Origin of the sequence: Rhodococcus sp. TAF43 (assembly GCF_052113525.1) — a bacterium.
Classification (GTDB): domain Bacteria; phylum Actinomycetota; class Actinomycetes; order Mycobacteriales; family Mycobacteriaceae; genus Prescottella.
Genome location: NZ_JBFRDL010000015.1, coordinates 1 through 83,302 on the forward strand (window position 1 = coordinate 1; position 83,302 = coordinate 83,302).

General features: G+C 68.2%; 74 protein-coding genes and 4 pseudogenes. 41 read left to right on the forward strand and 37 right to left on the reverse strand.

Annotated elements, in window-relative coordinates:
- Positions 1-905: 905 nt before the first annotated feature.
- The gene (locus AB4Z09_RS12385; protein ID WP_442239815.1) at positions 906-1,157 is read left to right on the forward strand and encodes a hypothetical protein; all 252 of its coding nucleotides are present in this window, start codon (positions 906-908) and stop codon (positions 1,155-1,157) included.
- The gene (locus AB4Z09_RS12390; RefSeq protein WP_442239816.1) at positions 1,154-1,996 is read left to right on the forward strand and encodes an alpha/beta fold hydrolase; all 843 of its coding nucleotides are present in this window, start codon (positions 1,154-1,156) and stop codon (positions 1,994-1,996) included. The genes AB4Z09_RS12385 and AB4Z09_RS12390 overlap by 4 nt, the downstream gene beginning before the upstream one ends.
- 408 nt (positions 1,997-2,404) lie before the next feature.
- On the opposite strand, the gene AB4Z09_RS12395 is transcribed toward AB4Z09_RS12390, so the two are convergent.
- The gene (locus tag AB4Z09_RS12395) at positions 2,405-3,019 is read right to left on the reverse strand and encodes a DUF6226 family protein (protein ID WP_442239817.1); all 615 of its coding nucleotides are present in this window, start codon (positions 3,017-3,019) and stop codon (positions 2,405-2,407) included.
- A 457-nt stretch (positions 3,020-3,476) separates the two neighbouring features.
- On the reverse strand, positions 3,477-4,337 hold the full coding sequence (locus AB4Z09_RS12400; RefSeq protein WP_174913186.1) for a haloalkane dehalogenase: 861 nt from the start codon (positions 4,335-4,337) through the stop codon (positions 3,477-3,479).
- Between the two features lie 173 nt (positions 4,338-4,510).
- On the opposite strand from AB4Z09_RS12400, the gene AB4Z09_RS12405 reads away from it, so the two are divergent.
- Together AB4Z09_RS12405 and AB4Z09_RS12410 are read left to right on the forward strand one after the other, a co-directional pair.
- Positions 4,511-5,137: a TetR/AcrR family transcriptional regulator gene (locus AB4Z09_RS12405; protein ID WP_114721744.1), complete on the forward strand. Its 627-nt coding sequence runs from the start codon at positions 4,511-4,513 to the stop codon at positions 5,135-5,137.
- Positions 5,138-6,849: 1,712 nt separating this feature from the next.
- Entirely contained in the window at positions 6,850-7,644 is a 795-nt protein-coding gene (locus AB4Z09_RS12410; protein WP_181818753.1) for an alpha/beta hydrolase, read from the forward strand.
- A gap of 163 nt (positions 7,645-7,807) precedes the next feature.
- Here AB4Z09_RS12410 and AB4Z09_RS12415 read toward each other — a convergent pair whose 3' ends face one another.
- The 6 genes and pseudogenes from AB4Z09_RS12415 to AB4Z09_RS12440 form a co-directional block, all read right to left on the reverse strand.
- Entirely contained in the window at positions 7,808-8,194 is a 387-nt protein-coding gene (locus AB4Z09_RS12415; protein WP_442239818.1) for a hypothetical protein, read from the reverse strand.
- 202 nt (positions 8,195-8,396) lie between these two features.
- Complete coding sequence (locus tag AB4Z09_RS12420) at positions 8,397-8,915, reverse strand: hypothetical protein (RefSeq protein WP_442239819.1); 519 nt, start codon at positions 8,913-8,915, stop codon at positions 8,397-8,399.
- A 168-nt stretch (positions 8,916-9,083) separates the two neighbouring features.
- Positions 9,084-9,458 (reverse strand): DUF4259 domain-containing protein, encoded by a 375-nt coding sequence (locus tag AB4Z09_RS12425; RefSeq protein WP_114723375.1) that lies wholly within the window; start codon positions 9,456-9,458, stop codon positions 9,084-9,086.
- 89 nt (positions 9,459-9,547) lie between these two features.
- Positions 9,548-9,934, reverse strand: a complete 387-nt coding sequence (locus AB4Z09_RS12430) for an HsmA family protein (RefSeq protein ID WP_114723361.1) — start codon at positions 9,932-9,934, stop codon at positions 9,548-9,550.
- Positions 9,935-10,160: 226 nt separating this feature from the next.
- Positions 10,161-10,328, reverse strand: a pseudogene (locus tag AB4Z09_RS12435) (alcohol dehydrogenase catalytic domain-containing protein); the annotation flags it as partial.
- 333 nt (positions 10,329-10,661) lie between these two features.
- Entirely contained in the window at positions 10,662-11,519 is an 858-nt protein-coding gene (locus tag AB4Z09_RS12440) for a hypothetical protein (RefSeq protein ID WP_114723360.1), read from the reverse strand.
- A gap of 242 nt (positions 11,520-11,761) precedes the next feature.
- On the opposite strand from AB4Z09_RS12440, the gene AB4Z09_RS12445 reads away from it, so the two are divergent.
- Positions 11,762-12,229 (forward strand): hypothetical protein, encoded by a 468-nt coding sequence (locus AB4Z09_RS12445; protein ID WP_442239820.1) that lies wholly within the window; start codon positions 11,762-11,764, stop codon positions 12,227-12,229.
- Positions 12,177-12,794, forward strand: coding sequence for a hypothetical protein (locus tag AB4Z09_RS12450; RefSeq protein ID WP_442239821.1), 618 nt, complete (start codon positions 12,177-12,179; stop codon positions 12,792-12,794). The genes AB4Z09_RS12445 and AB4Z09_RS12450 overlap by 53 nt, the downstream gene beginning before the upstream one ends.
- Before the next feature lie 102 nt (positions 12,795-12,896).
- On the opposite strand, the gene AB4Z09_RS12455 is transcribed toward AB4Z09_RS12450, so the two are convergent.
- Positions 12,897-13,280 (reverse strand): winged helix-turn-helix transcriptional regulator, encoded by a 384-nt coding sequence (locus AB4Z09_RS12455; RefSeq protein WP_442239822.1) that lies wholly within the window; start codon positions 13,278-13,280, stop codon positions 12,897-12,899.
- Positions 13,281-13,363: 83 nt separating this feature from the next.
- Here AB4Z09_RS12455 and AB4Z09_RS12460 point away from each other — a divergent pair, with 83 nt between their 5' ends.
- The 3 genes from AB4Z09_RS12460 (at position 13,364) to AB4Z09_RS12470 (ending at position 14,887) form a co-directional block, all read left to right on the forward strand.
- On the forward strand, positions 13,364-13,774 hold the full coding sequence (locus AB4Z09_RS12460; protein ID WP_442239823.1) for a RidA family protein: 411 nt from the start codon (positions 13,364-13,366) through the stop codon (positions 13,772-13,774).
- A gap of 373 nt (positions 13,775-14,147) precedes the next feature.
- Positions 14,148-14,663 carry an MBL fold metallo-hydrolase gene (locus AB4Z09_RS12465; protein ID WP_442239847.1) on the forward strand — a complete coding sequence of 172 codons (516 nt, stop codon included), beginning with the start codon at positions 14,148-14,150 and terminating at the stop codon, positions 14,661-14,663.
- The gene (locus tag AB4Z09_RS12470; protein WP_442239824.1) at positions 14,603-14,887 is read left to right on the forward strand and encodes an MBL fold metallo-hydrolase; all 285 of its coding nucleotides are present in this window, start codon (positions 14,603-14,605) and stop codon (positions 14,885-14,887) included. Before AB4Z09_RS12465 ends, AB4Z09_RS12470 begins: the two co-directional genes overlap by 61 nt.
- Before the next feature lie 110 nt (positions 14,888-14,997).
- Here AB4Z09_RS12470 and AB4Z09_RS12475 read toward each other — a convergent pair whose 3' ends face one another.
- Complete coding sequence (locus AB4Z09_RS12475; RefSeq protein WP_174913230.1) at positions 14,998-15,402, reverse strand: DUF4259 domain-containing protein; 405 nt, start codon at positions 15,400-15,402, stop codon at positions 14,998-15,000.
- Positions 15,403-15,691: 289 nt separating this feature from the next.
- On the opposite strand from AB4Z09_RS12475, the gene helR reads away from it, so the two are divergent.
- The 5 genes from helR to AB4Z09_RS12500 all read left to right on the forward strand — a co-directional run bounded on the left by helR (position 15,692) and on the right by AB4Z09_RS12500 (position 23,180).
- Positions 15,692-17,923 carry an RNA polymerase recycling motor ATPase HelR gene (helR, locus tag AB4Z09_RS12480; RefSeq protein WP_442239825.1) on the forward strand — a complete coding sequence of 744 codons (2,232 nt, stop codon included), beginning with the start codon at positions 15,692-15,694 and terminating at the stop codon, positions 17,921-17,923.
- A 301-nt stretch (positions 17,924-18,224) separates the two neighbouring features.
- Positions 18,225-20,621 (forward strand): glycoside hydrolase family 5 protein, encoded by a 2,397-nt coding sequence (locus tag AB4Z09_RS12485; RefSeq protein ID WP_442239826.1) that lies wholly within the window; start codon positions 18,225-18,227, stop codon positions 20,619-20,621.
- Between the two features lie 307 nt (positions 20,622-20,928).
- A complete protein-coding gene (locus AB4Z09_RS12490; RefSeq protein WP_114723351.1) occupies positions 20,929-21,234 on the forward strand; it encodes a hypothetical protein in 306 nt (101 codons plus the stop codon).
- A 57-nt stretch (positions 21,235-21,291) separates the two neighbouring features.
- Complete coding sequence (locus tag AB4Z09_RS12495) at positions 21,292-21,468, forward strand: hypothetical protein (protein WP_174913240.1); 177 nt, start codon at positions 21,292-21,294, stop codon at positions 21,466-21,468.
- Between the two features lie 305 nt (positions 21,469-21,773).
- On the forward strand, positions 21,774-23,180 hold the full coding sequence (locus AB4Z09_RS12500) for a WS/DGAT/MGAT family O-acyltransferase (RefSeq protein WP_442239827.1): 1,407 nt from the start codon (positions 21,774-21,776) through the stop codon (positions 23,178-23,180).
- A gap of 19 nt (positions 23,181-23,199) precedes the next feature.
- Here the strand turns inward: AB4Z09_RS12500 and AB4Z09_RS12505 are convergent, their stop codons facing one another.
- Both AB4Z09_RS12505 and AB4Z09_RS12510 read right to left on the reverse strand, forming a co-directional pair.
- Positions 23,200-23,439, reverse strand: coding sequence for a hypothetical protein (locus tag AB4Z09_RS12505; RefSeq protein ID WP_254622649.1), 240 nt, complete (start codon positions 23,437-23,439; stop codon positions 23,200-23,202).
- A 20-nt stretch (positions 23,440-23,459) separates the two neighbouring features.
- Entirely contained in the window at positions 23,460-24,239 is a 780-nt protein-coding gene (locus tag AB4Z09_RS12510) for an HNH endonuclease family protein (protein ID WP_254622650.1), read from the reverse strand.
- A gap of 239 nt (positions 24,240-24,478) precedes the next feature.
- On the opposite strand from AB4Z09_RS12510, the gene AB4Z09_RS12515 reads away from it, so the two are divergent.
- Entirely contained in the window at positions 24,479-25,423 is a 945-nt protein-coding gene (locus tag AB4Z09_RS12515) for an aldo/keto reductase (protein ID WP_442239828.1), read from the forward strand.
- Between the two features lie 74 nt (positions 25,424-25,497).
- Here the strand turns inward: AB4Z09_RS12515 and AB4Z09_RS12520 are convergent, their stop codons facing one another.
- Positions 25,498-26,514: a beta-ketoacyl-ACP synthase III gene (locus AB4Z09_RS12520; RefSeq protein ID WP_442239829.1), complete on the reverse strand. Its 1,017-nt coding sequence runs from the start codon at positions 26,512-26,514 to the stop codon at positions 25,498-25,500.
- Positions 26,515-26,927: 413 nt separating this feature from the next.
- On the opposite strand from AB4Z09_RS12520, the gene AB4Z09_RS12525 reads away from it, so the two are divergent.
- From AB4Z09_RS12525 to AB4Z09_RS12550, 6 genes and pseudogenes are all read left to right on the forward strand, one after another.
- The gene (locus AB4Z09_RS12525) at positions 26,928-28,058 is read left to right on the forward strand and encodes a DUF4185 domain-containing protein (protein ID WP_442239830.1); all 1,131 of its coding nucleotides are present in this window, start codon (positions 26,928-26,930) and stop codon (positions 28,056-28,058) included.
- 74 nt (positions 28,059-28,132) lie between these two features.
- Positions 28,133-28,567, forward strand: coding sequence for a nuclear transport factor 2 family protein (locus AB4Z09_RS12530; protein ID WP_442239831.1), 435 nt, complete (start codon positions 28,133-28,135; stop codon positions 28,565-28,567).
- A gap of 132 nt (positions 28,568-28,699) precedes the next feature.
- Entirely contained in the window at positions 28,700-29,305 is a 606-nt protein-coding gene (locus AB4Z09_RS12535; protein WP_114723345.1) for a class I SAM-dependent methyltransferase, read from the forward strand.
- Between the two features lie 107 nt (positions 29,306-29,412).
- On the forward strand, positions 29,413-31,248 hold the full coding sequence (locus AB4Z09_RS12540) for an acyl-CoA dehydrogenase (RefSeq protein WP_174913251.1): 1,836 nt from the start codon (positions 29,413-29,415) through the stop codon (positions 31,246-31,248).
- A gap of 159 nt (positions 31,249-31,407) precedes the next feature.
- Positions 31,408-32,124: a hypothetical protein gene (locus AB4Z09_RS12545; RefSeq protein ID WP_442239848.1), complete on the forward strand. Its 717-nt coding sequence runs from the start codon at positions 31,408-31,410 to the stop codon at positions 32,122-32,124.
- Positions 32,125-32,126: 2 nt separating this feature from the next.
- Positions 32,127-33,949, forward strand: a pseudogene (locus AB4Z09_RS12550) (YhgE/Pip family protein).
- Positions 33,950-34,025: 76 nt separating this feature from the next.
- On the opposite strand, the gene AB4Z09_RS12555 reads toward AB4Z09_RS12550, so the two are convergent.
- Both AB4Z09_RS12555 and AB4Z09_RS12560 read right to left on the reverse strand, forming a co-directional pair.
- Positions 34,026-36,119, reverse strand: a complete 2,094-nt coding sequence (locus AB4Z09_RS12555) for a VanW family protein (RefSeq protein WP_442239832.1) — start codon at positions 36,117-36,119, stop codon at positions 34,026-34,028.
- A 287-nt stretch (positions 36,120-36,406) separates the two neighbouring features.
- Positions 36,407-37,744 carry an acetyl-CoA C-acetyltransferase gene (locus AB4Z09_RS12560; RefSeq protein WP_174913256.1) on the reverse strand — a complete coding sequence of 446 codons (1,338 nt, stop codon included), beginning with the start codon at positions 37,742-37,744 and terminating at the stop codon, positions 36,407-36,409.
- 173 nt (positions 37,745-37,917) lie between these two features.
- On the opposite strand from AB4Z09_RS12560, the gene AB4Z09_RS12565 reads away from it, so the two are divergent.
- Positions 37,918-39,264, forward strand: a complete 1,347-nt coding sequence (locus AB4Z09_RS12565; protein ID WP_174913258.1) for a 3-oxoacyl-ACP reductase — start codon at positions 37,918-37,920, stop codon at positions 39,262-39,264.
- Positions 39,264-40,136, forward strand: coding sequence for a MaoC/PaaZ C-terminal domain-containing protein (locus AB4Z09_RS12570; protein WP_114723339.1), 873 nt, complete (start codon positions 39,264-39,266; stop codon positions 40,134-40,136). The genes AB4Z09_RS12565 and AB4Z09_RS12570 overlap by 1 nt, the downstream gene beginning before the upstream one ends.
- Before the next feature lie 75 nt (positions 40,137-40,211).
- Here the strand turns inward: AB4Z09_RS12570 and AB4Z09_RS12575 are convergent, their stop codons facing one another.
- On the reverse strand, positions 40,212-40,538 hold the full coding sequence (locus AB4Z09_RS12575; protein ID WP_114723338.1) for a MerR family transcriptional regulator: 327 nt from the start codon (positions 40,536-40,538) through the stop codon (positions 40,212-40,214).
- A gap of 459 nt (positions 40,539-40,997) precedes the next feature.
- Here AB4Z09_RS12575 and AB4Z09_RS12580 point away from each other — a divergent pair, with 459 nt between their 5' ends.
- The 3 genes from AB4Z09_RS12580 (at position 40,998) to AB4Z09_RS12590 (ending at position 41,764) form a co-directional block, all read left to right on the forward strand.
- Positions 40,998-41,141 (forward strand): hypothetical protein, encoded by a 144-nt coding sequence (locus AB4Z09_RS12580; RefSeq protein WP_174913260.1) that lies wholly within the window; start codon positions 40,998-41,000, stop codon positions 41,139-41,141.
- 105 nt (positions 41,142-41,246) lie between these two features.
- Positions 41,247-41,546 (forward strand): WhiB family transcriptional regulator, encoded by a 300-nt coding sequence (locus AB4Z09_RS12585; RefSeq protein WP_114723337.1) that lies wholly within the window; start codon positions 41,247-41,249, stop codon positions 41,544-41,546.
- A 62-nt stretch (positions 41,547-41,608) separates the two neighbouring features.
- Entirely contained in the window at positions 41,609-41,764 is a 156-nt protein-coding gene (locus AB4Z09_RS12590; RefSeq protein WP_174913263.1) for a DUF6131 family protein, read from the forward strand.
- Between the two features lie 57 nt (positions 41,765-41,821).
- On the opposite strand, the gene AB4Z09_RS12595 is transcribed toward AB4Z09_RS12590, so the two are convergent.
- Together AB4Z09_RS12595 and AB4Z09_RS12600 are read right to left on the reverse strand one after the other, a co-directional pair.
- Positions 41,822-42,415 carry a TetR/AcrR family transcriptional regulator gene (locus AB4Z09_RS12595; RefSeq protein WP_114723336.1) on the reverse strand — a complete coding sequence of 198 codons (594 nt, stop codon included), beginning with the start codon at positions 42,413-42,415 and terminating at the stop codon, positions 41,822-41,824.
- Positions 42,416-42,509: 94 nt separating this feature from the next.
- Positions 42,510-43,700 (reverse strand): glycoside hydrolase family 3 N-terminal domain-containing protein, encoded by a 1,191-nt coding sequence (locus tag AB4Z09_RS12600; RefSeq protein ID WP_442239833.1) that lies wholly within the window; start codon positions 43,698-43,700, stop codon positions 42,510-42,512.
- A gap of 131 nt (positions 43,701-43,831) precedes the next feature.
- Between AB4Z09_RS12600 and AB4Z09_RS12605 the strand changes: the two genes are divergently transcribed.
- From AB4Z09_RS12605 to AB4Z09_RS12620, 4 genes are all read left to right on the forward strand, one after another.
- Positions 43,832-44,299 carry a universal stress protein gene (locus tag AB4Z09_RS12605; protein WP_114723335.1) on the forward strand — a complete coding sequence of 156 codons (468 nt, stop codon included), beginning with the start codon at positions 43,832-43,834 and terminating at the stop codon, positions 44,297-44,299.
- Positions 44,300-44,354: 55 nt separating this feature from the next.
- Positions 44,355-45,452 carry an isochorismate synthase gene (locus tag AB4Z09_RS12610; RefSeq protein WP_174913269.1) on the forward strand — a complete coding sequence of 366 codons (1,098 nt, stop codon included), beginning with the start codon at positions 44,355-44,357 and terminating at the stop codon, positions 45,450-45,452.
- A 142-nt stretch (positions 45,453-45,594) separates the two neighbouring features.
- Positions 45,595-45,768 carry a DUF2613 domain-containing protein gene (locus AB4Z09_RS12615; RefSeq protein WP_114723333.1) on the forward strand — a complete coding sequence of 58 codons (174 nt, stop codon included), beginning with the start codon at positions 45,595-45,597 and terminating at the stop codon, positions 45,766-45,768.
- Positions 45,749-50,134 carry an alpha-(1->3)-arabinofuranosyltransferase domain-containing protein gene (locus tag AB4Z09_RS12620; protein WP_442239834.1) on the forward strand — a complete coding sequence of 1,462 codons (4,386 nt, stop codon included), beginning with the start codon at positions 45,749-45,751 and terminating at the stop codon, positions 50,132-50,134. Before AB4Z09_RS12615 ends, AB4Z09_RS12620 begins: the two co-directional genes overlap by 20 nt.
- Positions 50,135-50,205: 71 nt before the next feature.
- Here AB4Z09_RS12620 and AB4Z09_RS12625 read toward each other — a convergent pair.
- Positions 50,206-51,204 (reverse strand): annotated as a pseudogene (locus AB4Z09_RS12625) (acyltransferase family protein); the annotation flags it as partial.
- Positions 51,205-51,420: 216 nt separating this feature from the next.
- Here AB4Z09_RS12625 and AB4Z09_RS12630 point away from each other — a divergent pair.
- Complete coding sequence (locus AB4Z09_RS12630) at positions 51,421-52,569, forward strand: DUF3068 domain-containing protein (protein ID WP_114723331.1); 1,149 nt, start codon at positions 51,421-51,423, stop codon at positions 52,567-52,569.
- Between the two features lie 86 nt (positions 52,570-52,655).
- Here AB4Z09_RS12630 and AB4Z09_RS12635 read toward each other — a convergent pair whose 3' ends face one another.
- Both AB4Z09_RS12635 and AB4Z09_RS12640 read right to left on the reverse strand, forming a co-directional pair.
- Positions 52,656-53,669 (reverse strand): alcohol dehydrogenase catalytic domain-containing protein, encoded by a 1,014-nt coding sequence (locus AB4Z09_RS12635; protein ID WP_442239835.1) that lies wholly within the window; start codon positions 53,667-53,669, stop codon positions 52,656-52,658.
- Between the two features lie 83 nt (positions 53,670-53,752).
- The gene (locus AB4Z09_RS12640; protein ID WP_174913277.1) at positions 53,753-54,955 is read right to left on the reverse strand and encodes a polysaccharide biosynthesis protein; all 1,203 of its coding nucleotides are present in this window, start codon (positions 54,953-54,955) and stop codon (positions 53,753-53,755) included.
- A 32-nt stretch (positions 54,956-54,987) separates the two neighbouring features.
- Here AB4Z09_RS12640 and AB4Z09_RS12645 point away from each other — a divergent pair, with 32 nt between their 5' ends.
- Positions 54,988-56,757, forward strand: a complete 1,770-nt coding sequence (locus AB4Z09_RS12645) for a hypothetical protein (protein WP_442239836.1) — start codon at positions 54,988-54,990, stop codon at positions 56,755-56,757.
- Here AB4Z09_RS12645 and AB4Z09_RS12650 read toward each other — a convergent pair.
- Positions 56,659-57,912, reverse strand: coding sequence for a glycosyltransferase family 4 protein (locus tag AB4Z09_RS12650; protein ID WP_442239837.1), 1,254 nt, complete (start codon positions 57,910-57,912; stop codon positions 56,659-56,661). The genes AB4Z09_RS12645 and AB4Z09_RS12650 overlap by 99 nt on opposite strands.
- Before the next feature lie 180 nt (positions 57,913-58,092).
- On the opposite strand from AB4Z09_RS12650, the gene AB4Z09_RS12655 reads away from it, so the two are divergent.
- The 3 genes from AB4Z09_RS12655 (at position 58,093) to AB4Z09_RS12665 (ending at position 61,360) form a co-directional block, all read left to right on the forward strand.
- Positions 58,093-58,848 (forward strand): class I SAM-dependent methyltransferase, encoded by a 756-nt coding sequence (locus AB4Z09_RS12655; protein ID WP_114723327.1) that lies wholly within the window; start codon positions 58,093-58,095, stop codon positions 58,846-58,848.
- An 89-nt stretch (positions 58,849-58,937) separates the two neighbouring features.
- Positions 58,938-59,825 carry an ROK family protein gene (locus AB4Z09_RS12660; RefSeq protein WP_114723326.1) on the forward strand — a complete coding sequence of 296 codons (888 nt, stop codon included), beginning with the start codon at positions 58,938-58,940 and terminating at the stop codon, positions 59,823-59,825.
- Between the two features lie 86 nt (positions 59,826-59,911).
- A complete protein-coding gene (locus AB4Z09_RS12665; RefSeq protein ID WP_114723325.1) occupies positions 59,912-61,360 on the forward strand; it encodes an aldehyde dehydrogenase in 1,449 nt (482 codons plus the stop codon).
- Between the two features lie 73 nt (positions 61,361-61,433).
- On the opposite strand, the gene AB4Z09_RS12670 is transcribed toward AB4Z09_RS12665, so the two are convergent.
- The 7 genes and pseudogenes from AB4Z09_RS12670 to AB4Z09_RS12700 all read right to left on the reverse strand — a co-directional run.
- The gene (locus AB4Z09_RS12670; RefSeq protein ID WP_442239838.1) at positions 61,434-62,882 is read right to left on the reverse strand and encodes an aldehyde dehydrogenase family protein; all 1,449 of its coding nucleotides are present in this window, start codon (positions 62,880-62,882) and stop codon (positions 61,434-61,436) included.
- A 111-nt stretch (positions 62,883-62,993) separates the two neighbouring features.
- Complete coding sequence (locus AB4Z09_RS12675; protein WP_442239839.1) at positions 62,994-63,515, reverse strand: flavin reductase family protein; 522 nt, start codon at positions 63,513-63,515, stop codon at positions 62,994-62,996.
- Between the two features lie 13 nt (positions 63,516-63,528).
- The gene (locus AB4Z09_RS12680) at positions 63,529-63,825 is read right to left on the reverse strand and encodes an EthD family reductase (RefSeq protein ID WP_309473104.1); all 297 of its coding nucleotides are present in this window, start codon (positions 63,823-63,825) and stop codon (positions 63,529-63,531) included.
- Between the two features lie 26 nt (positions 63,826-63,851).
- Entirely contained in the window at positions 63,852-65,090 is a 1,239-nt protein-coding gene (locus AB4Z09_RS12685; protein WP_114723321.1) for a styrene monooxygenase/indole monooxygenase family protein, read from the reverse strand.
- Between the two features lie 161 nt (positions 65,091-65,251).
- On the reverse strand, positions 65,252-66,166 hold the full coding sequence (locus AB4Z09_RS12690) for a helix-turn-helix domain-containing protein (RefSeq protein WP_442239840.1): 915 nt from the start codon (positions 66,164-66,166) through the stop codon (positions 65,252-65,254).
- Between the two features lie 65 nt (positions 66,167-66,231).
- Positions 66,232-66,699 (reverse strand): hypothetical protein, encoded by a 468-nt coding sequence (locus AB4Z09_RS12695; protein ID WP_442239850.1) that lies wholly within the window; start codon positions 66,697-66,699, stop codon positions 66,232-66,234.
- 81 nt (positions 66,700-66,780) lie between these two features.
- Positions 66,781-67,476 (reverse strand): annotated as a pseudogene (locus AB4Z09_RS12700) (styrene monooxygenase/indole monooxygenase family protein); the annotation flags it as partial.
- Between the two features lie 100 nt (positions 67,477-67,576).
- Here AB4Z09_RS12700 and AB4Z09_RS12705 point away from each other — a divergent pair.
- From AB4Z09_RS12705 to AB4Z09_RS12715, 3 genes are all read left to right on the forward strand, one after another.
- The gene (locus AB4Z09_RS12705; protein WP_442239841.1) at positions 67,577-68,269 is read left to right on the forward strand and encodes an IclR family transcriptional regulator; all 693 of its coding nucleotides are present in this window, start codon (positions 67,577-67,579) and stop codon (positions 68,267-68,269) included.
- Between the two features lie 33 nt (positions 68,270-68,302).
- Entirely contained in the window at positions 68,303-69,262 is a 960-nt protein-coding gene (locus AB4Z09_RS12710) for a cation diffusion facilitator family transporter (RefSeq protein WP_442239842.1), read from the forward strand.
- 84 nt (positions 69,263-69,346) lie between these two features.
- The gene (locus tag AB4Z09_RS12715) at positions 69,347-71,374 is read left to right on the forward strand and encodes an APC family permease (RefSeq protein ID WP_442239843.1); all 2,028 of its coding nucleotides are present in this window, start codon (positions 69,347-69,349) and stop codon (positions 71,372-71,374) included.
- 33 nt (positions 71,375-71,407) lie between these two features.
- On the opposite strand, the gene AB4Z09_RS12720 is transcribed toward AB4Z09_RS12715, so the two are convergent.
- From AB4Z09_RS12720 to AB4Z09_RS12755, 8 genes are all read right to left on the reverse strand, one after another.
- Positions 71,408-72,025, reverse strand: a complete 618-nt coding sequence (locus AB4Z09_RS12720; protein ID WP_254622651.1) for a hypothetical protein — start codon at positions 72,023-72,025, stop codon at positions 71,408-71,410.
- Positions 72,026-72,161: 136 nt separating this feature from the next.
- Positions 72,162-73,016: an SDR family oxidoreductase gene (locus AB4Z09_RS12725; RefSeq protein ID WP_114723315.1), complete on the reverse strand. Its 855-nt coding sequence runs from the start codon at positions 73,014-73,016 to the stop codon at positions 72,162-72,164.
- Positions 73,017-73,187: 171 nt separating this feature from the next.
- On the reverse strand, positions 73,188-73,766 hold the full coding sequence (gene epsC, locus AB4Z09_RS12730; protein ID WP_114723314.1) for a serine O-acetyltransferase EpsC: 579 nt from the start codon (positions 73,764-73,766) through the stop codon (positions 73,188-73,190).
- A 5-nt stretch (positions 73,767-73,771) separates the two neighbouring features.
- Entirely contained in the window at positions 73,772-74,704 is a 933-nt protein-coding gene (cysK, locus tag AB4Z09_RS12735; RefSeq protein ID WP_114723313.1) for a cysteine synthase A, read from the reverse strand.
- Between the two features lie 231 nt (positions 74,705-74,935).
- On the reverse strand, positions 74,936-76,765 hold the full coding sequence (locus tag AB4Z09_RS12740) for a phosphoenolpyruvate carboxykinase (GTP) (RefSeq protein ID WP_114723312.1): 1,830 nt from the start codon (positions 76,763-76,765) through the stop codon (positions 74,936-74,938).
- A 296-nt stretch (positions 76,766-77,061) separates the two neighbouring features.
- Positions 77,062-77,367, reverse strand: coding sequence for a DUF6802 family protein (locus AB4Z09_RS12745; protein WP_114723311.1), 306 nt, complete (start codon positions 77,365-77,367; stop codon positions 77,062-77,064).
- A gap of 92 nt (positions 77,368-77,459) precedes the next feature.
- Positions 77,460-78,860 (reverse strand): hypothetical protein, encoded by a 1,401-nt coding sequence (locus AB4Z09_RS12750; protein ID WP_442239844.1) that lies wholly within the window; start codon positions 78,858-78,860, stop codon positions 77,460-77,462.
- On the reverse strand, positions 78,857-79,588 hold the full coding sequence (locus AB4Z09_RS12755) for a hypothetical protein (RefSeq protein WP_442239845.1): 732 nt from the start codon (positions 79,586-79,588) through the stop codon (positions 78,857-78,859). The genes AB4Z09_RS12750 and AB4Z09_RS12755 overlap by 4 nt, the downstream gene beginning before the upstream one ends.
- Before the next feature lie 162 nt (positions 79,589-79,750).
- On the opposite strand from AB4Z09_RS12755, the gene trmB reads away from it, so the two are divergent.
- From trmB to AB4Z09_RS12770, 3 genes are all read left to right on the forward strand, one after another.
- Positions 79,751-80,542, forward strand: coding sequence for a tRNA (guanosine(46)-N7)-methyltransferase TrmB (trmB, locus tag AB4Z09_RS12760; RefSeq protein WP_442239849.1), 792 nt, complete (start codon positions 79,751-79,753; stop codon positions 80,540-80,542).
- Positions 80,542-81,219 (forward strand): NYN domain-containing protein, encoded by a 678-nt coding sequence (locus AB4Z09_RS12765; protein ID WP_114723308.1) that lies wholly within the window; start codon positions 80,542-80,544, stop codon positions 81,217-81,219. Before trmB ends, AB4Z09_RS12765 begins: the two co-directional genes overlap by 1 nt.
- Positions 81,220-81,230: 11 nt before the next feature.
- Positions 81,231-83,302 (forward strand): MMPL family transporter (locus AB4Z09_RS12770; protein ID WP_442239846.1); only part of this gene is annotated, 2,072 nt, incomplete at its 3' end.

Consider the following 83,302-nt stretch of genomic DNA (forward strand, 5'->3'; position numbering starts at 1 on the left):
ACAGTGCACCGGCCAACACCGTGTGCACGTCGGTGACGGTGATGCTGTGCTGCAGATCGATCCGATGGACCAGGTAGCCGAGTTCATCGAGTCGCCGAGAAGCGCAGTCGAGCCCGAATCGGGTGTCGTACCTGTACACGGATCCGTTCTGCAACAGACTCCAGTCAAAGCGCTGCCGTTGCGTGTCGAAGAGCTCTCGATCAAGCGGGTCGAAGACAGGACCGCGAGGCATGCACGAATCGTAGATCAGCAGTCGCCCCGACCAAGGCGCGTCTTCAAGACACGGAACAGGAGAATCTGCTCTAGACGACCGGAGCACTCGGGATTAGCCAGGAGGACGGAACGTAGGCGGGCCCCGCCACCCTCGCTGTTCACAACTTCAGGATGCGTTCAGCGCCCAACTGCGCGGTGGAACCGCCCCTAGGGGCAACCCGCACGCCACTAACCTGGAACTCATCCAGATTGGTGTGATCGGGAGCCCTCCTCAAGTGTGATTACCGACTGGTCAACCTATCCAATCCACATGCAGGCCAGAATGAACCGGCATTGGTGAACACCCCTCCACTTCTTCCACCTCTCTCCAGCCAGCTGGCGATCTTCTTCTCTCTCACGCTCGCTCGCTCCATCATCCATCCACTACTCACACCGGCGGCCACCGTGGGGCCATCTCTCCAAGCGGCGGCGCAACGTGGACGCATGGACGTGACCAACGTTCACCGGGCCACCCCGAACACCAAAGAAGCCATGTGCTTTCACCCGTGCATATGCGCCTCTTAGATGGTCGCGGGCGATCGTCCGGTGTACATCCGACGTGCCGCCTCACGCGTCGTGCTATCGAGTTGCATCCGCCATACCATTTCATGCGTCAGCGATGAGTTTGGGCGGCGGATCGGGTCTGCCTTGGCATGACTCGAATTGTTGCCGACATCTCGGTCTCTCTGGACGGCTTCGTCACCGGGCCCGGTCCCAGCCCGGACTACGGTCTGGGCACCGGCGGCGAGGCCCTGCACACGTGGGCGCTTTCCGACTACCCCGACGACCGCCGGATCCTGCGCGAGGGGACCACCCGCTCGGGCGCCGTCGTCCTCGGCCGCGACCTCCAGCTCGACATCGACCGCGACGCACCCGATCTACAACGTCTTCAGGTGATCCGATGACCACTATCAACGCCAAAGGGATCGCCTTGGGCATCGAGTCGTTCGGTGACGACGGCGCGCCACTCGTTCTGCTCGCGGGCGGAACGACGATGCTCTCCTGGCCAGACGCGCTGTGCGAGCGCCTCGCCGCCGGCGGACGCCGTGTGGTGCGCTACGACCTGCGCGATAGCGGCGAGTCGACGACGACGGATCCGGAGGCGCCCGCTTACACCCTGCGCGGCCTCGCCGCCGACGCGGCGGCCATCGCTGACGCGCTCGGCGGCGGGCCTGCACACCTCGCGGGAATCGGCGTCGGCGGGATGGTCGCCCAGGTGGCCGTGCTCGACCATCCGGGCGCCTTCTCGGCGCTCACCCTGGTCGGCACCCGCCCGGTTGCCCCTGGCCCGCCCGACGATGACCTCCCCGACCATGACCAGGCGACGATGAGCCGACTGTTCGCGCGCCCGATGCCCGATTGGACCGACCGCGAGGCGGTCGCGGAGTTCGCCGCCGCCGGCGCGGAGATCCTCGGCGACGACCCCGTCGCCGCGCGAGCAATCGCAGGGCGCATCTGGGACCGCACGCCCGGCACCGCACCCCCGGTCCAGATGGCCAACCAGATGGGCATGGTGTTTTCCAGGCTCGGCTGCAAACCCCGCTGGCGCGAGCGCCTGCCCGAGATCGAGGTCCCCACGCTCGTCGTCCACGGCCGCCGCAACCGGTTCTTCCCCGTCGGCAACGGCCAGGCGATCGCGCGCGAGATCCCCACGGCACGGCTGCTCGTCCTCGAAGAGGCCGCCACCGCGATACCCGATGCGGCGGTCGGCGAGGTCACCGAGGCGATGCTCACGCTCGGATAGAGGTGAGTGCCGTGCTGGTCCGGCTTCTACGCAGCACATCGCCGCTGAGGTGCCCACGGCACGAGCGAGTCAGCAAAGTGGAAGACGGGCCATCCCGAGCTTGTCCGCGAACACTGAACCCAGAGCCAGGCACTCGGCTACTGCACCAAGTGGCACCCATCCAGATCTGTGTCATCAGAAGCCCTCGTCAAGTGTGATTACCGACTGGTCAACCCATCCAATCCGCATGCAACCCAGAACAAACCGCCATAGGTGAACACCTTTCCACTGTCGCGCTCTCTCCGTCGGTGAAACACAACGGGCATGAAAGGGTGACCCCCCTTTGGATGGTTGGATGCCCACCCATCCGTTGGGGCCACAACCGATCATGGAAACGCTGGTCCTGCGAGCGGCAGTTTCGACCTGGTTTCAGACGGGGCGCGACACCCAGTTCGGGGGCCACGGTGCTGCTGTGAACGATGTGGGTTCGGCGACATTCTGAACGGTGCCACCTTCATTGGCGAATGATGCGCGCACCGAGTAGCGGTTGGTTGTGAGGTGAACGGCGAGGGAACCATCGACGATGGACAGCACCCATCGGTCCATATCTCTGAGCAGTTCAGCGGACCCGCGATCGCACGCGTCGCATCCACAATCGGGAATTGATGCCAACCTCATTGCAGGGTCTCCCGCTGCAACGGTGACGGTGACGATGTGGTCGTTGTCCACCGGTGTGTGCGTCGTCAGAACCAGGGGGACTGCTCCGTCGGCTGCGGGCTCGAGGACGGTGTCGGCACCGCCTGTATCAAAGGGGCGGAGCGCCCAATCTATTTGCGATGCTTCTCGCGCCCAGCCGCGGTCGAGGAGAACCTTCGTCCACGCTCGCGCTCTGGCCACCACGATCAGGAACTTCTCCGGGTTGGTGACTTTCTCGTACGCTGCCGCGTCAGGAGCGTGGCCATCCTTGTACGGGTGCGGCCATCCAGGAGTGGCTGCACCGGTGGTCGCGAATGCCGCGTCGACGTCGGCGAGTAACTCGCACATCTGTCGGGACAGCAGCGGCTAGTACCGTCCCCAACCGGTTTCGCGTGCGCGGAGAATATCGTCGTTGTATTCGTCCCACCACGACCGCGCTTGATCTGTCCCCACGACAGCGACGCTACCTGCCGTGGGGGGGCATCTGATCCGACGACGCTTGCGAGTGCTCGGCTTTTCACCGGCAGAGGTGCGAAGCTGCAACCTGTCGCGACGGCCCCGCCTACCCGACCGCCGCCAACCGTGGAACCAGTCCAGATTCGGCGTGATCAGCGGCCACTCCCAAGCGTGATTACCGATCCGTCAGTTCACGCAATGAACCGACGGCACAACAGGACCAGCTACAGGTGAACACCTCTCCATCCATCCATCCACTCCACTCCATCTCACGGTTCTCTTCCTCAGCCAGCCGCCATCCAGCCATCATGAGCCACCCGGGCGCACGCATTCGCACCCTCCGCGCTGTTCACGGGAACCGATTGGCGATTGCCGAGATGATCTCGTCTGGCTCGCGCTCCTGGATGAAGTGCCGCGCACGGGGTAGCTCGACGACGTCGAGATCGGCAAATGCGGCATGCATCCGCGGGATACACACCTTCGGACGGAAGATCATGTCCCGCATCCCCCACACTGCCAGCGTCGGCTTGTGTCCCAGCAGGGCGGGTACGTCTTGGGCGAGTTGGTCCAATAACGGGCGTGCGGCGCGAATTTCCTTGGGCATGAACGTGAGCCCCCGTCGCGCTTCCTCGGTGGGTTGCACCATGCGGTAGTGGTCGGCCTCTGCCTCGGTGAGCGTGCGGCCCAGCTCCCCGAGCAGGAATCGCTCCACAAGCAGGTTCTGCCCGAGTATGCGACGTTGCATGGGGCGGCTGCTCATGATCACGCTGAATGCCCTATTGACCAGTGGATCGATCGGCCAGAACACCGTGTTGCCCAGCACGACCCCTCTGACTCGATCTGCCCGCGCGGTTGCCGCGCTCAGCCCGATGGGGCCGCCCCAGTCGTGCCCCATCACGACGAAGCCGTCCAGTTGCAGATGGTCGATCAGTTCGCCCAGGACCGTCGCATGCTCAGCGATCCTGTAGTCGAAATTCTCCGGCCTTTCGGACAGTCCGAAGCCCAGATGATCCACGGCGATGCACCGATACTGGTCACGCAGGCCCTTCACGATGTGGCGGTATAGGAAACTCCACGTCGGTGAGCCGTGACAGAACAGAATCGGCGGTCCGGATCCCTCATCGATGTAGTGCACCCGACCGACAGACGAGTCGAACCATCGCGACTCGAACGGATACAGGGTCTCGTCGGGAACGAAATCGATCATCATTGAGCGCCCTCCTCGTCCGGACCATCTCTTCACGTCGCTCTACAGGGCCGGCACGCGCTCGGTGACCAAACCCAGGCCACCGAATCCCACCCCTGCGCAGCAACCCTCACCGCGAGGTTGCGCTACAGGTGTAGCACATTCTGACCAGTACGCTACACCTGTAGCATGTGGTTGTGTCTACACGAGCAACCGGCGCCGATGAACGCCGAGAACTGGTCGCAAACAGCGCCATCCGCATCATTTCCCGCGACGGACTTCGGGCGCTCACACACCGAGCCGTCGACCGGGAAGCCGGGATCCCGCAGGGGTCGACCTCCCATCATGCAAGAACCAGGCTCGCGCTACTCGAACTTGTAGTCGACACGCTCGCCGAACGCGCGATAGCTGACGCCAAGCACGCCGCAGACGCCCTGGCCGCAACGCCTCAGGGCGAACACCAGCTGAACATCACCGAGCTTGCAGACGTGATCGGCGCACTCGTCGAGAGACTCTCGGACCGCCGCGACGACATGAAAGCCCGCTACGCACTCATCCTCGAACTCGATGACGTTCCCCTGCTTCAGGGGAAGTTGACTACGCAGTCCGAAGTCCATGCGGTTACCCGAGAGGTGACCTCGTCACTCCTCACCAGCGCGGGCCTTCCCAGTTCCGACGAACGGATCGAGGAGCTGATCTCGCTCACGGATTCCTTGGTGTTCACGCGAACGGTCATCCGCGGAACCACCCCCCTGGAATCCATCCTCACTGCCTATCTGCGAGGTGTCGTCCCACTTTCGGCCACCTCTACCGGGAAGTCGTGAGGTCCGACGCCATATCGGGTCGACAGGCGTCGTGTGGTCAGGGGCCTCCGAAAAGTGTGGTCACCGACCGAGCACATAGCGAATCAATCTGCCTCAGCGGGCAAACCGTCGTCGAAGCCCGCACGGATGGACTCCTCGAGCAGATGCTGGTGCTGTTCACCGCATCGGCGATCCGCTGCATGTTTCGGTTGTCGTTGGAGCGGGCGGCGGCGCGCGAGTTCGCCGAGCCTCCGCCTATCGAGAGAAGCCGGAACGGTTCCTGCACAGCAGGATCCACACAATACGTACTGAACACGGCACACCGTGCGATGCTTGGAGCATGAACATTTCACATCGATCTACTTCAGCCGCGGCTGCCGGGCTCATGGGCGCTGCCATGTTCGTTGCGGCGCCGGGTGTGGCCAGCGCCGCTGATCCTTGCCAGCTCGGGTGGTCGAATGTGGGACCACGAACGTGCGCTATGACAGACGTCGGGATGGCCCCGGTGTGGACACTGGGAGACGGCATCTGTCCAGGGATGCTGGTCGCCTCCGGGAATGCGTTCGACGGACCACTGTCGGAGTACTCCAGCGCTCCAGGGGCGGTCCATTCCGTCGAACTGCGAGTTACGCAGGGCCTCTCACCTTTGGGCGAGTGGGGGTCGACTGTCCTGGCCTGCAACGCAACTGCGATCATCGATTGGCAGAACCTCGATACCGGTCAAACCGGCACAGTGAGTCGATACATCCCTGCGAGCAACACGAGCGCCTGGCCGGTATACGTGCATGTGGGTACGGGCCCGGGACGTGTTCGGCTCACCATGCGGACCGACCACCCGAGCATTCCGGTCTCGACGGACGTGGTCGTCCCCTGACGTCACTGTGCACGTAGTGGCGACCTTCTGGTCCCCATCGACACCCCACTGATCGTGTGCACCTTGCCAATCCTTTCGCTGTTGGCGATGTGGCGACCCGAGACCAGCGGGGCCGCCACGCCCTCGACATTGCCTTACGCCATCCGATCCGAGCCGCCTGCGCGAAGTATTTTCGGGGACTGCGGCATTCAGTGGTGACAAGACAAGTGGCCTGCACTCTGGAACTCATCCAGATTTGTGTGATCAGGGGCCCTCGTTAAGTGTGACTACCGATCGGTCGGTCTAGCCACAAAGTCTGCCGTCCAGGGCCGGCGCCATTGGTGAACACCTCTCCATCCAGGTCGAGTCCCTCTATCCATCGGTGGTGCTCTCACAGGTGGTTCGCCCGGTTCGGTCCATCGATCTCTCGCACGGTCCTCTCTCTCGCGCTCACGCGCTCACCCACCCATAGGGTGTTCACCCAGAATGCCCGTTTGGGTTCACCAATCGACACCGCGAACGATTCCCTCACGCGGAGATTGGCCCCGTTCAGGGGTCTTCATGGAGACTGCTGTGAGGGGTATGGTGGCTAATTGGAGTCGCTGGGTGTACGCGGCAACTCAGTGGCAGCGGTGTACGAGTGCCGTGGCGGAGCTGGCAGGGTCTAGGGCGTCGCGTGGGGCCGGGGGGACCATGCGCCAACCCCATTCAGGACCACATGACGCTCTGATTCGAGACCACCGACGTGTGGTTGAGTGGTGATGCGATCTGGGGACCCAGCGGTGAGCGGTCCGTCAAAAGGAACACATTCGCCGTGTTCGACGAAGTCGCACTCTGCAGATCAGCTTTTGTTGAAAGCTGCTGTTACGGAGGGTAGATCGTGCCGAAACTCGAACTGATTCATCGCAAACCAGCCGGAACTCCGAACGGCCCGCCGATTCTGCTGGTGCACGGCGCTTGGGTTGGTGCTTGGTGCTGGGATTACGGGTTCATCGACAAGCTGACCGAGCTCGGCTGGGAAGTGTATGCACTGAGCCTGCGCGGTCACGGCAAGAGTGAGGGCAGGGACAAACTCCGCTGGGCGAGCATCAAGAACTTTGTTGACGATGTCCGCTCGGTCGCGGATTCTCTGCCCACGCCGCCGCTGATTGTCGGCCACTCGATGGGCGGGTTTGTCCTTCAACGGTATTTGACGAAGGGACACCCCGCTGCGGCCGCCGTGTTACTCACGCCGGTGCCGGCGGCGGGGGTTCGCGGGTTCACAATACGTTTGATTCGCCGCCATCCACTGGTGTGGCTTCGCTGTCATCTCACGCTGAGCCTGATGCCGATCCTGGAAAGGCCGGATTACTTTCGTGAATGGGTTCTCGGGTCCGAAACGACCGAAGAGCGAGTGCTCGAAATTCACAGCCATGTTCAAGACGATTCGTATCGTGCCGTCGTCGACATGACCTTCGCACTGCCTCCTCGACGCAAGAACATCCCCGCCATCCCGATGACGGTCATTGCCGGTGAGAATGATGCGATCTTCACGGTCAAGGAAGCACGAAGAACTGCCAGGAGGTTCGGCGTCACCGCTGATGTTGTCCCTGGCATGCCGCATGGGCAGTTCGAACCGCATTGGTGTGACGAAGTAGCCGAACGTGTCGACAAGTTCGCACGTTCGCTGACCTGACTCGCGGGGGTCAGCCCTGCGTTCGCGTGTGACTGAGTCGGTATGAGGTGGTGCCGGTTTCGATGATGGTGCGGTGAAAAGCGTGATGGAAGGGTGTTCACGAATGGCGGAGCGTGCTGGGCTGCATACGGATTGGATAGGTTGACCAGCTGGTAATCACACTTTACGAGGCCTCCAGATCACACAAATCTGGATCAGTTCCAGTGACAGCACTCGGGCTCGACCAGACCCGATCCGGGGCACCGACAACGCGTTCATCATGATCGGGAACATTTGGCGTGGCGCAGGCCTGACCTGGCCCGATCAGTAGGACAAGAGGTCGGCCGTGGCCGTCGGCGAGCTGGTGGATCTCCGTGCCGAGCCCACCGCGCGAACGTCCGAGCGCATGGTCGGCCGGCTCGGCGAAAAGGTTCGTGTAATTCGACAGATCGCTCCCATTCGCATCGGCGTGTGCGAGTAGCGCATTCAAGATCGTGTCCCAGGTCCCGTCGCCGGCATAGCGGCGGTGACGCTTCCAGATCGTCTGCCACGGAACAAAATCCGTCGGCACGTCCCGCTACGCGATCCCCGCCCGATAGCGGTAGACGCTGCCCTCGACAACCCGACGATTGTCCCGGAACGAGCGGCCCCGACATCCGTCGGACGAGGGAAGCGACGGTTCGATCAACGACCACTGCTCATCGGTCAGATACTCGGTGCGCGACACACTGAACGGTGTCGCGCACCGACTACGCGTATTCGGGAGACACGCCCTAGGTGTCATAGTCTCCGTCGTCCCACGGGGCGTAGAAGGCCATATAGTCGCCCGGTTCGACCGTGACATTCCAGTACCACTCATGGTCGTCCTCCGAATCCGGCCCGTGAAGGATCAACCCGAACTCGTGCCCGTGCGCCGTCACGGAGAACGGGGCGACGGTAATGTCGCAGAACGAGACTGGTTGAATCTCCGAAAGCAGGCGCTCGGCGGCATTCTCCTGCTCGTCGAAGTGCGCGACGTTACCGGGAAGCGAACCATCCCCGGGTCGGGTTCCCAGTGGAACAATCGTCGAATCCACAAGCGCGCCGCCCACATCGAACAGGTACCTGGCTGCGAACTCCGCCCCGGACGCGTCGCCACTAGCCCACGCGAACGGAGTCGTGACAAAGAACTGGCGGCCGTCGACTGCCGTCCCGACGAACGCCGCGTGGTAGTCGTCATGCGCAATCACCAGGGACTGGGGAGCCAACTGTCCGTCAGCATCCCGCAAACCAGGATCGAGATGATTAGTCACCCAAAAATGATAACGATCAATCAACAGCACTGATGGAGATGCGCGACGGTGACACCCGGCTGCCGAAGGGGCGTGACCGGATCCGGATCCGTATGAGCAGTGGTGCTCGATACGTGTGTCTGCCGACCAGTCAGCTGCGCCAGTCCGCTTGCGCGCCAGCCCGGCCCATCATCCCTCGCGCTCCGCCGCCACCTCGGCCAGTTGGTCGAAGGTCCGCACGAGGACCTCACGTCGCCGCTCCTTGTAGTCCGGCGCAGGCTCCAGCCCGTCGATTGCCCCGTCCCAGACGGCCAGGAACCGGTCTCTCCAGCCGACGATGGTTCCCGGGTCGGGCAGGGTGACCCCGACGTAGTGCTGCTGCGCGATGAGGTGGAGCAACTCCAGGTTGCACGGCACCGCGACACCCCAGTACTCATCCGGCTCGATCTCGACCGGGTCGCCGGACATCGCCTTGGTCACCTCGTCGACGAGCCGGCCGGTCATGTCGGAGAGATGATCGGCGGCGGTGTCGTCGTCGAAGTTGCCGCTGCCCCAGGTCCCCATACTGTCCACACCCTCCTGTATCCGATTCTGGCGACATCGAACCAGACAGCGCCGACATTCCGCCGTCGGCAGGCCAGGCCCGGGCCGCGCTAGCCGGTCATGGCGCCGATGGCCCCCGTGAAGTAGGGCACCAGCCAGATCGTCCACACGACCAGGCTGAACTGGTGGAACTTCGCCTTCTCGGAGGGACGATCGCGGATCAGGACAATGACGGCCCACACCAGGTGAACGGCCATGAGCACGATTGCCACGGCTCCGGTGACGATCATGATCTTGTCGAAGGTGGATGTTCCGGTTTCCGATGACTCGTCGGAGATTCGGCTCATCAGGAAGGTACCGGTGGCGTCGCAGACCAGGCCGAGCGCGAAGGCGCCGGCATGCCACCACTTCAGGGTCTTCTGGATGCGTTCCGACCACACGCCGACGGAGTAGAAGACCAGGGCAAACGTGATGACGATGATCGCGGTGGCCAGCATGCCCCGAGACTAGCCGGGGCTTGATGCCGATCCGCGACGCCTCGCCGCCATCTGCCGCCGTCGGCTCGGAACGAGACGCATCGCCGCCGAGCTCGTCACCGGTCAAGATCACGGCGGTGAGCGGATTGGCGAGAATCTGGGCGGCCGTGGAATCGCTCATGCCGGCGGGAACCGGCAAGACCCGCCCGGCGTCGGCGACGACATACTCCTGCCACGTGCCCTTGACCCCGATCGTGATGACGCGTTGCCCGACGGTCAGACCGTCTGTGCCGCTACCGAGTTCGTCGATCACGCCGACGGATTCGATTCCGGGCACGGTGGGGAACTCCGGGATGAATCCGTATCGGCCGCGGATGGTGTGCAGATCGCTGGCATGGACGGGTACGGCGAGCACCCGGATCCGGACCTGGCCGGGACCGGGCGGGTCTGCAGGTGCAGAACCTCGGACGGCTCACCTACCGTGTCGGCGACGACAGACCGCATGGTTCTCATCTTCCGGACGCTCCTTCGGACGGATCCAGACCTCGCAGCGGTTTCGGCTCGCACAATGTCTGCTGTGCCCTTTGAGGGCGAAGATTCGGATCGGCGCGGTGCAATTCCAGCCCTACTGGCTCCAATGCTGCCACCACGGCGGGGTCGTTGCGGTCCAGACCGTCGTCTCACTCCCCGCCCCGCACCTTCGGCTAACCATCCCGCGGGCACACTCTGGCTGCCGCCTACGGGAGCGCTACCGTTCGGTCGCATCAGCAGGCGCGCCGCATTCAGCACACGCGCGCTCCAGTGCCTCGATGCGCGGCCGTCCCACACCGGCCGGGGACTGTACCGCCAGCAGCGGCGGCCACGGCCAGTGCCGGCCGAGGCGGCCCCGCGCCCGCAGGAAGCCGAGTCCGAGCACGAGGCCGAAGATCAGGTGCCCGATCAGCGAGAGCGTGATCGTCGTCGGCGTCAGCGGAAACATGTCATGCTCACCGCGCGACGACAGGGCAACCGTTGCAATGAGCCCAGCCCATACGGGGACCACCGCGCCGGTGACGAACGCGAGGAGGACGGTGCGGCGGGACCGGTGGTGGAGGCCTAGCGCGAGGGCGATGAGGAAGAAGGCGATTCCGATTCCTCCGCCGTCGCCGAAGTAACGCCACAGGTAACCGACGATCGCGCCGGTCTGGGTGTCGGTTCCCGAGTGGAGCCAGGTGCCCATTTTCGGAATGAAGTCGTCCCAGAGACCGAGCAGATAGACGGTGTCGAGGCGGAAGACGTCATAGACCAGACACGCGAACATTCCCCAGCCGAGGCCGTGGCCGACGATGCGATCGATCGGGTGCGGAGCGATCACGCACAACACGACGAGGACGGCCGCGAGCGGAATGACCACCAGCGCGCCGGTGGCACTCATCGGCGCGACGCCGAACACCTGCGCCGAGATCCCGAGCAGCGGCAGGGACGCGAGCAGCAGGTACATGCCGATCCGGGCCAGGGTCCAATGGTGACGGACCGTCTTCCGGACGGATTCGACGGCGGGCAGGGCTGCGGCGGGCGGCCCGTGTTCGTGAACATCGGGGATGGCGGTACCGGGGATACGGGGCATAGCGGGCGGGGTCCTTTCGATCGGGGGACCTCTCTCGACGAGTGGCCGGTTTCCGAGGCCTCTCCAGCGTCCGTCGGGTGCCCTGCCTGCGAATAGTCCCCCGAGGGGTGATGAACAGCCACCCTCACGCACTCACGACTGCGACCTCCACCCATGACGCCCCACCCGTCGGCGCTACTCTGCTTTCCTGCAGCAACCTTCGCCCTGCGATCGCGGCCGGGCCACATCATCTGGGGGCAGTCATGGGCTATGCATCCTTCACCAACTGGCGACGACTGGACGGTGACCCGGACGTCATCTGGCACGCATTCACCCACCCGGTGGAGACGGGACTGTACGAGGAGCACAAGACGGAGACCGTGCTCGGGCCCGACTTTGCGATGGCCGCGGGGCACGGCTGGGACAGCAAGCACGGCGAGGAATGCGACTTCGACGTCGTCCGATGGACCATCACCCGGCACGTGCCGAACGAAGTGTTCGAGTTCTCCGGCAAGCAGCGGGGGATCCGGCAGAGCGTCGTGCTCACCATGGAGCCCGCGGACGGCGGCCACATCGTGACCGAGACCATCCACTTCCGCCCGGCACTCGCCGGTAAACCGGGTGCGCAACTGCTGTCCTGGCTGCTCCTGGCCACCGGCCTGCTGGCCAAGGTCGGCAATGATCACGGCGAGAATCTCGATCTGCTCGAACAGCACGTCGCAGCCATGTAGCGGAACCTGTCGGCGCCTCGAATGGTCTGGGGAAATAGGCTTTGAAGTGACGGATCTGATTTCGAGCGGGATCACGACCCTGCGTGCTGTTGGATGGGCGTGGGAGCCTGCAGGTGACCGGCAGGTGGTGTTTCCGGGTTCTCGTTACGAGGTGGTACCGCCGCAGTTCTCGGCGTGGTCGTCTGCCTTCGGGCGCCTGTCGAACGCGGATGAGACAGTGTGGTTTCTGTCCGCAGGTGACTACTCGGCCGTCGGCGAAGACGCTTTTGCGTGGAACGAGTTCGAGATCATGAGTTTGGACGCCGCGGTGACCGACGAACAGGTCTCGGCCGTCGTTCGTTTCTGGGACCGCCACCTTCCGGTTCTGGTGTCGGTGAAGGACGGTTATTCGTATGTCGCAGTCGTGACGTCCGGTGAGGGTGTCGGAAGGATGGTCTTCGGCGAGGAGCCGGAGTTCGAGGAATCGGTGCCGCTAGCGGACGACTTCGACCAGTTCCTCGCCATCATCGCAGGCCGGCGGGACCCTGCCGATCCGCGTCTGTGGAACTTCCTCTTCGACAAGTGAATCGCTTCCTGGGTGGCCGGCACTTCAGCCCGGCGCGCCCAGGAGTCGTGTAGTTGTCGGCCCTGCTGCTCCCCCTCACCAACCTGTTCGGCGCCGAGAACGTCAGGCGAGTTCCGACTCGGCATCGAAGCGTTCGCGGGCGTTGTCGATGTCCGGCAAGTACGTTTCGGCCCACCCGAGGAGGACGTCGACCGGGTGACGAAGGGTCTTGCCGAGCGGGGTGATCCGGTATTCGACGGCGATCGGGCGGGAACTGAGCAACTCGCGCTGGATGATGCCGTTGCGTTCGAGACGACGCAGCGTGGCGGTCAGCGATTTTTGTGTCACCGCGGGGATCGCGCGACGCAGCTCGTTGAAACGGCTCGGCCTCTCGCACAGTTCGTTGAGCACCGCCAACGACCACTTGTCGAGGATCTGATCGAGCAGCTCTCGATGAGGCGGGGTGATCGTGAGTTCGCCGCGAACGGCCGGGGAAGTATCGCGCACGCTACCTAGTCTCGTTGAAGTGACCTCCGTATACCAGGTATCAAAGTTATACCCATCCAGCTCGTAATTCGAGGAGATCTCTCATGACCGTTCAGTACCTCACGCCCGAGGGCATGACGCATCCCACTCCGTATCATCACGTCGCCGTCGGCTCCGGAACCCGACACGTCCACGTGGCCGGCCAGATCGCGCGGCTCGCCGATGGAACCCCAGTGGCTCCAGGCGATCTCCCGGGGCAGGTCGCCCAGGCACTGCGCAACACCGCTACCGGGCTGGCCGGGGCGGGCGCGACGTTCAACGATGTCCTCCGCCTGACCTTCTACGTCACGCACTGGCATCCCGAGAAGATCAGCGAGTTCATGACCAGTGTCGAACGGGTCGCCGAGGACATCGGTCTCCCGCTGCCGCTACCGCCGGCATCGCTGATCGGCGTGGACTATCTGTTCGAGCCGGACGTGCTCGTCGAGGTGGAGGCAACCGCCGTCATCGACTGACTGCATTCTCGGAGTCGCCCGTGTCGGAACAGACCGAGGGTCGACGTCGAAGGTTGTCCCGCAGGACAATCCCGCTACGAGCCAACGTCACAGCGGTGACCTCGGGTGGTGCGTGACAGTGCGCCCACCCGAGGGCCTCGCCTTCACTGGGCCGTCGATGACATCGACGGCTGCCTCGATCCGATCGCCGGAAGTCGAGGCGTCGCGGAGCTCCGCAGCTTCCTCACATCATGTAACCATCCCGCCATGACGGAGGAAGCCTGGATCATGTTGCGCGACTCCCGATGTTGCCGCGGCGAGACCGTGCAGGCACCACGCCCGGCCAGATCGGCAGGTCGATCGGCCATACCGCAGAATGGGCGTCGTGACGAGAATGGACGAAGTGGCGCCCAACGTCTTCCGTGCCACCGGGACGGACGTCAACGTGGCGATTCTCCGAGACGGTGACGCCTTGACCCTGATCGACGGCGGCTATCCCGGCGACATCGGCGCCGTCGAAGGCGCAATCCGCTCCCTCGGCCGCCGTCCCGAAGATGTGCAGGGCATGCTGCTCACTCACGCACACATCGACCACATGGGTGCGATCGTCGCGTTCCACGACCGCTACGGAATTCCTGTGTTCACGGACCCTGCCGAGGTCGCCCACGTGAGACGGGACTACCTGGAGCAGGCAACTGCCAAGGACTTCCTTCCGATGCTTCACAGGCACGGAGTGCTGCCGTGGCTGCTGCGCATTGCACGGGCCGGGGCGACCAAGCCGCTCTCCCTCGACGACGCCCACGCCTTCCCGTCCGACGGCCCCTCGACCTGCCCGGTGCGCCCGTCCCCGTGGCGACCCACGGCCACACGTCCGGGCACACGGCGTACCACCTGCCGCAGCACGGCGTGATCGTCACCGGCGACGCACTGGTCACGGCGCATCCACTGTCGAAACTGCAAGGCCCACAACTTCTCCCGGCGGTCTTCGACCACGGGACGTCGGACACTCTCGCCGCGCTCGACCATCTGGCGACACTCGACGCGGAGACCATCCTCCCGGGGCACGGACCCTCGGTGTCCATGCCGATCGCCGCGGCCGTCGCGCAGGCAGTCGACAGGTACCGGATCGGATAGTCGACCGCCCGGTCGCGTGTCGTGCAATCCGTCGAGACGAAGGATCTGCTGCTTTACGTCCTCACCGTGGCTCGTCGAGACGCGATGATCGCGAACCAGCGGATCCGCGCTCAGTTCAACGCCCGGAGGCTCTCCAACCTGCTCAGGATCGGCGCCCGCCACTCCTCGAGATCCTCCGGGCCGTTCTCGGCCCACAACTCGTGGAGCTCCGAGGTGTCGCTGTCGGCGATGGCGCGTCCGAGCGTCGTGAGGATCCACGCGCGCTGCTCCGTCGTCAGGGACCCGGTGTACGCGGCGGCGTCGATCCCCTCGAGCTGCGAGGGCGCCGACCGCAGTCCGTGGGCCACCGCGACCACCTCTGCGAGCGCGATTGCCGCCTGCGCGTCGTCCGCCTCGAGGTACTCGTCGTCGACGTGCCGGCAGTAGTCGTCGATGTCGAACTCGCCTGCCCGAATCGCCGCGAGCAGGTCGCCCGCTCCGTCGTTCTCGAACGGTCCCGAACCCCACGTCCCCACGTTCGCTCCTCCTGTTCCGCGGGCTGCTCAGCCCGTCGTGCCGACCCTACGGTCGACCACCGACAGTCCACGACCGGCGGCATCCAACGCCGAGTAGCCCATCGCGGCGAGCCCGATGGGTCGGCGTGACGGTGGAGGAAGTGAAGTTCGGAGGCCGGAAAGGGGGATGCCCGCTCCTTTCCACTTTCAACTTATAGCGCACAGGGGGCCTTGCGGCAAGGCCCCGGTCATGCCGCAGAATCGCTGGCCGAGGTCTGGAACTGAGGGAAACGGAAGCACCGGGATGCACATGTCGAATCAGGGGTACGACGACGAACTGCAGCACGAGCAGAGCTACGTGACCGGGCTCTACGCACGGCTCGACGCCGAACGCGCGCGGGTGAAGGGCAGGTACGGCGCGGCGTTGCGGGGACACGACGGGACACTCGTGGATCGGGAGGCCGAGGTGCGCGCGCTGGCCACCGAAGTGAAGCGGCTGGACGTGGCCGACAACGGGTTGTGTTTCGGCCGACTGGACTCCGTGTCCGGAGATCGTTCGTACATCGGCCGCATCGGCCTGTTCGACGAGACGAACGAGTTCGAACCGCTGTTGCTCGACTGGCGGGCACCGGCGGCCCGCGCGTTCTACGTCGCCACCGCCGCGAGCCCGGAGAACATGCGTCGGCGTCGCCAGTTCCACACACGGGGGCGTCGAGTGGTCAGCTTCACCGACGAGGTCCTCGGCCGCCCCGACGGTGACGAGCGGGCCGACGGCGCGGCACGGGGAGACTCCGCCCTGCTCGCGGCGGTCAACGCACCGCGCGGTGACGGGATGCGCGACATCGTGGCGACGATCCAGGCCGAACAGGACCGGATCATCCGGCTCGACCACCCCGGCGTGCTGGTGATCGAGGGCGGCCCGGGCACCGGGAAGACCGTGGTGGCGCTGCACCGCGTCGCGTACCTGCTCTACACGCAGCGAGAGCGGATCGAACGCCACGGCGTGCTCGTGGTCGGACCCAACCCGGCGTTCCTGACCCACATCGGCCGCGTTCTGCCGTCGCTGGGCGAGTCCGACGTGGTCTTCATGACGACGGGCGATTTCATGCCCGGTCTGCGCGTGACCGCCGAGGACGGACCGGAGGCCACGCGACTCAAGGGCTCGCTGAAGATCCTGGACGTGCTCGCGGCCGCGGTAGCCGACCGGCAGCGACTGCCCGAGGATCCCCTGCCGATCGAACTGTCCGACGTCACGGTGCGGATCGACGCCGAGACCGCACAGTGGGCCAGGGAGGAGGCGCGCGCGAGCGGGCGTCCGCACAACGAGGCCCGCGCGGTGTTCGCCGACGTCGTGACCTACGTACTGACCGAACGCGCAATTGCGCGGATCGGCCGGGGCTGGCTGACCCGGAAGGACGAGCAGGCGTGGGAGGAGTTGCGGGCCGACCTGGTCGCCGAGCTCGCCGACCACGATGCGTTCGCCGCAGCGCTCGACGAACTCTGGCCGAGCCTGACGCCGGAAACACTACTGGCACAGCTGTACACGTCCCCCGAACGGCTGCACGCGGCCGGCGCCGACCCGGCGCTGGGACGCGCCGACGGCGACGCCTGGACGGTGTCGGACGTGCCGCTGCTCGACGAACTCGTCGACCTGCTCGGCCCGGACCCGTCGGCCCAGCAGGCCGCCGACCGGGAGCGGAAGGCCGCAGCCGCGGCCGAGGCGTCGTATGCGGCCGGCGTGCTCGACCTCATGGTCGGTCGTGAGGACCACATGGACGACGACGACCATTTGTTCGCAACGGATTTGCTCTATGCCGAGGACCTGGCAGACCGGTTCGTCGAGCACGACACTCGGGAACTCGTCGAACGTGCTGCCGCGGACCGGGACTGGACCTACCGGCACGTCGTGGTCGACGAGGCCCAGGAACTGTCCGAAATGGACTGGCGGGTGCTGATGCGGCGCTGCCCGAGCCGATCCTTCACCGTGGTGGGCGATCTCGCCCAGCGCCGGTCGGCGGCCGGAGCGACCTCGTGGGCCACGATGCTGGATCCGTACGTGCCCGACCGCTGGGTCTACCGGGCACTGTCGGTGAACTACCGCACCCCGGCGGAGATCATGACCGTCGCCGCCGCGCTGCTCGCCGAGTTCGCGCCCGGAGTCCAGCCGCCGGAGTCGGTCCGTGCGTGCGGGGTCCGACCGTGGTCCAGACGGATCACCGAGGGCGAACTGGCCGCTGCCATCCAGGAATTCGCGGGGGACGAAGCCGGACGCCAGGGGACCAGCGTCGTGATCGGGCCGCCGGGGGTGCCGGGCACGGTGGCGGCGTCGGAGACGAAGGGCCTGGAATTCGACGCCGTCCTGGTGGTGGAGCCGGAACGGATCCTCGCCGACGGCCCCCGCGGCGCGGCCGAGCTCTACGTCGCCCTCACCCGCGCCACCCAACGCCTCGGCGTGCTGCACCAGGGCCCATTGCCGCAGACCCTGACCGGACTCGTCGAGACCGGGACACCTGCCCGGGCCGGGAATCGACCGTCGGCGTAGCGACCGGCGTCGGGCGGATTCACACCACCGGACCCTGCCACAGACGCACCGCGCCCGATCCGTCCGGCCTGCGCAGCTGCGTTCGGTCTCACAGACTGACCGCCGCGAAGTCGAGGCCATCGGACACCGCCGAAACACCGCACGCTTCGAATTCTGCCGAGAACAGCGACCGACCGAACGTCGCGTCGAATACCTCCAGCCCTCCGGGCGACCCGACTTGGACATTTGACCAATTTCGGGAGTGCGCGGGCGCGGCGGCATCTAGGCTTGCCCGTCGTCCCCTCAGCGAACGGAAGTACCGGTGTCCCCACAGCGCCTTGCCTGGCTTGCCACTCTCACCTTGGGCCTGCTGGTCGTCGTCCAGGCCGCCGCGGATCCGAGCGGGCTGCTGAGCCTGGTCGGCTGGACCGGAGCCGACCTGTGGCCGATCCGTGCCCCGTGGCAGATCGCACCGTTCGTCGTCTATCTGCCGGTGCTGCTCGGTGTCACGTGGTGGGCGGTGCGCTCGACCGCCGGGTCGCGCTGGCTGTTCACTGCCGCCGCGTCGAGTGTCGTGCTCGCGGTGATGTTGGCGAAGTTCGCCATGTCGTTGGTGGCGGTGCACGACATCGGGACCGCCGCGTGGGGCGCGGGATTTGCCGCGGCCAAGGCGCTTCCGGCAGCACTGATCGTCGCCGGCGTCGTCGCGGTGGCCGGACGCAACCGCGCTGTCCCCGAGGTCCCCGCCGACGCGCCCCCGGTCCGGGTCGGGGCGCTCGTCTTCGGGGCCGCGGCACCCGTGCTGGCCGGGCAGTGGTGGGCGGGAGCGCCCTACGACCGGTGGATGCCGGCACCGAATCCGATGAACGGGCTGATCGCAACCGTCGGAGGTGTCGCCGTTCTCGTGCTCGGCACGATTGCCTGCCATCGGGTGCTCGGCCGCCGGATATCCGGCGGCCCCGCCGCAACCTTCCTCGCCGGGTGGTTCGCGGCGATGGGCGCGGGCATCCTGCTGGCACTCACCGCGACGATCGTCGGGCTGTTCTCCGATGACGGATTCGCCGGCGACCTCTGGCCGTTGATGTCCGGATACATCCGGTTCGCCGACGGCGTCTCCTACGGCGCCTGCACCGGTTGGATCGTCGGACTCGCCGCGCTCTGGGCGTACCGCCGTCGGGAGCAGCCGGCACCGGTCCCCCACACCGCAGCGTTGATCGGCKCAGTGGCGCTGCTCGCCGTCGCGATCGCCGTGCCGCTCCTCGCCCGGCCCGACGCCGCACCGACCGCCACTGCCTCGCCCGCGGCGGCCGACGCCGCCGACACCGGGGCCCTTCTCCCCCTGCGTGTCTCGGGCGAGGTTATCGCCGACTCCGCCGGCCGTGAGGTGCTGCTCCGCGGAGTCAACGTCAACCAGCTCGTCGACTTCTACGCGCCCCGGCCCGAGGTCCCGTCGACCCTGCCGCTGACCGACGAAGACTTCGCCGGGATCGCCGACCACGGGTTCAACGTGGTCCGCCTGGCACTGTCCTGGTCGGCGCTCGAGCCCGAGCCCGGACGCTACGACGAGGCCTACCTCGACCGGATCGAGCTGGCCGTCGCCCAGGCCAAGGCGCACGGCCTGTACACCGTGCTCGACATGCACCAGGACGGCTGGTCGAACGCCCCGTCCCCCGACGACGTCGACTGCCGACCCGGCACCTCGCCCATGTGGGGCTACGACGGCGCGCCCGAGTGGGCGACGATCACCGACGGCGCGCCGCGTTGCCAGTTCACCGGCCGCGACATCTCGCCCGCCGGCGGCCGCGCCTTCACCAACTTCTACTACGACACCGACGACGTGCAGGAGCACCTGGTCCAAGCCTGGGCGATGCTCGCGGGCAAGTTCAAAGACGAACCGGCTGTCGCCGGGTACGACCTGCTGAACGAGCCGAACTTCGGCGAGTCCGCGCCGCTGACCTCGTCGCTGCTGTTGGGCCGCTTCTACGACCGGACCATCGACGCCATCCGGGCAGCCGGCGCCGAGCAGATCGTCTACTTCGAGCCGAGCATCCTGTGGTCGGGCCTGGGCTTCGACAGCGGCCCGCCGGCCGGCTTCACCGACGATCGCAACATCGTCTTCTCCCCGCACCTGTACGCGGAGTCGATCACCATGGACGCCTCGCTGGGCCTGCCGACGATCGTCAGTATCGAACGGGGCTTCACCCTCGCCGAGCGGGTGGCAGACAAGTACGGGGTCCCGGTCTGGACCGGCGAGTACGGCTACTGGGGCGACGGCCTCGTCGACAACGCCACCCGCTTCGCGAAGGAACAGGACGCGCACGCCCAGGGCGGTGCGTACTGGGTGTGGAAGCAGTCGTGCGGGGACCCGCAGAACGGCATCCAGGAACTGGGCGACGGACTTATGCCGGTCCTGTGCAGCACCGGGGCCGACGCGCCGCGGAATACCGCGCTGCTGGACCAGCTCACCCGCGCCTACCCGCGATTCGCGCCCGGGCGGATCACCCATCTCGCGGCGGACGGGAATCGGTTGGAGCTGACCGGCCGCGCCGGTGACGGCAGCTGCCGGCTCGAGGTCTGGTTCCCCCACGCGGTCGGCACCGGAGCCTCGTTCGTCGACACGTTCGGGATCGACGACATCACGATGACGCCGCTCGGCCGGGGCACGCTGCTGACCGGATGCGCCACCGGCGACTACGAGGTCCATACGGACGGCGCCTGAGGCACTGCCGAACTCGGCTACGGGGCCCGGCGCCCGCCGACCCTCAACGCCGCGGTTCGACGTTCGGCACCTTGACCGATGCAGTGTCGCTGCGCCGCACCGTAGTGCGGTCGGCGCCATATGATGCGAGGGCCCGGCCGCGCGCCTGCGCGGCCGAAGCATGTCGACRCACCCCTGTCCTGGCCCGGATCCACTACCGGACCCGGGGACCACGAGGGCAACGAACCCTCGGATCTGCTGGACAGTCTCCGCCGAACACCTCACCTGGTGTGAGGCGCCGCGTCGCCTCGAGCCGCAAAGGAGTCACATGAACAACGAACTCGCGGATCCGGCAACCGCCGCGATCGCCAAGGGTGACGTCGTGTTCATCGGAAGTTCGGCCGCGCTCGAGGATGCGCGAACGCTGGCAGGCGCTCTCGGTCACCGCCGCGCCGACACCGTGGACAGCAGCATCGACTGCGCCGTGGTCGACGACGACGTCCTCGACGGCATCTGCACGGCAACGCAGGCGGCACTGCTCGTGCAGGTCCGAGCACTGGACGTGCCGGTCCTCACCGTTCACGATGCGCGCACCCGCTTCCGGATCGCAGCCGGGGTCCTGTCGCCGACGTGAGCTGACTCTCAGCCCAACCTTCGTCTTTTCACAGACTCCGGTGCTACAAAAATAAACATGTTGTGGCTGTGGGTCGTACTGGGCGCGTGGATCGTGCTCGCTTGCGGGGCGGCCGTCCTGATCGGACGGTCGATCCGTCGTGCCGACCGCGAGGAGCTCGGGTCGACCCTCGACTGGAATCCTGCCGACCTCGTGTCCGAGGACATCGAACGTCCTCGCGATTCACGGCACTGACCCTCTCCCCTGTCGCCGGATCACCCGGCATGTTCGGTGTCATCCCCACGCGATCTCGCCCGTGCCGAGAGTCGCGGTCGGGCACAGGAATCCGGCTAGGACGACGTCTACCGACGCGGGATCCGGGATCAATCGGACGATTCGACTCCGACACCGGACAATAGCCCAAAAACACGCATTCACCTGGACATTCGCACAGGTAGCGCAGTCTTCGACGATCCCGTACAACTGACGACAGACTCGTGATCTGCAGCACACCGTGCCCGGGGTTTCGCGGGCAGACCACCTACCGAAGGGTGCCCTGGATGCCGCTCCCCATGCCACCGGCCGACTCCGTCTTCCTGCTCGGTGAATCGCGGGAGCATCCCATGCACGTCGGCGGACTGGTCCTGCTGCAGCCACCCGACGGCGCCGAGTCCCACGACGTCCGGGCGATGCTCGACGCCGCCGTCGCCCGGAACGGGGTCACCCCGCTGCTGAGCCAGCGCGCCAGACGCTCCGTTTCGTCACTGGGACAGTGGAGTTGGGAGACCGACACGCAGTTCGACATCGGGCACCACATCCGGCACGACGCGTTGGCGCGGCCCGGCGGGATGCGCGAACTGTCGGCGCTGTTGGCACGGCTGCACGGAACACTGCTGGACCGCAACCGGCCGCGGTGGGAGATGCACCTGATCGAGGGCCTCGCCGACGGCCACTACGCCGTCTACACCAAGATCCACCACAGTGTCACAGATGGTGTGGGCGCGATGCGGTTGCTGCGCCGCTCGCTCAGCATCGACGCCGACAAGCGCGGCATGCCCGCCCCGTGGGAGCCCCGCATCCGGAGCGAACGTCCCACCCGCGACACCGGACTCGTCGATGTCCCCCTCGCCGCCGTCCGCGCCGCCGTGGACGTCATCGGGGAGGCCACCGGTCTGGTCCCCGCACTGACCGGGACGGTGCTCCGCGCGCTGCAGCGGCAGGGCGGGCCGGTTTCGTTCGCAGCACCGCACTCCGCCCTCAACGTGCCGATTACCGGCGCGCGCCAATTCGCTGCGCGCAGTTGGCCACTCGACCGCCTGCGTCTGGTCGCGAAGTACGCCGACGCCACGATCAACGACGTGGTGCTGGCCATGTGCTCCGGCGCCCTCCGCAGCCACCTGACGGAGCGGGGCATGCTCCCCGTCGCTTCGCTGGTCGCGATGGTTCCGGTCTCGCTGCGGGACTCGCGGGAAAGGCCGGAGTCGATTGTCGATCCGAACGACAAGAGCGGCAACGAGATCGGCACCCTCATGTGCAACCTGGGCACCGATCTCGCGGATGCCGGCGACCGGTTGGCGCGGGTGCACCGATCCATGATGGAGGGCAAGGCCTCGCTGCGTGGGATGAGCACCGCACAGATCGTCGCGATGAGCGCGCTCGGCTCGGCACCGCTGGCACTGGACATGCTGTTGGGCCACCACGGTCCCGTCCGACCGCCCTACCACATCGTCATCTCCAACGTGCCCGGCCCCAACGCGCCGCTGTACTGGAACGGTGCCCTCCTCGACGCGCTGTACCCGCTGTCGATCCCGCTCGACGGCCAGGCACTCAACATCACCTGCACCAGCACCGAGGAGTCGATCGCCTTCGGCCTCACCGGGTGCCGCCGCGCGGTGCCGCGTCTCGAGCCGATCCTCGAACACCTCGACCACGAGCTGGCCGCCCTCGAGATCGCCGTCGGCATCTGACGCCCGCGGCGCCGGTGCGTCACGCTTCGAACGGAATCACATTGCCGGCGGCGTCGCGCGCCCCGACACCGGCTTCGATCGCGGTCGCGAGATCGGTGACCGACTCCCACCTGGCCGGCGGTTCGCCGTCGAGGTTGCCGATCGTGAACCACGCTTCGGTGTCGCGGTAGCGGACGAGCCCCCGCCCCAGGGCGTCGACCATGACATCGAGGGCACCGGACACCGTCCCTTCCTCCTCGGTCATGACGGCGGCGCTCACGGGGATCTCGACGATGTCGTTTATACGGACCCTCCTTGACGGACACAATCATCAACGGCGGTGCGCAGGGCGGCCTGCTCGGCGGTGTCGACGGCCAGCCCGTACTTTACCTTGATCTGCAGGTATCGATCGACGTACGCGCACCGGAACTTCCCGGGCGGCAAGTAGTTCGCCGCGTCCTGATCACCCTTCGACCTGTTGGCCGACGGATCGGATGCCGCAAGATTGATCGCGTCGTTGGCGATGCGGCGACGGGTGTCTTCGTCCCGGGTCGCGGCGCCCGACCGCCACGCTTCCGCCAACGCGACGATGTGTTCCGCATCGACGGCCGAGGACTCGGTCATCCACTTGTACGGCTTGAGTTCGCCGGTCTTGCGATCGAGAAATCCGTACTCGTCCCGCCACCCGCCGTCGGAACCGACCGACAGCTCACAGGTCTTCGGATCGAGCCGCACCGACCCCTCCGCGTCGCGCAACATCATCACGTCCCGGGTCGTGCACCGGCTGTACTGCGCGTACTCGGGACCGAACCCGTGTTCAGGCTGGTTCACGTCCCAGTGCGGGAACTGCTCGCGGCTGTACCCGGCCATCGGCAACTCGGGTGCGACCGTCACCTGTGCGAGCAGTTCGGCGAGTTCGCCGACGGCGACCGTGTCCTTCGCCGGCCCCGACTCCGGGCCGTCGACCTTCAACCACTCGTCGACCAGCACGTAGCCGACCGCCATGATCACGGCGAAACAAACTGACGCAGCGACGGTGAGCGCTCGGCGCACGGAGCGGGAGGCGCGAGACAACTTCACTCGGCCACCCCCGCGAGTGCGGACATACAGGACTTGTCGATTCTCACTGCACTCACGGGCGACCCGGATCCTCTTCTCTCGTACATATGTTCGCAGGGAAGATCCTAGACGGCCCGAAAAATCGGCTTGTCACCTGTTACCACACACCGGAATTCGCCCTCGCGTGCTTCCGTGAACTGGGCGTATTGTCCGAACCGGGCCGCTCACCGCCCCGCCCGAGTGCCAGTGTCAGGAGTTCGATGTCCACAAACATGCAGTACGTGAACCTCCCCGGAACCGACCTCGTCGTCTCGACTGTATCGTTGGGCTGCAACAACTTCGGATCGCGTATCGATGCGTCGCAATCCCACGCCGTCGTCGACGCCGCATTCGAGCAGGGCATCACGTTCTTCGACACCGCCGACATCTACTCCACCGGCGAATCCGAGAAGATCCTCGGCGCAGCGCTGGCGGGCCGTCGGGACCGAGCCGTCATCGCTACCAAGTTCGGCGGACCGATGAGCGACGAGGACCGCGGCTCCTCCCCCGCGTACGTCCGACGCGCCTGCGATGCGAGCCTGCGCCGACTCGGGGTCGACCACATCGACCTCTACTACCAGCACATGCCCGACCCGACCGTGCCGATCGAGGACACCCTCGGTGCGCTCGACGAGTTGGTCCGGGCCGGCAAGGTCCGCCACGTCGCGTGCTCCAACAACTCCGCACAGCAGATCGCCGACGCGGTGGGGACCTCCCGCGAACGCGGCCTCACCCGCTTCGTCGCCGCCCAGATCGAGTGGAACCTTCTCGAGCGCAAGGTCGAGAACGACGTCGTGCCGGCCTGCGAGGAACTCGACCTCGCCGTGATCCCGTACTACCCGCTGGCCGCCGGACTGCTCACCGGCAAGTACCGCCGGAACACGGAGTTCCCGGCGGACTCACGCTTCGACAAGTCGGAGTACTTCGCGGCCACCGCGACCGATGCGGCGCTGACCCGGGTCGAGGAACTCCTCACGCTGGCGAGCAAGCTCGACCGTCAGCTGTCCGAGCTCGCGGTCGCGTGGCTCGACGCCAAGCCCCAGGTCGCTTCGGTGTTGATCGGCTCCTCCACCCCCGCCCAGGTCGCCCGCAACACCTCGCACCTGCGTCGTCCGCTCGACGAGGACGAACTGGCACTGATCGACGGGTTCCTCGCACAGCGCTGACTCGGGCCGCACCCGAAAACGCGGTGGGCCCGCTCGATTCGATCGAGCGGGCCCACCGTGACAGTTGCGGAGCGTCAGTCCTGCGCGAGCGGCGGCAGGGTGACGACCTGACCCGCGTACGACAGACCGGCACCGAAGCCGACCAGCAGCGCCAGCTCGCCCGGCTTCGCCTTGCCCGTACGGATCACTTMCTCCATCGCCAGCGGAATCGACGCCGCGGACGTGTTGCCGGTGTCGGCGATGTCGTCGGACACCGGCACCGACTCGGGCAGCTTGATGCTGCGCGCGATGACCTCGTTGATGCGACCGTTCGCCTGGTGCGGGATGAACGCGCCCAGATCCTCCATCGCGACCCCGGCCCGCTCGAGTGCCTGCGTGGCGACCTTGCCCATCTCGAAGGCGGCCCAGCGGAACACCGCGGTGCCCTCCATCTTGATCCACGGACGCTGCGACGGATCGTTGGCGAACGAGAGCCAGTCCGGCTCCTGGCGGATGGCCTGCGACTGCGAGCCGTCGGAGCCCCACACCACGGGGCCGATGCCCGCGACGTCGCTCGGACCCACGACGACCGCGCCCGCACCGTCACCGAAGATGAAACGCACCGAACGATCGGTGGGCTCGGTGCTGTCGGACATCCGCTCGACGCCGATGACGAGGACGTTCTGCGCGGTGCCGATCCGGACCATGTCGGACGCGATGGACAGCGCGTAGCAGAAGCCCGCGCAGCCGGCGGTGACGTCGAACGCCGCGGCGCCCCCCGTCCCGAGGACGTCGGCGACGATCGCGGCGCACTGCGGCGTCTGCGACGGGTAGGTGGAGGTCGCGACGACGACGGCGCCGATCTGCTCGCCGGTGAGGCCGGCGGCTTCGAGCGCCTTGCGACCGGACGAGATCGCCATCGCGAGCACGCTCTCCTCGTCGTTCGCGAATCGTCGGTTCTTGATCCCGGAACGCGACTGGATCCACTCGTCGGTGGAGTCGATCAGTTCGCAGATCTCTTCGTTGCTCACGACCCGCTGCGGGCGGTAAACACCCAAACCGAGGATGGCGGACTGCCGGACCTCGGTGGAGTTCGAGATCTGCGCACCCATGTTTGGTCTCCTCTACTGCGTATTCTCGCGACGCAGAACGCCACGCGACGACGCCCACGCGGCACCGTCTCCCACGACACGGTACTGCGCCCCACCCGCAGGTTGTGTTACTCGGGTCCCTGTATTCGCGCGTGGCGCGTCGGCCGCCGGCCTGCGGCGTCCTCCGTCCACCGGATCCCACGGGCGGGCGAGGCCCGGGGAGCCGCACCCGCACACCGCGCCGGACAATCCTGCGATACCCGACGGCATTTCCGATTCCGACAATTTCGATACCGCTATCGAAGCATTTGCACCGATGCCGATTTCCCATTCTTCGAATAGCCATTCCTGCTACCGTATTACGCGCTCACCGGAGCATCCAGGCAGTCGAGATCGCGGCCATACCGCCTGGCAGGGGTCTATTTCCACCAAAGATGGGAACATCCGTGAGACGAAGCCGAGTCCGATCCGTCATCGTGTGCGCGATCTGCGCGACCGCATCGTTCGTCGCATTCTCCGGCCCCGCCGCGGCCGATCCCAATACGGTGAATCCCATTCCGGTGCTGAACGGAACGACCGGGGTGCCGATACTCCACGGGCGCAGCCAGGCCGTGGCGCAGGCCACCGGGCTGCTCAGCGCCAACCGCACCCAGGACTACAACGTGCTCGGCACGGACCTCGGCATCATGTGGGACAATGGGGACGGCCAGGTGCTGACCGCGTTCGGCGACACGGCCGGGCTCGGTATCCCGAATCTCCTCGCGGGCAGCCTGTGGTCCTGGCGCAGCAACATCCTCGTCCGCAGCTCCGACCGCGATCTCGCCGACGGAATGACCTTCGACAGCTCGCCGCGCGACATCCTCGGCCAGTCCAAGGAGCTGGTGCCGAGCCCGAAGATCCCGTTCGTCGAGATCAGCCGCATCCCGACCGCCGGGGTCGCGGCCGACGGGGTCCAGTACATGAGCCTCATGTCGGTGAAGGAGTGGGACGAGCCGGGCAAGTGGAAGACCAACTACTCCGAACTCGCTTTCTCCACCGACAACGGCGAGAACTGGGTGGAGGCGCCCGAGACCCGCCGACCGCCCGTGGGCGGAAACGCCAACTTCCAGATGGGCGCATTCGTCGAGGACGGCGGCTTCGTCTACCAGTACGGCACGCCCGCCGGCCGCGGTGGTCTGGTCTACCTCGCCCGAGTCCCGGAGAAGCAGATCCGCGACCTCGGCGCCTACGAGTACTGGGACGGCGGCAAGTGGGTGGCGAAGAACCCCGACGTGGCCGCACCCATCGTCTTCGGCGGCGTCGGCGAGATATCGGTGCAGTACAACGCGTTCCTCGGGCAGTACCTGCTGCTCACCACCGACAACCGGAACTCCGTCGTGATGCGCCGCGCACCGGCGCCCACCGGACCGTGGGGGCCCGCCGAGGTCCTCGTGGACGGCAACGAACTGGGATCGATGTACGGGGCGTACATCCACCCGTGGTCGTCCGGGCCGGACCTCTACTTCCTCACCACCGTGCACTCCAACTACAACGTCCTGCTCATGCACACGACACTGCAGAAGTGAGCCGAACGTCCCGTCACTGCTACCGTCCCAAGCAAACACTTGGTATCGACCGTGTCAGTGAGCGAGGAGACGACGTGGAGCAGCAGACGAGCACCGATCCCCGCGGTGAGATCCAGGATCTCCTGGCCCGCATCGCGCAGCTCGCCGACGACGGCACCGTCGAGGACTACCTCGACAGCTTCACCGCCGACGCCGTCTGGGAGTCGCAGCCCAACCCGGTGACGGGCATGGTCGCGCAACTCTGCGAGGGCGTCGCGTCGATCGAGGAGGGTGTGCGCGAACGGCGAGCCGGCGGCGTCCAGGGGCCGGGCACGTCGAGTCGGCACGTGATCACGACCGTCTCGGTGTCGCTGGACTCGGACATCGAGGCGTCGTCGACGGCGTACTGGCTGTTCTTCCGCGACACCACGAGCGAGCCGCGACTCGCGGGTGTCGGGCGATACGACGACACGCACCGGTTCGAGGACGGTCGCTGGAAGCTGGCCCACCGGCGCATCACCGTCGGCTGACGCCCCGCGCTTTGCGCACTTGTCGTTGATTTCGAGGCCCCCCGAGATCGATAAGTGCGCAAATCGCGAACGGGGGATGAACGATCGCGAGGACACCGAGAGCCCACCCCGCCGGGCGATACCGTCATCCCCATGAATGCACAGGACTGGGACGAACGCTATTCACAGGCCGACATGGTGTGGGGCACGCCGCCGAATCCGGTGGTGGTCGAGTTCGTGACATCGCTGCCCGCCGGGCGGGCCCTGGACCTCGCGTGCGGCGAGGGCCGGCACGCGCTGTGGCTCGCGACGCGGGGCTGGGAGACCACCGGCGTCGACTATTCGAAGGTCGCGATCGAGAAGGCCCGGGAGATCGCGAAGCAGTCACCGCGCTCGGTGCAGCAGCGCCTGCATTACGTCTGCGGCGACATCACGACGGCGGATGTGTCGGACTATGACCTGGTCCTCATGATCTTCGTCCACCTCGAACCGACACAGCGGCGCGCGCTTGTGAGTCGCGTCATCGAATCGCTGAAACCTGACGGAACCCTCATGATTCTCGGCCACGACGCAATCAACCTCACGCAGGGCGTCGGCGGCCCGCCCGATCCCGAAATCCTTTACACCCCTGAAGATCTGAAGCATGATCTGGAAGGACGCCTCGACGTCACGGTGGCCGAACGGCGCTATCGCGACGTCGAGGGCGGGACGGCGATCGACGCGCTCCTCGTCGCCCGCAAGCCCACTCTTGGCAGCTAACTTAATCGCGGGTAACATCGGCTAAGTTACCGACGAGTAGCTACTTGGGCGGTACTCACGGAACGCAAGACCGCACCAACGCAGTGCCACTTCAGGGAGAGCAAAACATGGGCCACTACAAGAGCAACGTCCGCGACCTCGAGTTCAACCTGTTCGAGGTACTTGGTCTGGACAAGCCGCTGAGTGAGGGCGTGTGGGGGGATCTCGACGCCGACACCGTCAAGGAGATGCTGTCCGAGGTCGCGCGCCTCGCGGAGGGCCCGCTCGCCGAGGCCTTCGCCGACACCGACCGCAATCCGCCGGTATTCGACCCCGAGAAGCACGAGGCGACCCTGCCGGAGTCCTTCAAGAAGTCGTTCAAGGCGATGTGGGACGCCGAGTGGTACCGCATGGGCCTGAGCGAGGAGATCGGCGGCGTTCCGGTTCCGCGCACGGTGGTGTGGGCCATCGCCGAGATGCTGCTGGGCGCACAGCCCGCCGCGTTCATGTACCAGGCCGGCCCGTCGTTCGCGGACGTGCTCTTCCACAACGGCACGGACGAGCAGAAGCAGTGGGCGGCAACCTGTGTCGAGCGCGGCTGGGGTGCCACCATGGTGCTGACCGAGCCGGACGCCGGTTCCGATGTGGGCGCCGGACGCACCAAGGCCATCAAGCAGGACGACGGCTCCTGGCACATCGAGGGCGTCAAGCGCTTCATCACGTCCGCCACCTCGGACGACCTGTTCGAGAACATCTTCCACCTGGTGCTGGCCCGCCCCGAGGGCGCCGGACCGGGCACCAAGGGCCTGAGCCTGTTCTTCGTCCCGAAGTTCCACTTCGACTTCGAGAAGAACGAGCTCGGCGACCGCAACGGTGTCTTCGTCACCAACGTCGAGCACAAGATGGGCCTCAAGGCGTCCACGACGTGTGAGCTCACGTTCGGCGGCCACGACGTTCCCGCGCAGGGCTGGCTCGTCGGCGAGGTCCACAACGGCATCGCCCAGATGTTCGACGTCATCGAGCACGCTCGAATGATGGTGGGCACCAAGGCCATCTCCACCCTGTCCACCGGCTACCTCAACGCGCGTGACTACGCCAAGGAGCGCGTCCAGGGCTCCGACCTGACGCAGATGACGGACAAGACCGCCCCCCGCGTCACCATCACGCACCACCCGGACGTGCGCCGCAGCCTCGCGATGCAGAAGGCGTACGCCGAGGGCCTGCGCGCGGTGTACCTCTACACCGCCGCGCACCAGGACGACGCGGTCGCCGCGCTGGTCTCCGGCGCCGACAAGGAGACCGCGTTCCGCGTCAACGATCTGCTGCTGCCGATCGTCAAGGGCGTCGGTTCCGAGCGGGCCTACCAGTACCTGACCGAGAGCCTGCAGACCCTCGGCGGCTCCGGCTTCCTGCAGGACTACCCGATCGAGCAGTACATCCGCGACTCGAAGATCGACTCGCTGTACGAGGGCACCACCGCCATCCAGGCGCAGGACTTCTTCTTCCGCAAGATCGCGCGTGACCGCGGCGTCGCCCTGGCCCACGTCGCCGGCGAGATCAAGAAGTTCATCGACAGCGAGGCGGGCAACGGCCGGCTCAAGGCCGAGCGGGCGCTGCTCTCGACCGCCCTCGAGGACGTGCAGGGCATGGCCGCGGTCCTCACCGGGCACCTCATGGGCGCCCAGGAGCAGCCCACCGAGCTGTACAAGGTGGGTCTCGGCTCGGTGCGGTTCCTGATGGCGGTCGGCGACCTGCTGGTCGGCTGGCAGTTGCTGCGTCAGTCCGAGATCGCGATCAAGGCACTCGACGAGGGCGCCTCCGACAAGGACAAGCCGTTCTACGAGGGCAAGGTCGCGACCGCGTCGTTCTTCGCGAAGAACGTGCTGCCCGAGCTGACCGCGACGCGAAACATCCTGTCGCACCTCGACAACGACATCATGGAACTGGACGAGGCCGCGTTCTGATTCCCTGATCTGATGTCCTGATCGACGAAGGAACCCCCGCACACCACGTGTGCGGGGGTTCTTTCGTCGGTGCCCGGGCGCGGGCGGCGCAGGTGTGTTTGGCTGTTGATGTTGATGCCCTGCCACCGAACCCGAGGTTGGTGACCTGCAGTGACCAGCATGGACGACCCGTACTCGCCGCCCGCTCCGCCACCGGCAGTGCTCGCCGAGGGACTGACCCGCCACGGCGCCCTGGGGCCCGTCTTCGGTCCCGTGGACCTGAGGATTCCGTTCGGGGGGCTGGCCGTGATCCAGGGTTTCGCGGGGTCGGGCCGCACGTCCCTGCTGCTCACCCTCGGCGGGCGGATGAAACCGTCGGGCGGGCGCCTCACCGTGCTCGGGCGCACCCGGCCGGCCGCGATCCGGGCGGTGTCCGCGATCGCCGGATTCGCCGGCATCGACACCATCTCCGAATCGGTGACCGTGCGCGATCTGATCACCGAGCAGATCCGCTGGGACGCAACGTGGTACCGGCTGATCCGCCGGGCGGGCCGGCGCGAGCTCGAGCAGGTGTGCGCACCGGTGTTCGGGGATCGGCCGCTGCCGCGGCTCACCGACTACGTCAGTGATCTCGACGAACTGGACGCGATGCTGTTGCGGATCGCCGTCGCCGACACCCAGGTTCCCCCGGTGCTGCTGATCGACGATCTCGAACAGGTGCGGGACGAGACCGAACGCGCCGTGCTGGTCGACCGGCTCGCGGCCCTGGGCGCCCGGCAGACGGTGATCGCGTCCGCGGTCAATCCCCTGCCACCCGGCTCGCCCGCCCACGAGTTCCACCCGCTGGCCGACACGGCCGCGGCCGGGAACGGCTCGATCCCCGGAAGCGAGGAATAGCCATGCTGGCAGGGATGTCGCTCGGTACCGAACTCAAGCGGTTCTCGCGCGGGCTGATGCCGCGGGTCGCGCTCGTGACGATCGTGCTGATGCCGCTGCTGTACGGCGCGCTGTACCTGTGGGCGTTCTGGGATCCGTTCAGCGAGACGGGCAAGATTCCGGTGGCGCTGGTCAACAGCGATCACGGCACCGTCGTGGACGGCAAACCCCTCAACGCCGGAGACCAGGTGGCGCAGGGGCTGATGGACTCCGGCGACCTCGACTTCCACGAGGTGAGCGCGTACGAGGCATCCACCGGCGTCGCGGACGGGCGCTACTACTTCTCGGTGACGCTGCCCGGCGACTTCAGCCGATCCGCGGCGTCCCCCACCGGACCCGATCCGCAGAAGGCCCGGCTGATCTTCACCTACAACGACGCCAACAACTACCTCGGCACGGTCATCGGGCAGAACGCCGCCCAACAGATMCTGAACGTCGTGGGCGCGCAGATCGGTGAACAGTCCGTGGATCAGGCGCTCGTCGGCCTCGGCGCGGCGGGCGACGGACTCCGCCAGGCCGCGGACGGTGCCGGGCAGTTGGCGGCCGGTGCGCAGGCGGCTGACGGTGGCGCACAGCAACTCGCGGTCGGCTCCCGCACGCTGGCCGACGGTCTCACCACCGCGCACTCCGGGGCGACGGCCCTCGCCGACGGCACGGCGCAGCTCTCGGCGGGCATCGACACCGCGTCCGGCGGCGCGACCGCACTGTCCGGGGGACTGGACCAGTTGTCGGGCGCCACAGCCCAACTCGGGAACGGCGCCGGACAGCTCAGCGCCGGTGTGACGCAACTGGTCGCCCAGGTGACCGGCACTCTCGGACCGGCGCTGGACCCGGCCCTGCGCAGGCAGCTCGCGCAGCTCGAGGACGGGGCACAGCAGCTCGCGTTCCAGCTCGGCGACCCGTCGAGCCCCTACCGGTCGGGGATGTACCAGGCCGTCGGCGGCGCCGGCCAGCTGAGCGACGGCCTGACGCAGCTGCAGTCCGGCGGGCAACAGGCGGCGTCGGGCAGCTCGCCGCCGGTACGACTCAGCTGAAGGACGGATCGGGCGAACTCGCGTCCCAGCTGAAACAGGGCAGCGAGCAGGTCCCCGCCTGGGATCCACAGCAGCGCACCGCCGTCGCGCAGACCCTGTCGGCCCCGGTGACGCTGGACCAGCACCACGAGAACCGGGCCAAGACCTTCGGCACCGGGTTCGCGCCGTTCTTCCTGCCGCTGGCGCTGTTCGTGGGCGGCATCATCACGTGGATGCTGTTGCGGCCGGTCCAGACTCGCCCGATCTCGACCGGGCTCGGCGCGATGCGGGTGGTGCTGGCGTCGTACTGGCCGGCCGCGCTGATCGCGATCGCACAGGTGCTGGTGATGTACGTCGTGGTGCACTTCGGTGTAGGACTGGTGCCGGTCTACGTGTTCGGCACCATCGCGTTCCTGGGACTGGTCGGCCTCACCTACATGGCGCTGATCCAGGCGTTCAACGCGATCTTCGGCCCCGCCGTCGGACGCGTCGTCACCCTGGCGTTCCTGATGCTGCAACTGGTGTCGTCCGGCGGCATCTACCCCGTGGAAACCACCGCGAAACCGTTCGAGGTCCTGCACCCGTTCGACCCGATGACATACGCCGTCAACGGGTTACGACAGCTCACCGTCGGCGGCATCGACTCCCGGCTGTGGGTGTCGATCGCGGTGCTCCTCGGGCTGCTGTTGGCATCGCTGGTCGCCAGTTCGCTGTCGGTGCGGCGCGACCGTGCCTGGACGCTGATGCGGCTGCACCCGCCGATCGAGGTGTGAGACACCCTCATGAGCTGAAGGTACCGTTCACACGCCGACAGCGTATGAACGGTCCCTTCAGCTACGGACTCGGGGGCTACCCGCCGGGGGTGGGCGCCGGCGGCGCGCCTTCCCCCGAGGGCTTCGGCGCCGGCTCGTTCGACACGCACTTCACGATCGGGACCGGGTCGTACTTGACCGTCCGGGTGCTGCGCGAGATCTCCGCACCGGTCTTGGCGTCGGCGATGATCCGGGTGTCGCTCGTGGTGAATCCCGGTGCGCCGCCGGACGCCACGCAGTGCGGGCCGGCCGGGAGGCTGATCGTGTTCGGCGACGTCTGATTCGTCCGTCCGCCGGTCACGGATTCGACGTCGACCGTCTTGGTGCCCCAGATGCGCACCGTGATGTTCGAGTTGGTCCCGATGGTCTGGACCATCACGCCCGTCTTGTACGGGTTGCGGAACTTGAGGTCGATCGCGCCCTCGAACACCGTCGCCTCGCGCGCCGCCGGGTAGCGGGAGATGTAGTAGCTGTGCTCGGTGTGTTCGACGTCCTCCATGCCCGCGAAGTACGTGGCGTTGTAGAGGGTGGTCGCGAGCTGACTGATGCCGCCGCCGACCGCCTTGTCCGGGCGGCCGTTGTTGATGATGCCCGAGTCGACATAGCCCTGCGCCGCGCCACGGGGACCGGTCTGGGCATCGAACGAGAAGGTTTCTCCCGGCTTGACGAGCGCGCCGTTGATCTGACTGGCCGCGAGCCGGATGTTGACACCGGACGCGTACTCGAACCCGCCGGTGGTGTACTCGCCGATCACCTCGCGGATGCCGAGCGCATTCGCGCCCTCGGTGGTCAGAGCCGGCTCGACAGGCTCGTAGATCGCGGGAGTGGTTCGCTCACCGGGTGCGGTGAGCAGCGCCGGCAGCGGTTCGAGGGTCTTGGGCCACTGCACCATGTCGCCGGTCACCGACGGGATCACCTGCGGCGAGCCGCTCGCAAGACTGATCTGCGCGTCCTTGGGCTTGACGTCGGTGCTCGCGAGCTGCGGCGCGAGGATTCCGGTGGCCGCCTCGACGTTGTACTGCGGGGACAGACCACCACCGCCGTCCGGAACGAAAGTGAGAACCTTGCCGACCTGGTCCCGTGGCAGCGTCGCGACCGCGCCRTCACGCCCGGTGACCACGACGTTCGCCGCGGCCGCGGGCGTCGCGACGTCGCGCAGCGCGGCATCGACGCCGGCCTGCGTCACCGTCACGTCCACGACGTCGACCGGCAGGTCGACGGTGGTGCCGAAGGCCCAGTCCTCGACGAACATGTCGGCGGCGTCGTCCGTCCGCAGGCTCTGCCCCGGCAACGGTGCGACCGGGACCGGGGTCGCGCCCTCGAACACGACGTTGCCCTCTCGGGGCGCCCGATCCGCTTCTTTCTGCACGCCGGCGATCGCGCCGTCGAGCGCGTTCTCGTCGACCGTCGAGACGAGCCCGACCTCACGGTTGGTGAACAGGGACGCGACGCGGGTGAACGGGTTGACCGGCTGGTCCCCGACACGGTCGAGGGTGGCGGCCCAGTCCACGCCGATACCGGCCTGCGCCGGCACGATCGTGCTCTCCGTGGTCCCGGCGAGCACCGGCACCGGGCTGTCCACTCGCGGGCCGAGTTCGGCGCGCAGCGTCGCCTCGGCCGACGACATGCTCTCGCCGCCGATCTCCACGCCGGCGACGGTGACGCCGCGCGGCACCCGGTCGGCGGAGACCACAAAGTCCACGGCATACGCGATGGCCGCCACTGCCACGACGCCGCCGGCGACCGCGGCATACTTCACCCAGCGCGGCCGCCCCTGCGACTCCGACTCGGGCGTGGTCTCCGACTCCGAAGCAGGCTCGGGAGCGGGCGCGGGCGCGGGCTCCGGCGTCGGCGTCGGCTCGGGATCGGCAGGGGTGATGGCGAAGACCTCGGTGGGGGCCTCGGACGAGACATCCGGTGCGGGCTCGAGGGAGGCGTCCGGTGTCGGCTCGGACGGCACATCCGGCGTGGACTCGGACGGCACATCCGGCGTGGGTTCCGACGAGTCGTCCGGTGTCGGATCATCGGATTCCGACGGCACCGCCGGCATGATCTCGGTGGGATTCTCGTCCGGCTCCGGACCGTCCATGTGGTTTTCGGAACCGTTGTTGCCGTCGCGCTCGTCACTCATCAATGGGCCCTCCTGCCGAATCGACACCGTGCCGGGCCGTCGCGTTGCGTGTTTCTACCCGTGCAGCCTAGTCCTCGGGACTCCGGGCAACCGCTCGGGAATCCCGGTCAGCAGCCGCTGCTCGCATCATTCCATCCGCCCGAAGGGGCGGAGAGCGTAGAGCGGCCCCGTGTGATTGCCAGGTCGGGGGTCAGGCAATAACACGGGGCCGATTGGATTATCGCTCCCCTGCGGACCGCGTTACATCCTCGGTTCGGGTCAGTCGGATTTTCTGCCCGACCGGTCGATCAGACCTCGACGATGGCGGTGACGCCCTGACCGCCGGCCGCGCAGATGGAGATCAGGCCGCGGCCCGACCCCTTCTCCGCCAGCATCTTCGCGAGCGACGCCACGATCCGACCGCCAGTGGCCGCGAACGGGTGACCCGCCGCAAGCGACGATCCGTTGACGTTGAGCTTGGACCGGTCGATGCTGCCCAGGGCTCCGTCCAAGCCCAGGCGCTCCTTGCAGTACTCGTCGGATTCGAACGCCTGCAGCGTCGCCAGCACGACCGACGCGAACGCCTCGTGGATCTCGTAGAAGTCGAAATCCTGCAGCGTGAGACCGTTTCGGGCCAGCAGGCGCGGGATCGCATAGGTCGGCGCCATCAGCAACCCGTCGGCGCCGTGGATGTAGTCGACGGCGGCGGTCTCGGAGTCCACCAGGTGCGCCAGCACCGGCAGGTTCCGCTCGGCGGCCCACTCGTCGGTGGACAACAACACCGCGGAGGCGCCGTCGGTGAGCGGCGTGGAGTTGCCCGCCGTCATGGTCGCGTCGCCCAGCTTGGTACCGAACACCGGCTTGAGCGTCGCGAGCTTGTCGACATTGGAGTCGGGACGCAGGTTGTCGTCGCGGGTCAGGCCCAGGAACGGGGTGACGAGGTCGTCGAAGAATCCACGGTCGTAGGCGGCGGCCATGTTCTTGTGGCTCGCGGCCGCCAACTCGTCCTGGTCCTCGCGGCGGACACCGAACTCCTTCGCGGTGATCGCGGCGTGGTCGCCCATCGACAGCCCCGTGCGCGGCTCACCGTTGCGCGGGATCTCGATGCCCAGCATCGACGGGCGCACCTGGCCGAGCAGCTTGACCCGGTCCGCGGTGGAGCGAGCGCGGTTCATCGAGAGCAGGAACTCGCGCAGTTCGTTGTTGACACCGATCGGCGCATCGGACGTGGTGTCCACACCGCCGCCGACACCGGCCTCGATCCGGCCGGCCGCAATGGCGTCACCGACCGCGATGATCGACTGCAGCCCGGTGCCGCATGCCTGCTGCAGGTCGTACGCCGGGGTGTAGGGGCTCAGCGCGCTGCCGAGCACGCACTCGCGCATGAGGTTGAAGTCGCGGCTGTGCTTGAGGACCGCGCCACCGACGACCATGCCCAGCTGCTCGCCCTGCAGCCCGAAGCGGCTGACCAGCCCGTCCAGCGTCGCGGTGAACATGTCCTGGTTGGACGCATGCGCGTACGCCCGATCCGAGCGCGCGAAGGGAATGCGGTTGCCGCCGACGATGGCGACGGGGCGAAGCTGCCGACCACCGGACTGCGGTGCGGACGCCGGCTTGGCGCTGCGATTACGGGCTCTGCTGGTCACGTCGGTCTCCATGTAGGTGGGGGGATCCCGCTGGAAATCTGCTCGAGATCCGCATGGTCGATCCGCCTCGGCGGTGGGTTCTGCACTCGACATTGAACTTACTCCAGAGTAAGTTCAATGTCGACACCGCACCCGGATGCACGGGTGCCCGATTGCGACAAAGAAGGTGGACCGTGGCAGCCAGCAAGGGCGCTCCCGACCTCTACTCACAGTTCCTCTCGTCCGCGCCGGGCGCGTTCATCGCCAAGCAGGCCGGGTTGCCGCAGCCGGAGAAGCTGCGTCGCTACAAGGCCGGCGAGCCGCCCCTGGCGGGCCCGGTCCTGATCGGCGGCGAGGGGCGTCTGGTGGAGCCGATCCGCGCGCTGCTGTCGGACTACCCGGCCGCGCAGCCGCACGACGACCGCTACGGCGCGCTGGTGTTCGACGCGACCGGCATCGGCCAGGTAACCGAGCTGGTGCAGCTGTTCGAGTTCTTCCAGCCCGTCATCCGCAACCTCGCGCCGTCGGCCCGCGTCGTCGTGCTCGGTACGACGCCGGAGCTTGCATCGGGCGTCGACGAGCAGATCGCCCAGCGTGCGCTCGAGGGCTTCACCCGCAGCGTCGGCAAGGAGATCAAGCGCGGCGCCACCGCCCAGTTGGTCTACGTCTCCCCCGACGCCGCCACCGGCCTGTCCGGCCTCGAGTCCACCCTCCGCTTCCTACTCTCGGCCAAGTCGGCGTTCGTCGACGGCCAGGTGATCCGGGTCGGCGCCGAGGACGCGGTCGCCCCCGCGAGCTGGGACCGCCCGCTCGAGGGCAAGGTCGCCGTCGTGACCGGCGCCGCGCGTGGCATCGGCGCCACCATCGCCGAGGTCCTCGCCCGCGACGGCGCGCAGGTCGTATGCGCCGACATCCCGGCCGCCGGCCAGGCACTGTCCGAGACGGCCAACAAGGTGGGCGGCACGTCCCTCGCACTCGACGTCACGGCGGCCGACGCAGCCGACAAGCTCGCCGAGCACCTGATGGAACGTCACGGCGGCGCGGACATCATCGTCCACAACGCCGGCATCACCCGAGACAAGACGCTCGCGAACATGGACGAGTCCCGCTGGAACAGCGTGATCGGCGTCAACCTCCTTGCCCCGCAAAAGATCACCGACACCCTGGTCGCCAAGGGTGTGCTCCGCGAGGGCGGCCGCGTGGTGGACGTGTCCTCGATCGCCGGCATCGCCGGCAACCGCGGCCAGACCAACTACGGCACCTCGAAGGCCGGCGTCATCGGCCTGGTCCAGGCCACCGCACCGGTGCTGGCCGAGAAGAAGATCACTATCAACGCCGTCGCCCCCGGCTTCATCGAGACCGCGATGACCGCCGCGATCCCGTTCGCGACCCGCGAGGCCGGACGCCGGATGAGCTCGCTGCTGCAGGGCGGCCAGACCGTGGACGTGGCGGAACTGGTGTCGTACTTCGCCAGCCCCGCGTCGGGCGCCGTGACCGGCCAGGTCGTGCGCGTGTGCGGCCAGTCGCTGCTGGGCGCGTGATGACCGGCCGCAAGGGAACACTCGTGCAGTTGCGCGAACAGCCCGGCACCCTCGACAACTACGCACGAGCGGCACTGGGCGCGCTGCCCTTCACCAAGCCCTCCGGCAAGCGCAGCCTGCCGAAGGAGACCCTCGCCCTGCAGGGTCTGCGGGTGGACAGCGCGAACCTTGCCGCATACGCCAAGGTGTGTGGGCTGCGGTTCGGCGACACGCTGCCGATCACGTACCCGTTCACACTCGTCTTCCCGAGCGTCATGCGGCTGCTCACCTCGCGCGATTTCCCCTTCCCTGCAATCGGTTCCGTCCACACCGACAACGTGATCGAGCAACTGCGCCCGATCTCGATGAGCGAGCCGCTGGACCTGAAGGTGCGTGCCGAGAATTTGCGGGCGCACCCCAAGGGCACACAGGTGGATTTCGTCAGCGAGGTCTCGGTGGGCCGGGAACTGGTGTGGCGCCAGGTCAGTACGTTCCTGAAGATGCACCCCACCGGCGCACCCAAGGAGCCGAAGCCCGAACACCCGAGCGAGGTGCCGCCCCCGCCCACCCGCACGTTGCGGGTGGACCAGCGGATCATCAGCCGGTACGCGGCGGTGTCCGGTGACCGGAACCCGATCCATGTATCCGCACTGGGCGCCAAGGCATTCGGCTTCCCGGGCACCATCGCGCACGGCATGTGGAGCGCCGCGGCCGCGCTGCAACTGCTCGAGGGCCGCCTCCCCGAACGGGTGACGTACAGCGTGCGCTTCGGCAAGCCGATCGTGCTGCCGGCCACGGTGAACCTGTACGCCGACCGGACGCCCGACGGCTGGGAACTGGCACTGAAGAATCCGAAGAAGGGCTACCCGCACCTCAGCGCGACCCTGCGGTAGGACCGGTACGCCCGCCCACGCCCGGGTGCAGTCGAGATGCCTCGCCTGCACCCGGGCGTCCGCGTCTGTCGGGGGTCAGGCCTGCCGACCGTCCAATTCGCCTCGCAGACGCGCATTCTCGGCGACGAGTTCGGCGTTGGAGGCCTCCAGTTCGAGGATCTGCCGGATCCCCGTCAGATTGACGCCGGCGTCGACCAGTTCGGACACCCGCGAGAGCCGGTAGATGTCCTCTTCGCTGTAGCGACGCGTGCCACCGCCGGTACGTGACGGCGTGATGAGCCCGCGACGCTCGTACAACCGCAGAGTCTGCGGACCGATTCCGGTCAACTCCGAAGTCACCGAAATTCCGTAGACTCCGCGGGTCGAGCGGGGCGGAGACTGTTGCGTCATCGTGGCCTTCATATCGCGTCGAGGTTGGTCGCGTGGGATTCACGCCCACAGGTGCCCCGTACGGACTCTCGAACGGCCTCTGCGAGCGGTTGCTCAGGCCCCACGGTATCACCGGGACCATACCGAATGTGCGGCAGCAGAGTCAGATTCCTTCACACCCTCCACACGGGTCGTCGGCGCGCCCGATCCTCGACTTCTTACATCTCGAGAATCTCCCCTCTCACCTGCACGGGAGATCCGATCCTCCGGCAGATTCAACATATCTGATTTGGCAGACATAGATTTTGTTGTACGGTTAGGGAGTCAAAGCTTCCAGATGCAAGCGAAGAAGAGTGAGACGGAGAAGTCAGCCCACGCCGAACGAGGCAGGCAGGCGCACTCCACCCCACCGGTCTTCCGAGCCCGAGCGGCGAACCGAGAGGTTTCGTCGACTACGGGTGGGCCGTATCAGAGAAGAAAGGATGACCACACGTGAGTGCGCATCGCCCGACCTTTGCAGGCCGAAAGTCCGCGACATGGTCGCTCAGCACCGAAGAAATCAAGCGCCGCTTGGAGCAGATGTACGGCGGCGACCCGGTCACACCGTCCGCCGACAACAGGCTCAGCGCCGCCTGACAGGCCGCACACCCGCGCAGCGCCCGACCGGCGCGCGCCTTCACGAGGCCCCGAGCCGCGCACAGACGCGATCGGCAGCCGACGAACATTCTCGAGGAGCATCCGATGACCGGAATCCGACCGAACCTCGCACCCCTGGCCGACACCTGGGAATGGCAGCAGCACGGCAACTGCCAGGGCATGAACGAAGCGGTCTTCTTCCCGCCGACCGGCGAACGCGGCAACGCCCGCATGATGCGTGAGCGCCGCGCCAAGGCGATCTGCGCGGCGTGCCCGGTCGTGGCCAAGTGCTTCGAGCACTCCCTCGCGGTGCCGGAACCCTTCGGAGTGTGGGGCGGCGTCGGCGAATCCGAGCGCGCGATGCTTCTCCGGGAACGACGCGCACCGCAACGTGGGGCCGCCTGACCACTCGCCACACCGCCGCCCATCGCGAACGGAATTTCTATCGAAAACGAAAGGGGCGAAACATGATCACCCTCGGCATCATCCTGCTCGTCCTCGGCCTGCTGATCAAGATCCCGATCCTGTGGACCCTCGGTGTCATCGCACTGATCGTCGGCGCCGTGCTGCTCATCCTCGGCGCGGCAGGTCGCGCCGTCGGCGGACGCAAACACTGGTACTGACAGAGCGACGGGCCCCGGGCGGAAACTCCGCCCGGGGCCCGTTCGCAAGGTCTTTGACTACTTCTTCTTGCCGGCCAGACCGCGCCACGCGAGGTTCTCGAGCAACTCGACGGCCGCGGCGACCTTGATCTCGCCACCGGCGACGCGGTCCGCGACCGCCTCGCCCGCGCCGACCAGCGCGACCGCCATGATCGAGAAGTCGGTTCCCGGCTCCGGATCCTTGGTGCTGGACTCGAGCAGCTTGGCGGTCAACTCGATCAACCGGTCGCGGCTGCTGCCGACCTGCGACGCGAACGCCTGCTGACCGATCGCCTGCCGATACAGCACCATCCAGGAACTGCGGTTGTCGTCGACGAAGCCGAGGAAGCCCGTCAGCGCGGCGCGCAGTTGTTCGCGCGGCGGCAGATTGGGATCGCCCGCCGGTGAGATGGCCTCGACGAAACGCAGCCCCTCACGGTGAATACACGCCGCGAACAGTTCGTCCTTGGACCCGTAGTACAGGTACAGCATCGGCTTGGAGATGCTCGCCTTGGCCGCGATCGAGTCCATCGACGCGTCGTGGAACCCGTTGTCGGAGAAGACCTCGACGGCAGCGTCGAGCATCTGCTGCTCACGGACGGCCCTGGGCAGCCGCTTGGTGCCACCAGCCATAATTCCTCCAACCACGGGTAAGAAGTGCCATCTTACTCGATGGTAAGAAGATCAACGGTCACGACAGGAGGCTCCATTGTGACCCAGATCCGGCTCAGCAGGTCACGGCACCCTTGGCGCGCGCCAACGTGAGCACCGAGGAATCGACCTGAGCTGCGGGCAGACGCCCGGACGACACCGCCTGTTCCAGATGATCCAGGACCCGCGGGACGTCGTCGGTCGTGAGCCACAGCGCGACCGTCACGCCGGACTTCAACGCCTGCTCCACGGCCTGAGCGATGTCGTAGCGGTCGGTGATGGCCTTCATTCCGCTCAGATCGTCGGTGAAGATGGGCCCGGTGAACGGGGGTGCGTCGTAGCCGGTGCCCTCGCGCAGCAGCGAGACCGCCTCCGGGCTCAGGCTCGCCGGAAGTCCGTTGGTCGTCAAACCCGGAACGCTCAGGTGTCCGAGCATGACGCCGACCTCGGTATCCACCAGGTTGCGGTACGGCACCAGGTCGGAAGTCTGCAACTGGTCCAGCGGCGGCGTGGTGACGGCACCGGTGTGCGAATCGCCCGATGCCGAACCGTGTCCGGGGAAGTGCTTGAGCACCGGCAGAATTCCGGCCTCACGCATGCCCCGCGCGTACGCCTCCGCGTATCGCGTCACCACCTCCGGATCGTCCGAGAACGACCGGTCCCCGATCACCGAGTCGGCCGGCTGACTGCTGACGTCGACGTCCGGCGCGAAGTTCACGGTGATACCGAGGCTCTTCAGCTCGCGTCCCCGCTCGAGCGCCATCTGGTACGTCTGGTCCGTCGTCATCGTCTGCGCGACCTCCCGCGCCGACGGGTCCGGCCCGAACAGTTCGTCCACGCGGGACACCCGGCCACCTTCCTCGTCGATCGTCACCATCAGTGGGATCACGCTGGCGTCCTCGACCTGCGGGACCTCGCCGTTCGCGAGCATCGACTCGTCCGTCCAGCTGCCGATGAAGATGCCGCCGATCCCCTCCGACTTGACGATGTCGAGCGCGTCCGCGGTGCCGGTGACCCCGACGGTGAGCAACTGCGCGAGCTTCTGCCGCTGCGTGAGCGAATCCAGGAAGGCGGGACCGCAGACCGCGGACCCTCCGAACCCCGGCAGTGACGGACCGGACGGCTTGGTCTGCGACGTGGGCTGACTGGACGAGGACTGCGAGGACTGCGCCGTGGTGGTGGTGGAGGTGTCGCCACCGTCGCCGGACGAACAGCCGACGGCCAGTCCGGCGCACAGAGCGAGGGCCAGGGCATGTCGGATTCGCATGGATCCGACGGTAGTCCACATCCATTCCGACCGTTTTTCGAGCCGAGCGGCGGGGGTAATGGCAAGGTAATCTCGAAGAACGGAAGCCGAAGGCCGCCAACGGCGGTCGACCCCGATTTCAGGAGGTCACAGTGCCTGCAGATCTCATGCTCATTGCTTACGACGGCTCCGACAACGCCAAGCGGGCGATCGAGTACGCCGGCCGCTTCCTTGCCGCGAACCGCGCCGTGGTCGCCACCGCCTGGGAGCCGATGGTCCGTCAGGCCGCCCGCATGTCCGGGCTGTCCGGCGTGATGCAACCCGAGTGGGTCCCGGACGAGGCCTCCGAGGATGTCGCGCTCACCGACGCGAAGGCCACCAACGAGGAGGGCGTCGACCTGGCGCTCGCCGTCGGCCTCAACGCCGAGGGCCGGTGCTGCGAGTCGGCAACCGCGATCTGGGCCACCATCGTCGAGTGCGCCGACGAACTGAACGCCGACATCATCGTCACCGGCACCCGGGGCACCACCGGACTGCGCTCGCTGCTGCAGAGCAGCGTCGCCGACCACGTGCTGCGGCACAGCCACCGGCCCGTGCTGATCGTGCCGCCCGGAAAGTGAGGCCGCGAACCTAGACGGCGCCGGGCCCGGCGGCCCGACTATCGTCGGCTTCACCATGGACGGCTTTCTCCTCTCGCGCCCCGACCGCACTCTTCGCACCACCGGGACACGGGAACGATTCGACAACACCGACGCGGCGGCGGACGCACTCGCGTCCGCCCGCACCGATGTGGTCGTCGGCGCGCTGCCGTTCGATCCGGCCGCACGCGCCGCCCTCACGGCCCCCGAGACCGTGTCGTGGACGCCCGGACCGTGGCACCCGGAGACCACCCCGCCTCTGCCCCGGGTTCGGATCGAACGCGAGATACCCAGTGCTGCAGTACATGTCGAGCGGGTTCGCGGGCTGATCGAGCGGCTGCGCCGCGGCGAGCTCGACAAGGTGGTCGCCGCCCGGGCCGTGCAGCTCGCGGCCGACGAGCCGATCTCACCGGAGACGCTGGCCGCGCGCATGGTCACCCGGCACGCGGCGGCCAACGGCTTCGCTCTCGATCTCACCGCCGCAGGCGACGGCTATGTCGGGCACACGCTCGTCGGCGCGAGCCCCGAGATCCTGCTGAGCCGACGCGGCCGCACCGTCACGTGCCGACCGCTGGCCGGGTCGGCACCGCGCCACGCCGACCCGGACGCCGACCGTGCCGAGGGGGCGGAACTGCTGGCGTCGTCGAAGAATCTGGCCGAGCACGCGTTCGTCGTCGAATGGATCCGCGACATCCTCGGCCCGCTGTGCGTGGACCTGGACGTGCCGGTCGCGCCCGAGCTCACCCGGACCGGCGAACTGTGGCACCTGGCCAGCCCCATCCGCGGTGAACTGCGGGACCCGTCCGTCGGCTCGCTCGAGCTCGCCACCCTCCTGCACCCGACCCCCGCGGTGTGCGGCACACCCACCGCCCGCGCACTCGACGCGATCCGCGAACTCGAAGGAGACCGCCGCTTCTACGGCGGCGCGGTCGGCTGGTGCGACGGGGCCGGCGACGGCGACTGGATAGTGGCGATCCGGTGCGCCGAGATCGACGACGACGGGACCACGGCACTCGCGTGGGCGGGGGGCGGGATCGTCGCGGCCTCGGACCCCGAGACCGAGCTCGACGAGACCACCACCAAGCTCGGCACGCTGCTCGGCGCCCTGGGTGTCGATGCTCGCGAACCGGCGTGAGCTGGCCCGACAGCGAGCCGACCGCCGCCACGGGCCGGGAATGGAGCCGTCCACGACGTCACGGGTGATACCTTGACCCGGACATCACGTACGCACGAGTAGGACCCCGCGTACCCGGCGGCTTGATCATGGGAGATCAGAGATGGCGAAGTTCCTTGTCCCCGGCATTGCCAGCGCTGTGATCGGTGCTGTCGTCGGCGCCGGCGCCATCCTCGGCATCACCGCAGCCGTCGAGGACAACACGCTCCCCGACATCGACCGTTCCGGTAACGCCAACTCGTCTCTGCTGAACCAGGTTGAGTACGGCAGCCGCTGAACCCGCTGGTATCGCGCGTTCCCGCACCTCCCCCTCGTCCGGCGGTTCCGCCGACGGGGGGCTTTCCGTCGAACCCTCGACTGAACCCCTGACCCGGCGCTGGCTGATCGGCGCCGGGTTCGTCGCGTTGATCATGTGCCTGCTGCAGTCGCCGGGCCTGACCGTTGCCGACACCAAGTACGACCTCACCGAGAACCCCATCGGGTTCCTCGCCCGCGCCGCCCACCAGTGGAACAGCCAGGCGCCGCTGGGGCAGGTGCAGAACCAGGCCTACGGCTACTTCTTCCCGCACGGCGCCTTCTTCGCGTTCGGGGAACTGCTGCACATTCCACCGTGGATCACCCAGCGGTTCTGGTGGGCGCTGCTGATCGTCGCCGGCTTCTGGGGTGTCATCCGGGTCGCCGAGGCCCTCGGCATCGGCAGCCGCAGTTCCCGCATCATCGCGGCCGTGGCCTTCGCGCTGTCGCCGCGCGTGCTGACGACGATCGGGTCGATCTCGTCGGAGTCGCTACCGATGATGCTGGCCCCGTGGGTGCTGCTGCCGGTGATACTCGCGACCAGGCCGGCCGGGCCGGGATCGCGCAGCCTGGGCCGGCTCGCCGCGCAGTCGGCGCTCGCGGTCGCGCTGATGGGCGCCGTCAACGCCGTCGCCACCGCGGCCGCGTGCATGATCGCCGGGCTGTGGTGGATCGCGCACCGCCCCAACCGCCGCTGGTGGGTGTTCACCGCATGGTGGATTCCGTGCCTGCTGCTGGCGACACTGTGGTGGATCGTCCCGCTGCTGCTGCTCGGCCGGGTGAGCCCKCCGTTCCTCGACTACATCGAGTCGTCGGGCGTCACGACGCAGTGGACGTCGCTCACCGAGGTGCTGCGCGGCACCGACAGCTGGACCCCGTTCGTCTCCCCCGAACGCGTCGCCGGCACCGTCCTGGTCACCCAGCCCGTCGCCGTCGTCGCGACCGGCCTGATCGCGGCCGCCGGGCTGGCCGGGCTGTGCATGCGGTCCATGCCCGCGAAGGGCCGCCTGACGCTGATCCTGCTCGTCGGCATCGCCGGACTCGGCGCCGGCTACGTCGGCGAACTCGGCTCCCCGATCGCCGAACAGGTCCGCGCCTTCCTCGACGGCACCGGCGCCCCGCTGCGCAACGTCCACAAGCTCGAGCCGCTGGTCCGGCTGCCGCTCGTCCTCGGCCTCGCGCACCTGCTGGCCAAGGTCCCGCTGCCCGGGTCGGTGCCGCTACGACGCTGGCGCAGCGCGTTCGCGCACCCCGAACGCGAACCGATCCTGGCCCTGACCAGCCTGCTGCTGGTCGCACTCACCCTCACGACGTCGCTGGCGTGGTCCGGCCGGCTGGCCCCGCGCGGCGCATACGACGAGGTGCCGTCGTACTGGCACGACGCCGCGCAGTGGCTCGAGGACAACGCCGCGGGCAGCGGCGGCGACGGTTCCGGCGCGGACGCCGAACGCGCGCTCGTGGTGCCCGGCGCCCCGTTCGGCTCCCAGGTGTGGGGACTGACCCGCGACGAACCACTGCAGCCGCTCGCGTCGACGCCGTGGGCGGTCCGTGACGCCGTCCCGCTGGTCCCGCCCGGCGCGATCCGCGCCCTCGACTCGGTGCAGCGCCTCATCTCCGACGGCCGCCCGTCCGACGGACTCGCCGACACCCTGCTCGCCCAGGGCATCCGGTACGTCGTGGTCCGCAACGACCTCGATCCCGAGACGTCCCGCTCCGCCCGGCCGCTGCTGGTGCACCAGACGGTCGACGGCTCGCCCGGCTTCGAGAAGGTCGCGCAGTTCGGCGACGACATCGCCCCCGAGACCGCCGAGGACGTGGTCGTCGACGGCGACCTGCGTCCCGGGTACCCGGCGATCGAGATCTACCGGGTCACCGCGCCCGGCGCCCCGACACCGCCCGCCGGCCCGTACACCGTCGACCTGGACCCGGTACCCGTCGTGCAGGGCGGCCCCGAGTCGCTGCTGCGGCTCGCCGAGAACGGCACCGTCACCGGGCCGGCGCTGCTCGCCACCGACGCCGCGCGCGCCGGGATCGACGCCGGATCGGTCACCGTCACCGACACCCCCACCGACCGCGAGACGGACTTCGGGCAGGTCGACAACCACAGCTCCGCGCTGCGCGGCCCCGACGACCCGCGTCGCACCTACAACGCCGTCCCGGACTATCCCGTCCCGGACGCGCCGCTGGTGCACGGCGAGTGGTCCGGCGCGACGATCACCGTGTCGAGCGCGGCGTCCGACGCCACCCAGCTGGGCGGCACCGCGCCGGGCAGCGGTCCGGCCGCCACCGTCGACGGCGACCCGGCCACCGCGTGGCTCAGCAACGGACTCGAGACCGCGCGCGGCCAGTGGCTGCGACTGGACTTCGACACCCCGATCACCCGCGGCATGCTGCACCTGACGACCAGTCCGGCGGCGTTCGGACCACCCGTCAAGTGGCTGCGGATCGAGACGCCGAACGGCTCGACGTCGGTGAAGGTCGACAAGCCCGGCAAGCCGGTCGACGTGTCGCTGCCGTCCGGCACCACGCCGTGGCTGCGGATCCTGGCCACCCACACCGAGGACGGCTCGCCCGGCTTCCAGTTCGGCATCAGCGATCTCACCGTCGACGACTATTCGAGCGGCACCCCGGTGCCCGTCCCGATCGTGCACCGCACGGTGCTGCCCCCGACGCCCGACGGCGCCGCGGTGCGCGGCTGGGATCTGGGCCAGGAACTTCCCGGACGGTCGGGCTGCGCCGAGGGCCCGGACCGGGTGCACTGCAGCGGATCCCTGGTCCTGCCCCCGGAGGAACCGGGCACGTTCACCCGGACCCTGTCGGTGCCCGAGGCCGCCGCCGTCACGCCCGAACTGACGCTGCGGCCGCGTCCCGGCGCCGCACTCGAGGCGCTCGTCGCCGACCCCGGTGCGGTGTCCGCGCACGGACCGTCCGACGGTGTCGAGTTGCGCGGCACGGCGGGCGCCGCGGTGGACGGCGACGTCGCGACGTCCTGGACGGCCCCCTCGGAGACCGCTGCCAGGGCCAAGGGCAAGGGCGGGTTGCCGACCCTGACGATCCGGCTGCCGCAGCCGACCCTCGTCACCGGGCTGACGGTGACGCCCAGCCCCGGCAACCTGCCGGCGTCCCCCAGCCGGGTCGCGGTCAACCTCGGGGACGGACCGCAGACCCGCGACCTCGACAACGACGAGGACCCGTCCGCGCCGCAGACGATCTCCCTCGAACCGCACGTCACCGACACGATCGTGCTGACCCTCGTGCGCTGGCACGAGGTGCTCGACCGGACCGCGCTCGGCTTCCTGCAACTGCAGCCGGCCGGGCTGTCCGAGGTGGTCGCGCTCGGCGAGGACGGCCGCCCGGTCCCGGGGACCGCGACCGCGGCGGCCGACCGCACCGTCACGGTGGGTTGCGATGTCGGGCCGACCATCTCGATCGGCGGCACCCTGGTGCGGACCTCGGTCACCGCGACCACCGAACAGTTGGCGGCGGGGCTGCCGGTGACCGCGACCCCGTGCGCCCCGGCCGTCCCCGCCGCGCTGCCCGCCGGCCGTCAGGACGTGGTGGTCGCGCCCGGACCGGCGTTCACCGTCGACAGCCTGCGCCTCGACGCGGCCCCGGCCGCGCCCGCCGCCGCGCCCGCCTCGCCGACCGTGGGCCGGTGGACCGAGAACCTGCGCGAACTCGACGTCGCCGCCGCCGACACCGACCAACTGCTGGTGGTGCCCGAGAGCACCAACAGCGGCTGGATCGCCACCGCACCCGACGGCACCGAACTGCAACCGGTGATCGTGAGCGGGTGGCAGCAGGGCTGGATCGTGCCCGCCGGCACGGACGGCGTCGTGACGCTCGAGTTCCCGACCGATCGCTGGTACCGCGCCGGGATCGCGTTCGGCCTCGCGCTGCTGATCCCGCTGCTGCTCCTGGCCCTGGTCCCGCGGCGGCGCACCCGCGACCTCGGACCCACGCCGCGACCGTGGCGGAGCGTCGTCGCCGCTTCCTTCGGGGTGGTGGCCGTCGCGACCGTCGTCGCCGGGCCGGTGGGAACCCTGGTCACCGTCCTCGTCGCGGCCGCCGCGCTGGGACTGTCACGGTGGCGTGGACCGTCGTTCGCGGCGCGGGTACTCGTCGGCGTCGCGGGTGTCTCCTCGGTGCTCGCCGCCGTCCTGCTCTCGACCGGGCCGTGGCGGGCCGCCGACGGCTACGTCGGGCACTCCTTCCTGATTCAGCTGTTCGCGCTGATCGGGGTGGTCTGCGTGGGCGTCTCCGCGTTGCCGCTGTCGCGCTCGCCGATGTGGCGCCGCCTCTCCCAGCGGTGGACCGCCCGGCGGGACGGCTCCTCCACCAACGCGTAACTGGCCGACGCGACCGCGATGCTCAAAACCGTCGTGACGACGAGGACGAACACGAAGTTGCCGTTGAACGGTGCGATGCCGAACATCGGGAACACGATCGACAGCACCGCGAGATGCCAGATGAACAGGCCGTAGGACCAGCGTCCCACCGCCAGTGCCGCCGGACTCGCCAGGATCCGGTGGCGGTGCCCGCCCAGGACGAGCGGCGCGAGCAGCGCGAAACTCATCACCGCACCCAGCGCGATCTTGGTGGCGTACTGCCAGGGTTCCGGCCGCACCAGGCCCTCGGGTCCGGCCAGCCACGTCGTCGACACCCCGAACGCGACCGCTGCGATCGCCGCCATCGCGACCCGGTGCTGCGACAGGCGGTGCACCCACGTCCCGCTCACCATCGCGAGCTCGGCCAGCAGCATCCCGGCGGCGAACCACGGGATGTAGCCGGGCAGCCAGTTGTCGTGGTGGATACCGTCCGGGGCAGGGATCGGCAGGAACGCCCACACCAGGCTCACCGTCGCGGTCGCGAGCAGGACCGGCACCCGGAAGCGGGCCGCCGGGCCGCGCAGCCGCACCAGGGCCAGCGCGACGATCGGCAGGATCAGGTAGAACGCCACCTCCACCGACAGGCTCCACAGCTGCGTCATGCCCTCGGTGAGCGTGAGCGGCACGAACACCTGGATCAGCGCGAGATTCGCGACCCACACCTTCCAGCCGCCGCCGGCCGCCGGCAGGAACAGCAGGACCAGACACACCAGCACCCAGTACGCGGGCAGGATGCGTGTCGCGCGGGAGATCCAGTACTTGACGATGGTCGGCGGGGTCCCGAGTCCGCGGGCCGCGGCGGCGTGCGGACGCCACAGCAGAAAACCCGACAGCGCGAAGAACACCGCGACCGCCAGATCGAACCGCCCCCAGATCCGGCCGACGACGGGATCGCCGACCGCGCCGGTCTGGAACGCCACGTGCGTCACCAGCACGCCGAGCGCCGCGGCTCCGCGCATGCCCTCGAGCGCGGGAAGGAAAGCCCGCGGATTGCCCACTGGGGCCGGGATGTCGAGGTGGGAGCTGTTCATCGTCGTTCAGTGTGCCCGGACCGCCCACGAATCCGAAAGAGCACACCAGGAGCGACGGGAACGCGACCGAAATCGGTGCGCTGACGCAAATGGGACAACGGGACTGTTAGTGTCTGAGCTCACGTGGTGTCAGGTTCGAAGGCACCGTGCGACCCGTGCAGCGGGCACGCTGCCGGTGGGGGTATCTCAATTCCGAACATTGAGTTAGGAGACAGCATGGCCGAGCGTTCAGGCCCGAGCCGGATACTTGCGTGCATTCTGGTAGGCCTCGGGACCTTCCTGCTGGCCGTGGCAGTCCTCATTCCCGCGTACACCGTCGACAAGCTCAAGAAGACGCCGCTCGACCTCGAGGTCACCACCGTCGCCACCGGCAACGGTGACGTGCTCGACTCCAAGGCCCTGCTCGCGGGCAAGGCCGAGGTCAACACGAACGTGCCGATCGTCGCGCAGCGCTACGTCATCACCGAGCAGCCGTCCGACGCGGACGTCATCTCGCTGCAGGCCGGCCAGTCGGTGATCCGCACCGACAAGCAGGGCGACAGCGGTCTGCTGACCGCGACCGTCGACCGCGTCACCGCGGACCGCGTCAGCTCGATGCCGGTCGAGCCGCCCGTCGGCACCATCCAGACCGCGTCGAACGAGCCGGCCGAAGAGGTGTCGCACACGGGTCTGCAGTACAAGTGGCCGTTCGATGCGGAGAAGAAGAGCTACCCGTACTTCGACCTGAACTCGCGGAGCACGCAGGACATCAATTTCGTTGAGGAAACCGAGATCAACGGAATGAAGGTGTACCACTACAACCAGAAGATCGAGCCCGTCGATCTGTCCAAGGTGGTGCCGGCACCCACCAACAAGTTGACGCTGCCCGCCGCCACCTGGGGCGTCCCCGGCGACCAGCAGCCGGTCACGATGGTCCGCTGGTACCAGAACGAGCGCGATATCTGGGTCGATCCGGTCACCGGCGTCGTCATCAAGGGCCAGGAGAAGCTGTACCAGTACTACGCCCGCGACAAGGCCAAGCCCGAGGTCACAGTGCTCAAGGTGACGCTGCCGTTCGACGAGAACACCATCGAGTACCAGATCGGCCAGGCCAAGGACGGGCAGGACAAGCTGTCGCTGTTCGGCCGCACCCTGCCGATCGTCGCCGGCATCCTCGGCGCCATCGCGCTGATCGCCGGCATCGTGCTCGGCCTGCGCGGCGGACGCGGCAACAAGGGCGCCACCGCCGGTGGTCCTGCGAACCCGCCCACCGGATCCGGCCAGGCGCCCAACGGCGACCACGACTGGACGTCGGACAAGACCGAGGAATTCCCCACGGTCAACATGGACAAGGGCGGTTTCACCGAGCCGCCGCGCCAGCAGTGACCGGCGCTTCCTGACGAAGTAGCGAACCCCCGCGCGGATCACCGCGCGGGGGTTCGTTCGTCCCAGGGCTCCCCTCTCGCAGGCGGTCACATGGTGAGGACCATGCGATAGCGCGCGCGTCCTGCGACCGTGGCGGAGTAGGCGTCGGCGGCATCCGCCAGGGGGCGTTCCTCGACTCGGGCACGCACCCCCGACAGGACCGCGAACCGCATCGTCTCCTCGACGTCGCGGGCGGTACCGGACGCGTGACCGTTGACGCTGATGCCGGGCAGGACCAGCTGTACCGGGCTGATCGGCAGCGGCTCCGACGGGACGCCGATCACGACCAGTTCGCCCTGCGGACGCAGCCCGCCGACCGTGTCGGCCATCGCCTGCGAGTTCGCCGCGGTCGCGAGCACCACCGTCACGCCGCCGAGTGCCCGCAGGGCCTCGCTGACGTCGCCGGCGGTGGAGTCCACGTAATGGTGGGCGCCGAGCGCTCGGGCGTCGTCGCCTTTACCGGCGCCACGGGCGATTGCGATCGTTTCGAAGCCCATCGCCCGGGCGAACTGCACACCGAGGTGGCCGAGGCCGCCGACCCCCAGGACCGCGACCCGGTCGCCGGGCATCGCCTTGGACTTCCGCAGCGCGTCGTACGTGGTGACACCCGCACAACTCATCGGTGCCGCTTCCGCGAAGGACAGTTCGTCCGGAATCCGGGCGAGCGCATTCGCCGGCGCTGTCACGGACTCGGCGTAGCCGCCGGGATACTGCCAGCTCGGCACCTGCAGGTTCTCGCAATAGACCAGGTGCCCCTGCCGGCACGGGACGCACCGGTTGCAGCAACCGCCGAACCAGCCGACCGCGACCCGGTCCCCGACGCTGTAGTTGTCGACGCCGGCACCGAGTTCGGCGATCGTCCCGGCGATCTCGTGGCCGGGCGTGAGCGGCCAGGACATCCCGGGGAATCCGCCCTCGACGAATCCGTGGTCGGTACCGCAGATTCCGCAGGCGGCGACCGCGATGCGTACATGATCGCGTTCGGGAGACTTGGTCTCGACGTCGACGAGTGTCAACGGTTCACCGGCGGACTGGACGTGCACTGCTCGATGAGTAGGCATCTGCATCCTCACGATGTGTGGTTGTCCCGGACTATCGGGGCCACCGTCCAGTCAAACTCTCCGGTACGGCCCGAGGCAAGGGGTCATTGCGCCGGGACGTCGTCGCTGCGGGCGCTCCGCAACGCGAGCACAGCCGCCGTGCAGGCCGTCAGCGTCGCCACGGAGGCCGCGACGACGACGAACTGACGGACGGTGTCGGCGACGGTGAACATCAGCACCGCCTCGACCGCCAGGCCCACCCACGCGACGATCGCGAGATGCGTGCGCTCCCCCGCGATCGCGGACAGCAACGCGCCCTGCAGCACCGCCAGCGCCGCACCGTTCAGCGCGAACATCCACAGGATTCCCTGGACCGGCGCGTAGTCGTCGCCGAACAGCATCGTCGCGATCGGCGCGACCACGGCGGCGCCGATCACCAGGAGCGCCCCGAGCCCGGTCAGCACGGTCAGCGCGGACCGCACCGCGCTGGCCGAGTGCACCGGATTCGCCATCCGCGGGTACAGCACCACCCCGATTGCCTGCGGCAGCCAGAACGCGGCCTTGGTCGCGACCGCGCCCGCCGCGTAGATACCGGCGTCGGCCTCGGGAAGCACGACGCGTGCGATCAGCAGGTCCACCGACGACAGCGCGATCATCGCGAGCTGCACCTGCGACGCGCGGAGCACCGTGCCGACCCCGACGCCGGCGCCGCCGACCACGCGCTCGCCCCGTCGCCGCTCGAGCAGTCGCGCGACGACGACCATCACGGCGGTCCCGACCGCCCCGGCGAGCAGCATCGGCCCCGGTCCCCCGCCGATCGCCAGCACCGCGACCGCGGGCACCACCTTCGCGACACCGGCGCCGGCCAGCACGACGCTGAGGTCGGCGAAGCGGCCGGCGCCCTGCAGTAGACCCTGTTCGGTCGCCAGCAGCACCAGCAGCGGGGCCGCGACGAGAGCCCACAGCGTGGCGGTCAGGCTCGTGTCGAGCGCCCACGAGATGCCGGGTACGAGGAGCAGGGCGATCGCCGCGACGATGGCCGCGCAGCGGTATCCGAGGGCCCGCAGCTCGGTGTGGCCCTTGCCGTGCACCAGCTCTCGGGCCACGACGCTCTGCAACGCCAGGGCGGGCACCGCCAGCACCAACTGGGCGGCGAGCAGACTCGCGAATTCTCCGTACGCGGACGGCCCCAGCCAGCGCAGGGCCAGCAGCTGCAGCACGTAGGCGGCGAGGTTCGCCGTCATCGAACCGGCCGTCACCATCGTCATCCCGGCGACAGTGGAGCCGGTGAGGGATTGGCGTGGCATCCGCTCATGATGCACCACGTAAGGTGCCGCTCATGACGGCACGGCGGACGACGCTCACACGCGCCGCGCCGAGCCTCTACAGCCTGGCGCTGACCGGGCTGATCCTCGGACCGCTGCTCGGCCCCGGCTACCTGCTGCTCCGCGACGCGGTGAGCACACCGCGGTCGTACCTCACCGATTCGGCGCTGGGCCTGACCGACGCCGCGGCGCGCGCCGTCCCGCAGGACTGGCTGATCGCGGTGCTCAGTTCCGTCGTCGACGGCGGTGTCGTGGTCAAGGCGATCCTGTGCGCGGCGCTGTGGCTCGCCGGCTGGGGTGCGGCCCGGATGGTGGCGGTGCTGCTTCCGGGGTCAGGCCTGGGCCCGCAGCTGGTGGCGTCGACGGTGACGCTGTGGAACCCGTACGTGGCCGAGCGTCTGCTGCAAGGACATTGGAGCCTGCTCACCGGATACGCCGCGTTACCGTGGGTCGTGTGCGCCGCCGTCGCGATCCGGCGCGGACGCCCGGGCGGCTGGTGGTCACTGACGCTGTGCCTCGCCGCGGCGGGCCTGACGCCGACCGGCGCGCTGCTCGCGGTGGTCGTGGCGCTCGCCGCCCTCGCGGCGCCCGGCGGCAGCGGACGCGCGCCACTGCGGCTGCTGCGGACGGGGGGCCTGTTCGTCGCGGTGTCGGCGCCGTGGCTGATCGCGACGGCCGGTTCCGGCAGCGGCGGGACGTCCGACCCGGCTGGGGTGGCGGCGTTCGCGTCCCGCGCCGAGCCGGGCCTCGGCACCCTCGGCAGTGTCGCGGGGCTGGGCGGAATCTGGAACTCCACCGCCGTCCCGGGCTCGCGCACGTCCCTGTGGGCGCTGGTCGGGACGCTACTGCTGCTCGCGGTCGTGGGCTGCGGGCTGCCCGCGCTGTGGCGGCGTCGGCGCCATCCGGTGATCGTCGCGCTCTCGGTCCTCGCCGCCGCCGCGGTGCTGCTGCCCGCGCTCGGCGCGAYGGGCTGGGGGCTGGCCGTCGGCGAGTGGGCGGTGGTGCACGTGCCGGGGACGGGGCTGCTGCGCGACACCCAGAAGTGGGTGGCGCTCGCCGCGCCGCTGTACGCACTGGCCGCGGCGGCCGGGGTGCGGACGCTGAACACCCGGGCGCCGCTGCCCGGTGCGGTCCCGGTCGCCGCGATCGCCGCGGTCGTGCTCGCGCTGCCCGACCTGGTGTGGGGTGTCGGAGGCGCGCTGCAGCCGGTGCAGTATCCGGCGTCGTGGCAGCGGGTGGTCGAGACCCTCGAGGCGTCACCGGCGCCGGGCGATGTCGCGGTGCTGCCGGCCGGGATGTTCCGGAAGTTCCCCTACAGCGGCGACGCCCCGGTGCTCGATCCCGCGCCGCGGATGCTGCCGGCGGACGTGCTGCAGACCGGACAGCTGGTGGTGGGGCAGGCGTCGGCGGTCGGCGGTGAGGGCGCGCGGGCCTCGCGCGTCGAACAGTTGCTGCTGACGGGGGCGTCGCCGAAGGAACTCGTCGAGGAGCAGGTGGGTTGGGTGCTGGTCGAACGCACCACCCCGGGCCCCCTCGGCGACTCGCAGCACACCCTCGACGATCTCGAAAAGACTTGGGAGGACGACGAACTCGCGTTGTACCGGGTTCCCGGCGAGATCACGGTCGGTGCGACCGGGTCCGCGCGGGCGGTGTCCACGGGCGCGCACCTGCTGTGGGCGGCGCTGCTAGTGGGCGGCGGTCTCGGCTTCCTGGAGTCGCGGCGGCGCAACCGTGCCGGTTTCGGAGCCGGCGATGAGCCCCGACACGTGCCGCCCGGCGGCTGACGCGGCGAGTACCGCGTACACCCCGGACGCGGTCTGTGCCCACGAGAACTCGGACGCCCGCAGCCGGGCCTTGTCGCCCAGCTCGGAGCGCAGTTCGGCGTCGAGCAGCAGCGATTCGACGGCGGTCGCCAGCGCGGGCACCGCGGCCGCCCGATCCGACGCAGCGTCGTCGGAGTCGCCGCCCACGAGCAGACCGGTGACGCCGTCGATGATCGAGTCGGTAAGCCCCTTGGAGCTGCGGTAGCCGACCGTGGGGACACCGTGCTGGGCGGCCTCGATCACTGCGAGTCCCCAGCCCTCCTTGCGGGACGGCATCACGTGCACCCACGAGCGCGCGAGCAGTGCGTGCTTGCGGTCCTCGGGCACGTGTCCGTGGAACGTGACGGCGTCGGCGATACCCAGCTCGTGGGCCCGTTCGCGCAGGTTCTGCTCCCACCAGCCGCCGCCGACGACGTCGAGGTGCAGCGCGGGAATGGTCCGGCGCAGCGTCGCGACGGCGGCGAGCGCGTCCTCGATCTGCTTGTGCGGCACGAGCCGCGACAGCACGCACACACTCGGATGCGCGGTGCGGGTGTGCCCGCTCCCCGGCTCGACGCCGGCCGGGATCGCGTCGGCGCCGTTGCGGACCACCGCGATCCGCTCGCGCTCGACGCCGAGGTCGGTGAGCTCGTCGGCCGACGGCAACGACACCGTCAGGTACTGGCTCTCCCGGTGCACGCGCGGCGACAGCCGCGACTCGATCCACCAGCCGACGCGCCCCATGAGTCGACCGGCGACCGGCCACTGCTCGCGGTGGCAGTGGTGCACCAGCACGGTCACCGGCGCGCCGGACACGGCCTTCGAGAAGAAGGGGATGCCGTTCTGGGTGTCGAGCACCGCGTCGGGGCGCAGTCCGGCGAGCGGTCCGAGACCGAGACGGCCGGCGACGATCGCGCCGAGCGCCCGGGGGTACACCGTCAGCCGTCCGCCGCCACGACTGATCCGGACACCGTCGACGATCTCCTCGCGCGGGGCACCCGGGTAGCCCGCGGTCCGCAACGTGACCTTGATGCCGCGTCGAGCGAGGCCCGCGCCGACCTCCTCGAGGTACCGCTCGCTGCCACCGCCCTGGGGATGCCCGGTGTCGCGCCAGCACAGCAGGAGAACCTCTCGCACGTGCGTGCCCCCTCACTGGCTCGGACCGTTGCCTGCGACACACCTTATCGGCTGGACGCGGCCCGCCCTACCGTCAAGCAGTGGAATCCGGCGAACGGGAGCGCGGTATGTCCGATCGATAAGGTTCCTCCCGTGACTCCCGCCCGCGCACGCCGTCTCGTCCCCACCCGCGCACCTCGAGTGACCCGGCATTTCGCCCGCCGCGCAACCCTGAAGCGGTCGGTCGGGCTGCTCAGCGACTTCCGGTACGAGCAGACCGACCCGGACCTGTTCTACGGCGCCCTCGCCCGCGACTCCGTCGAACTGATCGGCGACCTCTATCGCGGCCTCACCGACGCGGACCTGACCGGCACGACGGTGCTCGACGTGGGCGGCGGCCCCGGCTACTTCGCGGACGCGTTCGGGCAGGCCGGTGCCCGCTACATTCCGGTGGAGCCCGATCCGTCGGAGATGCACGCGGCGGGCCTGACGGTCGGCGACTCGATCCGCGGCTCGGGGCTGGCGCTGCCGATCCGCACCGGATCGGTGGACGTGTGCTTCTCGTCGAACGTCGCCGAACACGTGTCGCAGCCGTGGGTGATGGCCGAGGAGATGCTGCGGGTGACGCGCCCCGGCGGGCTGATGGTGCTGTCGTACACGCTGTGGTGGGGCCCGTTCGGCGGGCACGAGACCGGCCCGTGGCACTACCTCGGCGGCGAATACGCGGCCCGGCGCTACAAGCGCAAACAGGGCAAGGAACCCAAGAACCGTTACGGCATCTCGCTGTTCGACATCGGTGCCGCGGACGGGTTGAGGTGGGCGAAGGACCAGACCGGCGGCGACGTCCTGGCCGCGTTCCCCCGCTACCACCCGCGCTGGGCGTGGTGGATGGTGAAGATCCCGGCGCTGCGCGAACTGCTGGTGAGCAACCTGGTTCTCGTGGTCCGCAAGCGCTGACCCTCCGGTCGCCGTACGAGGTGCGGGCGCTCCGACGGGGAGAACCGGAATCGGCAGGACGAGCCGCACAGGGAACTACGCTCGGGATCATGACCGCACTCGCGCTCGATGTCGGCGGCACCAAGATGGCGGCGGCGCGGGTGCTGCCCGACGGCTCGCCCGATCATCGGGTGACCGTCCCGACGCCGCAGTCCGGGGTGTGGGACGCGTGCGGCGCGCTGCTCGAGCGAGCGGCCGGCGGCGAACCGATCACGTCGGTCGGCATTGCGTCAGCGGGGCCGGTCGACACCACCGCGGGCACGGTCGCGCCGGTCAACATCGCCGAGTGGCGGGACGGCTTTCCGATCGTCGACGCCGTCCGGACCCTGTTCCGGTCCGCAACCGTGCGTCTCGCGCTGGACGGGGCCGCCGCCGCTCTGGCCGAGCACCGACTGGGCGCGGGCCGAGGCACTCCCGATCTGCTGGGCGTCGTCGTCTCGACCGGGGTGGGCGGCGGCGTGATCCGCGGCGGCCGGATCGTGGGCGGACGCACCGGCAACGCGGGCCACGTCGGACACATGGTGGTGCCGGGCGGCGCCGAACAGTGCGGATGCGGGGCATTCGGCTGCCTCGAGACCGTCGCGAGCGCTCCGGCCGCGCTGCGGTGGGCACGGACCAACGGGTGGGACGGCGCCACGGCTGCCGATCTGGCCGTCGACGCAGCGCTGGGAGAACCCACCGCGGCCGACGCCCTCGAACGGGCCGGCACCGCGCTGGGACAGGTGTTGGCGTCGGCGGCAGCGTTGCTCGACATCGGCCTCGTCGTCGTCGGCGGCGGTTTCGCGCAGGCGGGCCCCGCGTTGTGGGATCCCATGATCGCGGCGGCGGCGCGGCACGCACGGTTGTCCTTCCTGCGCGACCTTCGGCTGGCGCCCGCCGATCTCGGTGTACTCGGCACCCTCACCGGCGCCGGGCTGCTTGCAACGGACGGCGTCTGACCTGCGATCGGACCTCGCCTATTCCAGTTGGCTGTAACGTGTTCTAGTGTGACCCAGGGCACTCCACAAGAGCGAGGAATGGACTGATGACCGACTACGACAAACTCTTCATCGGCGGACGATGGGTCGCGCCGGCCACCGACCAGCGGTTGGAGGTGTTTTCCCCCGCTACCGAAGCGCGCGTGGGCAGTGTCCCCGTCGCCGCTCCGGCAGACATCGACGCCGCCGTCGGCGCAGCACGCGCGGCCCTCGAAGCGGGCCCGTGGGCCGAGACCACACCGGCCCAGCGTGGCGAGATCCTCGCCAAGGTCGCCAAGCTCATCGAGGAGCGCAGCGCGGAGCTGATCTCCACCATCTCCGACGAGATGGGCGCGCCGGCATCGGGCGTCGAGGTGATGCAGAAGACCATGTCGCTCGCGACCCTCAACTACTACGCCGGGCTCGCCACCGAGTTCCCCTGGGAAGAGGTCCGCACCGGGCCGTTCGGCCAGAGCAAGATCTACCGCGAGCCGGTCGGCGTCGTCGGCGCGGTCATCGCGTGGAACGTGCCGCTGTTCCTCGCGATCAACAAGCTGGCTCCGGCCCTGCTCGCGGGTTGCACCGTGGTGCTCAAGCCGGCGCCGGAGACTCCGCTCAACGCCAACATGGTCGCCGACATCTTCACCGAGGCCGGCCTGCCCGAAGGCGTGCTGTCGATCGTGCCGGGCGGCGCGGAGACCGGCGAGTACCTGGTCTCGCACCCCGACGTCGACAAGGTCACCTTCACCGGCAGCACCGCCGTCGGCCGCAAGATCGGCGCGATCGCCGCCGAGCAGCTCAAGCGTTGTTCGCTCGAGCTGGGTGGCAAGTCGGCCGCGATCCTGCTCGAGGACATGGACGTCGCGGCGACCGTCCCGATGCTGGTGATGTCCGGCCTCATGAACTCCGGCCAGGCGTGCGTCGGCCAGACGCGCATCCTCGCGCCGCGCTCGCGCTACGACGAGATCATCGAGGCCATGGTCCAGACCGCCGGGTTCATGCCGGTCGGTCGTCCGGCCGACGAGGGCGCGACGCTGGGCCCGCTCATCACCGAGAAGCAGCGCGACAAGGTCCTCGGCTACATCGAGAAGGGCAAGGCCGAGGGTGCGCGCGTCGTGCTCGGCGGCGGCGCCCCGGCCCACCTGGACACGGGTTGGTTCGTGGAGCCGACGATCTTCGCCGACGTCGACAACTCGATGACGATCGCCCGCGAGGAGATCTTCGGACCGGTTCTGTCGGTGATCCCCTACGACACGGTCGACGAGGCCGTCAAGATCGCCAACGACTCGGAGTACGGCCTGGCCGGTTCGGTGTACACCACCGACATCGAGAAGGGCATCGAGATCGCCAAGCAGATCCGCACCGGCACGTACGCCATCAACTGGTACGCGTTCGATCCCGGATGCCCGTTCGGCGGCTTCAAGAACTCCGGCATCGGCCGCGAGAACGGACCGGAGGGCCTCGAGGCCTACTGCGAGCTCAAGTCCGTCCTGATGCCCCCCGGCTACACCGGATAGGCATAGAGGCACGATCGACATCCGTCAGGCGCGGTCCGAGAACATCTCGGGCCGCGCCTGACGCGTGTGGGCGCTACGCCAGGTTGATCCACACGCCCTTCGTCTCGGTGAACTCGTCGATTGCGTTGGAGCTCATCTCACGGCCCCAACCGCTGGCACCGAATCCTCCCCACGGGGCGGCCGGATCGAGGAACGGCAGCATGTTGACGAACACGCTTCCCGCGTGGATCGACGCGGCCAGGTTGTGGGCGGTCGTCAGGTCCTTCGTCCAGATGCAGGCCGCGAGCCCGTAGTCGGTGTCGTTCGCGCGTGCGGCGAGCTCGTCCTGATCGTCGTACGGCAGGATCGACAGGACAGGTCCGAAGATTTCTTCGCGCGCGATCGTCATCTCGTCCGTGACGCCGGTGAACACGGTGGGGCTGTAGAAGTTTCCGGCGGAGAGATCACCCTGCAGTCGCGTCCCACCGGTGACGAGCTGTGCCCCCTCGGCGATACCCGACCGGACCAGCCGATCGACATGAGCAGTGTGCTCGGGAGACGTCAGTGGCCCGATGACGGTCTCGGGCGACATGCCGGGGCCGACGGGCAGCGCCGCGGCGGCTGCCCCGATCTTCTCCGCGAACTCGTCGACCCGCTTGGAGTCGACGAAGAAGCGGGTGTAGGCGGCGCAGACCTGTCCGCTGTTGAGCAGCGCCCCTTGCAGATTGCCGGCGACCGCCGCGTCGATGTCTGCATCCCGGGCGATCACGCTCGGCGCCTTGCCGCCCAGCTCGAGGGTCACGCGCTTGAAGTTCGACGACGCCGCCACGACGATCTTGCGACCGACCTCCGTCGACCCTGTGAAGGAGACCTTGTCGACCCCGGAATGCGCACTGAGGGCTGCACCGGCCTCGGGACCACCCGTCAGGCAGTTCACGACGCCGGGTGGGACACCGGCCTCGACGCAGATGCGGGCCAGCGCCACGGTGGTCATCGGAGTCTGCTCGGCCGGCTTGAGAATTACGGTGTTCCCGCATGCGAGGGCCGGCGCGAGCTTCCACGCGGCGATCATGAGCGGGAAGTTCCACGGGGTGATCAGCGCACACACGCCAATCGGTTCACGGCGGGTGTAGTGCATGGTGCCCGGAATCGACACCGCGGACGTGTGGCCCTCGATCTTGGTGCACCAGCCCGCGTAGTACCGGAACACGTCGGCCGCCATGGTCAGGCTGACGGTCTTCGCGACACCGAGTGGCTGCCCCTGATCGCGAGTCTCGAGCTCCGCGAGCGCGTCGGCGTCGCGCTCGATCAGATCCGCGATCCGCCACAGCAGCCGCCCTCGTTCGGCCGGAGTCATGTTCCGCCAGGCCGGATCGGCGAACGCCTCGCGGGCCGCGCTCACCGCCGAATCCACATCGCTCGTCCCTGCGTCGGCGACGACGCCCAGTACCTCGCCGGTTGCCGGATCGCGCGTTTCGAACTCGCGGCCGGAATCGGCGTCGACCCATCGGCCGCCGATCAGCAGCCGTTCACGTGTAGTCATGAATCTCCTTGATAGCAATGGGAATCGATCAACGGCTCGCTCCGGGAGCTCGGTCGCGCGCGGGCGGGGTGCCTCCGCCCCGGCATGAGCACCCCGCTGCGTCGAGCAATGTCAGCAGAAGAACAGGTCGTCGCTGAGGCCGACGTTCAGCCCCCGGTAGCCGCCCGTATAGAACAGCAGTGGTGCACCGTCGCGGTACTCGAGGTGTTCCACTTCCCCGATGAAGAGGGTGTGGTCACCCGCACGGTGCCGATCGACGATGCGGCAGCCGATCTCGGCGAGCCCACCAGGAACGAAGACATGTGCTCCGTACTCGGCGAACTCGATTTCGAGGCCCGACTGATTGCGGCCACCGAAATGTCGTGACGTCGCTTCCTGATTCGCGGCGAGCAGTGTCACCCCGTAACGGTCCCCCGCCTCGAGATGCCTTGCCATCGAGCAATCTCCGAGCGAGACCAGGACGAGCGCGGGCGTCAGGGACACCGACATGAAGCCGTTGGCCGTCATGCCGTGGACGCCGCCCTCCGTCCTGGCGGTGATGACGGTGACTCCGGTAGCGAAGCGCCCCATGGCGTCTCGGAATGCACGCGGGTCCGGGGTGGTGCCCGGTCCGAGGTTCGCGGAGGATCTCACGATGTGCTCCGAGTCACCGGGTCGCCTCGACCGCGAAATGGAGCAGGTGCGCCCCACCGGTGGCATAATTGCCCGTGTCCTCGGCTACGCGACGGCCCACCGGCGAACCGAGCGCCCGCTCCATCGCTTCGCGTGAGTCGAACTCTCCCTCCCACACCGCGAAATACGGGCTGGGATCCCCGACTCCGGCGACGTCCAGGCTGTAACGCATGCCGCGCAGGCCCGGTAGTTCCGCGGCAAGGGGAAGATGGTTGTCGACGTAGTACGCGCGGAAGTGGTGCGGATCCTGCGGCTGCGGATACAGAACCATTAGTCGATGCATGCTTCGTGGCCTCTCTACGCTGTTCTCGTGGAAGCGATTCCGTGCCGTGCCAGGAATCGGTCCGTGCGGTCGGCGGTGGCGAGGATCTGCCACTGGCGATCGGGGTGGTCGAAGTTGTGCGTGAATTCGTCTGCGATGGCCTTGTCGGCGCTCATCGCCGCGAACAACCGCTGGATATGGTCGGCCGGCGGCGCCAGCATCATGTTCGTCCACTGCGCGGCACCGAGGACGACGTCCGCCCGGCGCGATGCGACGCGCCGGCAGAAGATCTCGTCGAATCCGAGATCCTCGATGATCTCCTCGCCGGCGATCCAGGAGGAGTGGGACGCCGAGTTGGCGCCTTGCCCCAGCAGCGGGTCGACGACGCTGTGGACATCGCCGATCGCGAGCGCGAACTTGCCGCCGGGGAGTCGCGCGTAGTCGGCGCGGACCGTCGGCACCAGCGCGCCCTGGAGCAGGTCGATCGATCGGTTCACTCCGAACTGTGCCGGGTCGACGCGCTCGAACGTCGTGGGGTGATGCTTTGCGAGCGCTTCGAGGACGGTCTTGTCGAACGTCGTCGGATCGTCCTCGTACGACATCTTCGACAGGACTTCGAGGTCGCCACCGGGGACGTTCTCGAACAGCAGCGCGGTGAGGAAGCCCTCCTCGGTGAACATCGGGATCTCGAGCAGGTCGCCATGGCCGGGCGAGGAGCTGATCGTCACACCACGCGGCTCCGACTGCGCGATGCCTCGATACAGTCCAACGCTGAGTAGTCGCTGCGGTGTGTCGTACGGGCTGTATTCCAGCCTCCGCGGGAACATCGACGCGAATGCTCCACGACCCGCCGCGACGACGATCAGATCGTGCCGGTCGGCGATGGGTTCGACGTCCTCGGCCTGCAGCATGCGGACCTCGATCTTGCCGCCACGGTTCTCGAATTCCTCGGTGAGTCGGGGAATGTAGAGCCGGTAGTCGATCGCACTCGACCAGTTGGTGAAGTCGCCGCTGAACGACAGGGGCTGATCACCGCCGATGTAGTGGTGGTGGCACGAGTACCCGTACATCTCGACGGGCCAGTAGTGAACGCCGAGCATACGTTCACGCTCGAGCGTCGGTCCGTGGTGCGCCACACTGTTGAGCAGGCGTCCGGACGCAATCTGCTTGGCGGTCTTGTCGGTGTAGATCGTTACCGGGATGTCGTGCTGGCGCAGCTGGAGTCCCAATTGGAGGCCTCCGATACCCGCGCCGATGATTCCGATGTTCGGCATACGTGAGTGCTCCTCTGCGAGCTGGTGTCCTGCAGGAGAATTCGAACTCCTACTGTTCATACGATCGCAGTGAGAGCGGGGCGTCGTCATGGCTTGCAGGGAACAGTCCTTGACGATTCGCGCACACCGTCAGAGCGGCATTCGGACCACCGACGGGTCGGCTATCGCCCGGAGGACCGGTACAGTTCGCTGGGGCTGACACCGAAGTGCCCCTTGAAGACTCGGCTGAAGTGCGCACCGTCAGGAAGTCCCCAGCGGGCGCCGACCGCACTGACCGAGGAAACGTCCCTGTCCGAGATCAGGTCGCGTCGACACTCTTCGAGTCGACGTTGTCGAATCCACTTCGCGACCGACTGACCGTCGGCGGAGAAGATCTTCTGGAGGTAGCGGGTGGACACGTGAACTGCCGCCGCGACGGCATCGGTACAGAGATCCGGATCCGAGAGGTTCTGGTCGATGAAGCACTTGGCCTCCATCAGCAGCGCGTCGGCTCCGCGGCATTCGCGTTCACCGAACTGGTCGTTCAGCAACGCCGACAGAAGATCCACCACCGCGTCGGCCATCGGAAGCGCAGAGGGGGCGCTGTCGTCGCGGAACGTCTGGCGGATCAGCCGGGACAGCAGCGGACCGACGAGTGTGCCGAGGTCGTCGTCACGTCGGACTCCGCGGGCCAGGATCGCATCCATCGCCGCACGCGACACCCTCAGGCGCTCGCGCGGGAACATGAAGACCGCCATATCGGTCGAGGTGGTGAAGGCCATCGAGTACGGCTTGTCAGTGTCGTACAGGGCGAAGTCGCCGGGACGCAGGACCACCTGCCGATCACCCTGGGAGAGGACGGCGTCCCCCTCGAGCTGCAGGCCGAGCTTGTAGTACCCCCGCTCGCTCGCGGCGATCATCGCCTTGCTGCGGTGCACGGTGTGCGGTCCGGCGGTGACGCGCGAGACCACGGTCGCGCCGAGCGTGCTCATCCGCACGTTGCCGCCGAAGTCGGGCGACGTCGTGTCGGCGCTGAGAGGAACATAGAGTTGGGAAACCAGCTCCCGCCAACAATCGACCCGCAGTTCGGGTGCCACCCCGTCGGTTCCGAGGGTGCATCCTGCATTGGAAGCGGATAAGCCGGACAATGCGGTTCGTCCCTTCAGGTGGCGGGCGGTGCGGGCTCGGGCTCGGGCCCGGCGGCGATGAAGCGTTCCGCGCGGCGGTCCGTTGCCAGGATCCTCCACTGACGCTCCGGATGGTCGAAGTTGTCGGTGAAGACGTTGGCCAACATCGGGTTTCGAGCTGCAGCCCGCATCACATCCGAGACACGCGGGTGCTGCTGCAACATAAGATTGGTCCACTGCGAAGCGCCGATCAGCACCTCTGCACGCGCACGGGCCACCTGGTCACAGAACAGCTCGTCGAAGATGCCGCCGCTGTCGATGATGCAGTCGGCGACGACGCCGGCGCTGTAGGCGGCAATGTTCGCCCCCAGACCCATGATCGGATCGACGACGACGTGCGCATCACCCAACGCCAAGGCGAAGACGCCGTCTTCGATTTCGAAGTAGTCCTCGCGAAATGCCGGAATGACCCCGCCCTGCAGGAGGTCCCGGGGATCGGTCAATCCGAAGTCTGATTCGTCGACACGCTCGAACGTCATCGGGTGCTGGTCGCGGAGCAGATCCAGTACCGCGCGGGCGAATCGACCACCGCCATCCTCTGTCGGACGGATATCCGAGAGCGCGGCGGCCTCGGTGTCCGGGAGGTTCTCGAACAACAGCGCGGTGACGCGACCGTGTCGGGTGATTATGGGGATCTCGAGCAACTCACCGACGTCGGGCGCGAGGCTGATCCCGACTCCGTCCTCGATACGTCGATCGATGCCGGTGTACAGGCCCGCGCAGATGCGGCGCTGCGGCGCGTGTATTGGAGACAGGGATGCTCGACGATCGAACAGCCCGCTCAGTGGCCCCCTCCCCGACGCGATAACCACCAGTTCGTGCTGCGAGGCGAGACGGGAGAGATCTCGTGCGCCGACGGCGGCGGTGCGGATCTGCCCTCCTCGATCAAGGAAAGTCTCCGCCAGGGCCGGAAGGTACAGGCGGTGGTCGACGGCCGACGAGGGCCGCCTGAAGACCCCCGTGAACTCGACCGGGGCGCTTCCTCCGATGCGATGGAAGTGCCGGCGGTAGCCATAGCGATCGGCAGGCCAGCGATCCGTTCCCAGGAACTCGTCCCTGGCGATGGTCGGATTGTGATGGACAACCGTGTTGAGCAGGGGCCCGTCGGGCAGATCGCCGTGGCCCCGAGCGGTGTAGACGACGGCATCGATCTGCGCCTTCTGCAGCGCCAACGCCAGATGAAGCGCGGCGATACCGCCACCCACGATGCCGATGCCCATCAATCACCTCATGCTCTAATATCGAGTCACTAACCCGAATATCGAGTGCGATCGTACGCTCCCTGTGACGCGACGCACAACATCGCCCGGAGGGGGCCGAGTGGGAAAGACCGACAAGTCGGGTGTCACGTCTCAGACGCTCGAGCGCGGCCTCGCGGTCCTGGAGTGGGTCGCAGACAATGCGCCGTGTACCGCGGGTGATGTGGCGTCCTCGCTGGGGCTGCATCGCTCGATCGCGTACCGGCTGCTGACGACGCTCGAGGCCAGGGGCTATCTGCAGCGCGACGACAGCGGCCGGTACGAGCTCGGGTTGACCCCGCTCGTCATCGGTGCCGCGTCGAATCGGGGCCTGACCGCGTTGGCGGAGAAGGCGCTGAGACAGATCACCCGCGCCGTCCCGGCGAGTGCCTATCTCGCGGTCAGGCGCGACACCGACGCCCTCGTGCTGATGTCGGCAGCATCAGACCGCCCGGCCACGGTGAGCCTGCGCGACGGTATGCGTCATCCGTTGGATCAGGGTGCGGCCGGACTGGCCATCCTCGCGGCCCTCCCGCCGACACCGGACGAACGGCCCGAAGTGGGCCTCGCCCGGGAGACCGGCTACGCCAGGACCGTCGGAGAAGTGCTGCCCGGGCTGGGCATGCTCGCGGTCCCGGTCGAATTCGAGCAGGGCGGTGTGGGAAGCCTGTGCGTCGTCTTCGTCCCGGGAACGGTGGACCGGGGATCCGCGCTGACCGCTCTGATCGCGGCCGCCGATCAACTCGGGCAACTAGGAATCAAGGGCGACCGATAAGCGCAGGCCGTGACTCGCGCCTAGCCTGAGGCGATGGCGACCTCACCGACCTCGCATGCGGACTCCGGCGGGGAGAGCACCCTCACCGTCGTCATTGCGTTCGTCGCGAATGCGTTGATCGCAGTGGCGAAGTCGGTGGCAGCGGTGCTCACCGGATCGGCGTCGATGGTCGCCGAGGCGACGCACTCGTGGGCCGACACCGGCAACGAGATCCTGCTGCTGGTCGCCGACCGCCGCGCCCGCAAGGTCCCCGACCGCGCACACCCCCTGGGCTTCGGCAGGGAGGCATACATCTGGTCGCTGTTCGCCGCGCTCGGCCTGTTCGCGGTCGGCGCGGGAGTCTCGATCACCCACGGCATCCAGGAACTGGTGAATCCGGCGCCGGCGTCGGACTTCGGCGTCGCGTACGCGGTGCTGGGGATCGCGTTCGTGCTCGAGGCCATCTCGTTCCGGCAGGCGTTCAAGCAGTTGCGGGGCGAGGCGTACGACGCCCACCGCGAGGTCCTCGAGCACGCGCTGCTGACGTCGGATCCGACGGTCCGGGCGGTGTTCGCCGAGGACGCGGCCGCGCTGATCGGCCTGGTCATCGCGTTCGCGGGCGTGCTCGCCCACCAGCTCACCGGATCGCCGATCCCGGACGCGATCGGGTCCATCGCCGTCGGCGTGCTGCTCGGCGTCATCGCGCTGGTCCTGCTCGACCGCAACCGCCGGTTCCTCGTCGGCGAGCCCGGCACCCCGGAACTGCGCGGCCAGGCGGTCGCGAAGCTGCTGGGCTATCCCGAGGTGGAGCGCGTGACGTACCTGCGGATGGAATTCCTCGGACCGCACCAGGTGTATCTGGTGGCCAGCGTCGACCTGATCGGCGACTACGCCGAGTCCCGCGTCGCGCACACCCTGCGCGACCTCGAGAACCGGATCACGACCGAGACCGCCGCCGTCCGGAAGGCCGTGCTCACACTCTCGACGTCGGAGGAACCGAGTCTGTCGGTGTGATCGTCTGCGTCCCATCCGCGATCCGAGGCGAGTAGAACTGAAGGAGCGTCGGCCGATACGGACCTGGAGCACCCTGGAGAACCCATGGACCCGCCCGCCAGTTCGGCCCCTCGGGACGCCGGGGTGAGCGGAACGTTCGAGCCCGTCCTGCCCGAGAGGCTCGGTTACCGGATCAAGTGTCGTCTCCTCGGTCCGCCGCTGACCACCGCGCGCCTGCACCAGGAGCGGCTGTCCAAGACCACCGCGCTGGGTGTGTTGTCGCCGGACTGCATCTCGTCGTCCGCGTACGGCCCCGAGCAGGTGCTCATCGAGTTGCTGCCGTACGCAGCGCTGGCCGCGTTCACGATCCTGCTGCCGATCACCGGCGTCATCCTCGTCATCCTGATCCTGCTGACGCTGTCGTACCGGCAGGTGGTCATGCTCTACACCCGCGCCGGCGGCTCGTACGTCGTCGCGCGGGACAATTTCGGCCCCAAGACCGCCCAGATCGCGGCGGTCGCGCTGCTCATCGACTACGTCGTGACCGTCGCGGTGCAGTCCGCCGCCGGCACGGTGGCGGTGGTGTCGGCGGTCCCGGCGCTGGGCCCGTACAGCCTCGAGATCACCGTCGGCGCGGTGCTGCTGCTCGCGTACGGCAACCTGCGCGGCCTCAAGGAGGCGGGGCGCGCGTTCGCGTTCCCGATGTACTTCTTCGCGATGTCGATCGGGATCGTCATCGTCGTCGGGGTGATCCAGGCCCTGACCGGCAACCTCGACCGGATCGACCCCACCACCCTCGACGGCGCCGTCGAGGTGCACCACGCCGACGGCCTGGTCATGGGGGCCACGGTCCTGGTGATCCTGCGCGCGTTCGCGAACGGCGGCACGTCGCTGACCGGATTGGAGGCGATCAGCAACGGCGTCAGCGCCTTCCAGAAACCGGAGGGCCCCAACGCCCGGCGCGCGCTGGTGATCATGGCGTGCATCCTGGCGTTCCTCGTCTCGGGAGTCTCCCTGCTCGCCTATCTCACCCACGCCACCCCGTACGCCGCCGGATATCCGTCGGTGATCAGCCAGGAGGCGCGGATCGTCTTCGGCTCGGGCACGCTCGGCGACGTCCTGTTCGTGGTGGTGCAGATCGCGACCGCGCTGATCCTGTTCACCGGTGCGAACACCAGCTTCAACGGCTTCCCGTTCCTCGCCAGCTTCGTCGCCGACGACGCCTTCCTGCCGCGGCAGTTGCGGCGCCGCGGCCACCGCCTGGTGTTCTCCAACGCGATCATCGTGCTCACCGCGGTCGCGATCGTCCTCCTGATCGCGACCGACGCCAAGGTCAACGCGCTCGTCCCGTTCTACGCGATCGGGGTGTTCACCGGATTCACGATGGCCGGCCTCGGCATGGCCCGGCACCACCAGAAGACCCGCGCTCCGGGCTGGCGCCGCGGCATCGCCATCAACCTGGCCGCCGGCATCACGTCGCTGATCGTGGTCGCGATCTTCGCGATCGCGAAGTTCACCGAGGGCGCGTGGGTGGTGGTGATCGTGTTCCCGATCATGGTGCTGCTGCTGATCCGGCTCAACCGCGAGTACCGCAACGAGGCCGCCGAACTACGCGAACTCGGCGACGCCGAGGCCGACACCGAGGCCGTGTACTCGCACCACATCGTCATCGTGCTGGTCGACGCCCTCGACCTCGCCACCATCGAAGCGCTGCGATACGGACGCAGCCTGCGCCCCAGCGAACTGCGGGCCGTGCACTTCGTCCTGGACAGCGCCCGCGCCGCGAACCTCAAACGGCAGTGGGAGAACAGCGACCTCGTGGTGCCACTCGAGCTCATCGAATGCCCGGACCGCCGCCTCTACCACGGGGTCCTCGAGATGATCGCCCGCGCCACCGCGCCCCGCACCGAGATCAGCGTGCTCCTGCCACGCCGCATCTACGGCTCGATCCTCGGCCGAGTGCTCCACGACCGCACCGCCGAACACATCGCCAAGGCCATCAGCGACGTCCCCCACGCCGTCGCGATCATCGTCCCGTTCGACGCCTCCAACCGCACCGGTGTCCTCCGGGCACCGCCCCCGCCACCTACCCGCACAAGCGGAAGAGGCCCGTCACCCGCTGTCGGCGAATGACGGGCACCTTCAGGATTCGTCGGACGACCAGCTCTAGCTAGCCGCGCCGGCAGCTCCGCCGATCGAGCCGATCAGCGGCAGCAGGCTCGCGATGTCGATGCCGGCCTCGAGCGCCGTGCTACCGAAGGACAGCGCCGGCGACAGACTGCCGATGCCGTCCGGAACGATCACCGGCACCATCGAGACACCGACGTTGGTCGGGTTCAGGACCGAACCCCACCCGCCGCAGGTGCCGAGGTAAATGTAGACACCGTTGTCGACCTGCAAGGTCTTGGTATTCGCATTCGGTCCGGGGTTGAGGAGGTTGTTGCTCGCCGCGGGGCCGAGACGCAGCCCGGGCGACGCCATGATCTGGACGAGCTTGCCGAAGTCCTTGTTGTTGTACGCGACGAAGGCCTCGAGACCCTGCTGGCCGTCGAGCAACGCCGAGGTGCAGCTGGACTCGTTGAACGCGCCCTCCGCCTTCTTCGGGTTGGTCAGCGTGAGTTCGAGGTTCTTGCCCCCGAAGTCACCCTGCTCGACCTTCAACTCCGGCCCGTCGTAGCGGTCGGCCGCGGCGGCCGTACCCGTCCCGGTCAGCGCCAGACCGGCGACCATCGCCGTCGATGCAGCCAGCCCCACCGCAACCTTCTTCATCCTGCGAAGCTTCACGTGTTTCCTCCGTTTCCGATGCGACACCCCGGTCGTCGCCGCAGCTGAGCCGGGGCGAGATCGGCCCCCTATCGTGCCACGCCGCAGTCACCGACGAGCTTTGCGCCGCACCTGAACCGAAAGAGCCTTCAGTTGGTCATCGGGAGCCGGGATACCTCAGGAACCGCGTCAGGTAGGGCACTATGCGGGTCACCGGGACCGGTCGAGGCCAGGAGTCGGCACGGAAGTAGGCGTCCGATCCGCCGTCGACGAAAACAACACTCCCGCAGAGGAAGTCCGCCGCGTCCGACAGCATGAACACGACCCAGTCGCCGAGCTGGCCGGCGTCGCCGAAGCCGCCGACCGGCACCGGGAATCGTCGGACCGTCTTCGCCTCCGAAGGTGTCGCAAGTTGCTCCTCGAGCAGCGGCGTCATGATCGCACCCGGAGCGAGGACGTTGAGCCGGATCCCGGCACCAGCCCACTGCTCGGCCGTCGCGTGCCGACGGGCCCATCGGGTGACAGCGATTTTCGATCCGGCGTAGAGGATCGGTGCCGCGCCCTTGCCGAACCAGCGCACCGACCGCACCGCCCTGTCCACATCAGCGGACAGGAAGGCGTTAATGGTGCGCCGCGGCACCGCGGGTGTCACCGTCGTCGAATTACTACCGAACACAACCACTTTGGCCCTGCCGGATGCCGCCAGCGCTGGGCGCCACCCGTCGAGCAATTCCACGACACCCAGATAGTTCACCGCGCCGATAAGGGGAAGCCGGTCGGCACCGGGCGCCGGGCCCACTCCGGCGGCGAGCACCGCACCGTCGAGCCTGCCTCCCGCCCGCGACAACACTTCCCGCACAGCGTGACTGCGCCCCGCGACAGTGGACAGATCGGCGACCACCTCGGCTGCGGAGAGGTCGACACCGATGACGGTGTGTCCCGCCGCTGTCAGCTTGTCCACGACCGCGCGCCCCATACCCGACGCCGAACCCGTGACGGCATAGACACCCATCCAGCACACTCCCCCGGAACGGCCGATCGGCGCCGGGGACCGTCCCCGACGAGGCCGTCGATGAATTTGACACCCTACGCCGCCACCTCGTCGACCATGCCCGAAAAGAGCTGAAGGGTCCCTTCACGCGCTGCCAGCGCACGGAGGGACCCTTCAACTAGGGGGCCGGGCTCAGATGTACATGGCCGGATCGATGTACGACGTCGGATCGACCAGTTGCTCGTGGCTCTTGCGCTGCCGCACCGACGCCGGGATACCCGTCGCGATGGCGTCGGCGGGGACGTCACGGGTGACGACGGCGTTGGCGCCGATCGCGCTGTCGTCGCCGATCACCACCGGCCCCAGCACCTTCGCGCCGGCGCCGATGGTGACGCGGTTGCCGATCGTGGGGTGCCGCTTGGTCTTCGCGAGCGACCGCCCGCCGAGCGTGACGCCGTGGTAGATCATCACGTCGTCGCCGATCTCGGTGGTCTCGCCGATCACGACGCCCATGCCGTGGTCGATGAAGAACCGCCGCCCGATCGTGGCACCGGGATGGATCTCGATGCCGGTGAGGAACCGCGTGAACTGGGCCAGCATGCGAGCCGGGCCGCGCAGCGCGGGCTTGGCCCACATGCGGTGCGCCACCCGATGCGACCAGATGGCGTGCAGACCCGAGTACACGACGGCGTTCTCGACGTCGCTGCGCGCGGCCGGATCCTGGCCTCGTGCGGCCCGGAGATCCTCCCGGATGGTGCGCAGGACACTCACAGTGCTCAGCCCCGGATGTGCTCGAACAGCGGGGTGGAGATGTACCGTTCGCCGAAGTCGGGCACCACCACGACGATCATCTTTCCGGCGTTCTCGGGACGCTTCGCCAACTCGAGGGCCGCCCACACGTTCGCGCCCGCCGAGATGCCGCCGAGGATGCCCTCGTCGGTGCCGAGGCTGCGCGCGACGCGGATGGCGTCGTCGAACTCGACGTCGATGATCTCGTCGTAGATCTCGCGATCGAGGACCTCGGGCACGAAGTTGGCGCCGATGCCCTGGATCTTGTGCGGTCCGGGCTGGCCGCCGTTGAGGATCGGCGAGTCGGCCGGCTCGACGCCGACGATCTGCACGTCCGGCTTGTGTGCCCGGAGGGTGCGGCCGACGCCGGTCAGGGTGCCACCGGTGCCGATGCCCGCGACGAAGATGTCGACCTCGCCGGCGGTGTCGGCCCAGATCTCCTCGCCGGTGGTGCGCTCGTGGATCGCCGGGTTGGCGGCGTTCGCGAACTGGCGAGCCAGGACGGCGTTGTCGTTCTGCGCGACCAGTTCCTCGGCCTTCTTCACCGCACCGGCCATACCCTCGGCGCCGGGCGTGAGCACGATCTCGGCGCCGAACGCGCGCAGCATGACGCGACGCTCGGTCGACATCGTCTCCGGCATCGTGAGGATGACCTTGTAGCCGCGGGCCGCGCCGACCATCGCGAGCGCGATGCCGGTGTTGCCGGACGTGCCCTCGACGATGGTGCCGCCGGGCTTCAGCTCACCGGACTGCTCGGCGGCGTCGATGATCGCGACACCGATCCGGTCCTTGACGCTGTTGGCGGGGTTGTAGAACTCGAGCTTCGCAACCACCTGGGCGCCGAGGCCCTCGGTGAGGCGGTTCAGCCGCACCAGCGGGGTGCGCCCGACCAGCTCGGTGACGTTGTCGTAGATCCCCATGCCGAATCCTCCTCGCGGCCACTCGGGCAGCCGGGTCGTTGTCTGGTTGGAGTTATTGCACCATCCCGTCGCGACGGGCATCCCATCGGGTCCGCTCATGTACGAACGTATACACACGACGACATCTTGGGGCGCCGACGTGGAGCCCACACCCGCCAACCCCCTGAACGCCGAATGTCACATCGGTTCAGTTGGACTGAACCAATGTGACATTCGGCTACGAAACGGGGATCAGCTCAGGCGCTGCTTCAGGGCCTCGAACTCGTCGCGGACGCCCGAAGGCACCTTCTCGCCGAGGAACTCGAGCCACTCCTCGATGAGCGGGATCTCGGCCTTCCACTCCTCGACGTTCACGGCCAGGGCCTCGTCGACATCCGCGGCCTCGACGTCCAGGCCGTCGAGCGTGAGGTCGGCGGCGGTCGGGACGAAACCGATCGGGGTGCTGACGGCGTCGGCCTTGTGCTCGATGCGGTCGATGATCCACTTCAGCACGCGGGAGTTCTCGCCGAAACCGGGCCACAGGAAGCGGCCGTCGTCGCCACGACGGAACCAGTTCACGTAGAAGATCTTGGGGAGCTTCTCCGAGTCGGCGTTCTTGCCGAGGTTGATCCAGTGGTTCAGGTAGTCACCGGCGTTGTAGCCGAGGAACGGCAGCATCGCCATCGGGTCGCGGCGCACGGCGCCGACCTTGCCCTCGGCGGCAGCGGTCTGCTCGGACGACAGCGTCGCACCGAGGAAGGTGCCGTGCTGCCAGTCGAACGACTCGCTGACCAGCGGAACCGTGGTCTTGCGACGTCCACCGAACAGGATCGCTGAGATCGGGACACCCTGCGGGTCGTCCCACTCGGGGGCCAGGATCGGGCACTGCGACATCGGGGTGCAGTAACGCGAGTTCGGGTGGGCAGCGTTGGTGCCGGACTCGGGGGTCCAGTCGTTGCCCTTCCAATCAAGGAGGTGCTGAGGTGTCTCTTCCAGACCCTCCCACCACACGTCACCGTCGTCGGTCAGGCCGACGTTGGTGTACAGCGTGTTGCCCGCCTCGACCGTCTTCATGGCGTTGGGGTTGGAGCCGTGGTTGGTGCCCGGCGCGACGCCGAAGAAACCGAACTCCGGGTTGACGGCGTACAGACGGCCGTCCTCACCGAAACGCATCCACGCGATGTCGTCACCGAGGGTCTCGGCACGCCAGCCCGGGATGGTCGGCTGGATCATCGCGAGGTTGGTCTTGCCACACGCCGACGGGAATGCCGCGGCGACGTAGTAGGCCTTGTCCTCGGGCGAGATCAGCTTGAGGATCAGCATGTGCTCGGCCAGCCAGCCCTCGTCGTGCGCCATCGCGGAGGCGATACGCAGCGAGTAGCACTTCTTGCCCAGCAGAGCGTTGCCGCCGTAGCCGGAGCCGTAGCTCCAGATCTCGCGGTCCTCGGGGAAGTGGGTGATGTACTTGGTGTCGTTGCACGGCCAGGGAACATCAGCGACGTCGCCCACCAGCGGAGCGCCCACCGAGTGCAGCGCCTTCACGAACGGGCGGTCGGTGCCCATCTTCTCGAGCGCGGCCTTGCCCATGCGGGTCATGATGCGCATCGAGACGACGACGTACTCGGAGTCGGTGATCTCGACGCCCAGCTTCGGGTCGTCGGCGCCGAGGGGACCCATGCAGAACGGCACCACGTACATGGTGCGACCGCGCATGCTGCCGCGGTACAGGTCCGTCATGAGGGCCCGCATCTCGGTCGGGTCCATCCAGTTGTTGGTCGGGCCGGCGTCGATCTGCTCCTTCGAGCAGATGTACGTGCGGGACTCGACGCGCGCAACGTCGGACGGGTCGGAGTTGCCGAGGAACGAGTTCGGCTTCTTCTCCTCGTTGAGACGGGTGAACGTCCCGGCCTCGACGAGCTGATCGGTCAGGCGCTCCCACTCCTCGTCGGAGCCGTCCGCGAAGACGACCCGGTCGGGCTGGGTCAGCTCGGCAACCTCTTGCACCCAGGCGAGCAGCTCGCTGTGCTCAGTGGGGGGTGTGCCGTCAGTTCCGTTCAGACCGGGGATGGTCGCTGAGGTCATCAAACTCTCCTGGGGTGGGGCCGGGAACCGATCCAACCACGTCAGCCCCGCACATGACGGGGCTGAGAGGTAAGCCGAACCGATTTCCCCCTCTCGGCGGGGTGCAGCCCGCCCACTCCGCTGCTGCTCACGTACGTCACCGTGGACAACGAACGAAGGACACGGGTGCCGGGTGTCCTAGCTATAGAGGTTAACGCCGCGCGTCCAGGTTGGGGGAACCGGGTGTCGTCGGTTCGGTCACAGGAACGATTCAGACGACGACGGGATCCTGCCGCGGCAGCGGACCTGCGCGTTCGCTACGCGCCGAGGGTCCCCTCGTCGGTGCGTTCCCACCGCTCCCCGCCGTCGGCGTCCCGATGGAATTCCCAGGACGAGTAGTCGCCGTGGCCGCCGACGATGGTCAGGTTGTCGGCGTCGCCGTCGCCGTCCAGGTCGCTCGCGACGATCATCGCGTCGTCGACCTCGAAGGTCTGGGTGTCGAGGATGCCGTCGCCGTCGATGTCGTGCGCAGGCCCGGTCAGGTGCACCGCACCCGAGTCGGCCCCGAACGAGTCGAGATCGACGTCCGGCAGGTTTCCCGTCACATCGTCGGTCGTGATCATGATGCCTCCCGCTGGTCGTGCCACTACAACTGTGGCTACGACGTTGGACGCGCCGCCGCTCCACTCGGTTCCACCGCGTTCGTCGGCGTTCCTCAGTGCCCCGCGAGCCCCGAGAACCCCTCGAGCACCCGCAGGAGGACGGCGTGGTCCCGCTCGCAGGACGCGAGCCGGCCGCTGCGTTCCGTCGCGAGACGCCGGGCCTCGACATCGAGGGCGGCCAACTCCTCGTCGACGGTGACGGTGGCGGCGCGACTGTCCGCGACGATGCGGGCACCCACCGCGGCCTCGGTCTCGAGGATCCGCCCCAACACGCGCTGCTCCAGTTCGGCCCGCAGCTGCGCGGTCGTGTCCGACGCCCACTGCCGCAGGTGTGCCCGGTCCGCGACCAGGCGGCGGGACCGCGCCAGCCACCAGGCCGCGGCGCCGCCGAGCATGAGAGCGATCGGGATGGTCGCGATGTCGAGCGCCGGCACCATCGAGATCGGCGCCACCGCGAGACGTCCCAGGCCCACACCGGCCGATGCGCCGACGACGACCATCATCCCGTCCTCGACACCGCGGTGCCGCGGCTCCGGCCCCGACGGCGCGGCCGCCGGTCGACCCGCGTCCGCAGGCGGGACATCGGACACCCCGGCCCGACGGACCAGCTCGCCGAGGTGCCGCTCGACCGCGGCGTCGAGCTCGGCGGTGGCTGCGGCGGCCAGGTGGCCCATCCGTTCCGGGAAGGCCTGCAGTTCGCGGCGTCCCGCACGATCGATCTCCGTCCGCGCCGTCGCCGACACCGCCCGGACCCGACCGCCGGCCTCGTGCAACAGGTCGACGCGGGCGCGCTGGACGTCGGCGCGCAACCGGCCGAGCCRCTCGGCCCGGCCCCCGTCCCGCTCCATCGCGAGCCGGGTCCTGCGCGCACGCAGCGCGGCGGCGGCCTCGTCGCTGCCGTCACGCAGGGCCCGCGCGGTGCCGGTGATCTGTCGACACGTCCGTTCCACCAGCGAGACGGCTCCGCGGCGCGCGTTGCGCTGGGCCGTGGTGTCCGGGTCCTCGGCGAGCGCCTCGCGCACCGCCGCGGTCATTAGATCCGGCGAGGACAGGACCCGGACGTCGGCGAATCTGATCGAGTGCGCCCGCAGCAGCGCCTCGTCCCGCTCCCGCACCGAGTCCCGGTCCGGATGCTCGCCGGCGCCGGTCGACACGAAGACGACGCGTTCGACGTCGTGCGCGGCCGCGTCGAGCGCGGCGAGCTCGTCCCGCCCCAGGACCGAAGCCACGTCGAGCACCATCACCACGACCTCGGCGCCGTCCGGTGCGTCGATCGCGGGCTCGAACGGTGCAAGGACGTCGAGGACCGGTCTCGGGTCGATCCCGCGCACCGCGACCACGTGCACGGATCGCATCCCGGTCCACGCATCCTCCCGCCATCCCCGCAGTCCGTCCGGGTTCCACCGCTCGACGATCCGCTGTGCGTCGGGTGGAAACCCGCCGACCTCGGTCACCGGACGGCCTCGCGGACGCGGGCCCGCCGGAGCGCCGACTCGACCCGTCGCCGATTCGCCGGGCCGTCGGGCAGCGACCGGGCGGCCCGCGCCGCCGCGTGGACGGCCTCGTCGCTGCGCAGGTACTGCTCGACGGCGTCCCGGTGCGGCCCGCGGGCCGCGGCCTCGGCGAGCGCGCGAAGCAGCGTCCGGGTCCGCGCGGCCTGCGCGCTGCGGACGCAGTCGGCGACGGCGGACACCACGTCGTCGACTCCGACGGAAGTGTCCGGGTCCGGCCCCGCCACCATCGGCACGGTCGGTACCCCGGTCTCGGCGGTGCACTCGATCGCCGTCCGCACCGCCACCGCCCAGGACCCGAGCATGTCGGCCTTGCCGAGGATCGCGACCGTGACATCGCGCGGCGCGCGCCGCAGCGCCTCGACGTCGGGCGTGCGCGGAGCACCGGCGAGCAGGTAGACGACGACGTCGCCGTCGAAGTCGGGGTCGGCCGATCCGGGGGCGTCGACGGCCGTCGACTCGGCCACGTCCGTGAACCCGGACCGCTCGAGCAGGCCGACGGTGGTGGTGCGTCCGGCACCGGCACGGCCGACGACCTGGATCCGAATCGGTTCCCGGTAGTCGTCCAGGGCACGCAGTGGCGCGCCGCCGACACCCGCGGCGAACCGGCCGAGCTGCGCCAGTTCCGTTGTCGTCGCGGCCCTGTGCTCCACGACAGTTCCGTTCCCCACCGTTACCTCCCCCACCCGACCCACTCCCCTGCCCGGGACCTCCGCCGCCGAGAATACCGCCGACTACCAGGGAGAACGCCTGGATTTCGGGGCATCCCCGACACCGAACCAGACCAAAGTGTCCATATTATCTGCAGACCGAGTCGGCCCGTGATCGTGGACATACGTGACAATGGTCGGGTGAACGACGCCCATCAGGATGCACCCGAGATCCCGCACGACGACATCGACAACTCTGCTGCCGACTCCGCTGCGGAGGAAACGACCGGTGAGTCGCGGGGGTCGCGCCTGTACCCGCGGGTGACGAGCTTCCGGTCCCGGCGCGGTTCGCTGACGGACCCGCAGCAGGGCGCGTGGGATCGGATGTGGCCGACGATCGGCGCCGAGGTGGGCGACGACCTGCTCGACACCACCGCCTGGTTCGGCCGCGAGGCACCGCTGATCATCGAGATCGGTTCCGGGACCGGCACCGCGACGGCCGCGATGGCCAAGGCGGAGCCGCACGTGAACCTCATCGCGGTGGAGGTCTACCGGCCGGGTCTGGCGCAGTTGCTGCAGACGGTCGAGCGCGAGGAGATCCCGAACGTCCGGGTGCTGCGCGGCGACGCCGTCGAGGTGCTCGAGAACATGGTCGCGCCCGAGTCGCTGACCGGCGTCCGTGTCTTCTTCCCGGATCCGTGGCCCAAGGCCCGCCACCACAAGCGTCGGCTGCTGCAGGCGCCCACGTTCGCGCTGATCGCGAGCCGCTTGAAGCCGGGTGGAGTGCTGCACGTCGCAACTGATCACGCCGAGTACGCCGAGGCGATCGCCGAGGCCGGAAACGCGGAGCCGCTCCTCACCGAACTCGATTGGGARTCGCCGATGACGCACGAGCGACCGGTCACGAAGTTCGAGGACAAGGCGCACAAGGTCGGAAGCGCCATTACAGAACTCATCTGGGGGAAGATCAAGTAATGAGTCTCAGCACGCCGGGCACGGCTACCAATTCCCCTGAGGGCGACGGCCGCGACATCCGTCACAAGCGGGTGCTTCTCGTCTGGGACGCCCCGAATCTCGACATGGGCCTGGGCGCGATCCTCGGCGGTCGCCCGACGGCCGCGTACCGGCCGCGGTTCGACGCGCTGGGCCGTTGGTTGCTCTCCCGCACCGCCGAGCTTTCCGCCACCGAAACTGCCGTACTCGAGCCCGAGGCGACGGTCTTCACGAACATCGCCCCTGGTAGCGCGGATGTTGTCCGCCCCTGGGTGGAGGCCTTGCGTAATGTGGGCTTCGCGGTGTTCGCCAAGCCGAAGGTGGAGGAGGACAGCGACGTCGATGCCGACATGCTCCACCACATCGAGCTCCGCCGTGGTGAGGGTCTGGCCGGTGTCATGGTCGCTTCCGCCGACGGACAGGCCTTCCGTGAGCCGTTGGAGGACATCGCAGCAACCGGCGTGCCGGTGCAGGTTCTCGGGTTCCGTGAGCACGCCAGCTGGGCGGTCTCGTCCGACATCCTGGACTTCGTCGATCTCGAGGACATTCCGGGTGTCTTCCGTGAGCCTCTGCCACGGGTCAGCCTGGAATCCCTGCCCGACGAGGGCGCCTGGTTGCAGCCGTTCCGCCCGCTTTCCGCCCTGCTTGTCGGGCGCTGAGGAGTCCATACGTGTTTGCTCGCTGGGGAGATCTGGTCTACCGAGCCCGTTTCACCGTCATCGCAGTGATGGTGGCCGGACTGTTGGCGCTGGGCGCCTACGGTTCCGGTCTCGGTGACCACCTCAGTCAGAGCGGCTGGGACGACCCCGGCTCGGAGTCCGTGGCGGCGGCCAAGCTCGCCGACGGGACCTTCGGCCGGGACACCAACGGTGACGTCGTGGCGATGTACACCGCCCCCGAGGGAAAGACGGTCGACGACCCGGAGTTCACTGCGAAGGTCACCGACAGCCTGCAGCGACTGGTGCAGGAGCATCCCGACGAGATCGCGAAGTTCAACGGCAGCTACTTCACGTTGCCGAACACGCCGCGGCTGCCGGCTCTGGCCACCGAGGACCGCTCCCATGCGATCGTCAGCGTCGCGCTGAAGGGCGACAACGACACCGCGATCACCAACAACTTCCGTGAGGTGCGGGACGCCTTCCACATCGACGGGGTCGAGGTCCAGCTCGCCGGCATGCAGCCGGTGGCGAGCGCCATCAACGACACGATGGCCAACGACCTCAAACGCATGGAGCTCATCGCAATCCCGGCGGTGGGGGTGCTGCTGTTCTTCGTGTTCGGTGGTGTCATCGCCGCTGCCCTGCCACTGATAGTCGGTGGTCTGACAATCCTCAGCGCCAACGGCATCGTGCGGGTGTTCACGCACTTCGCCGAGATCAACGTGTTCGTCGCGTCGGTGGTCTCACTGATCGGGTTGGGTCTGGCGATCGACTACGGCCTGTTCATCGTCAGCCGTTTCCGCGAGGAACTCGGCGACGGGCGCAACACCAAGGACGCGGTACGCCGCACCGTCATGACCGCGGGCCGCACCGTGCTGTTCTCCGCGACGATGATCGCGGTCAGCCTCGGCGGTCTGATCCTGTTCCCGCAGGGCTTCCTCAAGTCCGTCGCGTACGGCGCGATCGCGACGGTGCTTCTGGCCGCGTTCACCTCGGTCACGGTGCTGCCCGCGATCCTGAGCATCCTGGGCCGGCGGATCGACAAGTTCGGCCTCAAGCGGTTCGGCCAGATCAAGTCGACCGAGGAGATCGAGTCCAGCATCTGGGGCCGCCTCACTCGCTGGGTGATGCGCAACCCGATCAAGGTCACGATCCCCATCGTGGTCGGGTTGCTGCTCATGATCATCCCGCTGACGGGCATCAAGTTCGGCGGAATCAACGAGGACTACCTCCCGACGAACAACCCGACGCGCATGGCGCAGGAACAGTTCGACGAACTGTTCCCCGGTAACCGCACCGAACCGGTGAAACTGGTCATCGAGGGCGCCGACGGCACCCAGGTGGGACAGATCCTCAAGACCGCGAGCGGGGCGCCCGGCCTGGTCGAGAAGTTCTCGATCACCGGCCCCGCGAAGGACGGCGTCCAGGTCCTCAAGGCCGGTCTGGTCGACCGCAACGACTCCGCCCCCACCATCGACTATCTGCGGGCGATGGACATCCCGGACGGCGTGGACGTCCTCGTCGGCGGCACCCCGGCGATCGAGCAGGACAGCATCAGCGCACTGCTCGACAACCTGCCGCTCATGATCGTCACGGTCCTGACCCTCACGACGCTGCTGATGTTCCTGGCATTCGGCTCGCTGGTGCTGCCCATCAAGGCCGTGCTGATGAGCGCGCTCGGCCTCGGCGCGACGCTCGGCATCCTCACCTGGATCTTCATCGACGGCCACGGCTCGGGTCTGCTGAACTTCACGCCCGGACCGATCACGTCCCCGGTCCTGGTGCTGATCGTCGCGATCATCTACGGCCTGTCCATCGACTACGAGGTCTTCCTGCTCTCCCGCATGGTCGAGGCCAGATCGCAGGGCGCCAGCACCACCGAGGCCATCCGGATCGGCACCGCGCACACCGGCCGGATCATCACCGCGGCCGCCCTGATCCTGATCGTCGTCACCGGCGCGTTCGGATTCTCCGAGCTGGTGATGATGAAGTACATCGCGTACGGCATGATCTCGGCGCTCGTCATCGACGCGACCCTGATCCGCATGTTCCTGGTGCCGGCGGTGATGAAGCTGCTCGGCGA

Bases quoted from the DNA above. Each gene is read 5' to 3' on its own strand.
- AB4Z09_RS12740 (WP_114723312.1), bottom strand. From the start codon at position 76,765: ATGACCTCAGCGACCATCCCCGGTCTGAACGGAACTGACGGCACACCC.
- AB4Z09_RS12660 (WP_114723326.1), top strand. From the start codon at position 58,938: ATGACCGCACTCGCGCTCGATGTCGGCGGCACCAAGATGGCGGCGGCG.
- AB4Z09_RS12685 (WP_114723321.1), bottom strand. From the start codon at position 65,090: ATGCCGAACATCGGAATCATCGGCGCGGGTATCGGAGGCCTCCAATTG.
- AB4Z09_RS12495 (WP_174913240.1), top strand. From the start codon at position 21,292: ATGTTGTGGCTGTGGGTCGTACTGGGCGCGTGGATCGTGCTCGCTTGC.
- AB4Z09_RS12725 (WP_114723315.1), bottom strand. From the start codon at position 73,016: ATGGGTGTCTATGCCGTCACGGGTTCGGCGTCGGGTATGGGGCGCGCG.
- AB4Z09_RS12460 (WP_442239823.1), top strand. From the start codon at position 13,364: ATGACCGTTCAGTACCTCACGCCCGAGGGCATGACGCATCCCACTCCG.
- helR (WP_442239825.1), top strand. From the start codon at position 15,692: ATGTCGAATCAGGGGTACGACGACGAACTGCAGCACGAGCAGAGCTAC.
- AB4Z09_RS12430 (WP_114723361.1), bottom strand. From the start codon at position 9,934: ATGCTGGCCACCGCGATCATCGTCATCACGTTTGCCCTGGTCTTCTAC.
- AB4Z09_RS12585 (WP_114723337.1), top strand. From the start codon at position 41,247: ATGACCGGAATCCGACCGAACCTCGCACCCCTGGCCGACACCTGGGAA.
- AB4Z09_RS12535 (WP_114723345.1), top strand. From the start codon at position 28,700: ATGAATGCACAGGACTGGGACGAACGCTATTCACAGGCCGACATGGTG.
- AB4Z09_RS12390 (WP_442239816.1), top strand. From the start codon at position 1,154: ATGACCACTATCAACGCCAAAGGGATCGCCTTGGGCATCGAGTCGTTC.
- AB4Z09_RS12600 (WP_442239833.1), bottom strand. From the start codon at position 43,700: ATGCGAATCCGACATGCCCTGGCCCTCGCTCTGTGCGCCGGACTGGCC.
- AB4Z09_RS12590 (WP_174913263.1), top strand. From the start codon at position 41,609: ATGATCACCCTCGGCATCATCCTGCTCGTCCTCGGCCTGCTGATCAAG.
- AB4Z09_RS12515 (WP_442239828.1), top strand. From the start codon at position 24,479: ATGTCCACAAACATGCAGTACGTGAACCTCCCCGGAACCGACCTCGTC.
- AB4Z09_RS12575 (WP_114723338.1), bottom strand. From the start codon at position 40,538: ATGAAGGCCACGATGACGCAACAGTCTCCGCCCCGCTCGACCCGCGGA.
- AB4Z09_RS12715 (WP_442239843.1), top strand. From the start codon at position 69,347: ATGGACCCGCCCGCCAGTTCGGCCCCTCGGGACGCCGGGGTGAGCGGA.
- AB4Z09_RS12450 (WP_442239821.1), top strand. From the start codon at position 12,177: ATGATCACGGCGAGAATCTCGATCTGCTCGAACAGCACGTCGCAGCCA.
- AB4Z09_RS12640 (WP_174913277.1), bottom strand. From the start codon at position 54,955: ATGCCACGCCAATCCCTCACCGGCTCCACTGTCGCCGGGATGACGATG.
- AB4Z09_RS12745 (WP_114723311.1), bottom strand. From the start codon at position 77,367: ATGATCACGACCGACGATGTGACGGGAAACCTGCCGGACGTCGATCTC.
- AB4Z09_RS12465 (WP_442239847.1), top strand. From the start codon at position 14,148: ATGGACGAAGTGGCGCCCAACGTCTTCCGTGCCACCGGGACGGACGTC.
- AB4Z09_RS12665 (WP_114723325.1), top strand. From the start codon at position 59,912: ATGACCGACTACGACAAACTCTTCATCGGCGGACGATGGGTCGCGCCG.
- AB4Z09_RS12610 (WP_174913269.1), top strand. From the start codon at position 44,355: ATGGACGGCTTTCTCCTCTCGCGCCCCGACCGCACTCTTCGCACCACC.
- AB4Z09_RS12385 (WP_442239815.1), top strand. From the start codon at position 906: ATGACTCGAATTGTTGCCGACATCTCGGTCTCTCTGGACGGCTTCGTC.
- AB4Z09_RS12680 (WP_309473104.1), bottom strand. From the start codon at position 63,825: ATGGTTCTGTATCCGCAGCCGCAGGATCCGCACCACTTCCGCGCGTAC.
- AB4Z09_RS12445 (WP_442239820.1), top strand. From the start codon at position 11,762: ATGGGCTATGCATCCTTCACCAACTGGCGACGACTGGACGGTGACCCG.
- AB4Z09_RS12765 (WP_114723308.1), top strand. From the start codon at position 80,542: ATGAGTCTCAGCACGCCGGGCACGGCTACCAATTCCCCTGAGGGCGAC.
- AB4Z09_RS12710 (WP_442239842.1), top strand. From the start codon at position 68,303: ATGGCGACCTCACCGACCTCGCATGCGGACTCCGGCGGGGAGAGCACC.
- AB4Z09_RS12525 (WP_442239830.1), top strand. From the start codon at position 26,928: ATGGGAACATCCGTGAGACGAAGCCGAGTCCGATCCGTCATCGTGTGC.
- AB4Z09_RS12490 (WP_114723351.1), top strand. From the start codon at position 20,929: ATGAACAACGAACTCGCGGATCCGGCAACCGCCGCGATCGCCAAGGGT.
- AB4Z09_RS12400 (WP_174913186.1), bottom strand. From the start codon at position 4,337: ATGATGATCGATTTCGTTCCCGACGAGACCCTGTATCCGTTCGAGTCG.
- AB4Z09_RS12540 (WP_174913251.1), top strand. From the start codon at position 29,413: ATGGGCCACTACAAGAGCAACGTCCGCGACCTCGAGTTCAACCTGTTC.
- cysK (WP_114723313.1), bottom strand. From the start codon at position 74,704: ATGGGGATCTACGACAACGTCACCGAGCTGGTCGGGCGCACCCCGCTG.
- AB4Z09_RS12500 (WP_442239827.1), top strand. From the start codon at position 21,774: ATGCCGCTCCCCATGCCACCGGCCGACTCCGTCTTCCTGCTCGGTGAA.
- AB4Z09_RS12630 (WP_114723331.1), top strand. From the start codon at position 51,421: ATGGCCGAGCGTTCAGGCCCGAGCCGGATACTTGCGTGCATTCTGGTA.
- AB4Z09_RS12615 (WP_114723333.1), top strand. From the start codon at position 45,595: ATGGCGAAGTTCCTTGTCCCCGGCATTGCCAGCGCTGTGATCGGTGCT.
- AB4Z09_RS12670 (WP_442239838.1), bottom strand. From the start codon at position 62,882: ATGACTACACGTGAACGGCTGCTGATCGGCGGCCGATGGGTCGACGCC.
- AB4Z09_RS12440 (WP_114723360.1), bottom strand. From the start codon at position 11,519: ATGCCCCGTATCCCCGGTACCGCCATCCCCGATGTTCACGAACACGGG.
- AB4Z09_RS12595 (WP_114723336.1), bottom strand. From the start codon at position 42,415: ATGGCTGGTGGCACCAAGCGGCTGCCCAGGGCCGTCCGTGAGCAGCAG.
- AB4Z09_RS12425 (WP_114723375.1), bottom strand. From the start codon at position 9,458: ATGGGGACCTGGGGCAGCGGCAACTTCGACGACGACACCGCCGCCGAT.
- AB4Z09_RS12395 (WP_442239817.1), bottom strand. From the start codon at position 3,019: ATGTGCGAGTTACTCGCCGACGTCGACGCGGCATTCGCGACCACCGGT.
- AB4Z09_RS12545 (WP_442239848.1), top strand. From the start codon at position 31,408: ATGGACGACCCGTACTCGCCGCCCGCTCCGCCACCGGCAGTGCTCGCC.
- AB4Z09_RS12570 (WP_114723339.1), top strand. From the start codon at position 39,264: ATGACCGGCCGCAAGGGAACACTCGTGCAGTTGCGCGAACAGCCCGGC.
- AB4Z09_RS12635 (WP_442239835.1), bottom strand. From the start codon at position 53,669: ATGCCTACTCATCGAGCAGTGCACGTCCAGTCCGCCGGTGAACCGTTG.